Origin of the sequence: Pseudomonas putida, from assembly GCF_025905425.1 — a bacterium.
In the GTDB taxonomy this organism is placed as follows: Bacteria; Pseudomonadota; Gammaproteobacteria; order Pseudomonadales; family Pseudomonadaceae; genus Aquipseudomonas; species Aquipseudomonas putida_AF.
This window is the reverse complement of the sequence record NZ_CP109603.1, coordinates 2,184,775-2,300,117: the sequence shown is the minus strand read 5'-3', so window position 1 is coordinate 2,300,117 and position 115,343 is coordinate 2,184,775. Positions and strand designations below refer to the sequence as shown.

Annotated in this window: 96 protein-coding genes, 8 pseudogenes and 1 riboswitch (1 of these 105 running past the window's edge); of the genes and pseudogenes, 62 read left to right on the top strand and 42 right to left on the bottom strand. The window is 60.4% G+C overall.

Features of this window, described 5'->3' with window-relative positions:
* The 6 genes in view from bcsZ to OGV19_RS10340 are tightly spaced (at most 17 nt apart) and all read left to right on the top strand, a layout consistent with a single transcriptional unit that may run on beyond the window.
* Positions 1-521: the 3' portion of a cellulose synthase complex periplasmic endoglucanase BcsZ gene (gene bcsZ / locus OGV19_RS10365; protein ID WP_264313294.1), read on the top strand. Its footprint begins 673 nt before the window's first position; 521 of the gene's 1,194 nt are visible here — the last part of the coding sequence; the start codon falls outside the window, past its left edge; its stop codon occupies positions 519-521.
* Positions 503-4,315, top strand: a complete 3,813-nt coding sequence (locus tag OGV19_RS10360) for a cellulose biosynthesis protein BcsC (RefSeq protein WP_264313293.1) — start codon at positions 503-505, stop codon at positions 4,313-4,315. Before bcsZ ends, OGV19_RS10360 begins: the two co-directional genes overlap by 19 nt.
* Positions 4,316-4,330: 15 nt before the next feature.
* Positions 4,331-5,020: an SGNH/GDSL hydrolase family protein gene (locus OGV19_RS10355; protein WP_264313292.1), complete on the top strand. Its 690-nt coding sequence runs from the start codon at positions 4,331-4,333 to the stop codon at positions 5,018-5,020.
* Complete coding sequence (locus OGV19_RS10350) at positions 5,017-5,691, top strand: cell division protein FtsQ (protein ID WP_264313291.1); 675 nt, start codon at positions 5,017-5,019, stop codon at positions 5,689-5,691. The genes OGV19_RS10355 and OGV19_RS10350 overlap by 4 nt, the downstream gene beginning before the upstream one ends.
* A gap of 17 nt (positions 5,692-5,708) precedes the next feature.
* Positions 5,709-7,124, top strand: coding sequence for an MBOAT family O-acyltransferase (locus tag OGV19_RS10345; protein ID WP_264313290.1), 1,416 nt, complete (start codon positions 5,709-5,711; stop codon positions 7,122-7,124).
* On the top strand, positions 7,124-8,254 hold the full coding sequence (locus OGV19_RS10340; protein ID WP_264313289.1) for an alginate O-acetyltransferase AlgX-related protein: 1,131 nt from the start codon (positions 7,124-7,126) through the stop codon (positions 8,252-8,254). Before OGV19_RS10345 ends, OGV19_RS10340 begins: the two co-directional genes overlap by 1 nt.
* 34 nt (positions 8,255-8,288) lie before the next feature.
* On the opposite strand, the gene codA is transcribed toward OGV19_RS10340, so the two are convergent.
* The 3 genes from codA to codB are packed head-to-tail and all read right to left on the bottom strand — an operon-like array spanning position 8,289 to position 12,014.
* Positions 8,289-9,530 carry a cytosine deaminase gene (gene codA, locus OGV19_RS10335; protein ID WP_264313288.1) on the bottom strand — a complete coding sequence of 414 codons (1,242 nt, stop codon included), beginning with the start codon at positions 9,528-9,530 and terminating at the stop codon, positions 8,289-8,291.
* A 4-nt stretch (positions 9,531-9,534) separates the two neighbouring features.
* Complete coding sequence (locus tag OGV19_RS10330) at positions 9,535-10,752, bottom strand: PucR family transcriptional regulator (RefSeq protein WP_264313287.1); 1,218 nt, start codon at positions 10,750-10,752, stop codon at positions 9,535-9,537.
* Positions 10,749-12,014 carry a cytosine permease gene (gene codB / locus OGV19_RS10325; RefSeq protein ID WP_264313286.1) on the bottom strand — a complete coding sequence of 422 codons (1,266 nt, stop codon included), beginning with the start codon at positions 12,012-12,014 and terminating at the stop codon, positions 10,749-10,751. The genes OGV19_RS10330 and codB overlap by 4 nt, the downstream gene beginning before the upstream one ends.
* 342 nt (positions 12,015-12,356) lie before the next feature.
* Here codB and OGV19_RS10320 point away from each other — a divergent pair, with 342 nt between their 5' ends.
* Positions 12,357-13,322, top strand: coding sequence for an endonuclease (locus tag OGV19_RS10320; RefSeq protein ID WP_264313285.1), 966 nt, complete (start codon positions 12,357-12,359; stop codon positions 13,320-13,322).
* 18 nt (positions 13,323-13,340) lie between these two features.
* Here OGV19_RS10320 and OGV19_RS10315 read toward each other — a convergent pair whose 3' ends face one another.
* The 8 genes from OGV19_RS10315 to OGV19_RS10280 all read right to left on the bottom strand — a co-directional run bounded on the left by OGV19_RS10315 (position 13,341) and on the right by OGV19_RS10280 (position 22,660).
* The gene (locus tag OGV19_RS10315) at positions 13,341-14,315 is read right to left on the bottom strand and encodes a 2-hydroxyacid dehydrogenase (RefSeq protein ID WP_264313284.1); all 975 of its coding nucleotides are present in this window, start codon (positions 14,313-14,315) and stop codon (positions 13,341-13,343) included.
* 11 nt (positions 14,316-14,326) lie between these two features.
* A complete protein-coding gene (locus tag OGV19_RS10310; protein ID WP_264313283.1) occupies positions 14,327-15,619 on the bottom strand; it encodes an MFS transporter in 1,293 nt (430 codons plus the stop codon).
* A 63-nt stretch (positions 15,620-15,682) separates the two neighbouring features.
* Positions 15,683-16,633 carry a sugar kinase gene (locus OGV19_RS10305; protein WP_264313282.1) on the bottom strand — a complete coding sequence of 317 codons (951 nt, stop codon included), beginning with the start codon at positions 16,631-16,633 and terminating at the stop codon, positions 15,683-15,685.
* Positions 16,626-17,405 carry an IolE/MocC family protein gene (locus OGV19_RS10300; RefSeq protein ID WP_264313281.1) on the bottom strand — a complete coding sequence of 260 codons (780 nt, stop codon included), beginning with the start codon at positions 17,403-17,405 and terminating at the stop codon, positions 16,626-16,628. The genes OGV19_RS10305 and OGV19_RS10300 overlap by 8 nt, the downstream gene beginning before the upstream one ends.
* Positions 17,406-17,469: 64 nt before the next feature.
* On the bottom strand, positions 17,470-18,492 hold the full coding sequence (locus OGV19_RS10295; RefSeq protein ID WP_264313280.1) for a LacI family DNA-binding transcriptional regulator: 1,023 nt from the start codon (positions 18,490-18,492) through the stop codon (positions 17,470-17,472).
* Positions 18,493-18,826: 334 nt separating this feature from the next.
* On the bottom strand, positions 18,827-20,119 hold the full coding sequence (locus OGV19_RS10290; RefSeq protein ID WP_264313279.1) for a cytochrome c: 1,293 nt from the start codon (positions 20,117-20,119) through the stop codon (positions 18,827-18,829).
* A 12-nt stretch (positions 20,120-20,131) separates the two neighbouring features.
* The gene (locus OGV19_RS10285) at positions 20,132-21,916 is read right to left on the bottom strand and encodes a GMC family oxidoreductase (protein ID WP_264313278.1); all 1,785 of its coding nucleotides are present in this window, start codon (positions 21,914-21,916) and stop codon (positions 20,132-20,134) included.
* Between the two features lie 3 nt (positions 21,917-21,919).
* Positions 21,920-22,660 (bottom strand): gluconate 2-dehydrogenase subunit 3 family protein, encoded by a 741-nt coding sequence (locus OGV19_RS10280; protein ID WP_264313277.1) that lies wholly within the window; start codon positions 22,658-22,660, stop codon positions 21,920-21,922.
* 300 nt (positions 22,661-22,960) lie between these two features.
* On the opposite strand from OGV19_RS10280, the gene OGV19_RS10275 reads away from it, so the two are divergent.
* The 18 genes and pseudogenes from OGV19_RS10275 to OGV19_RS10190 all read left to right on the top strand — a co-directional run bounded on the left by OGV19_RS10275 (position 22,961) and on the right by OGV19_RS10190 (position 44,185).
* Complete coding sequence (locus OGV19_RS10275) at positions 22,961-23,650, top strand: lipopolysaccharide core heptose(II)-phosphate phosphatase PmrG (protein WP_264313276.1); 690 nt, start codon at positions 22,961-22,963, stop codon at positions 23,648-23,650.
* Positions 23,651-23,652: 2 nt separating this feature from the next.
* Complete coding sequence (locus tag OGV19_RS10270) at positions 23,653-24,531, top strand: phosphatase PAP2 family protein (RefSeq protein ID WP_264313275.1); 879 nt, start codon at positions 23,653-23,655, stop codon at positions 24,529-24,531.
* Positions 24,532-24,873: 342 nt separating this feature from the next.
* Positions 24,874-25,135: pseudogene (locus OGV19_RS10265) on the top strand (DotU family type IV/VI secretion system protein); the annotation flags it as partial.
* A gap of 50 nt (positions 25,136-25,185) precedes the next feature.
* Positions 25,186-27,366: a type VI secretion system Vgr family protein gene (locus OGV19_RS10260; RefSeq protein ID WP_264313274.1), complete on the top strand. Its 2,181-nt coding sequence runs from the start codon at positions 25,186-25,188 to the stop codon at positions 27,364-27,366.
* Positions 27,366-28,244 carry a DUF4123 domain-containing protein gene (locus tag OGV19_RS10255; protein ID WP_264313273.1) on the top strand — a complete coding sequence of 293 codons (879 nt, stop codon included), beginning with the start codon at positions 27,366-27,368 and terminating at the stop codon, positions 28,242-28,244. The genes OGV19_RS10260 and OGV19_RS10255 overlap by 1 nt, the downstream gene beginning before the upstream one ends.
* 11 nt (positions 28,245-28,255) lie before the next feature.
* Positions 28,256-30,922 (top strand): T6SS effector BTH_I2691 family protein, encoded by a 2,667-nt coding sequence (locus OGV19_RS10250; RefSeq protein ID WP_264313272.1) that lies wholly within the window; start codon positions 28,256-28,258, stop codon positions 30,920-30,922.
* Positions 30,922-32,058, top strand: a complete 1,137-nt coding sequence (locus tag OGV19_RS10245) for a DUF6708 domain-containing protein (RefSeq protein WP_264313271.1) — start codon at positions 30,922-30,924, stop codon at positions 32,056-32,058. The genes OGV19_RS10250 and OGV19_RS10245 overlap by 1 nt, the downstream gene beginning before the upstream one ends.
* A gap of 104 nt (positions 32,059-32,162) precedes the next feature.
* Positions 32,163-33,156, top strand: a pseudogene (locus OGV19_RS10240) (hypothetical protein); the annotation flags it as partial.
* The gene (locus OGV19_RS10235) at positions 33,156-34,292 is read left to right on the top strand and encodes a DUF6708 domain-containing protein (protein WP_264313270.1); all 1,137 of its coding nucleotides are present in this window, start codon (positions 33,156-33,158) and stop codon (positions 34,290-34,292) included. The pseudogene OGV19_RS10240 and the gene OGV19_RS10235, both read left to right, overlap by 1 nt.
* A 104-nt stretch (positions 34,293-34,396) precedes the next feature.
* Positions 34,397-35,390, top strand: a pseudogene (locus tag OGV19_RS10230) (hypothetical protein); the annotation flags it as partial.
* Entirely contained in the window at positions 35,390-36,526 is a 1,137-nt protein-coding gene (locus tag OGV19_RS10225) for a DUF6708 domain-containing protein (RefSeq protein ID WP_264313269.1), read from the top strand. The pseudogene OGV19_RS10230 and the gene OGV19_RS10225, both read left to right, overlap by 1 nt.
* A 237-nt stretch (positions 36,527-36,763) precedes the next feature.
* A complete protein-coding gene (locus OGV19_RS10220; RefSeq protein WP_264313268.1) occupies positions 36,764-38,092 on the top strand; it encodes a hypothetical protein in 1,329 nt (442 codons plus the stop codon).
* 32 nt (positions 38,093-38,124) lie between these two features.
* Positions 38,125-40,356 (top strand): Ig-like domain-containing protein, encoded by a 2,232-nt coding sequence (locus tag OGV19_RS10215; protein WP_264313267.1) that lies wholly within the window; start codon positions 38,125-38,127, stop codon positions 40,354-40,356.
* A gap of 16 nt (positions 40,357-40,372) precedes the next feature.
* Positions 40,373-40,846, top strand: a complete 474-nt coding sequence (locus tag OGV19_RS10210; protein WP_264313266.1) for a curlin — start codon at positions 40,373-40,375, stop codon at positions 40,844-40,846.
* 16 nt (positions 40,847-40,862) lie between these two features.
* The gene (locus OGV19_RS10205) at positions 40,863-42,308 is read left to right on the top strand and encodes a curlin (protein ID WP_264313265.1); all 1,446 of its coding nucleotides are present in this window, start codon (positions 40,863-40,865) and stop codon (positions 42,306-42,308) included.
* Between the two features lie 136 nt (positions 42,309-42,444).
* On the top strand, positions 42,445-43,089 hold the full coding sequence (gene alkB, locus OGV19_RS10200; RefSeq protein ID WP_264313925.1) for a DNA oxidative demethylase AlkB: 645 nt from the start codon (positions 42,445-42,447) through the stop codon (positions 43,087-43,089).
* A gap of 133 nt (positions 43,090-43,222) precedes the next feature.
* A complete protein-coding gene (locus OGV19_RS10195; RefSeq protein WP_413470118.1) occupies positions 43,223-43,462 on the top strand; it encodes a hypothetical protein in 240 nt (79 codons plus the stop codon).
* A gap of 108 nt (positions 43,463-43,570) precedes the next feature.
* Positions 43,571-44,185: a Yip1 family protein gene (locus OGV19_RS10190; protein ID WP_264313263.1), complete on the top strand. Its 615-nt coding sequence runs from the start codon at positions 43,571-43,573 to the stop codon at positions 44,183-44,185.
* A 20-nt stretch (positions 44,186-44,205) separates the two neighbouring features.
* Here the strand turns inward: OGV19_RS10190 and OGV19_RS10185 are convergent, their stop codons facing one another.
* The 4 genes from OGV19_RS10185 to OGV19_RS10170 form a co-directional block, all read right to left on the bottom strand.
* Entirely contained in the window at positions 44,206-44,466 is a 261-nt protein-coding gene (locus tag OGV19_RS10185; RefSeq protein ID WP_264313262.1) for a DUF1652 domain-containing protein, read from the bottom strand.
* 187 nt (positions 44,467-44,653) lie between these two features.
* Positions 44,654-45,535, bottom strand: a complete 882-nt coding sequence (locus OGV19_RS10180; RefSeq protein WP_264313261.1) for a pirin family protein — start codon at positions 45,533-45,535, stop codon at positions 44,654-44,656.
* A 101-nt stretch (positions 45,536-45,636) separates the two neighbouring features.
* Positions 45,637-46,506: an alpha/beta fold hydrolase gene (locus OGV19_RS10175; protein ID WP_264313260.1), complete on the bottom strand. Its 870-nt coding sequence runs from the start codon at positions 46,504-46,506 to the stop codon at positions 45,637-45,639.
* Positions 46,507-46,527: 21 nt separating this feature from the next.
* Positions 46,528-47,157, bottom strand: a complete 630-nt coding sequence (locus tag OGV19_RS10170) for a LysE family translocator (protein ID WP_264313259.1) — start codon at positions 47,155-47,157, stop codon at positions 46,528-46,530.
* Between the two features lie 125 nt (positions 47,158-47,282).
* Between OGV19_RS10170 and OGV19_RS10165 the strand changes: the two genes are divergently transcribed.
* Positions 47,283-47,762: a GNAT family N-acetyltransferase gene (locus OGV19_RS10165; RefSeq protein ID WP_264313258.1), complete on the top strand. Its 480-nt coding sequence runs from the start codon at positions 47,283-47,285 to the stop codon at positions 47,760-47,762.
* Between the two features lie 266 nt (positions 47,763-48,028).
* Here the strand turns inward: OGV19_RS10165 and OGV19_RS10160 are convergent, their stop codons facing one another.
* From OGV19_RS10160 to OGV19_RS10145, 4 genes are all read right to left on the bottom strand, one after another.
* The gene (locus OGV19_RS10160; protein ID WP_264313257.1) at positions 48,029-48,958 is read right to left on the bottom strand and encodes an aliphatic sulfonate ABC transporter substrate-binding protein; all 930 of its coding nucleotides are present in this window, start codon (positions 48,956-48,958) and stop codon (positions 48,029-48,031) included.
* A gap of 3 nt (positions 48,959-48,961) precedes the next feature.
* On the bottom strand, positions 48,962-50,005 hold the full coding sequence (gene mgrA, locus OGV19_RS10155; protein ID WP_264313256.1) for an L-glyceraldehyde 3-phosphate reductase: 1,044 nt from the start codon (positions 50,003-50,005) through the stop codon (positions 48,962-48,964).
* Positions 50,002-51,336, bottom strand: a complete 1,335-nt coding sequence (locus tag OGV19_RS10150; RefSeq protein ID WP_264313255.1) for an LLM class flavin-dependent oxidoreductase — start codon at positions 51,334-51,336, stop codon at positions 50,002-50,004. The genes mgrA and OGV19_RS10150 overlap by 4 nt, the downstream gene beginning before the upstream one ends.
* A 187-nt stretch (positions 51,337-51,523) precedes the next feature.
* Positions 51,524-53,731, bottom strand: a complete 2,208-nt coding sequence (locus tag OGV19_RS10145; RefSeq protein ID WP_264313254.1) for a TonB-dependent receptor — start codon at positions 53,729-53,731, stop codon at positions 51,524-51,526.
* Positions 53,732-53,990: 259 nt separating this feature from the next.
* On the opposite strand from OGV19_RS10145, the gene OGV19_RS10140 reads away from it, so the two are divergent.
* The 18 genes and pseudogenes from OGV19_RS10140 to OGV19_RS10065 all read left to right on the top strand — a co-directional run bounded on the left by OGV19_RS10140 (position 53,991) and on the right by OGV19_RS10065 (position 69,841).
* A complete protein-coding gene (locus tag OGV19_RS10140; protein WP_264313253.1) occupies positions 53,991-55,037 on the top strand; it encodes a LacI family DNA-binding transcriptional regulator in 1,047 nt (348 codons plus the stop codon).
* Between the two features lie 97 nt (positions 55,038-55,134).
* Positions 55,135-56,025 carry a LysR family transcriptional regulator gene (locus OGV19_RS10135; protein WP_264313252.1) on the top strand — a complete coding sequence of 297 codons (891 nt, stop codon included), beginning with the start codon at positions 55,135-55,137 and terminating at the stop codon, positions 56,023-56,025.
* Between the two features lie 145 nt (positions 56,026-56,170).
* A complete protein-coding gene (locus tag OGV19_RS10130; protein WP_264313251.1) occupies positions 56,171-57,307 on the top strand; it encodes an acyl-CoA dehydrogenase family protein in 1,137 nt (378 codons plus the stop codon).
* Complete coding sequence (locus OGV19_RS10125) at positions 57,304-58,248, top strand: D-isomer specific 2-hydroxyacid dehydrogenase family protein (RefSeq protein ID WP_264313250.1); 945 nt, start codon at positions 57,304-57,306, stop codon at positions 58,246-58,248. Before OGV19_RS10130 ends, OGV19_RS10125 begins: the two co-directional genes overlap by 4 nt.
* Positions 58,249-58,269: 21 nt before the next feature.
* Positions 58,270-59,064, top strand: coding sequence for a class II aldolase/adducin family protein (locus OGV19_RS10120; RefSeq protein WP_264313249.1), 795 nt, complete (start codon positions 58,270-58,272; stop codon positions 59,062-59,064).
* A 222-nt stretch (positions 59,065-59,286) separates the two neighbouring features.
* A pseudogene (locus OGV19_RS27780) lies at positions 59,287-59,388 on the top strand (hypothetical protein); the annotation flags it as partial.
* A gap of 72 nt (positions 59,389-59,460) precedes the next feature.
* A pseudogene (locus tag OGV19_RS27775) lies at positions 59,461-59,965 on the top strand (ATP-binding cassette domain-containing protein); the annotation flags it as partial.
* A gap of 51 nt (positions 59,966-60,016) precedes the next feature.
* A complete protein-coding gene (locus tag OGV19_RS27770; protein ID WP_413470153.1) occupies positions 60,017-60,205 on the top strand; it encodes a hypothetical protein in 189 nt (62 codons plus the stop codon).
* Between the two features lie 88 nt (positions 60,206-60,293).
* Positions 60,294-61,229 carry an RHS repeat-associated core domain-containing protein gene (locus OGV19_RS10110; RefSeq protein ID WP_264313248.1) on the top strand — a complete coding sequence of 312 codons (936 nt, stop codon included), beginning with the start codon at positions 60,294-60,296 and terminating at the stop codon, positions 61,227-61,229.
* A 296-nt stretch (positions 61,230-61,525) separates the two neighbouring features.
* On the top strand, positions 61,526-62,626 hold the full coding sequence (locus OGV19_RS10105) for an LLM class flavin-dependent oxidoreductase (RefSeq protein WP_264313247.1): 1,101 nt from the start codon (positions 61,526-61,528) through the stop codon (positions 62,624-62,626).
* 162 nt (positions 62,627-62,788) lie between these two features.
* A riboswitch (cobalamin riboswitch) is annotated at positions 62,789-63,011 on the top strand.
* A gap of 93 nt (positions 63,012-63,104) precedes the next feature.
* Positions 63,105-63,290 (top strand): CbtB domain-containing protein, encoded by a 186-nt coding sequence (locus tag OGV19_RS10100; protein WP_027593390.1) that lies wholly within the window; start codon positions 63,105-63,107, stop codon positions 63,288-63,290.
* A gap of 9 nt (positions 63,291-63,299) precedes the next feature.
* Positions 63,300-63,983 (top strand): CbtA family protein, encoded by a 684-nt coding sequence (locus OGV19_RS10095; RefSeq protein ID WP_264313246.1) that lies wholly within the window; start codon positions 63,300-63,302, stop codon positions 63,981-63,983.
* Between the two features lie 17 nt (positions 63,984-64,000).
* The gene (locus OGV19_RS10090) at positions 64,001-64,393 is read left to right on the top strand and encodes a cobalamin biosynthesis protein (RefSeq protein WP_264313924.1); all 393 of its coding nucleotides are present in this window, start codon (positions 64,001-64,003) and stop codon (positions 64,391-64,393) included.
* 32 nt (positions 64,394-64,425) lie between these two features.
* On the top strand, positions 64,426-65,178 hold the full coding sequence (gene cobM, locus OGV19_RS10085) for a precorrin-4 C(11)-methyltransferase (RefSeq protein WP_264313245.1): 753 nt from the start codon (positions 64,426-64,428) through the stop codon (positions 65,176-65,178).
* 66 nt (positions 65,179-65,244) lie between these two features.
* The gene (locus tag OGV19_RS10080) at positions 65,245-65,487 is read left to right on the top strand and encodes a DUF1272 domain-containing protein (RefSeq protein ID WP_264313244.1); all 243 of its coding nucleotides are present in this window, start codon (positions 65,245-65,247) and stop codon (positions 65,485-65,487) included.
* Between the two features lie 222 nt (positions 65,488-65,709).
* A complete protein-coding gene (locus OGV19_RS10075) occupies positions 65,710-66,324 on the top strand; it encodes a response regulator transcription factor (RefSeq protein WP_264313243.1) in 615 nt (204 codons plus the stop codon).
* Positions 66,325-66,335: 11 nt separating this feature from the next.
* A pseudogene (locus tag OGV19_RS10070) lies at positions 66,336-68,186 on the top strand (transporter substrate-binding domain-containing protein); the annotation flags it as partial.
* A gap of 59 nt (positions 68,187-68,245) precedes the next feature.
* Positions 68,246-69,841: a recombinase family protein gene (locus OGV19_RS10065; protein WP_264309601.1), complete on the top strand. Its 1,596-nt coding sequence runs from the start codon at positions 68,246-68,248 to the stop codon at positions 69,839-69,841.
* A 64-nt stretch (positions 69,842-69,905) separates the two neighbouring features.
* Here the strand turns inward: OGV19_RS10065 and OGV19_RS10060 are convergent, their stop codons facing one another.
* Positions 69,906-71,456 carry an EAL domain-containing protein gene (locus tag OGV19_RS10060; protein ID WP_264309602.1) on the bottom strand — a complete coding sequence of 517 codons (1,551 nt, stop codon included), beginning with the start codon at positions 71,454-71,456 and terminating at the stop codon, positions 69,906-69,908.
* 351 nt (positions 71,457-71,807) lie between these two features.
* Between OGV19_RS10060 and OGV19_RS10055 the strand changes: the two genes are divergently transcribed.
* Complete coding sequence (locus tag OGV19_RS10055; RefSeq protein ID WP_264309603.1) at positions 71,808-73,475, top strand: hypothetical protein; 1,668 nt, start codon at positions 71,808-71,810, stop codon at positions 73,473-73,475.
* A gap of 39 nt (positions 73,476-73,514) precedes the next feature.
* Here OGV19_RS10055 and OGV19_RS10050 read toward each other — a convergent pair whose 3' ends face one another.
* The 6 genes from OGV19_RS10050 to OGV19_RS10025 all read right to left on the bottom strand — a co-directional run bounded on the left by OGV19_RS10050 (position 73,515) and on the right by OGV19_RS10025 (position 76,796).
* The gene (locus tag OGV19_RS10050) at positions 73,515-74,918 is read right to left on the bottom strand and encodes a C-type lectin-like domain-containing protein (protein WP_264309604.1); all 1,404 of its coding nucleotides are present in this window, start codon (positions 74,916-74,918) and stop codon (positions 73,515-73,517) included.
* Positions 74,919-75,020: 102 nt separating this feature from the next.
* On the bottom strand, positions 75,021-75,149 hold the full coding sequence (locus OGV19_RS10045) for a hypothetical protein (protein WP_264309605.1): 129 nt from the start codon (positions 75,147-75,149) through the stop codon (positions 75,021-75,023).
* Between the two features lie 166 nt (positions 75,150-75,315).
* Complete coding sequence (locus OGV19_RS10040) at positions 75,316-75,498, bottom strand: hypothetical protein (RefSeq protein ID WP_264309606.1); 183 nt, start codon at positions 75,496-75,498, stop codon at positions 75,316-75,318.
* A gap of 49 nt (positions 75,499-75,547) precedes the next feature.
* Entirely contained in the window at positions 75,548-76,081 is a 534-nt protein-coding gene (locus OGV19_RS10035) for a hypothetical protein (RefSeq protein ID WP_264309607.1), read from the bottom strand.
* Positions 76,078-76,440, bottom strand: coding sequence for a hypothetical protein (locus tag OGV19_RS10030; protein ID WP_264309608.1), 363 nt, complete (start codon positions 76,438-76,440; stop codon positions 76,078-76,080). The genes OGV19_RS10035 and OGV19_RS10030 overlap by 4 nt, the downstream gene beginning before the upstream one ends.
* Positions 76,441-76,487: 47 nt before the next feature.
* On the bottom strand, positions 76,488-76,796 hold the full coding sequence (locus tag OGV19_RS10025; RefSeq protein WP_264309609.1) for a hypothetical protein: 309 nt from the start codon (positions 76,794-76,796) through the stop codon (positions 76,488-76,490).
* A gap of 163 nt (positions 76,797-76,959) precedes the next feature.
* Here OGV19_RS10025 and OGV19_RS10020 point away from each other — a divergent pair, with 163 nt between their 5' ends.
* The gene (locus OGV19_RS10020) at positions 76,960-77,289 is read left to right on the top strand and encodes a helix-turn-helix domain-containing protein (protein ID WP_264309610.1); all 330 of its coding nucleotides are present in this window, start codon (positions 76,960-76,962) and stop codon (positions 77,287-77,289) included.
* A 210-nt stretch (positions 77,290-77,499) separates the two neighbouring features.
* A complete protein-coding gene (locus OGV19_RS10015; protein WP_264309611.1) occupies positions 77,500-78,504 on the top strand; it encodes a replication initiation protein in 1,005 nt (334 codons plus the stop codon).
* 96 nt (positions 78,505-78,600) lie between these two features.
* On the opposite strand, the gene OGV19_RS10010 is transcribed toward OGV19_RS10015, so the two are convergent.
* The 4 genes from OGV19_RS10010 to OGV19_RS09995 form a co-directional block, all read right to left on the bottom strand.
* A complete protein-coding gene (locus tag OGV19_RS10010; protein WP_264309612.1) occupies positions 78,601-78,918 on the bottom strand; it encodes a hypothetical protein in 318 nt (105 codons plus the stop codon).
* Between the two features lie 335 nt (positions 78,919-79,253).
* Positions 79,254-79,559, bottom strand: a complete 306-nt coding sequence (locus OGV19_RS10005; protein ID WP_264309613.1) for a hypothetical protein — start codon at positions 79,557-79,559, stop codon at positions 79,254-79,256.
* 183 nt (positions 79,560-79,742) lie between these two features.
* Positions 79,743-80,279, bottom strand: a complete 537-nt coding sequence (locus tag OGV19_RS10000) for a type 4 pilus major pilin (protein ID WP_264309614.1) — start codon at positions 80,277-80,279, stop codon at positions 79,743-79,745.
* A gap of 165 nt (positions 80,280-80,444) precedes the next feature.
* Entirely contained in the window at positions 80,445-80,870 is a 426-nt protein-coding gene (locus tag OGV19_RS09995; protein WP_264309615.1) for a hypothetical protein, read from the bottom strand.
* Positions 80,871-80,979: 109 nt separating this feature from the next.
* On the opposite strand from OGV19_RS09995, the pseudogene OGV19_RS09990 reads away from it, so the two are divergent.
* Positions 80,980-82,407, top strand: a pseudogene (locus OGV19_RS09990) (ATP-binding protein); the annotation flags it as partial.
* Between the two features lie 47 nt (positions 82,408-82,454).
* On the opposite strand, the pseudogene OGV19_RS09985 reads toward OGV19_RS09990, so the two are convergent.
* Positions 82,455-83,105: pseudogene (locus tag OGV19_RS09985) on the bottom strand (PAS domain-containing protein); the annotation flags it as partial.
* A 119-nt stretch (positions 83,106-83,224) separates the two neighbouring features.
* Positions 83,225-84,244 (bottom strand): transcriptional regulator GnuR, encoded by a 1,020-nt coding sequence (locus OGV19_RS09980; RefSeq protein WP_264313242.1) that lies wholly within the window; start codon positions 84,242-84,244, stop codon positions 83,225-83,227.
* Between the two features lie 208 nt (positions 84,245-84,452).
* Here OGV19_RS09980 and OGV19_RS09975 point away from each other — a divergent pair, with 208 nt between their 5' ends.
* From OGV19_RS09975 to OGV19_RS09965, 3 genes are all read left to right on the top strand, one after another.
* On the top strand, positions 84,453-84,992 hold the full coding sequence (locus tag OGV19_RS09975) for a gluconokinase (protein ID WP_264313241.1): 540 nt from the start codon (positions 84,453-84,455) through the stop codon (positions 84,990-84,992).
* Between the two features lie 111 nt (positions 84,993-85,103).
* Positions 85,104-86,456 (top strand): GntP family permease, encoded by a 1,353-nt coding sequence (locus tag OGV19_RS09970; RefSeq protein ID WP_264313240.1) that lies wholly within the window; start codon positions 85,104-85,106, stop codon positions 86,454-86,456.
* A 92-nt stretch (positions 86,457-86,548) separates the two neighbouring features.
* Positions 86,549-86,839 (top strand): hypothetical protein, encoded by a 291-nt coding sequence (locus OGV19_RS09965; protein WP_264313239.1) that lies wholly within the window; start codon positions 86,549-86,551, stop codon positions 86,837-86,839.
* Between the two features lie 317 nt (positions 86,840-87,156).
* Here OGV19_RS09965 and OGV19_RS09960 read toward each other — a convergent pair whose 3' ends face one another.
* From OGV19_RS09960 to OGV19_RS09945, 4 genes are all read right to left on the bottom strand, one after another.
* Entirely contained in the window at positions 87,157-88,584 is a 1,428-nt protein-coding gene (locus tag OGV19_RS09960; RefSeq protein ID WP_264313238.1) for a sigma-54-dependent transcriptional regulator, read from the bottom strand.
* On the bottom strand, positions 88,553-90,046 hold the full coding sequence (locus OGV19_RS09955; RefSeq protein ID WP_264313237.1) for a sensor histidine kinase: 1,494 nt from the start codon (positions 90,044-90,046) through the stop codon (positions 88,553-88,555). The genes OGV19_RS09960 and OGV19_RS09955 overlap by 32 nt, the downstream gene beginning before the upstream one ends.
* Positions 90,047-90,334: 288 nt before the next feature.
* The gene (locus OGV19_RS09950; RefSeq protein ID WP_264313236.1) at positions 90,335-91,792 is read right to left on the bottom strand and encodes a sensor histidine kinase; all 1,458 of its coding nucleotides are present in this window, start codon (positions 91,790-91,792) and stop codon (positions 90,335-90,337) included.
* A gap of 118 nt (positions 91,793-91,910) precedes the next feature.
* Positions 91,911-92,504, bottom strand: a complete 594-nt coding sequence (locus tag OGV19_RS09945) for a lytic transglycosylase domain-containing protein (RefSeq protein ID WP_264313235.1) — start codon at positions 92,502-92,504, stop codon at positions 91,911-91,913.
* A 185-nt stretch (positions 92,505-92,689) separates the two neighbouring features.
* On the opposite strand from OGV19_RS09945, the gene gspG reads away from it, so the two are divergent.
* Both gspG and OGV19_RS09935 read left to right on the top strand, forming a co-directional pair.
* Complete coding sequence (gspG, locus tag OGV19_RS09940) at positions 92,690-93,115, top strand: type II secretion system major pseudopilin GspG (RefSeq protein ID WP_264313234.1); 426 nt, start codon at positions 92,690-92,692, stop codon at positions 93,113-93,115.
* A gap of 11 nt (positions 93,116-93,126) precedes the next feature.
* Entirely contained in the window at positions 93,127-94,317 is a 1,191-nt protein-coding gene (locus OGV19_RS09935; RefSeq protein WP_264313233.1) for a type II secretion system F family protein, read from the top strand.
* On the opposite strand, the gene OGV19_RS09930 is transcribed toward OGV19_RS09935, so the two are convergent.
* Both OGV19_RS09930 and OGV19_RS09925 read right to left on the bottom strand, forming a co-directional pair.
* Positions 94,311-95,618, bottom strand: coding sequence for an LLM class flavin-dependent oxidoreductase (locus tag OGV19_RS09930; RefSeq protein WP_264313232.1), 1,308 nt, complete (start codon positions 95,616-95,618; stop codon positions 94,311-94,313). The two genes, OGV19_RS09935 and OGV19_RS09930, sit on opposite strands and share 7 nt — an antisense overlap.
* A 126-nt stretch (positions 95,619-95,744) precedes the next feature.
* Entirely contained in the window at positions 95,745-96,680 is a 936-nt protein-coding gene (locus tag OGV19_RS09925; protein WP_264313231.1) for an ABC transporter substrate-binding protein, read from the bottom strand.
* Between the two features lie 309 nt (positions 96,681-96,989).
* On the opposite strand from OGV19_RS09925, the gene OGV19_RS09920 reads away from it, so the two are divergent.
* Complete coding sequence (locus OGV19_RS09920; protein ID WP_264313230.1) at positions 96,990-97,598, top strand: cysteine dioxygenase family protein; 609 nt, start codon at positions 96,990-96,992, stop codon at positions 97,596-97,598.
* Entirely contained in the window at positions 97,595-99,181 is a 1,587-nt protein-coding gene (locus OGV19_RS09915; RefSeq protein WP_264313229.1) for a rhodanese-related sulfurtransferase, read from the top strand. The genes OGV19_RS09920 and OGV19_RS09915 overlap by 4 nt, the downstream gene beginning before the upstream one ends.
* 40 nt (positions 99,182-99,221) lie before the next feature.
* Here the strand turns inward: OGV19_RS09915 and OGV19_RS09910 are convergent, their stop codons facing one another.
* The gene (locus OGV19_RS09910; protein WP_264313228.1) at positions 99,222-99,905 is read right to left on the bottom strand and encodes a tetratricopeptide repeat protein; all 684 of its coding nucleotides are present in this window, start codon (positions 99,903-99,905) and stop codon (positions 99,222-99,224) included.
* 104 nt (positions 99,906-100,009) lie between these two features.
* Positions 100,010-101,182 carry an MFS transporter gene (locus tag OGV19_RS09905; protein ID WP_264313227.1) on the bottom strand — a complete coding sequence of 391 codons (1,173 nt, stop codon included), beginning with the start codon at positions 101,180-101,182 and terminating at the stop codon, positions 100,010-100,012.
* Between the two features lie 277 nt (positions 101,183-101,459).
* Here OGV19_RS09905 and mexE point away from each other — a divergent pair, with 277 nt between their 5' ends.
* The 5 genes from mexE (at position 101,460) to OGV19_RS09880 (ending at position 110,250) form a co-directional block, all read left to right on the top strand.
* The gene (mexE, locus tag OGV19_RS09900; RefSeq protein ID WP_264313226.1) at positions 101,460-102,701 is read left to right on the top strand and encodes a multidrug efflux RND transporter periplasmic adaptor subunit MexE; all 1,242 of its coding nucleotides are present in this window, start codon (positions 101,460-101,462) and stop codon (positions 102,699-102,701) included.
* Between the two features lie 12 nt (positions 102,702-102,713).
* A complete protein-coding gene (locus tag OGV19_RS09895; RefSeq protein WP_264313225.1) occupies positions 102,714-105,893 on the top strand; it encodes an efflux RND transporter permease subunit in 3,180 nt (1,059 codons plus the stop codon).
* Positions 105,890-107,305 (top strand): efflux transporter outer membrane subunit, encoded by a 1,416-nt coding sequence (locus OGV19_RS09890; protein WP_264313224.1) that lies wholly within the window; start codon positions 105,890-105,892, stop codon positions 107,303-107,305. Before OGV19_RS09895 ends, OGV19_RS09890 begins: the two co-directional genes overlap by 4 nt.
* Before the next feature lie 178 nt (positions 107,306-107,483).
* Positions 107,484-108,539, top strand: a complete 1,056-nt coding sequence (locus tag OGV19_RS09885; RefSeq protein ID WP_264313223.1) for a tetratricopeptide repeat protein — start codon at positions 107,484-107,486, stop codon at positions 108,537-108,539.
* A gap of 106 nt (positions 108,540-108,645) precedes the next feature.
* Positions 108,646-110,250, top strand: coding sequence for a response regulator (locus OGV19_RS09880; RefSeq protein WP_264313222.1), 1,605 nt, complete (start codon positions 108,646-108,648; stop codon positions 110,248-110,250).
* Between the two features lie 6 nt (positions 110,251-110,256).
* Here OGV19_RS09880 and OGV19_RS09875 read toward each other — a convergent pair whose 3' ends face one another.
* Positions 110,257-112,323: a PAS domain-containing hybrid sensor histidine kinase/response regulator family protein gene (locus OGV19_RS09875; protein WP_264313221.1), complete on the bottom strand. Its 2,067-nt coding sequence runs from the start codon at positions 112,321-112,323 to the stop codon at positions 110,257-110,259.
* A 157-nt stretch (positions 112,324-112,480) separates the two neighbouring features.
* On the opposite strand from OGV19_RS09875, the gene OGV19_RS09870 reads away from it, so the two are divergent.
* A complete protein-coding gene (locus OGV19_RS09870) occupies positions 112,481-113,167 on the top strand; it encodes a type 1 glutamine amidotransferase domain-containing protein (protein ID WP_264313220.1) in 687 nt (228 codons plus the stop codon).
* 133 nt (positions 113,168-113,300) lie between these two features.
* A complete protein-coding gene (locus OGV19_RS09865; RefSeq protein WP_264313219.1) occupies positions 113,301-114,107 on the top strand; it encodes a CSS-motif domain-containing protein in 807 nt (268 codons plus the stop codon).
* 18 nt (positions 114,108-114,125) lie between these two features.
* Here the strand turns inward: OGV19_RS09865 and hppD are convergent, their stop codons facing one another.
* A complete protein-coding gene (hppD, locus tag OGV19_RS09860) occupies positions 114,126-115,202 on the bottom strand; it encodes a 4-hydroxyphenylpyruvate dioxygenase (protein WP_264313218.1) in 1,077 nt (358 codons plus the stop codon).
* Positions 115,203-115,343 lie beyond the last annotated feature (141 nt).

Here is a 115,343-nt window from a genome sequence, read left to right as displayed (position 1 = left end):
ACCCCTATGGCTTCGCCCCTGACTGGGTAGCCTACAGGGGCGACGGCAAGGGAAAAGGCCGTTTCGGCAGCGACCCCTTCAGCAACGACATCGGCAGCTACGACGCTATCCGCGTCTATCTCTGGGCCGGGATGACACCCCGTGACGATCGTTTGGCCAAGCGCCTGCTAGCCAGCCTGGATGGCATGGCGCAAGCCACCGCAACCCTGGGCGCGCCACCGGAAAAGGTCCATGTGCTGACCCGCACGTTCGACGGCGCGGGGTTCTACGGATTCTCGGCAGCATTGGTGCCACTGCTTAAGGCCAAAGGCTTGCAGGCGGCGGCCACGCAGCAACAGGCGATCGTCGAGCAGGCACTGCGCGATTACGCCAACCCCGCCAGCCCGGCCTACAACACGCATCAGTACTACCACCTGATGCTCAGCCTTTTCTCCCTCGGGTGGAGCGAAAAACGCTACCAGTTCACCCCCGAAGGGCGTCTTCAACTGTCCTGGGAACACCAATGCGCAAACAAACCCTAGCCATCGCTGTCTGGGCGGCGCTGAGCGGTACCTCCGCCACGGCAGCCGAGCCTGTCAGCCCCCAGGTCTTGTTGGTTCAGCAGGGCCAATACTGGCAACACAAAGAGCAGGCAGACCGGGCTGCGCAGGCCTGGCAAAAGCTGCTGCACATCGCCCCTGAACACCCCGACGCCCTGTACGGCCTTGGCCTGATCGCGGTACAGAAGGACCAGCCAGCGGTTGCCAACGGTTACTTGCAGCGCCTGCGGGCACTGACGCCTACATCGCTGCAGGCCTTGCAACTGCAGCAGGACATCAGTTTGGCAACGCCTGAGAAGCAGCTCATGCTTGAGCAAGCCCGGGAGCTGAGCGATGCCGATCAACGCGAGCAAGCGGTGGCGGTTTATCGCCGCTTGCTTGAGGGGCGTGAGCCGCAAGGGCTGATTGCCCGCGAGTACTACAACACCCTGGGGTTCACCCAGGATGGCTGGCCGCAGGCACGCAAGGGGCTGGAGCAACTGGCCCGACAGCGGCCGGACGATTCGATCCTGGCTCTGTTCCTGGCCTTGCATCTGGCGCGTAACCCCGACAGCCGCGCCGACGGCATCCGCGCCTTGGCCACGCTTTCGCACAACCCCGATATCGGTGGCAATGCCGACGAAACTTGGCGCTTTGCCCTTGAATGGCTGGGGCCGCCCAAGCGCGATCAGGTGGTGCTGTTCCAGCAATACCTGCAAGCACACCCGGACGACACGCAAATCCGTGCACTGATGAACAAGGGCCTTGCGCAGAACCGAGGCGGCCGGGGCGGATGGCAACGGGACCTGCGTGTGACCCAAGCCTTGAAAGCGCTCGACACCGGCGACCTGGCCAGCGCCGAAGCGGCCTTGCAGGCGCGCCTTAAGGAGCACCCACGGGACTTCGACGCGCTTGGCGGCATGGGCGTTCTGCGCCAACAGCAAAAACGCCTGGATGAAGCCGAGGGGTACCTGGTGCAGGCCACCCGCCTGCCAGGCGGCGCGCAATGGCGCACCGCATTGGCGGATGTGCGCTACTGGAAACTAGTGGCAGAGGCCGATACCGCCGGGCGCGCAGGCCGCTTCGACGATGCCCGGCGCGCCCTCGGCCAGGCCATCGTCGCACGGCCGAACGATCCCGCCGGCCCTACCGCACTGGCCGCCTTGCAGGCCCGGCGTGGCCAATGGGAAACCGCCGAAGCTCAGTACCGCCAGGTGTTGGCCCGGACCCCCGACTACGCCGACGCGCTCAGTGGGCTTTTGAACGTGTTGACCCAGGCGGGCAAGGAAGCGCAGGCGCTGAACCTGATTGACGGGCTTACCGCCCAGCAGCGCGCGCGCTTGCCTTCCACCCTGCGCATCAAGGCGCTACGTGCCACTCAGGCCGGCAAACTGGCCGAACGTCAAGGCGACCTCTCTGCCGCCCAAGCCGCCTATCAAGTAGCGCTGGCTGACGACCCGCAGAACCCGTGGGCGCGCTTTGCCTTGGCCCGGGTGTTGCTGGAACGCGGCCAAGTGCGGGCGGCCCGAACGCTGATGGACGATCACCTCAAACGCCACCCAGATGACCCCGATGCGCTGTATGGCAGTGCACTGCTTTCAGCGCAGCGCCAAGCCTGGGCTGATGTGCAACGCACGCTGCAGCGCATTCCTCCCACACGCCGTAGCCAGGCAATGACTAGCCTGGAGCAGGACAGCCAACTGCACCTGCAGGTCGAACAGGCACTGGAGTTGGCCCGGCGCGGCCAACGCCAGGCGGCCTGGGCGCGGCTGGCACAGGCTGAACCCAGCGCAGCCGGCAAGCCTGAGCGTGTTGCTGTGGTCGCTTCGGCCTACGCCGAAACCGGCCAGCCCGAACAGGCCGAACGATTGATGCAAGGGTTGCAGGGCAACGCAGCATCGACCCGCTTGCTCAAGGCCGGGGTACTGCTCAAGGGCGACCAGGATACCGAAGCCGGCGAGATACTGCGCGCGCTCAAAGACCAGAACCTGGATGACAAAACCCGTCGCCAATACGCCGACCTGCTCTACCGCTACCGCGTGAAACAGGCCGACAAGCTGCGCGAAAGAAATGACCTGGTGGCTGCTTACGACATGCTGGCCCCGGCGCTGGAGCAGCGCCCGCATGCGCCTCAGGCCGTGACGTCGCTGGCGCGCATGTACAGCGCCAGCGGCAACTGGGCAAAAGCCCGCCAGGTATACCAGCCATTGCTTGAGGGTGACCCGGACAACGCCGTGCTGCACCTGGGGTTTGCCGAGCTGGCCGTCGAGGGGCGTGCATTTGCGCAGGCAGAACAAGCGCTGGGCCAGGCCCTGGCGCTGCAACCCAACGAGCCCCGCACCCTGACCCAGGCCGCTCAGCTTTACCGCAGCCTGGGCCAGACAAGCAAGGCCCGACAACTGCTGAACAAGGCACTGGACATCGAACAGCGCGAACAACCGCCGCGCATTGTGGCGGTTGCGCCATCCCCCGCCGCACGCGTCGACAACCCGTTCGTGCGCCTCCCAGGTCAGCGCCAGCAGGCCACCCTGCTGGCCAGCAATGATTGGGTCCCGGCCCCTGTCGCGGACGAACCGGGCGCTACCAATAGGCCTCCGGCGGGCGCCTACGCCAGTGCAGACACGTCGCTCGTCGAGGCTAGCCCTGCCCGTGAGACACTCGATACCCTTGGCCAGGTCCAGCGCCCGTACCTCAACCAAGGGCTGAGCGTGCGCAACAACAACACCGAGAAAGGTCTGGGCAAGCTCACCGATATCCAGACACCGCTGGAAATCGGCTTCCCCCTGGACGAGGCGGGTCGCAGCATGGCCCTGCGTGTTACGCCAACCTGGCTACAGGCCGGCACGCCCAAAGGCTATTCGGTGGCGCAATTCGGCACCAGTGGCCTTGCCAGCGTGGGCCGCCAGGAAGACAGCGGTGTCGGCCTGGCCGTGGCCTATCGCGATGAGGACCGCGGCCTGAAAGGTGACCTGGGCGTCAGCCCGCTGGGCTTCACCTACAGCACGCCAGTGGGTGGCATCAGCCTTGAGCGGGCCCTGCAAGATGCCCCTGACTACCGCTACACCCTCAGTGCCTCACGGCGATCGGTGACCGACAGCGTCACCTCCTTCGCCGGTTCGCGCGACCCGCGCAGTGGCGTCGAATGGGGCGGCGTGACTGCCAATGGCGTACGTGCTGAGCTCAGCCATGACGATCAGCGCACCGGTGCCTACGGTTATGCCTCAGCCCACCGCCTGCTCGGCGAGCACGTCGAGGCGAACAATCGCTTCGAGCTGGGTAGCGGCATCTACTGGTACCTGCACAACACCCGCGACAGCCGTCTGACCCTGGGCGTAAACGGCACGGCCATGAGCTATTCGGACAACCAGAACTTCTACACCTATGGCCACGGCGGCTATTTCAGCCCACAAAAGTTCTTCGCCCTGGGCATCCCCGTGGACTGGGCACAACGCGGAGCGCGTTTGAGCTATGCCCTGCATGGCTCGGTGGGGGTGCAGTACATCGACCAGGACAGCGCGCCGATCTTCCCTGGGCATTCGGCACTGCAGCGCAATGCCGATGCCGTCGGCTTGTCCCGCTACGCAGGCCAGAGCAAGACCGGCATCGGCTACAGCTTCAGCGCAACGGGTGAATACCGGCTCGACCGTAACCTGTACTTGGGTGCCAACCTGGGCCTGGATAACGCCAATGACTACAAGCAGTACGCCGGCAGCCTCTACCTGAGGTACGGCTTCGACGAAGTCAGCAGGCCGATGCCCCTGCCCGTGCGCCCTTTCACCTCCCCCTACTCCCACTGACCACCAAGGACCCCCATGGCCACATCTTCCGTACTGGCAGGCCTGACCCTGCTGGTGATCGGCGAAAGCCACATGAGCTTCCCCGACTCCCTGATGAACCCTTTGTATGACGAACTCACCCGACAAGGTGCCCAAGTCCATGCCATTGGCGCCTGTGGCGCCAATGCCGAAGACTGGGTAACGCCCAAGCTCAAGCTTGATTGCGGGGCCACACGCGAACCTGGCGGTACGCTCAAGCTGATGAGCCGCGGCACCATGAGCACCGAACCGATTGCCCAGGTCATCGCCCGGGATAAACCCGATGCGGTGGTGCTGATCATTGGCGACACCCTGGCCTCCTACAAAACCACGCCGTTCCCAAAAGTCTGGGCCTACCAGAGTGTCACCGCACTGACCCGGCAAATTGCCGCCACCGGTACCCGCTGCGTGTGGGTCGGCCCTGCCTGGGGCAAGGCCAATGGCAGCAACATCAACGAGAACCAGTACGGCAAAAACCAGGTCAGGACGCAACTGGTGGCCAGCACCCTGGCAAAGATGGTGGCGCCGTGCACCTACATCGACTCGACTCAGCTCTCCAAACCCGGGCAATGGGTCACCTCCGATGGCCAGCACTTCACCATCGCGGGTTACAAAGCCTGGGCCAGCGCCATTGGTGCATCGCTCAGCCAGTTGCCCGCCAGCGCATTGACAGGAGCGAACCCATGAACGCTGCCCTTTCGCTTGTCTTCGCCGGCGCCGTGGCATTGTCCACGGCAAGCCAGGCGGCCCAGATTGCCCTTTACCCGACCGGCCCCGCGCAGGATTCGGCGTACATGCGCCTGCTCAATCCAACCGCAAGTGAGCTTGTGTTGCAGCCTGACGGCGGGCAGTCGCAACTGCACTTGAAAGCAGGGCAACTAAGCAGCGACTTCATGCCCATACCCGGTGGCCAGCGCATTACCGGCCACCTTGCCCGTGACAGCCACCAGGCCCGCGTGCAACTGCAGGCTGCGCCTGGCGAATTCGTCACGGTTTTTGCCCTGGCCAATGCACAGGGCGGCATCGACCCATTGATCGTCCATGAAGCATTCGAACTGCCCAACCTGCTCAAGGCTTCACTGGCCCTGTTCAATGCAGACGCAAGCTGCTCGGAGCCCCGGGTGATGCTGGCGGAGCGTGATCTAGACCTGTTCGCCAAGGCCCCGGCCGGTAACCCGCGGCGTCAGGAAATCAACCCGCGCCCTGGCCTGAAGGTCCAGTTGCATTGCGCCGGCAAGGCCGTCGACAAGCCCCTGGCACTCGGCCCTTTGCTGGCCGGTGAACGCTACAGCCTGCTCCTGCTGCCCTCGCCGACTGGCCCGCAGCTTCGCAGCATCACCGACACCGTCGCCCACTGACTGGATAAACGGCACTCATGGTCTTCGCTTCGCTTGAGTTTCTCACGCTGTTCCTGCCGCTATTCCTATTGGTCTATGCGTGGGTACGGCCCGCCTGGCGCAACCTGGTCCTGTTGATCGGCAGTTGGCTGTTCTACAGCTGGTTAAGCCCGCTGTTCCTGATGTTGCACATGGCCCTGACCGTACTGGCCTGGGCCGGCGCCTTGCTGGTGGTGCGCACCGAGGAACACCGCAGGCCCCGGCTGTACCTGTTGGTTACCCTCATCGTCACCAACACGGCCGTACTGTGTTGGTACAAATACGCCAACATCCTGGCTGCTACGTACAACGACCTGCTGCTCCACTACGGTGCCTTGCCCATGGAATGGCAGAGGGTCGCCCTGCCAGCAGGGCTTTCATTCATCGTGCTGCAGGCCATCTCGTACCTGGTGGATGTGCATCGCCATGTGGTGCCGGTAGAGCGCAGCTTCGTTCGCTTTGCCACCTACATCTCGATGTTCGGCCATTCGATTGCCGGGCCGATCATTCGCTATGACTGGGTGCGTCGAGAACTCGAACAACGCCTGTTCAACTGGCAGAACTTCGCCCTGGGGGCACGCCGGTTCATGGTTGGCATGTGCATGAAAGTGCTGGTGGCAGATACCCTGGCCCCGCTCGCGAATGTCGCCTTCGCGCTTGAGCAGCCGTCGCTGGTCGATGCCTGGATCGGCTGCCTGGCCTACTCGCTGCAGTTGTTTTTCGACTTCGCCGGCTACAGCGCCATGGCGATCGGCCTTGGCCTGATGCTGGGCTTTCACTTCCCCGAGAACTTCAACCGCCCCTACCTGGCCAGCAGCATCCAGGACTTCTGGCGCCGCTGGCACCTGTCGCTGTCCACCTGGCTGCGCGATTACTTGTATATCGCCATGGGCGGGAACCGACGAGGTGCCTGGCGCACGTATCGCAACCTATTCCTGACCATGGCCATCGCCGGCCTGTGGCACGGCGGCGACAGCTGGAACTACCTGCTCTGGGGCTCGGCCCATGGCATCGCCCTGTGCATCGACCGGGCCTGGTCGCGTTCGCACCTGCCCAGCCTGCCGAGCTGGGCGGCACACACCGCCACGTTGCTGTTCGTCTGCCTGGCCTGGACGTTGTTCCGTTCACCTGATTTCGCCACTGCGCTGGGCATGTATGCAGGCCAGTTGGGCTTGCACGGCATCGCCCTTGGCGACGCCATGGCCACCACCCTGCGCCCTGTGCATGGGGTGGCGGCGGTGCTGGGCGTACTGGCGATACTGGCCCCGCTACTGCAACCCACCGTTGAAGAACAATTCGCCGACCATCCCCTGTTCCTGTGGTCGGCGTCCCTTTGGCCCGTGCTGGGTTTCGCCTTGTCGTTCTGCCTGATCGCCAGTCGCGAATCCGTGCCCTTCCTGTACTTCCAATTCTGATGAACAAGACGCCTGAAACTGCACCACCGCCATCCCCTCTGGCCCTACGCACCAGCGCCCTCGCGGGTTACTTGTTCGTCCTGTTCCTGGTGGGCGCGTTGCTCTCGTGTGCCTGGTTGTTGCGCAAACCCATCGCCTGGCTGGCACCCAACCTGGACCGCGATGCACTGCTGCATGGCGAACTCACTCACCACCTGGCCAAGCAGTTGCCTGAGGCGCCGCTGCCGCAGCACGCCGCCGACCTGGAGCGCGGCAGCCGTTGGTTACTGATGGCCGACCTGGGCCCACGCGTGCGCGAGGGTTGCCCTGGCTGGCTGTTCCTCACCGACGAGCTGCACATGCAGCCCCAGGCTGAGCACAATGCCCGGGCCAAGGCCCAGGCCGTTATCCGCTTGCGCCAGGCGTTGGCACAACGGGGTATCCAGTTGCTGGTGGCGATCGTGCCGGATAAAAGCAGAGTCGCCAGCACCGCCCTGTGTCACCTGTACCGCCCGGCCAGTTTTGCATCGCGCGTGGTGCAATGGCGGGGGCTACTGGAGGCCGGCGGCGTGCCCGCCCTTGACCTGGGCGAGCGCTTGACGGTGCTTGGCAAGCGGGCGTATTTGCGAACCGACAGCCATTGGAGCGAGGCCGGAGCACAAGCCGCTGCCACGTTTGTCGCGCAAGCTATTGCAGCGCTTGAGGTAGTGCCCTCCCCACGGCAAGCTTTCGAGCTTGCGCAGGCCCCTGCCGCCCCCCGCCCCGGCGACCTGGTGCGCCTGGCCGGCATCGATTGGTTGCCGCTTGCGCTGCAACCTCCCGTCGAGCAGGTGGTTGTGTCGCAGGTTCAGGCCCTGGACCTGCAGCCCAGCGACGACGACCTCGATGACTTGTTTGGCGACAGCGCCCTGCCAAACGTGGCGCTGATCGGCACATCGTTCTCCCACAACTCCGGTTTTGCCGGTTATCTGCAACTGGCGCTGGGTGCACCGGTGGGGAACTTCGCCAAGGAAGGCGGTGAGTTTTCCGGCGCTGCCAAGGCCTATTTTGCCAGCCCAGCATTTCTTGAAACGCCCCCGAAGCTGCTGATATGGGAAATACCCGAGCGGGATCTGCAAACAGCGTTTGAGGGGGGGCTGGGGTTGCCCTGATACGTCCAGGGCGTTCAATAAAGTGTCAGCGATGTCAGGCCAAGCGTTCGACCTGCGCCGGCGTACGCCGCATCAGCACCTTGCCATTACGCACCGACACCAGTGCATGCCCTTGGCTGCGCACCATCTCGTAGTCATCCGGCGCCGACAACAGCAGCAGGTTGGCCGGCCGCCCGACCTCGATGCCGTAACGATCACCCAGGTTCAGCGTGCGCGCACTGTTGTCGGTGATCAGGTCCAGGCAGCGCTGCAAGTCTTCGTACCCGAGCATGTGGCAAATGTGCAGCCCAGCTTCAAGAATGCGCAGGATGTTGCCGTTGCCCAACGGGTACCACGGGTCGACGATCGAATCCTGGCCAAAGCATACGTTCATGCCCGCACGGTCGATTTCCGCCACGCGGGTAACACCGCGGCGCTTGGGGTAGCTCTCAAAGCGCCCTTGCAGGTGGATGCTTTCGGTTGGGCACGAGACGAAGTTGATGCCCGACAACTTGAGCAAACGGAACAGCTTGTAGCAGTAGGCGTTGTCGTAGGACCCCATCGCTACGGTATGGCTGGCCGTGACCCGGGCGCCCATGTCGCGCACGCGGGCCTCTTCGGCCAGCACCTCAAGAAAGCGCGACTGCGGGTCGTCGGTTTCGTCGCAGTGCACGTCTACCAGGCAGCCGGTACGCTCGGCCAGGTCCATCAGGAACTTGATCGATGACACGCCCTGGTCGCGGGTGTTCTCGAAATGCGGAATGCCGCCGACCACATCGGCACCAATGGCCACCGCTTCGGTCATCAGCGCCCGGCCGTTGGCGTACGACTCGATGCCCTCCTGGGGGAAGGCGACAATCTGCAGGTCGACCAGGTGGCGCACCTCTTCACGCACCTCGACCATGGCCTTGAGCGCCGTGAGCTTGGGGGCGGTGACATCCACATGGGTGCGTACGTGCTGAATGCCATGGTCAACCAGCATGCCGATGGTCTTCGTGGCGCGGGTCTTGATGTCCTCGTGGGTGGTGATTTCCTTGCGCTCGGCCCAGCGTTCGATGCCTTCGAACAAGGTGCCGCTCATGTTCCACTTCGGCTCGCCGGCAGTAAGGGTGGCGTCCAGATGAATGTGCGGTTCGACAAAGGGGGCCACCACCAGATTCTGCTTGGCATCCAGGTCACCGGGGGCACCCAGTGCCACCGCGTCAGCCTGGGACTGGATAGTGGCGATACGGTCGCCGTTGAGTTCGATACGAAACAGGCCAGCCTTGCCACGCAAGCGTGCGTTGATGATGTTCATGGAGTTACTCCTTGCCTTGGGCTTCGGTCATGCGCCACACCAGCATGGCCACCGAAGCGTTCATACGAAAAAGCGGGTCGTCCAATGACTGCCCGCTCAGTTGTTCGATGCGTTGAATGCGTTGGTTGATGGTATTGCGGTGCAACCCCAGGCGTTGGGCGGCCTTCAGGCCATTGCCGTTCTCCTTGAGCAGGGCATCGAGGGTATGCACCAGGGTATCGGGGTGCTTGCGCCCGGGTGTGATCAACGGGCCTAGTGTCTGGGCCACGAAATCGTCGATCAGCGAGTGATCGACGATGCCCTGCAGCAGGCGCAGTACGCCCAGTTCGCTGAAGTCGCAAAAACCATTGGCCGGGCGCAGATTCTGCGCCACTTCCAGGGCCTGACGTGCTTCGTTCAGTGCCTGGCGGTAGTGGGCGCAATCCTCGGCCAGGCTCGACAGGCCCATGTACAGGCCCAACGCCCCCGCCACGGGGGTCAATTGCCGATGCAGCGCGGCCAGGGTAGCAGGCAGCTCCGGCGCGTCGGGCAGCAGCATCACGAACAGGTCACCCGGCAAGTGCGCGGTCACGGTTCCCGGCCGGCCACGGCACCACGCCTCAAGCTGGTCTTCCAGGGCTTGGCGAACGCCTTGCCATACGCGCTCGCCTTGAGCCAGGCCGAGGCGTTCGAACAAGCCATCGACGCCCGACAAGCGCAGCGCCAGCAGGCGCCGCGGCTCGTCCAGCGCCAACGCCAGGTGCGCCGCCCGCTGCCGGGCAATCGCCAGGCTTGGGTAGTCTCCGGTCAGCAACTGGCCCAGAATATCGTTGCGCGAGCGCCGCACCTGCGTCATCTGCACCAATGCCGTGCCGATCAAGTGGGTGACCACAACCATCTTCAGCGCATAGGGCTGCTCGATCAACGGCAAGCCCAGTTGCTCGGCGCGCGCCAGTACCGCTGGCGGGATGCGCTGGATAAAAGTACCCCCGGTGAGAATGACCATGCCCGCGATGCCCACTGCCTCGCCGTCCTCCACCAGGCTCAGCAGGTTGGCCTCGCCGCGAGGGTGATTGATGCCCGTGACGAACACCAGCTCGCCGCCCATCACCCACTCGGCGATGCCTTCGTTCTCCGCTACGTATGGCCAGCGCACCCGCCGCTGCAGGTTGCGCGCGCCAGCACGAACGGCCATGTCCTGCAGGCCGGGCAGGTGGAGGATTTCATCCAGCGCCAGGCTCACGGTTCGACACCTGCCTCGCCTGCCAGGCGGCGCCGCCCGTTCAGCTCAAGCATGAGGATGTAGCACAGCGCCGAAGCGCCAATGCCCACCAGCGGCGCGACCCAGGGCGAGGCATACGCCAGTACCGCACCGACGGCATAAGCGAAAAGCCCAATCAGGTTGTAGCGCGGCAGGGCCACCGTGGCCAATGCCGGATACTGGCCGCGATGGCGGTACCAGAAGTCGGCCATGATCACGCCGCCCACCGGCGGTATGACCGAGCCCAACAGCACCAGGAACGGGATCAGCATTTCGTACATGCCGCCGATGGCCAGCACAATCCCTACCCCGGCCGCTACCAGCGTTGCGGTACGCCGGCGTTCACTGCGCAGCAGATGGCAGGCGGCTGCCGACACGTTGTAGATGGTCGGGCCCTGGATCGTCCACAGGTTCAGGCACAGCATCACCACCGCCGCAAACGAGAGGCCTTGCAGCATCATCACCTCGACGATGTCAGCCTGCTGATACACCATCGCGCACCAGGCTCCGGCCACCACCATCAGGCCGTTGCCAAGCAGAAAGGCGACGATGCTGGCCACCACCGCCACCCGTCCGCTACGCGCCAGGCGGGTCCAGTTGGTGGCTTGGGTAGCGCCACTGGCGAAGGTGCCGAAGACCATGGTCACTGCGGCTGAAAAGGTCATGGTCTCGTGCGGCACCACGGCTACCAGCCCCGCAAACCCGCCGGCATCGCGGGTGGCGATGTACATCGACACCAGCAGCAGCGTAAACATCAACGGCACCGAAACCCGTGACAGCAGGTCAAGCCCTTTGAAGCCAATGATGGCCGTGATGCTGAAACCAAGGCCGAACAGCACCATCAACGGCACCGTAAAGCCACCTGCCAGCCCCAGCAGTTTGACCAGCACGATCGCCACGGTCGCCGTGCCCCAGGCGTACCAGCCGAGCTCGGCGAAACCCAGCAAAAAATCCGAAAGCCGGCTGCCCGCTTCGCCGAAGCAGAAGCGGCCCATCAGTACGGTGTTGAGCCCGCTGCGTGAAGCGATGAACGCCAGGGTAGCGGCGTACAAGGCCAGCAACGTGTTGCCGAGCGTGGCAACCCACAGCATGTCGACAAAGTTGAAGGCCATGCCCAGCTTGCCGCCAGCGAACATCGTGCCGGTGAAGAAGGTGAAGCTGAACAGCACCATCGCAATGGGTAGCAGGCCCTTGCGCGAAGATGGCGGGGCTTCGCAAAGCGGGAATTCGGTAGGTGAGCTCATTGCACGGGGCTCCGGGTGGTAGTTGGAGCAGATAGAGCAATATGCGGGCCGGTTTAACAGTGAGCCTTGACCACCGAAACCCGAGGCGAACGGCACAACATTAACTGTGCAACATGCACAGTTAAGCAAGGATTGGCGGATTCGGTGTGTGCTTGCTGCCTTAAATAAAGGCAAATATGCACCAAAGATGAACAGCAATGGGTAGTTTTCACCCAGCCCAGCAGCGTCAGCCTATCAGGGCGGGGTCGCCGGTCGAGACGACCTCATACAACCCAGTAAAATCAAATGCTTAGGCTTTTTTTGATTACAATGCACGCCCGTCTCTGAAATCTGCTTTCCCCCATGAAAAAACTGCTCTACGCCGTATCCCTGCTCCTCGCCGTCAACCTCCCCGCCTTCGCCAACCCGCCTTCGACCTTCACCGAAGCCAAGGTCGTCGCTAAACAGAAGATCTACCTGGACCAGGCAAGCAGCGCCATGGGCGACCTGTATTGCGGCTGCAAATGGACCTGGGTGGGCAAGTCGGGTGGGCGCATCGATGCCGCCTCGTGCGGTTACGAAACCCGAAAGCAGCAAAACCGTGCCGAACGTACCGAGTGGGAACACATCGTGCCCGCCTATACCTTCGGCAATCAGCGCCAGTGCTGGAAGAACGGCGGTCGTGAGCACTGTGTCGACGACGATCCGGTCTTCCGGGCCATGGAAGCCGACCTGTTCAACCTCTACCCGGCTGTGGGCGAGGTCAACGGTGATCGCAGCAACTTCAACTACGGCATGGTGTCGGGCAATGCTGGCCAATATGGTCAATGCCCGACCAAGGTCGATTTCGTGCAGCGCGCCGCCGAACCGCGTGACGAAGTCAAAGGCCTGGTTGCCCGTACCACCTTCTACATGTTCGACCGCTACAAGCTGAACATGTCGCGTCAGCAGCAACAACTGCTGATGGCGTGGGACAAACAGCACCCCGTCTCAGCCTGGGAAAAAGAGCGTGACCGGCGCATCGCCGCCATCATGGGCCACGCCAACCCGTTCGTGACCGGCGAACGCAAATGGACCGCCGACTACAAGCCGGTTGGCAGTGGCGTTGTGCAAGCCACACCGGCCAAGCCCACCCCGCAAGCGGTCAAGCCCAGCCTGGCCAGCACTGCGGCAACCGGCGCCGTGCTCGGTAACCGCAACAGCCATGTCTATCACCTGGCCAACGGTTGCCCGGGTTACACCCAGGTGGGCTCGAAGAACCAGGTGATGTTCGGTTCCGAAGGTGAGGCGCAAGCGGCGGGCTATCGCAAAGCGGGCAACTGCCGCTAGCCGCTGCGCCTTGATGCATCAACGCCCAGGCGTTGGGTTCACTAGGTTTGCCGGGCGCTCACCGGCCAGCGCGCTGAGCAGGTTGCTGACTGCACAGCGCGCCATGGCCTCGCGGGTATCGTGCGTTGCCGAGCCGATATGCGGGGTCGCCACCACGTTATCGAGTTGCAGCAGTGGCGAGTCGCTCGGCAACGGCTCCTGAACGAACACATCCAGGCCGGCGCCGCGGATGCGTTTTTCACGCAAGGCCGCTATCAGCGCGGTTTCGTCTACCACGCGCCCACGCGCAATGTTCACCAGAAACGCCTCAGGCTTCATCAGCGCCAGTTCGCGTGCACCGATCAGGCCTTCGGTGGTGCTACTCAGTGGCACGGTCAGGCACACGAAATCCGCGTGCTTCAGAAGCTCGTCAAGGCTGCAATGGCGAGCAGCATAACGCGCCTCGACCTCGGGCTTGGCGCTTGGGCTATGGTAGAGCACACGCATGCCGAAGCCGGCTGCACCGCGCCGGGCAAGCGCTTCGCCAATGCGGCCCATGCCAACGATACCCAGCGTCTTGCCATGCACATCACTGCCAAAGTGCGCTGGCCCAAGGTTGGCCTGCCAGTGGCCGTCACGCACCCACCCCGCCAGCTCCACGACCCGACGCGCACTGGCCAGGATCAGGGCAAAGCCTGTGTCAGCGGTGGTTTCGGTGAGTACGTCGGGCGTGTTGGTCAGCATGATGCCGCGCCGGGTCAGGTCGGCAATATCGTAGTTGTCCACCCCCACCGACACACTGGATATCACCTTCAGTTGCGGGGCCAGGTCAAGCAGGCCGCTGTCCAGGCGCAAGCTCGCGCCCAACAGCCCATGGGCGCCTGGCAGCGCATCGCGCAAACGGGCCAGACCGTCCTGGCGTGCGGTATCTACCCAGGTCACATCAACCTGCTGGTGCAACTGCGCCATGAGGTCGTCGGACAGGCGCTTGTAAAGGACGATTCGCTTCTTCATACCAGGGTTTCCTATTGGCTCATTGCCAGGTGAGAGCCGCCGCGCTTGGCCCGGCCAGGCGTTTGTGAGGTTTTAAGCGCTGCGGTGAGCGCGACCGCTGTCAGCAGCGCACCGCACATGAACAGATACGAAGCGCCGGGCCCGCCGGTGGCGCCATTGAGGTAGCCCACCAGCCACGAGCCGCCAAACGAACCCAGCGCGCCCATGCTGTTGATCAAGGCCATGGCGCCACCGGCGACGTTACTGGGGAGGATTTCCGGAACGATGGCAAAGAACGGGCCGTAGGGCGCGTACATGCAGGCGCCGGCAATCACCAGCAGTGCGTAGGACAACCAGAAGTGCTCGCTGCCCAGGGCGTATGAACCGTAAAACGCCAGCGCCGCAATCAACAACGGTGGCCAGACGAATCGCTTGCGCTTCTGCAAGCGGTCCGACGCCCAGGACACCCCGACCATGGTCAGCACCGCCGCCAGGTACGGCACCGACGACAACCAACCGGCCTGCACGATATCGACGTTCGCCGCCTGTTTCAGAATCGAAGGCAACCAGAGCACGAAGCCATAGACACCGATGCTCCAGCAGAAGTACTGCATCGACAAGATGATCACCTGGGGCGAGCGGAACGCCTCGCGGTAGTTTTTTACAGGCTTTATGCCCTGCTGTTCCGCCGCCAGGGCTTGCTCCAGGCTGGCCTTTTCCTGCGCACTCAACCAATTGACCTGGGCCGGTCGGTCATCCACCAGGCGCCACCAGAAGAACGCCCAGATCACCGCCGGCAAGCCTTCGATGATGAACATCCAGCGCCAGTCGTAGTGCTTGATGAGGTAGCCCGACACCACCGACATCCACAGGATGGTCACCGGGTTGCCCAGCATCAGGAAGGTGTTGGCCCGGGAGCGTTCGGCGCGGGTGAACCAGTGGCAGAGGTACACCAGCATCGCCGGCATCACCGCCGCCTCCACCACCCCGAGCAAAAAGCGGATGCCGATCAGCATGTACACGTTGCTGATCATGCCCGTCAGGGTGGCCAGGCCGCCCCAGAGGATCAGGCTGACGAAAATCAGCTTCTTCACGCTGCGTTTTTCGGCGTAGATGGCGCCCGGCACCTGGAAGAAGAAGTAACCCAGGAAAAACAGCGCCCCCAGCAACGATGACAGCACCGGGGTGATCTTCAGGTCATCGGCCATGCCGGACGCTGCGGCGAACCCATAGTTGGCGCGGTCTAGGTAGGCCAGGCTGTAGGTGACGAACACGATCGGGATGATGTACCACCAGCGGCGGCGGGCGAGACTTGTCGTTTGCATGATGTGTGCTCCTGAGCTTTTTGTTTTTGTTGCAACAGGTACAGAGGGTTCGGGGCCAGGCAATCAGGCGCGTCTGCGCAGGTCGTGCTCCGCGAGTTCGTGCCGCAGCGGCAAGCCTTCCATGTCGCCGCGTGACTGCACGGCGCGGCTGCCACACCAGTTGCCGCGTGCCACCGCCTGTGGCAATTCACGGCCTTCGAGCAAGGCACTGAGCACGCCGACGGCAAAAGCGTCACCGGCGCCGACGGTGTCCACCACCTTGGCCACCGGCACTGCAGCAACCTGGCCCTCGCAGTTAGCGGTGCGATAGTAGGCGCCCTCGTCACCCAGCTTGATCACCACCAGCTCCACCCCTTTGTCGAGGTAGAACGCGGCGATGTCCGCTGGGGTCTGCTGACCGGTCAGCAGGCGCCCCTCCTCCAGCCCCGGCAGCACCCAGTCGGCCTTGACGGCCAGGGCGTTGATCTCGCGGACCATGCGCGTGCGGTCTGGCCACAGCGAAGGGCGCAGGTTGGGGTCGAACGAGATGCTGCGCCCGGCCGCGCGCATGGCATCCACCAGTGCGTGGGACAATGCCCTGCAACCTGGCGAAAGCGCCAAGGGAATACCGGTGGCGTGCAGATGGCGGGCCTGCAGCCAGTGCGGGCGGATCAGCGCCGGTGACAGCAGGCTGGCGGCAGAGTGGCCACGGAAGTACTCCACGGCGGGGTCACTGCCGTCTTCGCAGCGGGCTTTGAGCTGAAAACCGGTGGGGTGTTTGCGGTCAATTTCCACGTCAGTGCAATCCAGCCCCTCCCGGCGCAGGCTGTCGAGGACGAAACGGCCCAAGGAGTCGTCACCCACACGGCTCAGCCAGCGGACCTTGAAACCCAGTCGGGAAAGACCGATGGCAACGTTGCTGTCGGCACCGGCAATGCGCTTGCCGAACTGCCCAACCTGCGCCAGGTCACCCACCTGCTCGGCCACGAACATGGCCATGGTCTCGCCAAAGCACAGCACGTCATGCTCATGCATGGCTCACCTCCTGGCCCAGCCCGAGCATGGACAGCGCGCTGACGTGAGCGCGGGTCAGTGCCAGCAAATCGTCGCCGGCCAATGGGTATTCCACTGCACGTACCACGCCGGGCGTGAACGCACGCAACAAGGCATCCCACGCCTGCAGATCGTCCGCGTCTGGCGGCACCGCGACCCGTCGCCCATCGGGCAGCCGATCGACCGCTTTGCAATGCACGTAACGCACCCAGCGCCCAAGCTTGTGGGCCGCTTGCTGCGCGGATTGCGCCTGCCACTGCCAGTTACCGATGTCGAAGGTCATGCCCACCGGCAGCCCGAGGTCGTCGACACGCTGGAAGAACCCCAGCATGGGTGCGATGCGCCCACCCTGCTCGGTCTGGTCGTTCTCGACCAACAACAGCGGGCCATCTTCAGGTAACAGCGTGCGCAAGGCCGATACATCGCAGGTGTCGTTGTAGTGCCCCAGGGACACTTTCAGTGCCACTGCACCCAGTGAGCGGGCCAACGCCAGTTTCTGGGCCAGACGCGTATCGGGCAGGCCCTGCTCGGTCCACAGCTCAAGGGGCGTGGAGTAAAGGCATTCGAGGTTCGACGCGGCAATGGCGGCGGCTAGCACGGCGGTGTCTGGCGCGCTGTCGAATAGCTCTTCGCGCAATTCGACGCGGGCCACGCCGGCGGCGGCCAGCAGGTCCAGAAAATGCTCCTGGCCGCGCTGCCGCACAAAGGTGGCACCGTAGCTGGAGAGACTGATGGAAACGGGGTTCGAGCGCATTGTTATTGTCCTTATGAAACCGGTTTCATTTTTTGGCACGGCTAAATCGCCACGTGCCTGTCGTTCATTCGCGTGAGTGGGTTGAACCTCGGATGATCAGGTCGGCCTTGAAATCGATGCGCCGGGGCGCCCCGCTTTCGCCGCGCAGGCGATCCAGCAGGCAGTTGAAGGCGGCCACGCCGATACGCTCGGTGGGCTGGGCCAGGGCGGTAATGCCGCTACCGACCAGGGGGTACCAGTCCAGCTCGTCGAGGGCGATCAGGCCGACGTCCTTGAACAAGTTGCAACCCGAGTCGTGCAAGGCGCGGGTGACGGCCAGTGTGGCCACGCCGTTGAAGGTGAAGATGGCCTGCGGGCCATGGCCACTGGCCGAAAGAAACGACGCCAGGCCGGCTTCCAGGGCTGGGCTGACTTCGAGCAGCTGTTGGCGCATGCCCGAACGCCGGTTGATGGATGCACCAAAAGCCTGTACCCGTTCCAGACGCGAGCTGGTGCCGTCGAGCGGTTCAGTGACCGCCAGAATGTCGCGGTAGCCCTGGGCCTGCAGGTGGTCCAGGGCCTGTTCGACGGCGTCGGCGTTGTCCAGGCCGACCAGGTCGACCTTGAGCTCAGGCAATTGGCGATCCACCAGGACCATGGGTATGTCGCGCTGCAGGTTGAGCAGTTCGCCGGGATGGTGGCCGAGGGTGTTCACGATCAGCCCCTCGACATTGTAGGACTGCAGCGCCACCAGGTGATGGCGCTCCTGCTCGTCGTCGCGGTTGGTGTTGCACACCACCAGGCTGTAGCCGTGCTGGCGGCAGGCGGTTTCGACGCCCTGCATCACCGCGACTGAATAGGGGTTGAGGATGTCCGCCACCAACATGCCGATCAGCCGGGTCTGGCCGCGCTTGAGGCCCCTGGCCATCTGGTTGGGGCGATAGCCGAGGCGTTCGATGACCTCTTCCAGGCGCTTGGCGGTCGCCTCGGCCAGCAACTGGCGATCACCCCCGATATAGCGCGAGACGGTGGCCTTGGATACACCGGCGACGCGGGCTACTTCGCTGATGGTCACCCGTTCGCGGGCATTGGCAGGTAGGTCGGTCATCGGTGTCCCTTGTGATTATTGTCGGTGAGGGCTTATGAAACCGGTTTCAATACATCAAAACCGGCGCATTTAGTCACCTACCGTTCGTCGGGATTCATTCTACTGGTTTCAAGCTGCTCTCTTGGAACAACACATAACTTATTGATTCAGCAAAGACTGTAGGAGCGGGCTTGCCCGCGAACACCGGCGAAGCCGGTGCCATACACCGCGTTGGCATCTTCGCGGGCAAGCCCGCTCCCACACTGACCAGTGTTCGCTGCGTGATCGCGCAACCCCGAGAGGCTGGGCAGGGTTGCGAGATCGTCGGCGATGAACCCCACCGAGTTCACAATCGCTAGTGACTTGTCACCTGCCCAAGGCCATCCCCAGAGGTATGCTTCAAGTCATCCGTGCGCAGCTTGGCGACATCGCCCGCCTTCACCGCCCCGCCCTGGTTCCCCCAGCTGGTGCGAATGAAGCTCACCACATCAGCGACCTCTTGGTCACTCAACCGCCAGCCAAACGCCGGCATGGTCAAGTTCGACGGGGCCGTGTGCGTCGCGGGCACCGTGCCGCCGGCCAGCACCACATGGATCAGCGACGTTGCATCCGCCGTCTGCACCACCGGGTTGCCGGCCAGTGCCGGGAACACCCGGGTATAACCGTGACCATCGGTACGGTGGCAGGCCGCGCAGTTATCGATGTACACCGACGCGCCGCGTTTGCTGTCATCGCCTTTCCACAGCGCCTCTGCGACCTGCTTGTCATAGACATGGGGCGTGTCGTCAGGATTGCTCGCGGGCAGGGTCTTGAGGTAACGGGCAATGGCAGTGAGGTCAGCCTCGCTCATGTACTGCATGCTGTGCTCGACCACATCGCTCATGCCACCAAACACCGCGCTGCGCTCGCTTCGGCCGGTCTTGAGAAACTGCACCAGCTGCGCTTCGCTCCAGCTGCCCAGGCCATCCTTATGGTCACCGCGAAGGCTTTTGGCGATCCAGCCTTCAAGCGGCGCGCTGCCTGCCAGAAACTGCTCGCCTTCCTGCGGGTTCAGAGCCTTTTCCTGCATGGTCAAGGCGCGTGGGGTATGGCAGGCGCCACAATGCCCAAGCCCTTCGACCAGGTACGCGCCGCGATTGACTACCGGGTCGGCGGCAGCCGAGGCCTGCCAGCCCTTTACCTCTGGCGCGAACATGCCGCGCCAGATCGCCAATGGCCAACGCATGCTCAACGGCCATGGAATATCCGTCGCCTTGTTGGGCTGCGCAACGGGCTCGACGCCCTGCATGAAGTAGGCATACAACGCACGCATGTCGTCATCGCTGACGCGCGCGTACGACGGATACGGCATGGCGGGGTACAGCGTGCTGCCGTCCTTGCCGACGCCATGGCGCACGGCCTGGTCGAAGTCTTCGAAGCTGTACTGGCCAATACCACTGGCGTCGGGGGTGATATTGGTCGAATACACCGTGCCGATGGGGGTTTCCATGGGCAGCCCACCTGCGAAAGGCTTGCCGCCCTTAGCCGTGTGGCACGCGACGCAGTCGCCCGCGCGCGCCAGGTACTCGCCCTGTTTTACCCGCGTACTGTCGGCCTGGGCCGACAGGCTTGCACCGCACAGGAGGGTTGCGATCAACATTCTCTTCATGCTCATCGCTCCTCAAGCCTGAACCAGTGGGCCAGGGTTTTTCAGGTACTGCTCGCGGATCGCGCGTGCCGACCAGTACGTCAGTGCCGCCACCAACCCGGTCGGGTTGTAACCCAACCCTTGCGGAAACGCCGAGGCTCCCGGGACGAAGACGTTGTGTACGTCCCAGCTCTGCAGATAGCGGTTAAGCGCACTGGTCTTAGGGTCGGTGCCCATGATCGCGCCGCCGTTGAGGTGAGTGGTCTGGTAGCTGGCGGTATTGAAGTGCTCTTTGACCTTCTTGCCCAGCACGGCAATGGCCTTAGGGTTCATCGCCTGGGCGATCTTGCTGAGCTTGTCGACCATGAACTGGTTCATCTTGATGTCGTTTTCCTGCCAGTCGAAGGTCATGCGCAGCAGCGGTTGGCCGAAGGCGTCGCGGTAGGTCGGGTCCAAGTCCAGGTAGTTGCCACGGTACGACTGGTGCGCGCCATGGGCGTCCATCGAAACCTGGTGGGTGTAGTAGTCGGCCGTGGCCTTTTTCCAGGCGCTGCCCCAGGTGGGCGTGCCGGGCGGGTTGGCGATGCCGGCGATCGGGCGGCTGCCCGCCTGGTTGACCCACATGGGCGAGCCACCGACGAAACCGTGTGGCCCGTGGTCGAAGTTGTCGGCATTGAAATCATCGATCGCGATACCGTTGCCGCCGGCGCCGATGAAGTTGTTGGTGTAGGTGTCCTTGTCGAAGAACGCTTTGACCGTGCCCATGTTCTGGTACGCGAAGTTGCGCCCGACAACGCCTTCGTTGTTGACCGGGTCGTACGGCTTGCCGATGCCCGACAGCAGCATCAGGCGCACGTTGTTGAACTGGAACGCCGCGAGGATGACCAGCTCCGCCGGTTGTTCCACTTCACGGCCTTGTGCGTCGATGTAGGTCACGCCCGTAGCTTTACGCTTGCTGTCATCCAGGTTCACCCGCAGCACATGGGCATTGGCGCGCAGTTCGAAGTTCGGCACTTGGCGCAGCGCCGGCAGGATGTTCACGTTGGGCGAGGCTTTGGAGTACATGTAGCACACGTAGCCGCTGCAAAAACCGCAGAAGTTGCACGGCCCCATTTGTGCGCCATAAGGGTTGGTGTAAGGGCCGGAGGTGTTGGCCGACGGCAGGTTGTACGGCTTGTAGCCAAGGCTGCTAGCGGCCTTTTCGAACAGCTTTGCCGACACCACGTTTTTCTGCGCGGGCAGCGGGAACGGGTTCGAGCGATCAGGGGCATAAGGGTTGCCGCCCTTCCCTTCGCCGACCCGCGTGCCGTTCACGGTCCAGGCCTGGCCCGAGGTGCCGAAGACCTTCTCGGCAAAGTCGAAGTACGGTTCAAGCTCCTGGTACGTGACGCCGAAGTCCTGGATGGTCATGTCCTCAGGGATGAACGCCTTGCCATAGCGCTCTTCGTAATGGCTGCGCATGCGCAGCTCGATCGGGTCTACCCGAAAGTGCACGCCAGACCAGTGCAGGCCCGCACCACCCACGCCCTTGCCAGGCAAGAAGGCACCCAACTGGCGGTTGGGCAGCGCGACGTCGTTGATGCTGTGGCGGATGGTGACGGTCTCTTTCGACACATCGACGAACAGCTTCTTGCGCACGCTGTAGGTCAGTTCATCGATCACCTGCGGGTAGCTGCCCTCCGGGTAGGTGTCCTGCATTGGGCCACGCTCCAGGGCAACCACGTGCAGCCCGGCTTCGGTCAGTTCCTTGGCCATGATCGCGCCGGCCCAGCCGAAGCCAACGATCACAGCGTCTACTTTCTGCAACACATTCGCCATGGCTCAGGCCCTCTCGCCGCGGATGGACACTGCCGGGAACGGGTAAGGCTCATTGCGCTCGACCCAGTTCATGAAGTCAGCCCGGGCGCCGGGGAAGCCGATCTGGGTCCAGCCCACCATGCCTTTGTTGCCGCCGTGAATCGGGTCGCAGAAGAACCCTTCGCGGGTATTCTGCACCAGCAAACTGAAAAACAGCTTCGCCGGCAGTGCGTCGAAAACCAGCTCACCGGCTTCGACCTTGCCGAGAATACGGTCTTGGGTAGCGCTATCTTGCGCAGCAAAAACTTGACCGGAGTTGGCTTTGCACCAGCCATCCACAGCGGCGATGCCCAGGCGATAGATCTGTTGCGGGCTGAGCTGCAACTGGTAGCCCAGCTCTGGCGCGGCGTCGGCGTTGAACGGCCCCTGCATGTACCACTGCGCGCCGGTCGCGTAGGGGGTATTCATCTGGCGGTCGATGAACTCGGCGGCCCCGGCCTCAAGCGCGCCCGGGCCCAGTTCATCTGCTGGGATGATACGGGCCACCGCCGCTTGCACGAAGGCCCATTCTTCGGCCGTGAAAAAGGTCGGCTGATAATTGCCCGCCGGCGCAGCGACAGGCACCTTGGACTCACGCACCGGCTCGGCCAGCAGTTGGCTGGCACCCAGGCCCAGCCCGGTGCTGGCCACGGTCGCGACGGGTATCAAGGTCAAGGTCTTGCGCAGGAATTCCCGGCGCGGATTGTCTGGGGCATGCTCAGGCATTTCTAATCCTCATCAGCGTTTAGGGCGGCCTTGGGTTGCGCCATCTGATTTTTCAATGGAGTACGTGCGCCGGAGGCGCGTGTAGCAGACAGCCGAATAATCTAGCGCGTTCAGAAATGTTTTGAAACCGGTTTCATCCTTGACTTTTGTGGCCTCCGCCAATCGCCAAGCACGACGGATAAGGTATTTTTCACATCAGCCTCACCCTCTGCCGACATCCTGCTTCCTAAAGTGCGTCCACTTTTGCACAGGCCGAACCCCAGGTTCGCCTCCGTTGCCCGCGCTCACTGGAGTGACAGCATGTTGCATGGCGTCATCGACACCTCCCCGGTCCTCAAACTCGCCCAGCCCTACCGATTGCCCCGCGCCAGAGCGCTGCTGGCGGCCTTGTGCGTCTCGGTCGCGCTGGCGGCTATCGTTGCCTGGGCATCAGCACGCCCGGCCATGGCCGACCTTGGCAACCCGCATGCGCTGCACGGCAGCGGCCTCTATAGCGCCTGGTCCAAAGGTTCGGTTGTGGTTGTTCTGCGCCACGCCGAACGCTGCGACCGCTCTCGTGGTGCCTGCCTGGGCGACCCCACCGGCATTACCCTGGCGGGCAGCCGGGTAGCCACCGATGTCGGCCAGGGCCTGCACCGCCTTGGCCTGCGTAACGCCGATGTGTGGGCCAGCCCCGAGGTGCGCACCCAGCAAACCGCGCAGTTCATGTTCGGCAAGGCCATCGCCACACAGGGCTGGCTCAATCAATGTGACCACACCTTCGCCAGTAATGCCTTCGCCCACAAGCAACCCGGCCGCAACCTGGTGCTGGTCAGCCACAGTGGCTGTATGGAACAGGTAGAGCAGCAACTCCAGGTTGCCACTGACGCCGACACGAACAGCTACGCCAGTGCGCTGTTCATCACCCTGGGCGAAAACGGCAAGCCGCGGGTGCTAGGCCAGATGGCTGCCAGCCAGTGGCGCAAACTTGCCAATGCTCGGGAAATCTAACCATGCCCCTCTCCGCACGCGCCGCCTTCTACCGCAACAACCTGCTGCTGCCACTGCTGCTGGCAGCCATTGTGTTCGTGGCATTCGACCTGACCGAGCTCGACCGCTGGATCAGCAACCTGCTGATCGACCCGACCACCGGCCAGTTTCCGCTGTTGCACGATCAGTGGTTTGAAAAGGTCACCCACAAGTGGCCACGGGTATTACCGAACTGGACCGGCGAGCTGGCCGTGATCGGCTCGCTGCTGTCGTTTGCCTGGCCCCGCCTGGCCAACCATCCTCAGTGGCGGTTGACCCGGTTGCTGGAGGCAACCCGAATCGCGCCGGTGTTGCGCTTCACTACCCACCATCGGCGCGATTTGTTGTTCGTGGTGGTCGCTTTTGCGCTGTGCACCACGGTCATCCACTACCTGAAAAGCCATACCAGCGTGTACTGCCCGGTGGAAACGACGCTGTACGGCGGCCAGCAGGCCAGGGTCGAGTGGTTCGAGCACTTCTCCTGGCTGAACAAGGCCGGCGATGGCCGCTGCTGGCCAGGGGGTCATGCCTCCAGCGGTTTCACCTTGTTGGCCTTGTACTTCGTGGCGCTACGCCACCGCTGGGCGCATGCGCGCAAGCTGCTGGTGGCGATACTAATAGTCGGCTTTGTCTACGGCACTACGCGGGTGCTGCAGGGTTGGCATTACATGTCCCACACATTCTGGGCCGGCATCTTTGTCTGGTTCACCACCTGGGCCACCGCGCTGCTGTTCTATGGGCGTAGCGCTTTGCAGGCGCCGAGCCACAGCCCTGCAAGGCAGGGTTTCCCAGCCCCTTCGATCAGCCCACTGCCTTTGCAAGCGCGACTTTGCGCCGAGAAAGCGCCGCATCGGAATGCTTGAAAACACCCCGCGCCCTCTCTACCTGCAACTAATTGTTTCTTATACAGAGCAGAATTCGAACTTTCCTACAACGTTTTAGGACGCTCAATACTCTCCCATGAATTGATTCCTCGTTAGTGTTTCGGCTTCAGCTAAATGCATTCGTCGGGCCGCATGGGCGGTCCATGCCCATTGCATACGCTGCCTGCCGGAACACGAGGATCAGGAATGTCCAGCGAGCCCGATGGCACTGCCAGAACAGTGCCCACCAACAAGCCAATCCTGCTTGAAGACGTGCGTGGGGAGCGGCCATCGCATACCCGTGCAACACGTGAAATCACCGCAAACGCGCAACCTGTCGGTTACGCCGCCGACCCGGACTTCCAGGGTAATGAAACCCTCAACGCGCTGATCTCTCGGATACACGCTCATTCGCGCACTCCGCGGCCCCACGCCCGAGCAGGTGTGCGACCCCTATTCCAATGTCGCTCATTGCCCCCATCGCATGCGCCGGGAATGGCCCTGGGTGCGCTCGGTCATCGCCATGGCCTGCGCCTACGGCTACCGCCTGAACTTGCTGACCGCCGAAGTTTTGCAGTCGCTCAACGCCGTCTTGCAGCAGTAGCGGGCAAGTGCTCGTCATGACCGTACTCAGGCACTTTCGAGGGAATCCGCATGCCTAGCCAATCCGATTTGCGCTTCACCTTCCAGCCGCTGGTTGGCCAGATTGAGTTTGAAGTGGTTTCGTTCGAGCTCGACGAAGCGATCAGCGCACCCTTCCAGTTGAGCCTGGAGCTGATGAGTTACCAAGACGATGTCGATTTCGGCCAGTTGCTCGACCAACCGGTGCTGTTCACCCTCTGGCGGGGAGACCAACCGCTGCGCTACGTGCACGGCCTGGTCAGCACCTTCAGCCAAGGAGAGACGGGCTTTTACCGAACGCGTTACCGCGCCGTGGTCGAACCCACGCTGGCACGTGCCCGGCTGCGCTCGAACTGGCGCATCTTCCAGGAGAAAAGCGTGCCGCAAATTCTCGAAATCATGCTTGAGCGCCAGGGCATCCTTCATTCTGAGCTGCACAGCAGCGGCGAACATCAGGTACGGGAGTTCTGCGTGCAGGCGGGTGAAACCGACCTGGACTTCATCGCCCGCCTCGCCGCCGAAGAGGGCTTCGTATACCGCTTCGAGCACACAGCAAAACACCACATGCTGGTCATCACCGACCGGTTGCTCTCGCTGGGTCAAATCAGCCGCGGTGTCATCAAGACCGATGATGACGATGAAGGGTTCGTCGATGACGATGACATCGACCCCAACGCCGTGCTGTACCACGCCAACAGCGGTGGCGTTCAGGCAAGGCCTTGTCTACGCCGCCTGCGCTACAGCGAGCAGGTACGTACTGCACGTCAGGTGCAGCGCGACTATACGTTCACCAACCCGGCCTACCGCCAGGAACACCGCGCAGAAGCGAGTGGCCTGACACACCAATCCACCGCGTACGAGCGCTTTGACTACCCCGGTCGCTACAAGCGTGATGCGGTCGGCGTGCCCTTCACCGCCACCCGGATCACCGCGTTGTGCCACGATGCCCGCATCGCCGAAGTGCAAGGCGATGACGTGCGCCTGCAACCGGGGCTGAGCTTCACCCTGATCGAACACCCGCGGCTAGATTTGAACGTGCACTGGCGTGTGATCAACGTGCACCACGAAGGTACCCAGTTCACCAGCCTGCAGGAGGAAGCCGCCGGGGCCAGGCAAGGCACGCGCTACACGCAAGACGCAGTGCTGGTGCCAGGCAGAGCCGAATGGCGCCCGGCGCCGTTGGCCAAGCCGCGCATCGACGGCCCGCACATGGCCACCGTCGTCGGCCCACCTGGCGAGGAGATCTATTGCGACAAGTGGGGCCGGGTCAAGGTCAGCTTCCCCTGGGACCGGGAGAGCGAAAACAATCAATTCAGCTCCTGCTGGGTGCGGGTGTCGCAAGGCTGGGCCGGTGGCAGCTGGGGCTCGATGGCCATCCCGCGTATTGGCCAGGACGTGATCATCCAGTACGTCAATGCCGACCCCGACCAGCCGATGATCATCGGCCGCACCTACTGCGGCAATCAGCTGCCGCCATACGACCTGCCCGAGCACAAGACGCGCATGACCCTCAAGAGCCAGACCCACAAGGGCGATGGCTTCAACGAACTGCGTTTCGAGGACGAACTGGGTCGCCAGGAAGTGTTCATCCACGCAGAAAGGGACCAGAACAACGTTGTAAAGCATAACGAAACGACGCAGGTCGGCAACGATCGCGCCGAACAGGTCGCACGTGACGAAACCGTTTCGATTGGCCAGGACCGCCGGGAAGATGTCGGCCGGGACGAATCCGTCAGCATCGGCCAAAACCGGATGCACGAAATCGGCAACGACGACAGCCTGACCATTGGCCGGACGCACACGATCGTCACAGGCCAGGACCGCATCGAGACGGTGGGCAACCAGCGCCAGGACATTACCAAAGCCAACCACACGGTAGAAATCGGTGGCCACCTCGAACAGGTGGTGGCCGGTCATCAGTTATTGCAAACCGGTGAAGCCATCCGGCACACCACCAAGGTTTATGACATAGCAGTCAGCGAGAGCCTCACGATCAGAAGCCCAGGCGGGCTGCTGCGAATCGATGGCGCCGGTATCACGCTGGACGGCGTGGCACTGGCCTTCAAAGGGCCGATCAACCAGCAGGTAAAGGGCAGCCAACGCACAACCTCGACTGCGGGCATTCCTGAGCCCGGCGAGCCCATTTGCCTCAGTTGCCTGCTGAAAGCAATCGCAAACGGCCACAACATGATCCGGATGGGAGGAGCAAGCTGATGCCCAGCCCATTCGTCAGAGCACTGGTCAAGGTACTGCGAGCATCGGACCGGTACCGCCTGAGCGCGGTTGTGGAAATGGCCGATCTTTCCGCCGAAGCGCGGGAAAACCTGATCCAGTACTACGCGCAGCGCTGCTGGCCACTGTTGCAGCAAGCCCAATTCAGCAACTTGCGGGCAGTGGGCCCGTGGCTGTTCGGTTCGCGTCCCGGCTCCGATGTTGCAGCCCAGTACGACTTTAGATGGCAGCTCGAACAAGGTGCAGCGAATGCGGTATGTGGCTGGATAGTCAGCGTATTGCCACCTGCCGAACTCGCCCTGCACTTGAGCCAAGCCAACATCGTCACCGGCGCAGATGGCCATTCGTACCTGCTGCGCTACCACACCGCTGCAGCCCTGCAAGTGCTCGATAGCCACCGCCACTTACCTGGGGTGAGCGAATGGTGGGCGCCCATCCATCACTGGTGGGCAGCTGCAGCACATCCGCACAAGAAGATGTGGTTGCAAATAGCTGGCGACGATCAACCTCAAGCGGCGCACACCCCCCCGATCACACTGGACGAAAACTGCTGGGCAGCATTGGCGGGCGACCCGCTGAGCTACCAACTTGCCGAGGTGCTGAAGGACGATCAGTCCTGCCCAGCCTTGGCCGCTGCCTGCCACGGCACGCGGGTCGGCCTGATCCAGCATTACCTCGATCAGGCACGCGAGCAAGGCCTGGCCCGTGAGGCGGATCTCATCACTTATGTACTGATGATGGCTCGCGACGGTGATCAGCTCAACAAATCACCGGCCTGGCAGGGCGCAATCGTCGCCACCCGCGAACAGCACACCGCCCTTATCGACAACGTGCAGCGAAGCCTGCGCACAAAGGACTGAGGCACACGCCCATGGATTCGCTCACCGACACGCTCGAATTGTGCAGACGCGTTACATCCGGCTACCGCCCCGCGCTACGCAACAGCCCCGTCGCCGACTGCACCCGCCGCTTCGAACTGCTGCCCCTGCGCTATGCCGCCGTAGGTGGCAACCCAGCACAACGTGCCCGCTTGCCCAAGCTGCCAGGCTACCTCAACCCCTTTCACGATATAGATGAACTGACCCACTCCAGCTACGCCATCCGCCCGCTGCGCGAAGGCTTTCTCTACCTGCTGATCAAACGCCACAGCGCACCGGCCTACGAATGGCACAGCCAGTACCGCGTGGCGCCAAACGGCTCACTGCAGTACATCAGCGCCGACGCCCCTTGGGAGGCCGCCCCGAGCGCAGGCAACCTGGAGGACATCATCCGCGCCTTCGGCTGGACCATCACCCTTTACGACCTGGACGACATCCAGGAACTACGCCCGTTGTTCAGCCCCTCCCCGCTCACGCCGCGCATGCTCGACAACTACCGCCTGCTCGAAGACGAGTACCGCAGCAGCCTGCCCGCGATTGATATCGCAGGGTTCATTCAGCCCTCTGATGCGCCGCCACAGCCCCACGTGCTCAAGCACGACCAGTTGAGCTGGGTAGCCGACTTCAAGGCCCAGGACGACGCAGACCTGCAAGCGCTGCTCGACCTGCAGCCGTTCAACAACGCTCAAATCGTATCCCCGCACGCGTCACGGCAAGCCCTGGCACCGCCCATCAATCAAACCAAGCCGCGCGGCGCCGCCATCGTGATCGAGGATGCCATCGGCATTACCCAGGAACTCAATGCCTGGCGCAACGCAGCCGTCGAGGAGGTGAAGACGAACTGGCTGCAGCGCACCGTGGAACCCGGCGTGGACAATGAACGCAAACTGCTTGTTGCGCAGTCGTTTCTGGAGATCGAGAAGCTCTACCCGCAGATGATGGCCGAGCGGATCGTCAAGCGCGAGGTCATGGCCGAGGCCGTACGCAAGCAGCCAGTGACGCCTGTGGACTTCTACGGGTTTACCGAACACGCACGCCAGCAGGCCGACGCGCATGACGCACGGATGAAACCGCATCTGGCGCAGTACGAACGCGAAGTCCGGGCCAAGGTTCAGGCCCGCCAGGATGCTGGCGAATTCAGCAAGAAGTTCGACCAGAAATACGGCCATCTGGTCGATCGCCAAGCCATGCACGATCAGCTCGAAGGCTTCGAGCAGGCAATGCAACAGGCTCAGCAGGCTGCAGAAGAACGCTCCAAGGACCATACCCGATGGCTCCTTAGTGAACGCCTGCTGCAGGCCCTGGACCGCTACGACAACGCCGACCTGATCAATGGCTTGGCCTTTGCCGAGCAGACTGGCCAGTGCGTGATCGGCATGGAGCTCAGCAAATGGGGCTCGACCGTACTGGACCACTGGTGGCGCAGTGATGTGGCGGCCCGGGGCAATCTGGCGATGCGCGGCATCACCTACAACCAGGATGACATCCGCGAAGAGCTTGCCGCGCTTCTGGAAGCGGCCAAGGCCGAACCGGCCTCAGCGACATCGTTCACGTTGCGTGAGTCGCTCGCCCGGCAGGCGCACATCGCGGCAAATGCCTTCGGGCGCATCAACACGCTGTACGAAGAGCTGCAGAGCAGGAACAGTACCGCCAGCATCGGCTTGTATGCCTGGTATGTCGCGCTGGGGCGGCAAGTACTGCGTACCGGGGCACCCAACAGTGTGGACCGCGCGCTGCACCAAGACCTGCGCCTGACATTGTTTGCCTCGGTGCATGAAACGGCTGTCGACATACGCCTGGGCGAAGCGGCTCGCAGCGGGCAGCCCTTGAACCCACAACGCAGTGGTGCCCAGGTTGCACGCTATCTGGACCAGGCCTGGGCCGAAGGCCTGATGCAGGCCAACAACAGCGACTTTTTCAAGGTTCGTGCTGCAGGCCTGGTGTGTTTGCTCGAAGGCATGCTGATGGCCTTCAAGGCGCGCGAACTGCCCGACAGTGATGTGCGGGTGAAAACCGAACTCTTGGCTGCGGCAATGACTACAGCTGCAGCGGGCTTCGAGATTGGAGCCAGTTATGTGGATCAGGTGGTGACGCGGTATGGCGCGAATAGTGTGACCGGGAGAGGGGCTGCGGCGACCTTGGGGAGGTTGAAGCTTTGGGGCGCTGGTTTGGCGGGTATGGGCGGGGGGGTGCTGGCGTGGTGGGATTTTGCAGACTGGCTTAAGCATCTAGAAAGCGAACCGACTACGAAGCAAGAGTGGACGAAATCAAGGATCCTGGCCGCTGCTTACGCTTTCCGAGGAGTGGCAACCATTACAATATCATTGGCAGAGTTTGGAACAGCCGTCGCAATTGCGAAACCACTATTCGATCACCTGGCCAATTCAAGTTCTAATAAAGTAGTAAAACTTCTTAGCCGATCCATGGCAAGGCTCGCTAACACTCTCGGCACGCAAGCTGCTCGACTGCTACTCGCTCGATTAGTGCTGGGAGCCTTTTGGATAGGCCTCGCCCTAACGCTGACAATTTACATCCTTGAAGATGACCCACTGGAGAAGTGGTGCAAACGCTGTTGTTTTCGCATCGGAAACAGCTCCAGTATTTATGAGGAAGAAGATGAGTTGAGTGCTCTGCATTCGGCATTCAGTGAGGTTCTGTAATGTACTTGATCGAATGGGCATTTTGGCAGATGGTAACCGAGTCAGAAACCGCACGAAAAGCCTCCGAAGCAGAGATGACACCTTCAGAGAAGCGATCAGCTAAAGACTTCTACGAGGGGGATCTGGAAGAAGATATTCATTTCCGGTCTATCAGCGAAAAACCTCATACGCGCGGCCCCGTGTTCGCCTTCAACGATGATTATATGGAGATGCGCTGCGGTGGCTCAGAAGAAAGACGTGGACTCCTTACGCTTGCAATGCTCGTCGGAGTTATGCCAGTCATAGGCGTCACGACAATCACCGCATTAAGGTTCCTCTGGATTGATATAACGGTTCCAGTTTCACGTTCATTTATAACTTTGACACTCACTCTCATCATGATGCTAGTCGCTAGCACCATCCTATATTTATACTCAAAATATGGGATAAAACTCACACGTTTGGAGATGCTGACCAGCCGCCATTTACTCATTCGCTTCAATCGAAAAACCCAACAGGTCCATCTCCATAGACCAAGCTATTGCGGCGGCATTGTAACCTTCCCCTGGAGAACAACCGGAAGCACAGGCCTTTACCCAGCGGACGACTCGCTCAGCGTAGGGATGAGACTAGGCCTGGTCTGGCACCCCAGCCGTACCGGCCTCCCCCACATGGAAATGGCCCTACTCGGCAAGCAAGGCCAGGGCGGCAGCGAACTCCGTGATGAATGGGAATTCATCCGCCGCTACATGGAGGAAGGCCCACACGCCGTCCCCCGCCCCCGCCTGAGCACCCAACTACCCTCGCCCATCCAGGCATTTAGCGCCCAGTTCGAAGGCCTGGGCCGTTTCTTCCGCAAAAGCAGCTGGCTGTTCAAACTCGCCATGCTCATGGTCTGGCCCGCTTTCGTCATTATCGGCACCGCACACTGGGTCAGCCTGCTGCTGTGCTGGCGACCGCGCTGGCCGAAGGTGATCCGCGAGGCCAGCTTGCCCGGCAAGCAAGTGCCCCCAGCAACCACCTTGAGTGACTACCCGCCCGAAATCCAGGAACGCCTGCTCGCCAATGCCGACCGTTGGCAGCTCAAACCTGGCAACCGTCCGGAGAAGAAACCACGCAAACCGCGTACGCCCAAAAAGCCGAAGGCGTTCGATTGATGTCATCCATCATCGACACGCTCGACCTGTGCAGGCGTACCACATGCAGCTACCGCCCCGCGTTATGTGGCAACCCAGCCCAACGCGCACGCTTGCTCAAACTGCATGTCACGCTGGAGCGGCAAGTACTGCGTACCGGAACACCCAACAGTGTGGACCGCGCGCTGCACCAAGGCCTGCGCCTGACATTGTTTGCCTCGGTGCATGAAACGGCTGTCGACATACACCTGGGCGAAGCGGCTCGCAGCGGGCAGCCCTTGAACCCACACCGCAGTGGTGCCCAGGTTGCACGCTATCTGGACCAGGCCTGGGCCGAAGGCCTGATGCAGGCCAACAACAGCGACTTTTTCAAGGTTCGTGCTGCAGGCCTGGTGTGTTTGCTCGAAGGCATGCTGATGGCCTTCAAGGCGCGCGAACTGCCCGACAGTGATGAGCGGGTGAAGACCGAACTCTTGGCTGCGGCGATGACTACAGCGGCGGCGGGCTTCGAGATTGGAGCCAGTTATGTGGATCAGGTGGTGACGCGGTATGGCGCGAATAGTGTGACCGGGAGAGGGGCTGCAGCGGCCTTGGGGAGGTTGAAGCTTTGGGGGGCTGGCTTGGCGGGTGTGGGCGGCGGAATGCTGGCATGGTGGGATATTGCAGATGCGGTTGAGTATTTCAAGAGTGGCCTGGATGGACCTAGTGGACAGATCAGAAAAAAATCCAAACTCTTGGCTACTTCATACTTTGTACGAGCGGCGGCGACTATCACACTTTCACTGGCGGAATTGGGAACGGCAATCGCAATCGCAAAGCCACTCTTTGACCATTTATCCCTTAACGCCAGAACTAAGCATCTCAAGGATGCTAGCCAGATCCGCAGGAACGCTCGCCAAACATCTCGGAACGCAAGCCGCCCGCCTAATACTTGCCCGCTTAGTTCTAGGTGCCTTTTGGATAGGCTTAGCCCTAACAATCTTAATCTATATACTTGAAGACGACAGTTTGGAGAAGTGGTGCAAGCGTAGTAGTTTTCGCACTGGAAGAAGCGCTAAGCCGTATGACGAACAAGAAGAGTTGAAGGCTCTACACTCTGCATTCAGCGAGATCTCATAATGTATTTGATCGAATGGGGATTCTGGCGGATGGCAACCGCATCAGAATCGGCGCGCAAATCGCTCGAACTAGAGATGGCGCCGGCAGAAAAACGCGCTAATCAAGATTTCTATCAGAGTGACTTGGAGGAAGAGATGCACTTCCAATCCGTCAGCGAAAGGCCTTACGCTAGAGGTCCCGTTTTTGCCTTTAACGAGATATTTCTAGAAATGCGCTGTGGAGGATCTGAAGAAAAGCGCGGTCTTATTACGCTCGCAACCCTCGGAGGGATTGCCCCGACCGTCATCATCTCAGCAATCTTCACCATTGGCTTCATATGGTTGGACATAATCGACCATGAAGCCCGCTCCCCAATTACAATGCTCGCCACACTTATAATGTCATTCGTTTCCACGACCATAATTTACTTATACTCGAGGTATGGAGTTCGTCTAACCCGACTGGAAATGTTGACCAGCCGCCATCTGCTTATTCGCTTCAATCGAAAAACCCAACAAGTCCACCTCCATCGACCAAGCTATTGCGGCGGCATCGTAACCTTCCCCTGGAAAACAACCGGAAGCACAGGCATCTACCCAGAGGACGACTCGCTCAGCGTAGGCATGAGACTAGGCCTGGTCTGGCACCCCAGCCGTACCGGCCTCCCCCACATGGAAATGGCCCTACTCGGCAAGCAAGGCCAGGGCGGCAGCGAACTCCGTGATGAATGGGAATTCATCCGCCGCTACATGGAGGAAGGCCCACACGCCGTCCCCCGCCCCCGCCTGAGCACCCAACTACCCTCGCCCATCCAGGCATTTAGCGCCCAGTTCGAAGGCCTGGGCCGTTTCTTCCGCAAAAGCAGCTGGCTGTTCAAACTCGCCATGCTCATGGTCTGGCCCGCTTTCGTCATTATCGGCACCGCACACTGGGTCAGCCTGCTGCTGTGCTGGCGACCGCGCTGGCCGAAGGTGATCCGCGAGGCCAGCTTGCCCGGCAAGCAAGTGCCCCCAGCAACCACCTTGAGTGACTACCCGCCCGAAATCCAGGAACGCCTGCTCGCCAATGCCGACCGTTGGCAGCTCAAACCTGGCAACCGTCCGGAGAAGAAACCACGCAAACCGCGTACGCCCAAAAAGCCGAAGGCGTTCGATTGATGTCATCCATCATCGACACGCTCGACCTGTGCAGGCGTACCACATGCAGCTACCGCCCCGCGTTATGTGGCAACCCAGCCCAACGCGCACGCTTGCTCAAACTGCATGTCACGCTGGAGCGGCAAGTACTGCGTACCGGAACACCCAACAGTGTGGACCGCGCGCTGCACCAAGGCCTGCGCCTGACATTGTTTGCCTCGGTGCATGAAACGGCTGTCGACATACACCTGGGCGAAGCGGCTCGCAGCGGGCAGCCCTTGAACCCACACCGCAGTGGTGCCCAGGTTGCACGCTATCTGGACCAGGCCTGGGCCGAAGGCCTGATGCAGGCCAACAACAGCGACTTTTTCAAGGTTCGTGCTGCAGGCCTGGTGTGTTTGCTCGAAGGCATGCTGATGGCCTTCAAGGCGCGCGAACTGCCCGACAGTGATGAGCGGGTGAAGACCGAACTCTTGGCTGCGGCGATGACTACAGCGGCGGCGGGCTTCGAGATTGGAGCCAGTTATGTGGATCAGGTGGTGACGCGGTATGGCGCGAATAGTGTGACCGGGAGAGGGGCTGCAGCGGCCTTGGGGAGGTTGAAGCTTTGGGGGGCTGGCTTGGCGGGTGTGGGCGGCGGAATGCTGGCATGGTGGGATATTGCAGATGCGGTTGAGTATTTCAAGAGTGGCCTGGATGGACCTAGTGGACAGATCAGAAAAAAATCCAAACTCTTGGCTACTTCATACTTTGTACGAGCGGCGGCGACTATCACACTTTCACTGGCGGAATTGGGAACGGCAATCGCAATCGCAAAGCCACTCTTTGACCATTTATCCCTTAACGCCAGAACTAAGCATCTCAAGGATGCTAGCCAGATCCGCAGGAACGCTCGCCAAACATCTCGGAACGCAAGCCGCCCGCCTAATACTTGCCCGCTTAGTTCTAGGTGCCTTTTGGATAGGCTTAGCCCTAACAATCTTAATCTATATACTTGAAGACGACAGTTTGGAGAAGTGGTGCAAGCGTAGTAGTTTTCGCACTGGAAGAAGCGCTAAGCCGTATGACGAACAAGAAGAGTTGAAGGCTCTACACTCTGCATTCAGCGAGATCTCATAATGTATTTGATCGAATGGGGATTCTGGCGGATGGCAACCGCATCAGAATCGGCGCGCAAATCGCTCGAACTAGAGATGGCGCCGGCAGAAAAACGCGCTAATCAAGATTTCTATCAGAGTGACTTGGAGGAAGAGATGCACTTCCAATCCGTCAGCGAAAGGCCTTACGCTAGAGGTCCCGTTTTTGCCTTTAACGAGATATTTCTAGAAATGCGCTGTGGAGGATCTGAAGAAAAGCGCGGTCTTATTACGCTCGCAACCCTCGGAGGGATTGCCCCGACCGTCATCATCTCAGCAATCTTCACCATTGGCTTCATATGGTTGGACATAATCGACCATGAAGCCCGCTCCCCAATTACAATGCTCGCCACACTTATAATGTCATTCGTTTCCACGACCATAATTTACTTATACTCGAGGTATGGAGTTCGTCTAACCCGACTGGAAATGTTGACCAGCCGCCATCTGCTTATTCGCTTCAATCGAAAAACCCAACAAGTCCACCTCCATCGACCAAGCTATTGCGGCGGCATCGTAACCTTCCCCTGGAAAACAACCGGAAGCACAGGCATCTACCCAGAGGACGACTCGCTCAGCGTAGGCATGAGACTAGGCCTGGTCTGGCACCCCAGCCGTACCGGCCTCCCCCACATGGAAATGGCCCTACTCGGCAAGCAAGGCCAGGGCGGCAGCGAACTCCGTGATGAATGGGAATTCATCCGCCGCTACATGGAGGAAGGCCCACACGCCGTCCCCCGCCCCCGCCTGAGCACCCAACTACCCTCGCCCATCCAGGCATTTAGCGCCCAGTTCGAAGGCCTGGGCCGTTTCTTCCGCAAAAGCAGCTGGCTGTTCAAACTCGCCATGCTCATGGTCTGGCCCGCTTTCGTCATTATCGGCACCGCACACTGGGTCAGCCTGCTGCTGTGCTGGCGACCGCGCTGGCCGAAGGTGATTCGCGAGGCCGGTATGCCGGGCAAACCAGTACCTGCACCCACCACCTTGAGTGACTACCCGCCCGAAATCCAGGAACGCCTGCTCGCCAATGCCGACCGTTGGCAGCTAAAGCCCGGCAAGCGCCCCGAGAAAAAGCCACGCAAACCGCGCACCTCCAAATCGCCAAAAACACCGACATAGAAGCGGGCTGCACAGCCCTCCCACCGTCGCACGCGAGTGGGTCGCAAGCACCGACCCAATTCCCCAATGCTGGGGGAACGGGGCCCATTGGCAAGGGCCTGAAAAGAAACTCACGAAACGGCTGCATCTCCCGTAGCGCAAGGCCTGCGACTCAGTTTTCACGGTTTGGCACGCCTATTGCCGATCTCCTCCCAGACGCCCCAAGTCCATGGGCCCGTTTGCAGGAGGAATTGACTCATGCACCGACCGATACCCCACCCGCTGGCAGTGGCGATTTTCGCCGGTATGCTCCAGCTCCCGGCGCAGGCTGCGTTGAACGCTGTCGACCCCGGTCCCTACAACCTTGCCAACGGCAACTTTGCAGGTTGGTACCAGGACAGTCACGGTCGTACCCTCGACCTGTGCCTGACCAAAGCGGTGAGCTCCAGGGTCGCCGGCGCCCCCGGCGCACCGGCGTACATGTGCACACTGCTCCCGACCCCCGGCGTGTTCGATGACACCCAACCCATCGCCTTCCCCACCAACTTCCCCGACGAAGCCTTCTGGTTCACTGCCGACGCTGCCATCGTCGACGCTGCGCGCGGCATCGACCTGAGCTACGGCACGGCAATCGAGGCAGCGTTCGCCGCCGAAGAGCCGGTCGAGGGCGACCAGGTCAGCTTCGCCCGGGTCCGTATCCGGGTCGATGTGCCCACTGCAGGCACTTATGTGGTGACCCACCCCTACGGCGTCGAAGTCTTTGACGTACCGGCCGGCGGACGGCGGGCGATCAACATGACCCGCGACATCGGCATCGCCGGCGCTGGCGACTTCTCGGGCGCGCTCAAGGGTGATGTCGGGCCGTTCCTGCGCAGCGTCAATGGTCCTTACACCGAAGGCAGCGAGCGCTTCATCGGCGACCCCAACCTCGATGAACGCGTCACCGGCAGCCCATTCAACACCAACTTCGTGCGCATCGAAGGCCCAGGTGGCATCGACCTGCGTACCGAGCTGTTCTCGATTTCCGGCAAGCTCTCCACCGTTGCCCTGCCCACCCCGTTGATGCCGCAGCGCACGACCTACTCGCGACGCACCGAGAATGGCGACCTGCACGCCCAGCAAGATGTGTTCATCATGGCGCCGCCGCCACCGGCAACCGTCACCCTGACCAGCCAGACGCCCAACCTGAACCTGACCGAAGCCAACGGCACCGGTGCCTGGTATGCCCAATCGGTACTCAACCCGAATGTGCCCACCACGCTGGTACTGACCGCTAACAACAGCGTAGCCATCCCGACCAGCAGCCCGACCACCGCCAACCTGCCACTGACCGACCTGGTGACCATCACCCAGGCCGAATACCGCCTGTCCACGGGCCAACTGACGCTGGTCGCCAGCACCAGTGATGAAACCAGCCCGCCCGTGCTGACCGCCCACACCGGCAACGGCACCTTGATCGGCAACCTCAGTGGCAATGGTGCGGTGAAGACGTTGAGCACAACACTTTCGCCCATTCCGCCGGCCAAGGTGCAAGTCACCAGCGCCAATGGCGGTAGCGACAGCGAAGACGTGGTGCTGGTGCCATGAACAGACAAAGGCTCAGCCCTCAAGGAGGCAGCATGAACACTTGGCCACGCCGTGCGCTGTTCGCCGCCGGTTTCTCCCTCACCGTCACCAGCGCCGCCTTTGCTGCGCTGTCCGATGTCGACCCCGGGCCCTACACCTTCGCCACCGGCGGTTACCCGATGTGGTACAAGGACGGCAACGATCTGTCCCTGGAGCTGTGCCAGTCACGCGCCACCAGTTCGCGGGTCGCGGGTGCACCGGGTGCACCGTCCTACATGTGCACTTTGCTGCCGGAACCGGGCATCTATGACGATGCCTTGCCCCTGGTGTTCCCCAACAACTGGCCACCGGAAATGTTCTGGTTCCTGGCCGAAGCCACCATCCCGGCAGTGGGCAACAGCGGCTATGAACTGGATGCCTATGTCGCAGGCCTGGAGGCTGCCTTTGCGGCCGAAAACCCGGTCGATGGCGACCAGCAGAGCTTCGCCCGTATCCGCATCCGCGTCTCGGTACCACGGGCCGGTGTGTACACCATCACCCACCCTTACGGCGTCGAGACAGTCAACGTCACCACGCCTGGCCGGCGTGCGATCAATATCACCCGTGACATCGGGATCGGTGCACCCGGCAACTTCAGAGGTGCGCTCAACGGTGCGCTTGGCCCTTGGTTGCGAGGCGCTGGCGGGCCGTATCTGGAAGTCAACCCAGACACCGGTGCTACCGAAACCTTCATTGGCGACCCGAACAGAACCGAAACCGTGGTCGGCAGCCCGTTCAACACCAACTTCATCCGCATCGACGGCCCGCCCGGGCGCATCGAGACGTCGCTGTTCACCGTGTCCGGCAAGGTGCTCGACCAGCGTGCGCAAACGCCAGTGACGCTGGAACGCGCCACTTACTCGCGCAACGGCACCGGCACCCGTGTGGAGGTGTACGCCAAGGCGCCGCACGACGCCAGCCTGTGCATGCGCAACGGCCTGGCGCTGATCGGCACGCCGCCTTCGCCTTGCCAGTTCAACCTGGTCGCGGACAACAACGGGCTGTTCTTCAGCCAGCAGTTCAGCCAGACCGTGCCGCCTGCAGTCGTTGTGGTCACTGCCAGCAACAGCACTGCGGGTACCCAGCCGACCGCACTGTCGAGCAAGCTGACCGACGTGGTGAAGGTCAGCACCGCGCGCTACGACTGGGCCAACAAGCGCCTGTTCATCGAGGCCCGCTCCAGCGACGAAGTGGCAATCCCCGACATGCTCGCCCAGGGCTATGGCCGCCTGTCCAAATCGGGCTCACTGCAAAGCCTGACCGTGAATGACCTGGCACAGCCGCCGGCTACTGTCACGGTCAAGTCGGCCCATGGCGGCAGCGATGTGGAACCGGTGATCGTGGTCGGCAATGCGCCGGTCGAGGCCGCCAACCAACCGCCGCTGGCCCAGGCCGATGTCGGCAGCACCAGTGTCGGTATTCCGCTGACCCTCAATCTGCTGCTGAATGACAGCGATCCAGACGGCAACGTACCGCTGAGCATCAGCGACCTGACTCAACCGGGTACCGGCCTTGGCGGCGTTGTGCTCAACGGTACCACCTCGGTGACCTACACCCCGCCAGCCGGTGCCACGCAACCGCTGGTGGCCACCTTCAACTATCGAGCGGTGGACGCCAAAGGCCTCAAGTCGGAGCCGGCCACGGTCACCATCAACGTCGCGCCCAACCAGGCGCCGACGGCCAACCCAGAAACTGTCGCTACCCTGGGCGTGCCGCTGACCATCAACGTGCTCACCAACGACACCGACCCGGAAGGCAACCTGCCGCTGACCGTTGCCGCCGTTACGCAACCCACTGGCGGCCGAGGCACCGTCAGCACCAATGGCACAACGGTAACCTACACCCCACCGGCCACGGTCACTGCAGCCTTTACCACCACCTTCACCTACCAAGTGCGTGACTCACTGGGGGCGCTGTCCAACTCGGGCACGGTCACTGTCAACGTGTCGCCACGCCCAGCCGCTGAGACCTTCGCGGTCACTGCGGCCACGGTCACGGCGCGCTCCAACAACCGATACAACTGGGACATCAGCGGTACCTCGTCGGTGACCACCGGCAACGTCGTTACCGTGCGGGTCACCACCACCACCGGCGTGCAGACACTGGGCACCGCCACGGTACCGGTAAACGGCCGCTGGCGCTTGGCCGTCAGCAACAGCACCACACTGATCCCGACCGCCGCGCCGACGGCGACCATCACCACAAGCCCAGGGACCACACGCACCGTCAACGTAGTCGTGCAGTAAGCGGCGGGAGAACGCCATGAAATGCCTGTATCCATTGCTGCTCTGCCTGGCCCTCGTGGGCCAGGCCAGCGGGGCCGAGGACCTGATGGACAACGCCGACCTTGCGCTCGGCAACGACCTCGGCGACCCCGTGATCATCCGCCTGTTACCGGTCGGCGCCGGCCAGGCAGCGGTGATCGAGCAGCAAGGCACGGGCAACCGCGCCGCCCTCGACCAGAACGGCCAGGCCCTGTTGGGCCGCATCGTCCAGGCCGGGGGCGCCCAGGAGGCGTACATCCTGCAGGAAGGAAGTGACCTGATGGCCAGCATCAGCCAGCAGGGAAATGGCAACAGCGCGTCGATCCGCCAGAGCGGCAGCAGCAACAGCGCTGCCATCGACCAGATCGGCAACAACAACAGCGCCAGCATCTTGCAGTCCGGCACGGGCCTCAACAGCTCCGTGACCCAAGCCGGCAATGGCCAGCATGTTCAGATCACCCAATACCGATAGACCTGGAGGCACCACCATGTTCAAGCTCGCTCCCCTCAGTGCCGCTATCGTCCTGGCCCTTGCAGGTCAGGTCATGGCTGCCGACAGCACCTCGAACCAGACACAGGACGGCAAGGAAAACATTGCCGAAGTGACCCAGACCCTCGCGCCATTCGCTTCGGCCACCCAGTCGCAGACCGGCAAGGGCCACAATCACCTGGCAGTGCAAGCCAACAGCACCAGTGATATCCAGCAGAGTGCCACCGGCTCGTACAACGCAGGTTACGCCGAGCAATTGTACGAAAACGGCAGCCAGATCACCCAGCAGGCCGGTGGTAGCTACAACGACGCCTTCGCCAGCCAGTCGCTGGGCGAAAACAACCAGGTCCTGCAGACCCAGCAAGGCAGCGAGAACCACTCGACCGTGTGGCAGGACAGTCAACAGGGCAGCCAGGTCACCACCTTGCAATCTGGCCAGCGCAACGAAGCCTTCGCCGAACAAACCTTCGGTGGCAGCAACAACCAGAGCCTGATCATCCAGGCCGGTGCCGACAACTATGCCGCCGCCGAGCACCTCACCCACAACGATGGCAACATCCAGATCTACCAGGACGGCAAGGAAAACTGGGCGTACGGCGACCAGCGCGACGGCCAGGGCGGCAGCATCGGCCTTAGCCAGACCGGCACCGGCAACTCGGTGGAGGTCTGGCAGGACACGCAAGTCGCCAGCAAGGCCACCGTCACCCAGACCGGCCAGCTCAACGAAGGCTACATCGACCAGAGCTTTGGCGAGGCCAACAACGCCAGCCTGACGCAAAAAGGCAAGGCCAACGCCAGCTGGTCGGATCAGTTTGAGAGCAACAACTCGACCACCACCATTTCGCAGACCGGCAACAACAACCTGCACTACACCTACCAGAACGGTGAAAACCTGAACTTGACCGTCACCACCCAAGGCAACGGCAACAAGATCACCGCCAGCAACTGGAAAGGCGACAAGATGGGCGGCCAGTTCGGTGCCAACCAGACCGCCGTGGTCAACCAGTACGGTAATGGCAACGGCGTCAACCTGACGCAGAACGGCGACAACCACCTGGCCACGCTGAACCAGACTGGCAATAACAACTCGATGCAGACCAAGCAGGCCGACAGCAACAACGAACTGTTCTTCGAGCAGAACGGCACCGACAACATCCTGATCGCCGACCAGCGCGGCACTGATAACTATGCCTTCGGCAGCACGCAGGGCACCGGCAACTCCATCACCCTGGACCAGTCCGGGTATAGCAACCAGAGCTACACCAACCAGCTCTACGGTAGCGGCAACGAGGTCACCATCAAGCAGGCCGACAGCATCAACGTCGCCTACGTGACCCAGGGCGGACAGGGCAACAAGGCGTTCGTCGACCAGAGCGGTATCGCGCAAACCGCCACCATCAGCCAGCTGGGCAGCGCGAACATGGCCACCGTGACCCAAAAATAACCTGTTCCCCCCTTGGACCGCGGTGCCCACTCTCCCGGGTGCTGCGGTTCCTTTTTCTGTTGCCCCGTACTGCTTTGCCGCCTTGTGCAGGAGCAGCAGGAGTACAATGCAAATCCATCCCGCCTCTGCAACTACCATGATCCAGTCCGACCTCGACCTGTTCGGCCCCCAGCCGCAACGCCTGGCCAGCCACACCGTGCTGCTGCCTGGCTTCGCCCTGGCCGAGCTCGAGGCCCTGCTCGACGCCCTGCGCCCGGTGCTGCGCGCCGCGCCGTTCCGGCATATGCAAACGCCCGGCGGCCTGCACATGGCCGTTGCGCTGACCAACTGCGGGGCGCTGGGTTGGGTCAGTGACGAACACGGCTACCGCTACACCCTGACCGACCCACACACCAACAAGCCCTGGCCTGCGCTACCGCCGGTCCTGCTCAGCTTGGCGAATCGCGCCGCAGCCATCGCCGGTTTCGACGATTTCGTCCCCGACGCCTGCCTGGTCAACCATTACCTGCCCGGCACCCGCCTGAGCTTGCACCAGGACCGCAACGAACAGGACTTCGGCCAGCCGATCGTTTCGATTTCACTGGGTTTGCCTGCGGTGTTTCTGCTGGGTGGGCTACAGCGCTCGGACAAAACCCAGCGGGTACCGTTGAACCATGGCGATGTGCTGATCTGGGGCGGTGAAGACCGCTTGCGCTTTCATGGCGTGCTGCCCATCAAACCTGGCGTGCATCCACGCATGGGGGAACGGCGGATCAACCTGACCCTGCGCAAGGCGGGGTAATCGGGTAAAACTTGAACATCCTGGCCTGCCGGGTTTCTAAACAGGAGCTGTTTGAGCTTTTACCAAGAGCCGTCTGACCTTTCAGCCCTGCCCTGGAGGTGCATGCCCATGAAAATGCCCGGTCGCGCGCCCAATGCCTCTGTGCAGCTCGATTACGTACGCGATACGTTGTTTGGCCCGGTGGCCCAGAGCGTCGAATGCCAATGCCAACTCGCCGCCCTCAACCTGCAGGGCCGCCCTGCCCTGCGCTTGCACATCTGCCCGCCCCTGCCCGACAAGGTCGACCGCGCCCACAGCGTGGCGTTCGTCTGGGATGGCCGCAGTTACCGTGGCGTTGTGCGTGACCAGGGCAAATGTGGCGATGGCGGGCTGAACCTGTTGCTGGAGCTGCAATAAGTCGATCAACGGCGGCCAAACACGCTGAACCTGCCGGTAACTGCGCATCTCCATAGAAAAGAGCCCACGCTATCTGGAGATCGTCATGAACAGTCCGCTGCTCAAGCTCTTCACCCACCCGTCCGATGCCTGGATCGATATTCGCCGGGCCGAAGAAGACCACCCCCAGCAATACCTGCCACGGCTGCTGGCCTTGGCGCTGATCCCGGCCATTTGCCTGTTTGTCGGCACCACCACGTTCGGCTGGAGCTTGGCCGGCGATGAGCGCGTGCGCCTGAGCATCGTCAGTGCAGCGCAGCTGGCGGGCCTGCTCTACGCAACCACGGTGGTCGGGGTGATGATTATGGGGGGCATGATCCGCTGGATGTCACGCGGCTTCGATGCGCAGCCAAGCCTGCAGCAGTGCATCGGCTTCGCCGCTTACTGTGCCACGCCGTGGTTTTTCGCAGGGGTGGTAGGGCTACTGCCGATTCGCTGGCTGGCGCTGGTTGCGCTGGTGGCCGCATCGGCCTATGCCACTGTGCTGCTGTTCGGCGGGCTGCAGACGTTCCTGCGGTTGCGCAAGGAGCAGGCCATGCTGTTCGCCGCCTGCGTGTGGGGGGTGGGGTTGTTGGTGCTGGTGACTATTCTGGTGTCAATGATTCTGTTCTGGTTCAACGGCCTGATGCCGGAATACGTGCGCCCGGCCAGCCTGGGCTGACCGGTGCACAAACAGAGCGCCTAACCCATCGCCTTGCGTGACATCGCAGGCTTGTCACGCAGAGCGTGCAATTGCGCAACCAGGTTTACCACGTCGCGGCAACTGTTGAGGTCCTGCAGGGCAACACCGGTCAGGGTAACCCCCTCACCAAGGCGCTGCCCCTGGCCGAGGCGGATGGTCAGGTGAGCGCCATCTGCGCAACTGACTTCGCAGCGATCAGGCAGGCAGGCCTGTTCGATCATTTGCCGCATCTCTAGCATTGAAACGCCTATCAACGACATTGTACGACCCTCTCTGTACTTGGATGGCCTGTGGTGTAAGTACGCCTATGCCAGGCAAGGTGCCAATTGATATTGCGCATGCTCGGGCGGCCGTCCATGTGCCGGAGCAATGATCGAGCGGAGAATCCTCTAGCACCTTAGTGGAAGAACGCAGGCGGGCCAGTGTTGTTCGATCAGCTGCGGCCAGTTAACGACGAGCGGTCTCGGCCTGCATCTGGCCAAATCGTCCAGCGTGGAAATCATCGAACGCTTCGGCAATCTCTGCCTCGCTGTTCATCACGAAGGGCCCGTAGCCGACGATCGGTTCATCGATCGGCTCACCGCTGAGCAACACCACACTGGCGCCTTCCAGCGCCTCGATGGCGATGTCCTCGGCACCCCGCTCGAACAACACCAGGCTGGACGGCCCGGCTTCGCGTTCGCCGTTGATTCGTACACTGCCGCGCAAAACCACCAGGGCGGCATTGCGCCCCGCGGCCACGGGCAGCTGCAGGGTCGATTGGGCGTTAAGGCGCAGGTCCCAGACATCCATCGCGGTAAAGGTGCGCGCCGGGCCCTGATGCCCTAGGTACTCACCCGCGATCACCCGCAGGCTGCCACCTTCGCCGTCCAGCGCCACCACTGGGATGTCCGTGGCCAGCAGCGTCTGGTACCCCGCCGCGGCACGCTTGTCGCGCGCAGGCAGGTTGACCCACAACTGCACCATTTCCAGCATACCGCCACTGCGGGCGAACGCCGGGGAATGGAACTCTTCATGGATGATGCCATTGGCCGCCGTCATCCATTGCACGTCGCCCGGGCCGATCAGGCCACCCGCACCTGTGGAATCACGGTGCTCCAGCTCGCCCTGGTAGACAATGGTCACGGTCTCGAAACCACGGTGCGGATGCTGCCCGACCCCGCGCCGGGCATTGGTTGGGGTAAAGGCGTGCGGGCCAGCATAGTCGAGCAACAGGAACGGGCTGATCTGGCTGGCCAGGTTGTCGTAGGTGAACAGGCTGCGCACCGGGAAGCCATCGCCTACCCAGTGGGCATGAGGGCTGTGGTGAATACCCAGGATCTTTTTCATGAGAAGTCTCCTCTCTTGGCTGGGATCACCTTACCAATGATGCCAATCAGCCGGTAGCCAGCTTAAACGGCATTCATCGTCCTACTCATGGAACAATCGCGTCACTCAAGAAAGCCAAGCACGCACGCTGCAGCCATCGCCGGGTCCTCCTGCATGAAACAGTGCCCGCCGGAAACCTGGTGAGCGGTCACGTTCGGGTTCAGCGCCACCAGGCGCTGAACCGAATTCGGCACGAAGGGATAGGTCTGCTCGCCATACAGCACCAGCGTCGGCGTCTGGATTGCGGCCAGGCTCGCCCACATGCGCTTGGGAAACGAACTGAAGATTTCCACCTCCCGGCTGGGCCGACACTTAAGCACCACGGCCTCGCCGCAATCACCGATGGCATGCTCGACATAGGCGTGCAGCGCCGCATCGCTCCAGCCTTTGAAGATGCCGCGCCCCTGCAGCGAGGCCAGCGCCGCCTCGCGATCAGGCCAATGACTGCGGCGGCTGGCAGCCTTGCGCGCCAGCGCATGGCGCTGATGCAGGCCAACCAGCGCAGCTGCGCCCATCACGCCGATCATGCCGCGGCTGAACAGCACCGGGTCGAGCAGCACGGCCCGCTCGAACAGCCCCGGTGCGCGGGCCAGGATCAGGCCCGTGAGCACCCCGCCAAAACTGTGCCCGAGGGCTAAACGTGGCACCTCGCCGTACTCGCCACGCCCACTCTCGAATGCCTCCACCGCCAGTTCAGCCGTGCGGTTCCAGCCGCGAAACACGCCACCATGGTCGCTGTCGCCGTGGCCTTGCACGTCGCACAACCACAGGTCGAAATGCTCGCCCAGGCGCATCAGCAATGGTTGGTAGGCCAGGCAGCAGAAACCGTTGCCATGCAGAAAATGCAGCAAAGGCTTGCCACTGGCCGGTGTGCGCCAGCCACGCAGGGTGAAGCCTTCGGAGCAGTGGTGGGACCAGGGGATCAACTGCATTGGCTTGCTGTACTCATCGGTCTAGGAAAATGCCGATTCTACAAACAGCAGCGGGTACAGTGAAATCACCAGCAACACGGCCATCAGGACATTGAACAGCATCAACCAGCGCGGGTTCTGCAAAAGGTTGCGCAATGCGCTGCCGAACATCACCCACACCCCGACGCTGGGCAGATTGACCAGGGCGAACAACGCGGCAATAACGATCACGTTCGTCACATAGCCCTGGGCCGGCGTGTAGGTGGTGATTGCCCCCACCGCCATCACCCAGGCCTTGGGGTTGACCCATTGGAACGCTGCGGCGCCCCAGAAACCTAGCGGCTTGCGCGACTTGGCCGAATCCGTGCCGATCGGCCCAGAGGTTGCGATCTTCCATGCCAGGTACAGCAGGTAGGCGGCGCCGGTGTAGCGCAGGACGGTGTACAGCACCGGCCAGGCCTTGAACACCTCACCCAGCCCCAAACCGACGGCCAGTACCATGACCATGAAACCAATACTGATGCCCAGTGCATGGGGGATCGAACGGCGCACGCCGAAGTTCACGCCCGAGGCAAGCAGCATGGTGTTGTTCGGCCCCGGGGTGATGGAGGATACGAAGGCAAACAGCACAAAGGCTGTAAGCAGGTCGGCAGAGGCAAGCATGGCAGGCATTCCACAATCATTATTGGTGCTGTCACACTAACGGAGTCGCCCTACCTTGCGACCGGTACAGTTTTGCTAAATTAAATAGATACAAATACTGTACCGATATCGTTCAGTACAAGGAAGCCTGCCCCATGAGCGTCACCATCCGCCCCGCCGTGCGTACCGATGCTGCACAGATTCTCGCCTTCATTACCGAGCTTGCCGATTACGAACGTGCCCGCCACGAGGTCATTGCGTCTGTCGCCGACATAGAGCACAGCCTGTTCGACGAAGGCAGCACCGTGCACAGCCTGGTCTGCGAACGCGATGGCCAGGCGATCGGCTTTGCCGTGTACTTCTACAGCTATTCAACCTGGCTCGGGCGCAATGGGATCTACCTCGAAGACCTGTACGTGACACCGGAGCAGCGCGGAGATGGTGCCGGGCGCAAGCTGCTGCGGCACATCGCCCGCGAGGCTGTAGAGAACGGCTGCGGCCGCCTGGAGTGGAGCGTGCTGGACTGGAACGAACCCGCCATTGGGTTCTACCAGTCGCTGGGGGCCGAAGCGCAGGATGAGTGGGTTCGGTATCGGCTGGATGGCGAGAAGCTGTTGGCGTTTGCCCAGGGTTGACCGGCAGTCCGCACCGGCTTCTTCGCGGGGCAAGCCCGCTCCCACAGGTACAGCACAGCACTCAAAGGCTGTGAGGGCCGTGTGGGAGTGGGTTCGGTATCGGCTGGATGGCCAGAAGCTGTTGGCGTTTGCCCAGGGTTGATCGGCAGTCCGCACCGGCTTCTTCGCGGGGCAAGCCCGCTCCCACAGGTACAGCACAGCACTCAATGGCTGTGAGGGCCGTGTGGGAGCGGGCTTGCCCCGCGAAGAGGCCGGCACTGGCTAGATCATTTATTCCGCCACACCGCCCCAGCAATATCCACCCGCTTGGGCAACACCTTGTTCTGGAAAAACAGCTCCGCCGTGCGCTGCTGCGCCGCCACGATTTCATCGCTCACCGGTATCACCGGCGAGGCCGGCCGGTGGCTGAAGCTGCGCCGTACTACCTCCTCCGGCAAGCCCATGAACTGCGCCAGCAACTGGATGCTCCCGGCTTCATCGCTACGCGTGAGCGCCTCGGCCCGGCTGATTTCATCGAGCAGTTGACCGACAAATGCACCATTGGCCTCGACATACCCCCGCGCCCCCAGCATGAACGGCCCAATCAGCCCCAGCCCCTGGCCATCGGCCAACAGCCGCGCCTTGCCCTCAAGGTCGATCGCCGAATAGAACGGGTCCCAGATTGCCCAGGCATCCACGCTGCCGCGCTCGAACGCCGCGCGTGCATCGGCGGGCGCCAGGTACACCGGCTGTACATCGCGAATGCTCAACCCGGCTTGGGCCAGGGCACGCAGCAGCAAATTATGAGCACTGGAGCCTTTTTGCAGGGCAATCCGCTTGCCCTTGAGATCACCGACGCTGGCGACCGGGCTGTCTTTGTGCACCAGGATCACCTCGGCCTGCGGCTTGGGTGGTTCAGCGCCGATGTACAGCAGGTCGGCACCGGCCGCCTGGGCGAAGATTGGCGGGATGTCGCCGGTGGAACCAATGTCCAGGCTACCGATGTTCAGGGCTTCGAGCATCTGTGGGCCGGCCGGAAACTCGATCCACTCGACCTGGGTATTGGCAAAGCGCTGCTCCAGATAGCGATGCTGCTTGGCCAGGGCCAGGCTGGTCGAACCCTTCTGATAGCCAATGCGCAAGGTCGCAGGGTCCGCCGCCTGGGCAGTACCGGCCAGGCTCAGCAGCAACAGGACGGCAAGGCGTAGCACACGCATCGGTCACTCCTTCCAGTCGGTCGAGGGTTTTTCCCAGAGGTTGATCCCGCCCTCAACCGCGTACCGGTCGATCGCCGCCAACTCCTCGGGGGTGAACGTCAGGTGGTCGAGCGCGGCCACGTTTTCGATGATCTGCTCGGGGCGACTTGCGCCAATCAGCGCCGAACTCACGCGCGGGTCGCGCAGGGTCCAGGCCAGGGCCAACTGAGCCAGGCTTTGGCCCCGCTCACGGGCAATTTCATTGAGCGCGCGGGCGCGGGCGATATTGTCTGGCGACAAGTGCTGGGGCAGCAGCGAGCCACCGCCGGCACGGTTGACCCGGGCATCGGCGGGAATGCCGTTCAGGTACTTGTCACTGAGCAGGCCTTGAGCCAAAGCGGTGAACACGATCACCCCGGCGCCGAGGGTATCGGTAGTGGCCAGCAGGTCGCGCTCGATCCAGCGGTTGAACAGGTTGTACGAAGGCTGGTGAATCAGCAGGGGCACCTTGAGTTCGGCCAGCAGTGCGGCGATTTCAGCGGTCTTGCCAGCTGAGTAGGAGGAGATGCCGACATACAGTGCCTTGCCTTGGCGCACGATGTCGGCCAGGGCAATGGCAGTTTCTTCCAACGGGGTGTCGGCATCGAAACGGTGCGAATAGAAGATATCGACGTAATCCAGCCCCAGGCGCTGCAGGCTCTGATCGAGGCTGCTGATCAGGTACTTGCGCGAACTGCCGCCCTGCCCGTAAGGGCCAGGCCACATGTCCCAACCGGCCTTGCTTGAGATGATCAGCTCGTCGCGGTAGCTGCGCAGGTCTTCACGCAGCAGCCGGCCGAAGTTGGTCTCGGCGCTGCCATAAGGCGGGCCGTAGTTGTTGGCCAGGTCGAAGTGGTTGATGCCGGCATCGAATGCCGTGCGCAGCAAGGCGCGCTGGGTATCGATAGGCGTCGCGTCACCAAAGTTGTGCCACAGGCCCAGGGACAGGGCCGGCAACACCAGGCCACTGCGGCCGACACGGCGATAAGGCATGCGCGCATAGCGCTCGGGGTGGGCGGCGTAGCTCATGGTTGACCTCGTTCGGTAAAGAAGGGATTAACAGGGCGCTGCAGCCCCAAGTGCTCACGCAGGGTGCGACCCTGGTACTGGCGGCGGAACAGCCCACGGCGCTGCAGCTCGGGCACTACCTGGCTGGCAAAGTCCTCCAGCCCCAAGGGCAGGTGCGGCACCAGCACATTGAAGCCATCGGCGGCGCGGCCCTCGAACCAGGCCTGCAGTTCATCGGCGATCTGCGCCGGGGTGCCGACCAGGCTGTAGTGCCCTCGCCCACCGGCAATGCGCCGGCCCAGCTGCGCCAGTGTCAGTTGTTCGTTGCCGGCCAGTTCGGTAAGCAGTTGCTGACGGCTGCGCTGGCCATCTTCGGTAGGCGGCAGTTCGGGCAGCGGGCCGTCGAGCGGGTAAGCGGAAAGGTCGAAATTGCCGAGCATGCGCCCGAGCAAACCGACACCGACGCGCGGGTCGACCAGTGCTTGAAACTGCTGGTATTTTTCCTCGGCTTCAGCCTGGCTGTGCCCGACCACTACAAACACGCCGGGCATGATTTTCAGCGCGTCCTCGCCCCGCCCGTAACCGGCCAACCGGCCCTTGAGGTCGGCGTAGAACGCTTGGGCGCGTGCCAGGCTCGGTTGCGCGGTGAACACCACCTCGGCACTTTGCGCGGCCAGCTCGCGGCCGGTTTCCGAAGAACCCGCCTGAACCAGCACCGGCCGCCCCTGGGGCGAGCGAGCGACGTTCAGCGGGCCTTTGACGCGAAAGTGCTCGCCGGCATGGTCCAGTGCACGCACCCCATCAGGCCTGTGGAACAACCCAGCGGCCTTGTCACGCACGAAGGCGTCGTCTGCCCAGCTGTCCCACAGGCCTTGCACGACCTGCTGGAATTCCCGGGCGCGCGCATAGCGCTCGGCATGCGGGATGTGCGCCTGCCGACCAAAGTTGCCGGCTTCGGCGGCCGCATCGGACGTAACCAGGTTCCAGCCAGCACGGCCACCGGACAGATGATCCAGCGAGGCGAACTTGCGTGCTACGGGGTAAGGCTCGTTGTAGCTGGTGGTGGCGGTGGCGATCAGGCCGATGCGCTCGGTGACCGCGCTCAGCGCCGACAGCAAGGTCAGTGGCTCGAAGTAGGTCGAGCGTGCGCTGTGGCTGGCCAGGGCGTCGGTGGGTGCGGCAACGCTATCCGCGACGAACAACGCGTCGAAGCAGGCCGCTTCGGCGATCTGCGCGGCACGGCGGTAGCTGCTGAAATCCATGGGGTCGGCCGGTACATCCGGGTGGCGCCAGGCGGCCACATGGTGCCCGGTGGCCATGAGGAAGGCGCCCAGACTTAGTTGGCGGCTCATGTCGAACTCCTTGATGGGATTTGCATAGCCCTGTGGTAGGACATTGGAGAATGTGGGAGCGGGCTTGCCCCGCGAAAGGAACCACGCGGTGCATGGCACCGGCTTTGCCGGTGTTCGCGGGGCAAGCCCGCTCCCACATGGCCCTGCGAAATCAATAAGTGTTGCTTTGTTCTAGAGGGGCGATTACTCAAAAATCCTTGCGCAACTGCACGCCGAAGTAGCGCCCGTCATCGCGCGGCACGGAGCGGTAGATGTAATCGCCGCCACTGGCCAGCATCTGCGCATACGACTTGTCCCCCAGGTTCTTGCCCAGCAGCGCCACGCGCCAGCCGTCGTTGTAATCGGCCAGGGCAATGCTGGCGTTCCAGATGCCGTAGGCGCCCTGCACGGTGTCCGGGTTCTGGTCCAGGCTGAACTGCACCGAGTCCTGCCAGCTGTAGTCGCTGGAAAGCTCGACATCCAAGCCGTTTGCCAGCGGGATCACGTAGTCGGCGCGCACGTAGGTCTTCCAGTCCGGGGCAAACGGCAGGCGACCGCCGTCGATGTTGCAGTTGGCGGCTGCCCCCGCCGGGCAGTTGAAGTGATCGACGCGGGCCTTGGTATACGCCACGGCGGTGCTGAACTTCAGCTGCGACGTGGCCTGGAAGCTGGCATCCAGTTCCACCCCCTGGGTCTTGACCTTGCCGGCGTTGACCAGGCGGGTCACCACCTGGTTGGCCACCGTGTCGAAGAAGTTGGCCTGGTAGTTGTCGTAGTCGGTGTGGAACACCGCCAGGTTGGCCGTCAGGCGGTTGTCCAGCGCCGTGCTCTTCAGGCCGATCTCGTAGGCGTCGGAGGTTTCAGGCTTGAGGGCGTCGGTGTCGCGCGGCTGCATGTTGAAGAACACGTTGTAGGCCGGGCCTTTGTAGCCACGCGAGTAGGTGACGTAGCCGGTGAGGTGGTCGTTGAAGTCGTATTGCAGGCCGGTACGCCCACTCCAGCCATCCTCGTCCACCGAACCCGAGCTTGCGGTCGAAGGCTGGATGCCGGTGACTGCGGTAGCCGAGCTGGAGATGCGGCGGTGGTCGTATTCCAGGTCGTCGTGGGTCCAGCGCAGGCCGAAGATGGCGCGCAAATCGTCGGTGAAGTTGAAAGTGTTTTCACCGAACAGTGCGACGCTGTCGTTGGTCGTCGAGTAGTCCGCCCGGCCATTGTTGGCCACGCCGCCGTTGACCGACAGGCGCTGGTAGGTTTCGTTGGAGGTGCCGTGCATGTAGAAGGCGCCGAGCACGTACTCGTTGAACTGCCCTTTGGGCGAGGTCAGGCGAAACTCCTGGCTGTACTGGTCGTAGTCCACCGTACCCTTGTCATGGGATGCGGTCACAGGGAGCAAGGCGCGGCGGTCGCCGTCCTGGTACTGGGTGTTGTCCCAGCCGCGCCAAGCGCTGATCGACGTCAGGGTGTAGTCACCCAACTGCCAGTCGAGCTGGGCCGAGAGGCCCTGGTTCTCGTCTTCGACGTGGGTCTTGAAGTCGCTGTTGATGTCGCGGTTGTGGGCGCTTGGCGTGACGGGGCGCAGTTGGCTGGCAAACGCGGCACTGGCGCGGGTGATTACACCGCTGGGGAGCGTGTCTTCGCCTTTCATGTAGTCGGCGATCAGGGTCAGGCGCAGGGCTTCGTTGGGTTCGAACTCCAGCTTGCCACGGGCGCCCTTGCGCTCGTAGCCATTGACGTCATGGCCGTTGGCAACGTTCTCGACATTGCCGTCGTAGTCACCCCACAAGGTGCTCAGCGAGCCCTTGAGCTGTTCGCTGAAGCGTCCGCCGATGCCGAAGCGCAGGCGGTTCTCATCGCCCCCGCCAAAGTGCGAGTAATCCACATAGCCGCGGGTCTGCTCGGGGATGGCTTTGCTGACGACGTTGAGCACACCGGCCGAAGCGTTCTTGCCGAACAGCGTACCCTGCGGGCCGCGCAGCACTTCGATGCGCTCCAGGTCGAGCAGGTCGAGGGTTGATTGGCCGGGCCGGCCGAACACCACGCCATCGACCACGGTGGCCACGGTGGGCTCGACGCCGGGTGATGTGGAAATAGTGCCGACGCCACGAATGAACAGCGACGTGTCCTTGTTCGAAGCCCCTGCACGGTAGTTGAGTGTCGGCACCTGCTGAACGATGCTGGCCACGTTGTTGCGGTTGTCACGCTCAAGCTGCTCGCCATCGATCACCGATACCGCCACCGGCACTTCCTGCAAGCTGGCTTCACGGCGCGTGGCGGTGACGGTCACCGCGCTCAGCGCCGTGGCCTGCGGCGCGGCCTCGACAGGTTCGGTAGCCTGAGCGGCCTGGCCGACTGCGGCCAACAGAATAGCCGCTGCCAGCGGCCGGCGTTGTGTGCTTGGAAACGGAGTTGTCTGCATGCTGCTCACTGCCTTATGGGACCAGACCAGGCCCACATTCACGGGCCGACACGGGGTGCTGTGGTTGTCTGGTCTCGCTCGTGCGAGTGGCAGGCGCTTGCCAACAGCAGCGCTTGTTAGCGCTAACATGAACAAGTATCAGAGTCCGCTGCTTAGCACGTCAAATACTTAAAAGTCAGATTGATATGCAATAAAGCTATTTGCCAGCAGACGCCTCGTTAGCGCTAACATCGCGCCATTTCCCCAGGAGGCAACCTGTGTGAGCCAGGCCAAGGATCCCCCCCGCAAGCGTCGTGGCGCAGGCCGTGTCACCCTGGCCGACGTGGCGCGCGCCGCAGCCGTTTCGGCGATCAGCGTGTCGCGTTACTTCAACCAGCCCGAACAGGTGTCGCCGCCTCTGCGCGAGCGCATCGAGGCCGCCGTGCAGGCGCTGGGCTATGTCCCCAACCTGGTGGCCGGCGGCCTGGCCTCGGCGCGGGGGCGGATTGTCGGCATGGTGATCCCGAACATCTCGGGGCCTATCTTTGCCCAGACCATCCAGGCCTTCAGCGACACCCTCAGCCGTCACGGCTATCAGTTGTTGTTGGCGTCCAGCTACTTCAGCGAAGAACAGGAAGAGAGCGCGGTGCGTGCCTTTCTTGGCTGGTCGCCTGCCGCACTGGTGGTCACCAGCCATTTCCACAGCCCAGCAACTGAAAAGATGCTGGCCGAGGCTGACGTGCCCGTGGTGGAGATCTGGGATTACCGCCCCGAACGGGCGCCATTGCAGGTCGGTTTCCTCCATCACCAGGTGGGCGTGCAGGCGTGCCGCTACTTGCTGGACAAGGGGCACCGACGCATCGCCTTCGTGCAAAACAGCGCTGCCGGCGACCTGAGCGCGCTGGAGCGGCGCGACGGCTACATTGAAGCGTTGCACGACGCCGGGCTTGAACCCTGGGTGTTCGTGCCCTCGGCCGAGTGCGCGCCGTTCGAGGCGGGCAAGCAGGCGATGGAGGCGCTGATCCGCCGCACACCACGCCCCGAGGCGATCATCTTCGCCAATGACAACCTCGCCGCAGGTGCCGTGCTGGCCGGCCAGCGCGCGGGGTTGCGGCTGCCGGAGGACATGGCGATCGTCGGCTTTGGCGACTACCCGTTCGCCGACATGCTGCTGCCCAGCCTGACCACCCTCAGGCCACCGTCGCGGGAGATTGGCGAGGTGGCAGCCTTGCGCGTGCTGCAGCACCTGGGCGCCGTCGCGCATGAGGGCGAGGTGCAACGGTTGAACCTGCTTGCCTGCGAACTGCTAGCCCGCGAAAGCGCCTGACGGCAAAGTAGTGATGCGTCGGGCGCTGTGACAATTCGCACAATGAGGATTATTCTTCTGAGGTATGTCCCACAGCCCCAATATGTGAGCGCCGAATATGAAAATCGATGACATGGACGCCTTCGTGGCGGTCATCCGTTGCCAGTCGACCAACCTTGCCGCCGAGGCCCTGCAACTGACCCAGCCGGCGATCACCCGCCGGGTGCAGAACTTCGAGGAAGACCTCGGCGCCACCCTGCTCGACCGCAACACCAAACCGCTCAAGCCAACGCCCATGGGCCTGCGGGTGTATGAGCAATGCAAGGCGATCCTGCGCGAAATCGATTCGCTGCGTGAACTGGTCGCCAATGATGGCGCCCCGTCAGGCACGCTACGCCTGGGCGTGCCGCAAACCCTGGGGGATGTGGTGCTGCTCGATGCCCTGGCACACATTCGCGACACCTACCCGGTGCTGCGCACGCAGGTCACCAGCGGCTGGGGCAGCAGCCTGATCGCACGCATGGAAAACGGCGAGCTCGACGCTGCCGCCGCGCTGTTCCCGCCGGGCAAGATCTTCCCCGAAGGCATCGCCAGCCGCTCGATTGCCCGCATGCCGCTGCGCGTGGTTGCCGCCAAGGGCAGCGCCAGCAAGCGCAGTTACAAGCTCAAGGATTGTTACACCCGGGGCTGGGTGCTCAACCCCGATGGTTGCGGTTTTCGCGCGGGGCTGCAGCGTGCCTTGAGCGAGCAAGGGCTGAGCCTGTCGATCAACCTGGAGACCTTTGGCACCGACCTGCAACTGGGCCTGGTCGCCAGTGGCCAAGGGCTAGGGCTGGTACCCGAACCGCTGCTGCAGAGTAGTCGCCATCGGGATGCACTGGATGTGGTCAATGTGACGGACTTCAAGCCACAAGTGGACTTGTGGCTGTTCCATCCGCGTTATTTGGGGAACCTGCAGGAACCAGTGGAGCTGTTTGGCGAGATTGCCGGTAACCGGCTGTCCGTGTGAACCCAATCAATAAATTATTTGCATATTATTAAATCAATTAAATTCTATTAACTGATAATTAGCATAGAACTAAAAAGACTTTTACAGCGCTCATCCAGACGAATACGGTCTTAGAAACCCACCGTGTTCCAGGGATGAATACTTCATGAGTCACCCCCCATCCGCCACTGCGCTCGCCGAGCTGACCCAGGCACTTGCTGCCAACGCCGAGCGTTATGACCGCAGCGGTCAGTTCCCCGCCGACAACTTCAGCCTGCTCCACCGCCACGGCCTGCTGAGCCTGACCGTACCCCGTGCCCTCGGTGGCGGCGGCGCCGACCTGGCCACCGCACGCCAAGTGGTTGCCGCCGTCGGCAAGAGCGACCCGTCCACCGCCCTGATCCTGGTCATGCAGTACCTGCAGCACTTTCGCCTGCAGGACGAAGCCCGCTGGCCCGAGCACCTGCGCCTGCAGGTGGCCCGTGACGCGGTGGCCAACGGTGCGCTGATCAACGCCTTTCGCGTCGAGCCCGAGCTGGGCACACCCGCCCGCGGTGGCCTGCCAGCCACCGTGGCGCGGCGTACCCAGGAAGGTTGGCGGCTGTCCGGGCGCAAGATCTACTCCACCGGCAGCTACGGCCTGACCTGGTACCTGGTGTGGGCCCGCAGCGACGACCCGGACCCGCTGGTCGGTGGTTTTCTGGTGCACAAGGACACACCCGGCATCAGCATCGCCGAAGACTGGGACCACCTGGGCATGCGTGCTACCTGCAGCCACGAGGTGCGGTTCGATGACGTGCTGATCCCCCTGGACCATGCCGTCAGCGTCAGCCCTGCCAGCGCGCCGCGCCCCGAACTCGACGGCACCGGCCTGTTGTGGATGTCGGTGTTGCTGCCAGCGCTGTACGACGGCGTCGCCCAGGCGGCCCGAGACTGGCTGGTCGCGTTCCTCAATAGCCGCGCGCCGTCCAATCTGGGTGCGCCGTTGGCCAGCCTGCCGCGCTTCCAAGAGGTGGTCGGGCGCATCGATACCCTGCTGTTCGCCAACCGCAGCCTGCTGGATTCGGCGGTGGCCGGGCACATCGACCCGCGTCACGCTGGGCAGATCAAGCACTTGGTCAGCCGCAACGCCATCCAGGCCGTGGAGCTGGCCATCGAGGCCGCTGGCAATCCGGGCTTGTCGCGCCGCAACCCGCTGGAGCGCCACTACCGTGATGTGCTGTGCAGCCGCATCCACACGCCACAGGACGATGCCGTGCTGGGCCAGGTCGGGCGCGCAGCGCTGGCGCAGGTGGCAGCATGAGCCACTCGATCATTGCCAGCCAGCTTGCCCCCCAGGCCAACCAATACCTGCGCGAGCATCTGCCCGACCACGAAGTCATCGACATCGCGCCTGGCCAGTTGCAGCTGGATGTACCCGCCGATGTGTTCATCGTGCGCCCGATCAACATCCGCGGTAACCGCGTGGACACCCCGCCGCCAGGCTGGCCCTGGTCGCTGCGTTGGGTACAGGTGGTGTCTTCAGGCATCGATTTCTACCCTGACTGGGTATTCCAGGGGCCACCGGTCACCAGTGGCAAGGGCGCCAATGCCGAGCAGGTCGCAGAATTCGCCCTGGCCCTGGTCTTTGCCGCCGCCAAGCAACTGCCGGGGTTGTGGGTGAACGATGCCGACTGGCGCCTGACCCCCTTGGCGCCGTTGCGCGGCCGCACCTTGGGTGTCTTCGGCTTCGGCAGCATTGGCCAGAGCCTGGCGCGCAAGGCCAGCGCACTGGGGATGCAGGTACTGGCGCTGAACCGCCCGGGCCAGCCGATTGCCGAGGTGCCCGGTGTCGAGCGCGTCGGGTGCCTGCAACAGCTGTTCGCAGGCAGCAATCATCTGGTCATCGCCGCACCGCTCACCTCGGCCACGCGAGGGCTGATCAACCGCCAGGTGCTGGCCCAGGCCAAGCCCGGCCTGCACCTGATCAACATCGCCCGCGGCGCTCTGCTCGACCAGCAAGCCCTGCTCGAAGCCCTGGACAGTGGCTTGATCGGCCGCGCCAGCCTCGATGTCACCGACCCGGAACCCCTGCCGGCAGGCCACCCGTTGTACCACCACCCGCGCGTATTTCTGTCGCCGCACACCTCGGCGATTTCCGAGGACGGCTACCCCGCGCTGCTCGAAGCCTTCCTCGACAACTTTGCCCGTTACCGCGAGCAGGCGCCGCTGCGCAACCTGGTCGATATCCAGCGCGGCTACTGACCCTATTTTCTGGAGAACATCATGAGCTCATTGTCTGTCGTATCCCCCCACGCAAACACCGTTCGCCAGCGGGTCAGCGCCGAGGAATGGGAGGTACGGGTGAAACTGGCCGCAGCCTATCGCCTGGCGGCGTTGTTCCGCTGGACCGACCACATCTACACGCACTTTTCAGCGCGGGTGCCAGGGCCTGACGAACACTTCCTGATCAACGCCTTTGGCTTGCTGTTCGATGAAATCACCGCGTCCAACCTGGTCAAGGTGGATGTCGACGGCACCCTCATCGACGACCCACTGGGCCTTGGCATCAACCAGGCCGGCTACGTCATCCACAGCGCCATCCACCGCGCGCGGCCCGACCTCAAGGCGGTGCTGCATACCCATACCCGCGATGGTGCTGCCGTCTCGGCCCAGCGCGATGGGCTGCTGCCCATTTCCCAGCACGCCTTGGCCTACTACAGCCGGGTGGTCTACCACGACTACGAAGGCGTCGCCCTCGACCTGGACGAGCAACAGCGTCTGGTTGCCAACCTGGGTGACAGCAACATCCTGATCCTGCGCAACCACGGCCTGCTCACCGGTGGGGTCAGTGTCGAGCATGCGCTCCGCGAGCTGCATGGGCTGGAGCGTGCCTGCAACATCCAGGTGGCGGCGCAGGCTGGGGGCCATGATCAGCTGCTGCATGCGGCACCGGCTGCGATTGCCAAGGTGCATGAGCAGTCCAAGCGGTTTTCCGATGGGCTGGGCGAAGGGATTCAGCGGCATTGGGATGCGTTGATCCGCCAATTGGATCGGGAGGGGCTGGATTACCAGGACTGACCTCGACAGCCGATCCGGCCTCTTCGCGGGCAAGCCCGCTCCCACAGGAAGCACGTTGCCGCTGTATCTGGACTGCCCTCAGAAAGTTGGACAGTTTAGCTAGCCGCCTGCACCCTGGCGCTGGCCCTCGCCGGCTGCTCGCGCAGCGTTGATGCCGATGTGCTGGAATTGCTTGCCCAGGTTGGCCTGGACAACCCGGCCGTGCGCGCCCGCCTGCTGGTGATGGAGCAGGGCCCACCCGCGCAGATCGTGCAGGTACCACAGCACCCGTACACCCGCCCCCTGCTCAATGCCGCACCGGCATTCAGCGCCTGTCGCCAGCCCCGGCAACTGGCGCCGGGTGCAAAGCCGATCCTCAGCCTGCAGGGTGTTGGTAAAACGTTCGAGTTGCCCAAGGTGAAAGGCCAGGACAACCGCTTTGTTGCGTTGCAGGGCCTGGACTTGCAGGTTCACCCGGGGCAAACGCTGGCCATCGTCGGTGAATCCGGTTCGGGCAAGAGCACCGCCCTGCGCATTGCCCTGGGCCTGGAAGCGCCCAGCCAAGGCCATGTGCTGTTCGACCAGCAGGATGTCACGGGCCACGGCTGGCGCCAGTTCCGCCCCTTGCGCCGGCGCATGCAGCTGGTACAGCAGAATCCCTTCGCCGCCCTCGACCCGCGTTTCACGGTGTTTGACAGCATCGTCGAGCCGCTGGTGTGGTTTGGCCTGCTCAAAGGCGCAGCACTGGAGCAGCGCGCTCGCGAACTGATCGAACGCGTGCAACTTCCTCTCCATTACCTTGACCGCCTGCCCCGCGAATTGTCTGGCGGCCAGCGCCAGCGGGTGGCGATTGCCCGGGCGCTGGCGCTAGAGCCGGAACTGTTGCTGCTCGACGAGCCGGTCAGCGCGCTGGATGTGTCGGTGCAGGCGCAGATTCTGCGCACTGCTGGATGAGCTGCAACGAGAGCTGGGTATGGCTTATGTGCTGGTGTCGCATGACCTGGCGGTGGTGGCGAGCATGGCCGACCAGGTGCTGGTATTGCGCAAGGGTCAAGTGGTGGAGCACGGGGCGGTCGAGCAGGTTTTCGAGCGGCCGGCGAGCGAGTATACGCAGGAGTTGATTGCTGCCATTCCTGGGCGCCCAGCCTCTGCTGCGGCTTGAACTCTAGCGCCCCACAGCCTGATATTTTTGCCAGTTGCAACGCTGTGGGCATCCCCTCAAGCTAGATTAAAATCAGGAGGCTCTATTCATGTTTATATTTTATCAGTCTGGCAAACCCACTACCTTGGTTCAATCTTCCAGAACTACTCGAATATTCAATCAGGACCGACAGGCGCTCGCCATTCAACACAGATCACACTCCTCTATTATTATCATAATTGCCTCAGACAAAATGCAATCCTCCATCATGGAGGCTCCCGGCCACGTCCTGCACTCACTGTCTTACACCCCTTTTGGCTTCTACCAAGCGATCGGGGAACTGCCTGTAGGCTTTAATGGCGAGCACTGCGACGCTGTGACAGGCATGTACGGTTTGGGTGCAGGATACCGTTGGTTTTCAACAACACTTATGCGTTTTTCGAGCCCTGACAACCTCAGCCCTTTTGCTAAAGGGGGCATCAATGCCTACACCTATGTTCGCAACGACCCGGTTAATCTGCTTGATCTAGACGGTCACGCGCCGTCGGCTCCAATACTCCATGGAACCAAGATGCGTCGGTTCCAATACGGTTTCAGAAAAATACACGCATTCGATAAAAATTATGGGGTCTATGAATCCAAACCTAGTCTTTTTAAAAAGCCAAAGCTATTGATATACACTCATGGCAGAGAGAGTGAAATACTAATCGACGGCGTCTCCATGGGCCCATTTAAATTCGCTAAATGGCTAACGAGCAAAAATATAAATCCCCAAAAATACAGGAAAGTCATTTTTGCCGCTTGCCTAGGAGGCTACGGCGAATCGTTTGGGCAAAAATTCTCAAATCAGAACAATGTAAAGGTGAGCGCTATTCCCGGCATTAGCGACGCAGTGATGGTAAACGGCGTAGAACCTGGCACCTTCAGTTTCGGGCTTTTATCCGAACCTTATAAAGACATGCCTGAGACAACACCACAACGCCCATGGGCTTACTCATTCGTAGATTTCACACCACAAGACGCTAAAAAACTTCGAAGCGCATGATTGAAGACAGCATTAAGAACGTCCCCAATGAACGGGTTTACTCTGCAGCATTCGATGCAATCTAAAATGCAAATTATGCATCAATACATGAAGCTAAATACCATTAAATAATATTAGCATAGAGCCACAAAGCCTTTCCCAACCCCACCCACCCCACGCTAAGGTCTACCCATCAAAACCGACCCCACACCTGGCGGAGGCTGTCTACCATCGCCCCGCCAGGCAGCCTACCCCTGCATCACGCAGTGCTCCTGTCGCGGCCCCGCTCGCACATTCACAACACAGGAGTTTCACCCATGAGCCTCGAATTCATCGGCCTCATCGGCCCGCAGGAAAGCAGCGAATCCCAGGCACCACGTGGCCCGCTGGTTGATCTGGAGTTTATCAAGGCCTTCTCCCAGGCCCAGGAATATGGCGGCTTCGACAAGGCATTGCTGGCGGTCAACACCAGTGCGCCAGACTCGATGATCCTGGCCAGCTACGTGGCAGCGCTTACCGAGCGCATCGGCCTGCTGGTCGCCCACCGCCCGGGCTTCCAGGCGCCAACGTTCGCCGCTCGCCAGTTCGCCACCCTTGACCAGCTGAGCCAGGGCCGGGCCTCGATCAATGTCATCACCGGCGGCGACAGCGGCGACCTGCAGCGCGATGGCGACTTCCTCGACAAGGAGGCCCGTTATGCCCGCACCGATGAATACCTGCAGGTACTGCGCAACACCTGGACCCGCCAAGAGCCCTTCGATCACCAGGGCATTCACTACCGTGTCGAAGACAACCTGACCTTGGTCAAACCGGTGCAGCATTTGCCAATCTACTTCTCCGGCGCGTCAGACGCCGCAGTCGAAGTGGCCGCCAAGCATGCCGACGTCTACATGATGTGGGGCGAGCCGCTGGAGCAGGTTCGCGAGCGTATTGCCAAGGTGCGCAAGGCTGCAGCCCGTTATGGGCGTGAACAGCACATTCGCTTCAGCCTTTCGCTGCGGCCGATTCTGGGGGCTACCGAGGAAGAAGCCTGGGCCCGCGCCGAACGCATTCTGGCCGATGCCCAGACGCGCATCGGCATCCGCCAGGGCAACCGCCGCGAGAAGAACTTTGGCAAAAGCAACGCCGGCTCAGAGCGCCTGGTGCAACTGGCCAGCCAGCGCAAGGTGCATGACACCCGGCTGTGGACCGAGATTGCCGCTTTGGGCGGCGGTGCGGGCAACTCGACGTCGCTGGTAGGGACAGCGGACCAGGTGGCTGAGGCGGCACTGGCGTACTACGAGCTGGGGGTTAGCACCTTCCTGTTCCGCGGGTTCGATCAGTTGCGCGATGCGGTGGAGTATGGGCAGGAACTGATTCCACGGATTCGCGGGTTGGTGGCGCAGCGGGAGGCTGGGCGTAGCGCGCGGACAGCTTAGGGCATGGCGGGACTCTTTTGCCGCCTGTGAGCTCAAGCGCCGAGCGGGCGGCGCTCGAGCTCACAGGCACTGCAAAACCCGAAAATTGCTGGCCTACAATTTCTGAAATACTTTTCACGCGCATACCGCTGTGCAATTGACGGAAAACCTGCCTCGTGGTCTCCTAATGCCTCGCGTTCAGGTGCCCCTCAGGGGGTGAAACGGGAAATCGGTGCGTCGCAAGCCCTCGACCAGGGCACGACAAAGCCGGTGCTGCCCCCGCAACGGTAAGCGAGCGAAGCGTCTAGACCACTGTGCCGCGTCATCTGGTATGGGAAGGGGCGCTTTTCAGGAGCCCTGCTCCTCCTCGTGAGCCCGGAGACCGGCCTGGCGTTCATGAACACCCCGCGGTGGGCGGGCGCTGTCGCATTCCCCTGGGCGGATCACGTTCGGGGCTGCCGCGCTTGCCCGTTGCCCACAAAAAGCAGAGGAACGCGTCATGCCCGTCACCAGCGCCAAACACAGCATTGCCACCCCCGTCACCCTCAGTCAGCGTGTCGTCATCGCCGTCGGCGCCAGCCTGCTGGGCCTGTGCCTGGTCTATTTTGCCGGCTTCTCGCACATCGAGGCCGTCCACAATGCGGCCCACGACACCCGTCACAGCGCCGCCTTCCCCTGCCACTGAGTACGCCCCATGATCACGCGCATTGCCCGTACCGCGGGCTTCAGCGGGCTGCTTGCCGCCTTGCTGTTGACCCTGCTGCAAAGCTTCTGGGTTGCTCCATTGATTCTTGAAGCGGAAACCTACGAGTCCGCCGCACCGGCCGCCGAGCATCATGAGCACGGCGCTGGTGCCCATGAACACAGCGAAGAAGCCTGGTCGCCTGAGGATGGCTGGCAGCGCATCCTGTCCACCACCGGTGGCAACCTGGTGGTCGCAGTCGGCTTCGCGCTGATACTCGTCGCCTTGTACAGCCTGCGTGAGCCGAAGCGCGTGGGCACCGGCGCCTTGTGGGGCCTGGCGGGGTTTGCCGTGTTCTGCCTGGCGCCTACCCTGGGCCTGCCGCCTGAGCTACCGGGCACCGCTGCCGCCGACCTGGGGCAACGCCAAGCTTGGTGGGTCGGCACCGCAAGTACCACCGCCCTAGGCCTGGCGCTGTTGGTGTTTGCCCGCCACTGGCTGCTGAAGGCGCTGGGCGCCGTGTTGCTGGTACTGCCGCATGTGTTTGGTGCACCGCAACCCGAGGTTCATCAAAGCCTCGCCCCCGAGGCCCTGGAAGCCCAATTCAAGATTGCCTCCTGGCTGACCAACGCGGCCTTCTGGGTGGCCCTGGGCCTGCTTAGCGCGTGGCTGTACCGCCGCTCCAGCCAGGCTTGATGGCGCTGCACCCCTCGATGCCGGCGCTGTACGCCGGCTTCGGCTGCCGCCGGGGCTGCCCGGCGGACACCCTCGAAACCCTGCTGCGCCAGGCCTTGAATGACCATGGTCTGGCGCTGTCTGCACTGCGCGGTATCGCCAGCATCACCTTGAAGGCCGACGAACCCGGCCTGCAGGAACTTGCCAAACGCTTTGGCCTGCCGCTGCTGCTGTACGATGCCCGGCAACTGCTGCCCTTTGAGCCCCTGCTCAGCCATCGCTCGGCCGTCGCCCACGCGCACAGCGGTTGCTGGGGCGTCGCAGAAAGCGCGGCGTTGGCCATGGCCAGCCAGCACCTTGGCACTGCCAAGCTGCGGGTTACACGCCAGGTGCTCGGCCCGGCTACCCTCGCCCTGGCCTGCGGGCGATAATCGCCGCATCCCTTTTATTGCAAGGACTTTCCATGACGGTCTACTTCATCGGCGCCGGCCCCGGCGATCCGGAACTGATCACGGTCAAGGGCCAGCGCTTGATCCGCCAGTGCCCGGTAATCATCTACGCCGGCTCCCTGGTACCCGCTGCCGTGCTCGAAGGGCACCAGGCCGAGACCGTGATCAACAGCGCCGAACTGCACCTGGAGCAGATCATCAGCGCCATGCGCACGGCACACGCACAAGGCCAGGACGTGGCCCGCGTCCACAGCGGCGACCCCAGCCTATATGGCGCGATCGGCGAGCAGATCCGCCACCTGCGTGAGCTGGGCATCGATTATCAGATCATCCCGGGCGTCACCGCCACCGCCGCCAGTGCGGCCCTGCTGGGCTGCGAGCTGACCCTGCCGCAAGTGTCGCAAACCGTGATTCTCACCCGCTTTGGCGACACCTCGCCGATGCCGCCTGGCGAGCAACTGGGCGATCTGGCGCGCCATGGCAGCACCTTGGCCATCCACCTGGGCGTGAAGCACCTGCCGCGTATTGTCAGTGAACTGTTACCCCACTATGGCCCGCAATGCCCGGTTGCCGTCGTCCATCGCGCCACCTGGCCGGACCAGGATTGGGTGCGCGGCACCCTTGACGATATCGTCGAACGCGTGGCGTTGAAGGATTTTCGCCGTACCGCGCTGATACTCGTGGGCCATGTGCTGGGGGACACGCCGTTCGCCGAGTCGGCCCTGTACCGAGCCGGGCACGCGCACCTCTATCGCCCTGGCGACTGAGCATTGCCAGCCTTGGCACTGGCGTAGCAGACTCCAGGCTCCCGTGTGCAAACAGGAGCCATGCCAATGCTGGAGCTACGACCCAATTGTGAGTGTTGCGACGCCGACCTGCCGGGCGATAGCCCGGACGCGTTGATCTGCTCGTTCGAATGCACGTTCTGCCGTACCTGTGCCGACACCCGCCTGCACGGCCGCTGCCCGAACTGTTCTGGCCAGTTGCTGACACGCCCGACACGGGTCGGCCAAGCGCTGGCCAACAACCCCGCCTCGACCCTGCGCGTGCTCAAATCCCACACCGACTGCGCGTAGCGGCCTTGCGAAAATAGGCATCGCCACGTCGAGCGGGCGGTGTCTATCCCTGTTTTTTGTAGGAATTTTCAACAACTCGCACAGGGTTAATCAACAACTCTATACTCGGCATTACCAAACCTGGGGAATGGTCGTATCTTGCAGCGCTTCCGATAAACCCACTTGCAGACGTATTCCTGAGTGTTCCAGGAAGCGGACCACATCCCTACAGGAGTTTTCTTGATGACAACCGTCCTGATCGTCGACGACCACCCTATTGTCCGACTGTCCTTGCGCCTGCTGCTTGAGCGGGAGCGTTTTCACGTCGTTGGCGAAGTCGGCAATGGCAATGAGGTGGCCCAGGTGGCGCGCGAACTGCGCCCGGACGTCGTTCTGCTGGACATCGGACTACCCGGCCTGGACGGCATGGAGGTCATCAAACGGCTTCAGTGTCTGGAGCCAGTGCCCAAGATCATGGTGCTGACCGGGCAAGCCACCGACCTGTACGTAAGACGCTGCCTGGATGCCGGCATCGGTGCCTTCGTCACCAAGGACGAAGACCATGAGGCCCTGCTGTTTGCACTCAAAGCCCTGGTCAAAGGCTATTCGACCTTCCCGCAGATGTCGGTCAACAGCAATTCGCTGGAAAGCGAACCAACACGCCTGGGCAGCCTGTCCAACCGCGAAATGGAAGTGCTGCGACGCCTTGCTCGCGGTGAAAACAACAAGAACATCGGCACCTGCATGAACCTCAGCGCCAAAACCATCAGCACCTATCGGGGCCGCATCATGGAGAAGCTCAAGACCGAGTCGTTGGTGGAAATGGTCGATCTGGCCAAGCGCAACAGCGTCAACTGAGCCAGGTTGCCATGAAGCGCCTGCTGGCGAGCATCCTGCTGATCATCGGCCTGGCCGGCTCCACCGGCGTGTTTGCCGACAGCGAACCACGGCAGTTGCTCGCGCGCTCGATCAGCGCCGCAGCGCCCATGCAACTGGACGACCAGGACCGCCAATGGCTGCAGCGGCGCGGCCACCTGGTGCTGGGCAGCTCGCGGCCTGATTACCCGCCCTTCGAGATCAACATCAGCCAACGTGACTACGAAGGCCTGAGCGCCGACTATGCAGGCATCATCGCCGAACAACTCGGCATCCCGATCGAAGTCCGGCGGTTCGACAACCGCCACGAAGCCATTGCGGCACTGCGGGACGGCCACATTGACCTATTGGGCAGCTCCAACGGCTTCGAGGCGGCCGACGCCCAGCTAGGCCTCAGCGAGCCCTACGCCGACGACTTGCCGGTCATCGTCACCCGCGAAGGCCGCTCGCTGAAAGCCACCCCAGACCTGAACGGCCTGCGCCTGGCCATGGTCGATCATTACCTGCCCGCCAATACCGTGCGCGCGCTCTACCCCAAGGCGCAATTGAGCCTGTACCGCTCAACCCTGGCAGGCCTTGCCGCCGTCGAGCTGGGCGAGGCCGACGCCTACCTGGGCGATGCCATCAGCACCGACTTTCTGATCGGCAAGAGCTACCAGGGCACGGTGAAGATCGACCATTTCTGCAAGGTGGCGCCCGGTATCTTTGCGTTTGCCCTGGCCAACGACAACCAACGCTTGCTGGGCCTGGTCGACAAGGCCTTGGCCAGAATCACCGAAAGCGAGCGCCTGACCATCCTACGCCGCTGGACCAGCGGTAACACCAGCCTGCTGCTGGAGCGCCACCTGACGGCGCTGACCGCTGAAGAAGAGGACTGGATAGCCCGCAACCCCACCGTCAAGGTGCTGATCAACACCTCACTCGCGCCGCTGACCTTCAACGACACACAGCACCGCACCAGCGGCATCACGCTGGAACTGCTCAAGCAGATATCCCTGCGCACGGGGTTGCATTTCAAGCCCATCGAGAGCCAGTCGGCGCAGGTGATGGTCGACCGCCTGGCACGTGGTGACGCGCAGATGATCGGCGCTCTGGGCTACGGCGCAGAACGCGCCAAGCAATTGCGTTTTACCCGCCCCTACCTGGTCAGCCCACGGGTGTTGGTCACCCGTAACGATGCAACATCATCGGCGCAGGCCAAAGCCCTCGACGGCCAGCGCGTAGCCTTGGTTCGCGGCTCGCCGCAGCAGGCAGAACTCGTGCGCCGCTACCCGCACGCCAAAATGGTGGAAGTGGACAACCCCCTCGGGCTCATGGAGGCGGTGGCCAATGGCGCCGCCGACGTTGCATTGAGCAACCACATCAACGCCACCTACTACATCAACCATGTATTCAAGGACCGGCTGCGTATCGCCAGTGTGCTGGACGACAGCCCGGCCATCGCGGCATTCGCCGTAGCCCCGGACCAACCGCAACTGCAGGCCATTCTCGACAAGGCGCTGCTGAGCATCCCTCCAGAAGAACTGGACCAACTGATCAACCGCTGGCGCACCAGCACACTGGTCAGCGACAGCCCCTGGCGCGACTACCGCACCCTGGCGCTGCAAGTACTGGTGCTGTCGGCCCTGTTGCTGACCGGGGTGGTTTTCTGGAACAGCTACCTGCGCAAACTGATCCACCAGCGCACCGAAGCCCAGCACGCCCTGCAAGCCCAACTGGCCTTGAGCCGCGGCCTGCTCGAACAGTTGCGCCAGGCCAAGGACGATGCCGAACAGGCCAGCCAGACCAAGAGCACTTTCCTGGCAACCATGAGCCATGAAATCCGTACCCCGATGAATGCAATGACCAGTGTTTTTAGTAGAAAATGGTAGCATCCAGTATCCTTGAAGGGTTGAGAGCATCCATGACCAGCGCAAACCCCTTGCCCAGAGCCTTTGCGGAGGTGTTCCAGGGCGACGAAACCATCAACGTATATAGCTACATCCGTTTTTCATCCAAGGCCCAAAAGCTGGGGTTTGGCGAGATGCGGCAGCTTGACCAGCTCAAACGGTTTTTTGACCAATACCCACAAGCTCGGCAGGTCGAGCACTACGAGGATTTGGGCGTTTCTGCCTTCAAGGGCAAGAATCTGAAATCCGGCCAGTTGGCCCGGTTCGTGGAGCGGATCAAGGCCAAAGAGATCCTACCCAACGCCTTGCTGCTGGTCGAATCCTTCGACCGAATCAGCCGGATGGGTGGTTATGACGCCCTTGAACTAATAATCTCAATCATCCAAGCCGATTGTGCAATTTACACCCTGTTTGATAACCGCCTCTACTCTCGCCGGAAGCGAGATAGCAGCGTTGACATAAGCCTGATTCAGAACATTCTGGAAAGGGCAAACGATGAAAGCCGTAACAAGTCAGAGCGTATCTCAGACGCCAAAGCCCGAAACTTATTGAAGGGTGAAAACGGCCAGATAATCACGAAGCGGTGTCCCTTCTGGATTAGCTATGTTGATGGCGAATTTGTGTTGAACGAGCACGCAGAGGCCGTCAAGCGAGCGACAGAACTTTGTTTTGAAATGGGTGCAAGAACTACCGCTCAAGAACTTAACAAGCTAAATTTTTCAAAAAAATACACCGAAAGCATGATAGGTAAGGTTCTTCGCCAACCTGCAATCTATGGCTCATTCATCGCTATGGAATGGGACGATTTAGGAAAGCCAGTTCAGATTAAAAAAGAGATTAAAAATTACTATCCCGCCGTAATCAGTGAATCAGACTTCCATAGGATTGGTGCAAAGCTAAGTCAGCGTCAAGATCCAAAACTTGCAGGGCGGAAGGCTGCTGAATTTAAAAATATCCTTCGGGGCTTGGTCTTTTGCGCTTGTGGTTCAGGTTTTCGTTATCACGCACAAAAAAGTCAATATGTTGATTTGGTATGTTCCGCCTCATTAGCTGGACGCTGTTCCTATGCCGAGCCGGGGAAAGGCGTCCGATACCGTTATGCCAGGGTTGAGGAGATATTTCTTGCCTATCAGGCCCTAATCCCATTCCATCAGATAATAGCCAAATCCAACGACATTAAAGCCCTCGAAAAAGAGCATGAAGAATTAACAGGGCTCGTCATTCAAAAAGGACAAGCGTTAGAAAGTAATTTTGCCATTCTTGAAAAAGCTTCGGAAACCGCCCAAAAATACGTTTTGAGCAGGATTGAGGAAGTCAGTGAAGAGTTAGATCAACTCAAAGCTAAACAACATGAAGTCGGCCTTAGAATCAGCTCAATGCACCTTGCAACCAAGTCAGCAATTAGCGTGATGGACATTTACAAGCTGCTATTGACTGAAAGCGGCCGAATTAAAATTAACAATTTTCTCGTTAGTCAAGCCGTTAGGGTTTCAATTACCCCAATAAAGAAAAAATATTTCGCTATAGATATTCATCTTTCAGGAAATCATATCGACCGAATTAGTGTCACCCCTGACGGATACACTGCCGAAAATAAAACTCGACTCTGAACCGCTATCAGCCCTAAAACGCACCCAATCAGAGATTGGGCACCTTTTAGGGCTTTGATAAAAATCAATCATGCGCAAAGTTCATTGCCTTGCCTCGAGCAGCTTGTGATTTTACTTTCTCTGTAAGTTCATTTATTGGCAATGCCTTGCTAAATAACCATCCTTGAACAAGTGCGTCAGGGCAAAAATCCAGAATTGCCTTTTTTTGTGTTTCCGTTTCTACACCTTCAAAAACAATTTGAGTATCCAAGGCTTTTGCTATTTCGTAAATTTTTTGCAGAACTATTGCTGCCGGAGAGTTTGTTCCAGCAGCTTGCGTGAACGATTTATCAATTTTTATAACGTCAACATTGAGTTTTGCCAAATAAGAAAGACTTGAATAGCCCGAGCCAAAATCATCAATTAATACCTTATGGCCACACAGTCGAAGATGTTCAATTTTTTCTTCAATTTTACTAATTTCACCCGTTGCACCTTCAAGGATTTCAATTGCAATCTGACTTGCTAATACTCCGTGGGTTTTAGCTGTATCTGAGATATGCCTAACAAGATCACCACCTAAAAGGTCTTTGGTTTCAATATTAAAGCTCAAATATATATCAGGATTGCAAGCCAAGCCTTTCGAGCATTCTTCCAATGCTTTATTAACAATGAGTTTACTCAGATTTTCTTGCAGACCAAGATCCTCTGCCTTTTGGATAAAAACATTTGGAGGGACTGAGCCGAATTTCCTATCATGCCAACGTGCCAAAACCTCGAAACCGGAAACCTTGCCATTAATGCCATGAACAATCGGCTGATATGCAGTTGATATTAATCCGTTTTTAATGGCATATTTCAAACGGTAGGAAAGTGAATCCCTAACCCTTCGGTATTGGTGGGCAGCATAGAAAACTAACAAGCCCAATGAGCACCCAATCAATGCAATAAACAAGAGAAGGCCAGGTTTATTGGCCATGAAAATATTGGCTTGAATATTCGAGCTAACACAGATGTCGTATTTTTCAGAACACAGCCTTGCGAATGCGCTGGTTAGCATATTACCTTGATGAGAATCACCGAATGTGCGCATGATGGTTTTACCATCACGAGATACAATAGATGAATTTAATTCCACTGACGGAGATTCAAAAGGTGCAAATGCGGTGGGTGATGTAACAACGAATGAGTTTCCTTTTGCTGAAATATCAATTTTTACTGAGCTGGGGAAATAACTTGAAACGCCACCCCAAAGTTGAACATTGTTTCTGGTAACTCTACCATCACCAACCAATCGAAATGAGGGGATTAACCCCCACATAGCAGAGCAGTTAATGGTTTTATTTTCGATTCGTCCAGCATCTTTTACAAAGCGATATTCATAGGTGACTCTTTTTAGAGCGTCCAGGTCTGACGGTCCGCAAGATTGTTCAGATGCTTTGTTTAGTTCATCAAGTGCAGCGGTAAGGTTTTCTGCAACCGTTTCCGCATGGTTTAGCACAACGTTAGCGTAGGATTCTATTCTGTTGTCTGCACTAATCAACCATAGAAACTGTGATACTCCAAACGAGAACAGCACTCCAACAGTCATGCATCCAGCTAAATAGCACAGAGTGCTTTTTTCGAGCTTTTTCATGCGCACCACCCGTGATTCCCTATTTCCGTCTTATGCCACATCTCTGTGGGGTTGCATAGGGTCTCTACGTGCATTTTTCCACCATCACGCTATGCGTGACGGCGCTGGACAAATCCAGCACCAAAAGCAGGCCCTAACAAGTCAGGGCCAGCCGGACAAATCCGGCTAAGAGCAAAAGCATTGATCCAAATGCTAATATTTAAGTAGGGCTTCTTTTAACCCGTTGGGCTTACCACCACACTTAACTTCGTTAAGACGCTTCGCTTGCGGTAGTAAGCACGGGTTCCTGGCCGGAAGGGCAGAAGCAAAAACAGTGTGGACTTAAAAATTAACTATCAACATGAGGACAAAATGAATGGCAAAAAAATAACTTCGATGATTTTCAAAACCTTGAACTACACGAATGAAATCAAGAAAAAATCAACAAATGGACATGGCGGTCGCCGTCAATTGTTCAAGAGCCTGCGCCACTCTCTGCGCATTCCCGCAAGCCAGCCCAAGAAGCTGGAATGGTTCGATGAACAATCTCATTTAAATTTAATCTGGCTACCAGAAATCGGCACGATAAAATTAAACGACTATCCGAAAGAACAAAGGGAATCTCTTCTTGCGAAAATAACCAATGAATCGGAAGCGCCAGCACTGGTTAAGAACAACAGGGCCGAATTATTGGAAGCGCGCACAAAGCTCAAAAATAAAGTCAAAAATGCCAGTAAAAAAGAAACGGACGAAGGAAGCATTCTTGCCTTTCAGAATATCCTGAACGTATCAGGCACCGCTGACACTGAACAGCTGTTGTCCGACCTTGATCAATTCGATATTAAGCGTAAAAGCCAGAAGCTCGACACTGCAAAGCAGTTTCTCGACTGCCATAACGAGATTGAGCTTGGCCCTAATCCACTCATCAAGAAAAATCAGGCTGTTATTCAAGAAGCTTTTTTCAAGTTTCCTTCTAAAAATGAAGTTTCAGGGGTTAGCGCAGCAGGTCGAATTGACTTAATCAAAGATTTTTACCAGCAGGTGTTTCCTGAATACCCTATTCACTTCATTGTTTTGCACGGTGATGAAGACGTTGATCTAAAAGATCATAGCGACCATCCGCATTTATTCATTTCAACAAAGAACAGTAAAACCGGGCGTTACGACCTGCGCGAAACGCAGATCAATCAAGTTAATTCCTATCTGAAAAAGCATCGCCCAGGAACAGAACTGATTGGCGAGAAGCCTGATTTTTTGGAGTCTCAATTACTGTTTGGGTATTTGCAGGATATGTTTTATGCCTATACAAATAATAGACTATTGAAAAACACCCCTTACTATGCAAAAAAACACGAAAAGACCGAGGGGCACATGAACACACTCCGCTACATCAACGGAGAGGCAAAAAAACCAAAATCGGAACGTGCCTTTAACCTCTACACACTCGCCAAGGAACAAAGAGACGAGGCTGTTAGAAAAGCCCAGTTGGCGAAGCAGGAGGCTGGGCAGGCAAAGGAGAATGCACAGAAAGCCCAAGAATACACACAGAAGGCTAAACGATATGTCGCCACTCAGCTCAGCAAGGCGGAAGATGCCACGGAGCGCCACAGGATGGCTATGGAGGCCACAGCAGAGGAATACGAGCAGGCAGACGCTTACCGTCGCAAATCAGAGCATTACAAGGACGTTATAGATAAGGATCGTGTAAAACATGATAGAGATCTTGTAGCCCATGCCAAGATAAAAGCCGAATTAAAGCTATTCAGAACCAATCTTTCTGATTTGATAGATGGCATCACAAGCTGGATTGAAGAAACGTTCGCCGCTCGACGCCAAGATATTCAGGAAAAATATCTGGAGCGAGCGAGAAAAGCTTATGAGCGAGTAGTAGAAAATGACGAATCAGAAGATAAACAATTTACAAAAGAGGCAGAAGCCAATGTAGACGCACAGTTAGGGCAAATTGACTTATATGGTAAAAGAATCCCAGACCTACCGTCTGCAAAGGAGATACGACGAAAGATCATCAGGCCAAGATAATGAAAAACCACCTATAAGGTGGATTTTCGGATTGAATACTTAACGACTGGAAGTTATGCCAGTAAGTCCCAAGCCAATTGGAATTACGCTAATAACCGTGCTTTTCTTGGTTGGTGGCCTCGTCTGCAAATCACTCACCTTGTAATAATTAACTATAGCAGATGTGCCATCGAACGTTACGTCTTTCAAAATCACTGATTTTGCTGCCACAGCGGCAGCTGTGATCTCTCCAGCGCCCAAATATTTATCTATTGCTATTGGTAGAGAAATCTCCACCTCAGCATTCTCAGTGCCAACTACTGACTGAAACTTAGCAATCAACGCGCCAATCTTAGCAGGACTATATGCACCACTACTCATGTCGTCTATGTTTACGGTGAGTTTATGGCGTTCATTTGCAGCCCAATTGGATGTAGCAAGGCTATTGAGATACTTGGAGAATGATTCTCCATTTTGCAGGCTGGACGAGGTAACAGAGATATTGCTTAATAAACCATTAGGTGTAGCACCTGCATCAACCGTAGGCTGATTATCGACCTGAATAGAAGCACAGTTATTATTGCTAACTACCCACTGACTCCCGTAAGGGTAGCTGATTTGACCTTGGGAATTTGTTGCTTTAATCCTGTATCGTTGAATGCTCCCTGTCTGCCCCGCTGCGCATGCTAACTCATCTGTCTCTTGTATAACGTCAGTGATTTGTGCGACGCATGACTCAAAATCTACGTTCGTGATCTCAAATTGAAATTTAGTGTCGGTTGTTTTTGCAGTAGCGCTGTATGTCGTTGTGTAAGTTCCGTGCTTATATACTGTCCCTGAATAGGTTCCTTGCGCAACTCCATAATAAGAATCGCAGCTTTCCTCCTGAACACCATCCTTTGTTTCGATTGTCTCAGAGGGGATAGGCTTGCAAGTGCTGGAAACATTCACCCAGCCAGAATAATTTCTTTTAGTGGCATCGCTCCAAACCTCATAGGTCCGTTTCTGTTGGATTGATCCAGTCTCTCCAATTGCACAAGCCACATTCCTATTCTCGGTCTGAGTGCTCTGCTTTACGGCTGCACATGTCTTTTTAACATCCTTCCAAGATGAATAGTTCTTTTTGCTCCCATCAGACCATAGCTCGTAGGTTCTGCTTTGCGTCCATGTCCCGCTTGGTTGCGCTGCCGGGCAACTGAGCGATTTACTCTCAGTTTTTGTGGATTGGTATACAGGTGCTACTACTTTGCATGTATTACTTACAGGGTTCCCCCAGTAAATACCGCCAGAGTTGCAGTTGAATGCATTGCCGTTAACCGTTGCTTGATAGGTAATCAGCCCCGTCTGTCCAGTTGGGCAAGCAGCCGTTTTGGTGCAGGTAATCCACCAAAAACCACCATCTGCAGAAGCGTGAGGGAGTAAGAAAAGTAAAAATACAGGAAGGAAATATTTCAGGTTTTTCATTTTTTAATTATTTGCGTATACGTAAATTGTATCACGCAAAAAAAACAAAAGAATCTCTACGTCAATGTAACTCCTTCTGCTATGAGCATACTTAAACCCTGATTATTTCTTTTTGGCGGCGGCGTTCTTGAGCACCATTTGTTTTAGCTCCTCTCGAGTCTGTTCAAACATTGCTTTCGGGTGTGCTTCTTCTTTGTATTTGTTTCTCAAAGCTTTTAGAGATGTCATCATTATATATATCCTTTTTCACATGCTAACACTTACCACCCTAACTTTTCAAGTGAGTGCAACGCTGAAAAAATACCATTTACGAATATATTGATAGTGCCTCATAAAAAAGCACCTCTACCTGTAGAGTGAGGCGCCTTTCAATTACATCTATGTATTGGAAATATTTTTAATTCTGAGCTTGCGGGTTTCTTATCAGCTTGCCGTCTTTCCAAACAAAATAAGGTGGTTTTGTGATTTTTACAACGCTACCTCCTGCATTGTTCGGGTTCCCGCTCCCATTACTTTCGGCAAATGCTCCCGAGGTGGCGAAAGCACACAGAGCGAATATTGTTATAGCGATTTTTTTCATTGTATATACCTTTTTCATTATCGTAACTTTTGCTTAACTAAAAGCAAGTTTATTTAAATGTGGTGTAGCTATATCCCTTCCCCGTTAGGTAGGAGTGGTTTTTATAAAACCATTCAGGGTTTTTCAAATCGTCCAGGCCATCACGAACCAAATAGACTTGCACCAGCCCCACGCTGCCATTCTTTCGCACTTCGCCGGAATGCTGGGCCTGAATACTGGAAAACCCTGGCCGCTGTCGTATGTCCAGATACACTCCTTGCCCACCGTTAACACCGTTGGGAAGACGAATATTTGGATAGCCAAACAGTGGTTTTCTAAGCTGATAGAAATTAGCTGGAACCACTATGTTCACTATTGTTTGAACGTTATATTTACTGCCATTGGCAGGGGAACCACATTCATTGACCATTCGCTCAATGTCGGAATGTTCTCGACTCCCTATAAAGCCTTTGTCATCGTAGACTTGCCAGCCTTTGATATTCGTCATACTTAGAGCTGGTCGATAGTAATAATATCTATCTTGGCAGGCTGCATAGCTTTGGCTTGCCAAGCCTAACCCCAGTAGCACAATAAAAATTTTCATCGCCACCACCCACCATTGCCAGCGTATAGAGCGAACCACACACAAAAAAGTAGTATCAAAAATCTCAAAAAAGGATGGATGCGCTTAAGGCACCAATCCACAAGCATCATTGCAGTCAAACCTATCGGGACCATTAGCAAAGCTGAAAAGTAGGATTTGTTATCCCAAAAAAATATTCCTGCAAAGAAAAAGAAGAGTAGCGTTACAATCTGCGCCAGCTTCCCGTTCAAGTCAGCCGGTTTAAGTCCATGATTTAATGCTGCTCTATAAGCCTCTTCATCATGCTTAAAAGCGTGATAGTCGGTTCTATGCTTTGAACCATCATTAGCTACATATAGCCCATTTTCGTCTTGCTTCATTTATCAGCACCCCAGCAAAAAAGCCCCCATGAGGGGCTTCTTATTTATCAGCGGCTGAAAGCACCACGGATGGCGGAGCGGATGGACGAACTCACCTCATTTTTCAGCGTGCTGGATGCTTCCTTCGCCATGTCCGACGCCATAGACGACCCTTCCTGAGCTACGGCGTTCTGCACCGTGCCTTGGCTCGACTGACCACCACCCAACGACTGCACCGGCTGGCCACCTTCCATAGCGACTTGCTGCGGCTGGGTCGGTTGTCCCAGGAGCGATCCGGCCTGTTGCTGCATCTCTGCGCACCCAACCATTCCAGCCGCCCCACACCCCAGCACCAGCGCCATAACTACCTGTTTCATCTGCCTTTTCTCCTGTCCCAGACGCCGGCCGTTGATCGGCAGGCGTAAAAACTCTACCTAAAAGGTCACATTATTAGAAGTACAAAATCAAAAGGTGACTTATGAGGGCGTTTTAAAGGCCGCTCCCGTGTCGTTAAGTGATTGATTCTTCAAGGGATTTCTCATGGCACGAACAGACATCGGTAAGGCGCTACGTCACTACCGGAAGCAGGCAGGTCTGACACAGGCCGAGTTCGGCGAGCTGACAGGCTTCGATCCGAAGACCATCAGTCGATTGGAGACGGGCGACCGGACGCCAAGCCTTGATGCGCTTGAGACATTCGCCCGTGTTTTGAAGGTCCAGGTTCGTGACTTCTTTGTGGAGACAAAGACAGAACCGACCGAAGAAGAAATGCGTGCTTACCTACTGAACGTTATTTGTAAAGCAGATAAAGGCGCACTTTTAAAACTCAAAGCCGCTGTTGATAAAGCCCTTGCATCCAAAACAGACTAATTCAATCTGAATCATAAAACAAAACCCCTTAAAATTTGCACTTTAAGGGGTAAATGTTATCTTGCTTATAAAGGAGTAGAAATTCCGGGGCGACCAACCTTAACAATTTCTACGCTCAACACTTTGTATATTCAATATACCATTTAAAGTTGATGTAGCAAGAGCCAGTCTCGAATTTTTCTCCTGATAATAAAAATAATAGAGGAGAAAATGCACTGCAGCCAATTAACGCTCGAAAATACGCTTGAAGTATACAGGTCGAAACTTCCTAAAAAGCCCTACCATACAAACAACTACTTATTCGGAAAGCAAGTTGGCACAGTAAGTTCAGCTATAAAATCCATCTACCTTCAACCCAATTCGCTGACTCACAAATATTTCATGATATTTGATTTGGATAGTGAAATGAGCGTGCTGGACTGGTCGGATAAAGGATTGCCAGCTCCGCACTTGATAGTCAGAAACTTAGACAACGGCCGCTCTCACCTAACCTACATCCTCAATACATCTGTTAAAACAGACGTTAGAGGGCTTTTAAAGCCTATTAAATATTGTTCGGATGTTGAGCATGGGCTTGCTGTGAGAATCGGCGCAGATATGAACTATAACGGATTACTGACAAAAAACCCGTTCAATTCAGCCGCCTATAAAGTTTTCTCCTTTGAAGATGAGCCGTATGACTTAGATTATCTTAATGAGTTTGTAGATAAAGACCTTGTTAGGCAGCAGAGGGAGGCGAAGAAAAAGAAGAACGTAGAGGACGGATTCGCATCTGGAAGAAACTGCACCTTGTTCGAAACGCTACGCTTATGGGCCTATTCGAATTGGCACAGGTTCCACCAGGTCGAGTTACATGCCGAGATCCTTGACCAAGCGATGATGTTCAACACATTTGAGTGCCCGTTAGGCATGAACGAGGTTAGGACCATTGCCGACAGCGTGTATCGCTTCATCACTCAGCACTTTTCAATTGAAAGGCTCAACGAACTGAAAAGCGAGCGAGCTAAGCAATCAAGAGCCAAAAGCAAAGGAAACGTGATTTACACAGGGGATAAACCTTGGGAGGAAGAAGGGATACCGAAACGAACCTACTATTACAGAAAGATAAACGGAGTTAACACAGAGCGCCAGACTATTTCTAAGGCCAAACCTTGGGAGAAATTAGGCATAGGAAGAACAAAGTGGTATGAGCTTGGCAAGCCGGACAAAATTTAGTCGCGGACAAAAGTTGCACTTTTACTATATCAGGGATAATAGCCCAGTAGGGGAGGTTTCTGGACGGATATTCCCCTCCTAATCCAATATTCTCGACTAAGCTCCAAAAATCTCCCTTCTACGGTCTATTACCTTTTGAATTTTTTCCCTGTAGGTTTTCCAGATGGGAATATCAAAGGTTATGCTTTGCTCGATAATCAGGTGTGCATGAACCTTACAATGCCCATTCAACAGTCGCCACGCATCTATTTTGATGCTCAAATCATCTTGGTTAAATATTGAAGGATTGAAAGAAAGAAAAAACTCTAAAATCTTAACCCCTTCAATTCGGTCGGTGAGGATTACTCTTTCTAACTCACGGATGGAGCTATTTACCTGAATTACCGCACTTTCGTAATCGCTTGCTCTATCCATTGCACTGCACTCCATTTTCGCCAAAATACTATACGTGACCTGGGGAGCTGTCAATTTTACAATGACAGGGAGAATGACGTGGCAGTAAAATACCGGACTTTTACTATATCAGGGATAATAGCCCAGCAGGGGGAGTGTCTGGGCAAGGAACGTGCTCATCAATCCTCTAATTTCCGCAAAAACGCCGTAGCTGTTTTATCAACACGGCGCAAATAAAATTCATATAGCGTATGGAGCTATGCTACTTTAGTCTTATGATAATAGCCGCTTTCACGGCGGCTTTGCTTGGGAGGTTAGGCAGGTGAGCGGCTGAGCGGCCATGGCCCAACAATCTTTCAGCGTTTGTATGAATTATTTCTATTCTTGGACTTTGCCTTATTCGATAGCAGGTCCGACTCAATGTCTGCTGCCTTCATCAGTGCGTCAAAAGCGTCCGAATTTGCAATATTGGTTGATGCCTTCGCCTTAGATTGCCACTGCACTTCATCAGCGTTAGGTTTATTATTTGTATGAAATGCTTCATGTTCCATCATTGCCTTGTCTTTTTCTGGCTTAGCAACAGGAAATAAGTCATCAAAACTCATTCCTGCATGTAATGAAGTATCAATGATAGGGGCGTTTTTTTGGGGGTGCTTGTTCATTTTAATTAAGTGTTATTGTTTTATTATATCATTACCAATATTGAATCAGCGTCATCACGAACATTTGAATTCCGGGGCATGACAGGGAGCAGAGGGTATCGACTAACTCTCTTCCCATTACGCGAGACAAATGCCAGACAACAAAAAAGCCCAATCCAGGGCTTTATTTGCGTTCACTGAGCATTAAGTGTTCGAGCCTAATCTAACAAACTCGAGACTGGTTGATGCTCCACCATTATCACCACAGACTGCTCCCACTTGAGTTATGCTATATTTTTCATCAAATGTAGCTTCAGCTTTACCTTTTACAGTATCCCAGCCAACTGCTTTTTGTGATCTAACAATGTTAGAGCATACTTCCCCACTTGGCACGTTTGTATAGGTTACGGTGAAGCCGCTTGGCGTTTGCCCAGTTATATTAATGGTTCCGCCAAAGACGTTGCTAATGACTCCCGCCGAGCTTACCTTAACACTCTTAGGAAAAACTCCCATTTTCAGAGCAAGCGCCCTATTTAAGTCTGCGGTATCCTCACTTGCGAATAACTGTTCGGTCTGAGAGAAGATAGTGGATAGTTCTTTGTTTACAGTAGACGCATTACTTGCGTTGCGTGAGTTTGAATAAAGGGCGAATACGCCAGCTATTACTGCTGCGAATATGGCGAACCAAATCAACGTTTCAATTAAAGTAAGGCCTGCGATGTTGCTTTTGTTTTTTATCATTGCTGTGATTTTTTGTTATATATAACATGCTATCACTTATTTTTATAAATCGGCTTGCTATTGGAAATTGAAATGCTAACCTGAATGTAGCTTGTGTTTTTTGTTGTTATTAAACTAAGCCTTAAACCGCCGCGAGGCGGTTTTTTGACACTTGAAATGCTCCAATTAATTCCCTTTTATATAGTCCATTAACTGTCTGGGGACAGTAATTTCTCGGTTCAAGAAACCAATCAGCTCTTGTCCTCCCAGCCGGTTGCCCAAGTCATAGTCCTTATTTCCTTGATAGTTCAATGAATCCATGGCAAAGGATAGTCCATGCTTTTCACCTATAAGTGCGACATGGCCTCCAACAAGAAATGCCATTGTCTTCACATCGTCTCCATAGCCTTCGATTTTGAAGGCTTGCATTGCGCCGGAAAAAACCCCGATGAAATACCCTCTGACGAATGGGCTATGGAATAACTCTTCAAATCCGGGCGTTCCGCCCGAAGCCTTTAATTGAAGGTCGATTATAAAAGACCCAGCTTCAATTGCTGTTTTTTTGACGTCATTTTCTTTGCTTTTCTTATTTCCAAACTTCCAGAATGCCATTTCTCTTCTTCCATATAGTGGCGCACGTAGCTAATCATACCTCTTGGCCAAAGCACCGGGAATGACGTAATTCTCTGCGAAATTCTTTCTACAAAACCATCTACTCATTGCGGTGATCGGCCTGCTGGAATTGGCCCTGGAGGACAGCCGCGCCGGCCGCTGCGATACCCAGGCACTGCAGACTGCCCACGATTCGGCCATCGGCTTGCTGGAGCTGATCGGCGACATCCTCGACATCTCGCGCATCGAGTCCGGGCACATGACCTTGCAACCGGTACCGACCAACCTGGTCGAACTGGTGCGCAACACGCTGCGGGTATTCGAAGGCAATGCGCGAATCAAAGGCCTGCACCTGCACAGCGCGCTGCCAGCCTCGCCTGCCTGGGTCTTGGCAGACCCCCTGCGACTCAAGCAGGTGCTCTCCAACCTGATCAGCAACGCCATCAAGTTCACCGAGCGCGGTGAAGTGCATGCCAGCCTGACCCTGTCGCCGCCCGACAGCAACGGCGACCTGCAGGTCGAGCTGTGCGTGCGCGACAGCGGCATTGGTATCAGCCCCGAAGACCAGGCCCGGCTGTTCAACGCCTTCGCCCAGGCCCACGGCCCGCGGGCACGCCAAGGCGCCGGCCTGGGGCTGGTGATCAGCCGCACGTTGGCCGAACTGATGCAAGGCACGCTGAGCCTGCACAGTGTCGAAGGCGTGGGCACCAAGGTGCAAGTCAGCCTGCAGCTACCCGCAAGCCACGCACCGGCACCTGCAGAGCAGCGTGCCCCGGTGCTGGAGAGCAGCAGCGGCCCGCTGAACATTCTGGTGGTCGACGACTATCCGGCCAATCTGCTGTTGCTGGAGCGGCAACTGAACACACTGGGGCATCGCGTAACCCTGGCTGAAAACGGCGAAGCGGCGCTGGCGCGGTGGCAGGCGGCCCGGTTTGACCTGGTGATCACCGACTGCAGCATGCCGATCATGGACGGCCACGAACTGACTCACCGAATTCGCACCCTTGAACGCGAAGGCGCACTGGCCGCGTGCCGGATTCTCGGCGTCACCGCCAACGCGCAGGCCGAGGAGCGTGCGCGCTGCCTGGCCAGTGGCATGGATGAATGCCTGTTCAAGCCGATTGGCCTGCAGACGCTCAAAACCCACCTGCCCCAAGCCAGCTCGGCCCCCCCGCCTTCACCCGCCCGTAGCAGTGGATTCAACCTGAGCGAATTGCGCCACCTGACTCAGGACGATGAACAACTCACCCGACACCTGCTCGAACAACTGTCGAAAAGCGCCGGCGAAGACCTGGCCGCATTGCGCGCACTTGGGCCAGACGCGGGTGGCGACGCGGTGCGCGCCTTGGCCCACCGCATCAAAGGCGGGGCGAAAATGCTCAAGGTGCGCACGCTGGTCAAGGACTGCGAAGCCATCGAGCAGGCCCAGGCCCAAGGGCTGCCAACGGCTGAACTACGCCAGCAATTGCAGACCAGCATGCAGACCCTGTTGCACGAACTGGGCGACGCCCTCAGTGCAACTGCAGCGTCGAACTGATCTGGCTGATCGCATCGACTACGTGGCGTGAGCCCTGCTGGATTTCCATGATCACCGTACCAGCCTCGTTGGCCAGGGCAACACCATGGCCGGTACGGGTCAGGCTCGCGGGGCAGGCAAAACAACCCGTGGTGACGCCCGACCACCTCTTCCAAGCGGTAGCCCATGGTGGCCAGAAAGTTTTGGTTGGCCTTGATGACCCGGCCCGCAGGGGTGAACTCGATCACCGCCATGGAGCGGCCGATGGCCTTGAGCAGGCTTTCGCTTTCGTGTTCCTGCACAACCCGTTGGCTGATGTCTGACGCCACCTTGATCACGCTGGTGACTTGCCGCTGCGCATCCAGTACCGGCATATAGCTGGCTTCGAGCCAGACCTCACGGCCTGCCTTGTCGATGCGCTCGAAGGTGCCGCTGATGGCCTTGCCCTGCCCCAGTTCCCGCCAAAGCTGCTGGTATTCGGCCGTCTTGGCATAGACCGGGTCGCAAAACAATCGGTGATGCTTGCCGCGTAAGTCTTCGACGTTGTACCCCATGGCCTGGCAGAAACGCTCATTGGCGTCGAGGATGGTGCCGTCGGGCGCGAACTCGATCATCGCCATGGAGCGGCTGATCGCCGCCAGCTTCGCTTGCGCGCTGGCCAGTGCGTGATGGCTGCGTTCAATCTCGATCAAATCAGACTTGCGATGAAAATCGAACATGACGCCGGGCTCCTCAATGCGCGGGGTGTCCTGAGCATAGATGGGCCTTAGCGCCGTGCAAGCATATTGATATCACCTTGTAATGAGTACCCGAGGCCTTTGGATACGCGCGCGGGGCGTCAAGAACTCTCACGCACCATCAGCTCGAACCCGAGGTCCTGCTGCTCGCTGGCGACCCGCTTGCCGTCGAGCAAGGCCAGCAGGGCCAGCGCGGCACCCCGACCAACGGCAGCCCTTGGGGTGCGAATGGAGGTCAGCCGCGGGACCATGTGCGCCGAAGCGGGCAAATCATTGAAGCCCACCATTGCCACCTGGCGCGGCACCTCTACCCCTTGGCGCAGTGCTTGCAAGACCGCGCCCTGGGCCAGGTCGTCGTTGCAGAAGAAGATACCGTCGACATCCGGCGCTTGTTGCATCAGCTGGCTGAACAACGCGCTGCCCAACGCGATGGAAGACGGCTCCGGCGCAAGGATTTCCAGCTCCGTCGCGTGCAGTCCGGCCTCGGCCAGTGCCTGGCGGAAGCCTTCGGCACGCTGCATCACGCGCGGGTCAAGCTGCGCGGCAATGAACGCCAACCGCCGCCGCCCTCGCTCGATCAAGTGCCTGGCCGCGGCTCGCCCGGCCTGTTGCTGCGAGAAACCCACCGACAACGCACCCGCCTCGCCGCCCAGCTCCATCATGTGCACGCAGGGCACGCCACTGGCCGCCAGCATCTGCCGCGACGCATCACTGCGCTCGAACCCGGTCAGCAGCATGCCGCAAGGCTGGTAGGCCAGGTAGTTACGGATCAGGTTTTCTTCTTCGGCAATATCGTAGTGATAGTTGCCGATCAACACCTCAAGCCCACGCGGGCGCATCACCTCGTGAATGGCTTCAAGGGTGTCGATGAACAATTGGTTGGACAACGATGGGATCAGCACCACAACCGACTGGCTGCGCGCCGAAGCCAATGCGCGGGCTGCCGGATTGGCGACATAGCCCAGGCTCGCCGCCGCAGCGGCAACCTTTTCGGCCAGCTCCGGGGCAACCGTGCTGACGCCACGCAAAGCGCGGGATGCGGTGATCGGGGAAACCCCGGAAAGCCTGGCGACTTCAGCCAGGGTGGGACGACCGGTGGTGCGGGAGCCTGTACGGGACATGAATGTTGTAATTTTACTACTTGCCAAGGGAGGGGGACGGCCACTAAGGTAGCGCTGTCTCAGGACGCAGGCAATGTAATCTTTGGTAGCGGTTCCACGTGCACTGTGCCAAGCGTCCATACTGCGTAAGGACAAGACCAATAACACCGGGGGAGGTGCCTGATCGTCAGCGACGAGACAGCGCTATCTCAACCCGCAGGAGGTACTGATGAATTCTCCCCTGTCCGCCATTGTGGTGATGGGCGTGGCTGGTTGCGGCAAAAGCTGCATCGGCGCTGCCATTGCTGCCAGAAGCGGCGGCCGCCTGATCGAAGGCGACGCTTTCCACCCTGCCGAAAACATCCGCAAGATGAGCGCTGGCATCCCCCTGGACGATGATGACCGTGCCGGCTGGCTGGTGCGTCTGGGCCAGGAGCTACAGGCCACAGTGCAGTCGGGCGAGCGCCCGATCCTGACCTGCTCGGCACTTAAGCGCCGCTACCGCGAAACATTGCGCGCGTCCATGCCTGGCCTGGCGTTCGTGTTTCTCGAGCTCACCCCTGCCGAAGCCGAAAAACGGGTATTGGCCCGCCCCGGCCACTTCATGCCGGCGAGCCTCATCGACAGCCAGTTCGCCGCCCTCGAAGCACCGCATGGCGAGCCGCGGACCCTGCCACTGGATGCCACCCAGGCCATTGATGTGCTGGCCGACACGGTAGACACCTGGCTAAAGCCCTGCGGTGAGCGGGACCTGGCGCAAACCGCCTGACCCTGGCGGTGTGTCCGGCTCACCAAAGACAGCGCTGTCTCGACCAATGAAAGCGCCTGAAATTCAATAAAGCTACGCCCAAAACAACGATAAGACCGAGGCATAAAAACCATGTTCGGACTGGCTACTGATACCTTTCTGCTGCTCGACGCCCTGGTAACCATCGTCGGGCTGATCCTGCTGATCACCCATTTCAAAGTTCACCCCTTCGTCGCCCTGACCCTCGCGGCCGGCTTCCTCGGCCTTACCTCCGGCATGCCGGTGGCCAAGGTGATGAAATCGTTCCAGGACGGTTTCGGCGGCGTGCTGGGCTTCGTCGGCATTGTCCTCGCCCTGGGCACCATGCTCGGCAAGCTGATGGCCGACTCCGGCGGCGCCGACCAGATCGCCCAGACGCTGATCCGCGCCTTCGGCAAGAAGAACGTGCACTGGGCCATGATGTTCGCCGCCTTCCTGGTCGGCATTCCGCTGTTCTTCGAGATCGGCTTCGTGCTGTTGATCCCGTTGGTGTTCATCGTCGCCCGGCGCTCTGGCGTTTCGCTGGTGAAGATCGGCATCCCGTTGCTGGCCGGCCTTTCCGTGGTTCATGGCTTGGTGCCGCCGCACCCGGGGCCGCTGCTGGCGATCGGCATCTTCCATGCCGACATCGGCAAGACCATCTTCTATGGCCTGATCGTTGCGCTGCCCACCGCAATCATCGCCGGCCCGCTGTTCGGCAACTTCATCTCACGCTACATCCCAGGCAACCCGTCCCAGGAGCTGATGGATCAGATCGCCAAGGAGTCCGACCAGGGCAACTTGCCGAGTTTCACCATCACCCTGGTCACGGTATTGCTGCCGGTTGCGTTGATGCTGCTCAAGACCTTCGCCGACGTGGTGCTGCCCGCCGAACATATCGTGCGCCAATGGATGGACCTGATCGGCCACCCCATCAGCGCCCTGCTCGCCGCGCTGCTGCTGGCCTTCTATACCTTCGGCTCGGCGCGTGGTTTCAACCGTCAGCAGATCATGAAGATGCTCGACCAGAGCCTGGCACCGACTGCGGCCATCGTACTGATCGTCGGCGCTGGTGGCGGTTTCAAGCAGATGCTGGTGGATACCGGTGTCGGCAACGTGATCGGGCAGATGGCGGTACAGGCGGAAATCTCCCCCATCATGTTGGCCTGGCTGGTGGCGGCAGTGATCCGCATCGCGACGGGTTCGGCGACCGTCGCCACCATCACGGGCGCGGGGATCGTCGCGCCGGTGATCGACCTGGTGCCGGGGGTCAACCGTGAACTGCTGGTGCTAGCCACTGGCGCGGGCTCGCTGATCCTGTCACACGTCAACGATGCCGGCTTCTGGCTGGTGAAGCAGTACTTCAACATGACCGTGGCCGAGACCTTCAAGACTTGGAGCATGATGGAAACCATCCTCTCGGTGGTGGGCATCATCTTCATCATGTTGTTGTCGATGGTGGTTTGACCGTTGATCGGGATGGGGGCACCTGGCGTCAGCTCGATGGCCCAATCGAGAGAGAAGCCTTGCCCCCTCCCTGATGCAAAGGAGCCTGCACCATGATCCGCCCCCTCCTGCTCACCGCCCTGCTTGTCTCGCCCCTGGCCCTGGCTGTCGGTACTGGGCCGACCTACCCCGACGACCCGCACAACCCGGCGCCAACACCCGGTGTAGACAGCACCCTCAACCCCATTGAGAAACCGATGCCGCGCGATACCGACCCGCGGGCTCAGGGCAATGACCCCGAGAGCCCACCGGCAAGGCAGCAGGATGAACATGATTTGCCCGGGATGGAGGGCAGCGGTTCGCAAGGTACCGGGCGGCAAGGCACGAGCACTGGCAACCCTTGAGGCCCTGGTCTTGCCACTACAAAATGGATGGCACCGGCTGCGCCGGTGTTCGCGGGGCAAGCCCGCTCCCACAGCGTCGAAGCTAACTCAATGGGTTAAGTTGTTTTCTATGGGAGATTGCCCAGCCTCTTGGGGTTGCGCTGTCGCGCAGAGAACAGTGGTCATTGTGGGAGCGGGCTTGCCCCGCGAATGAGACCACGCGGTGGATGGCACCGGCTGCGCCGGTGTTCGCGGGCAAGCCCGCTCCCACAGCGTCGAAGCTAAATCAATGCGTTAAGCCTTGCGTCGCGAAAAGGGCGCAACGCGCCCCCGCACGTTCACCACTGGCGCTTGTCAGGCCTGGTCAACCCCAGTTTTTCGATCCGATAACGCAGCATATCCCGCGAAAGCCCCAGCATCCGCGCCGACTTGGTCACGTTCCAGTCAGTCCGGTCCAGGGTTTTGCATACCAGGTCCCGCTCCATGTCGGGCAGGCTGGTACCTGGCTCGGGCTCATGCCGTGGCATTTCCAATACCGTAGGCGCCTGTTGCTGTATCAGCGGCTCGTCGATCAAGGTCATGCACAGGTTCAACTGATGTGACTGAATCACCTCGTTGGGCGCGAGCAACACCGTCTGCTCCAGCATGTTGCGCAGCTCCCGCACGTTGCCCGGCCAACTGTAGCCAAGCATCATGGCCTCTGCCTCGGCAGAAAAACGCAGGTTCGGCTTGCCATAACGCCGGCCATGGTGCGCCAGGAAGTGCCGGGCCAGCAGCAGAATGTCCTGCCCCCGCGCATACAGCCGTGGCACCTTGAGCGCAATGATGCGTAGCCGGAAGAACAGGTCGCGGCGGAACTTGCCTTGCTGCACCATCTGCTCAAGGTTGCAGTTGGTGGCGCTGATCACCCGCAAGTCGACCTTGCGCTCCTTGACTGCGCCAATGCGGCGGATGCTGCGGTCTTCGAGCAACTTCAACAGTTTGGCCTGCAACACCAGGTCCATCTCGCCGATTTCATCAAGGAACAGCGTGCCACCATCAGCAGCCTCGACCAGGCCCACCCTGCGCTCCTTGGCATCGGTAAAGGCGCCTTTCTCATGGCCGAACAGCTCAGCTTCGAGCAAATTGGCCGGGATCGACGCGCAATTGAACTCGATGAATGGCCCCTTGCTGCGCGAGCCATCGAAATGCAGGGCGCGGGCCACCAGTTCCTTGCCGGTGCCGGTCTCGCCTTCGACCAGTACCGGGGGCAGATCGTCGCTGGCCATGCGCCGCTCGGCATCAAGCACCTGGTGCAACGTGTGTTTGAGGCTGAGCATCACCGACGACTCGCCGATCAGTGCCTGCAGCCCGGATTTTTGCGCCTCGCGTTCCTGGTAAAACGACAGGGTACGCTCCATTCGCTCGGCCGCCAGGGCCTTGTCCAATGTCAGCTTGAGCTCGGCCAGCACCACCGGCTTGGTCAGGTAATGGAAGGCACCCTCCTTCATGGCTTGCACGGCGTCTTCGACATTACCGTAGCCGGTCATCATGATCACTTTGAGCGCCGGTACCTGTGCCACCAGGGTGCGCAACAGGTCGTGCCCGCTCATGCCAGGCAACGAGTTGTCGGTCAGCACAGCGTCGGGCTGGGCCTGTTTGATCTGCTCCAGCGCAAGTTCCGCACTGTGGCAGACCGTCACCTCATAGCCCTTGAGACTCAGGTAGGTGCGAATGTTGTCAGCGAGGATTTCATCATCCTCGACTACCAGGATGCTGTGTTCCATGGTCCCCTCCCGCTGCGATATTGAAAGTAAGGCTAACGCGGGTTCCTTCCTCTTCGCGGCTGCTCAGGCTGACCGAGCCGCCAAAACGCTCCATGATGCGTTGAACCAGGGCCAGGCCTACGCCGAGGCCGCCCTGCTTGGTCGTGAAGAACGGCTTGAACACCATCCGCTCCTGCTGTTGGGTCATGCCCTTGCCAGTGTCGCTGAGCAGCATGACCGTACGTTGGCCATCCTGCACGCTTACCTGGGCGCGCAACACGCCACCCGCCGGCATGGCTTCAATGGCATTGGAAAACAGGCTGTTGAGAATCTGCGTGAGCTGCAGCGGCTGGCTGGTCACGTATTGCAACTCGGGGCCTTCGTAGCAGAACTGCACCCCATTGCGTGCAATTTGTTGGGCGAACGCCAGGTGGGTGTCCTCGATGGCCGCGACCAGGTCCACCGCCTCGGGCTCGTCGCTGGCGGGACGCAACGACACCAGCAGGTCGCGTACCCAGCGTGACATGCGGTCCACCTGGCCAATGATGTCGTTGATGTTTTTCTGCGCGGTGGGGTTGGCGATTTCCTGAGCCAGTTCGGCGCTGGAGCGGATGTTGGCCAACGGGTTGCGCAAGCTATGGGCCACCGCCGACGACATCTCGCCCAGGGCCACATAGGTTTCGCTGGCCACCAGCCGGTCCTGCTGCTGATTGAGCATGAGCGCCGCCCGGCGCACGATCCAGAACAAGCCGAAATAGATGAGCGCGCCGCCCACCAGGGTCGAGGCCCAGATCAGCACGTAACCCCGCTGGATACGCCGGACCAGGTCTTGTGGCTCCTTGTAGATTTCCACCATCGACAGCACCTGCTCGCCTTGGCTGTCGAATAGCGGGATGTAGTTCTCGATGAACAGGTACTTGGGTTCACGCAGGAATTTTTGCTCCTCACGGTCTTCCTCGGCCTTGTGGTAGCTGGCAGAAACCGCCTTGCGCGAGCGGAACGCGTGGTCCAGGTCGCCATCTTCTTCGATGCGTTTGCCGATCAACTGCGGGTTAGTGGACCAGACGATGGTCCGGTCGCGGGCGTAGACGTTGGCCAGCAGGGTGTCCGGCAGGTGCTCGACGTGGTCGAGGAATTCGACGCGGGTCGATTCGGCCAACGCTGGGGTGAATTGCAGGTGCTGCAAGTCCAGGCGGGGGTCGAGCAGTTCGCCCATGGTAGTGCCCGGCGGCAACTGCGAATGGCGGACTTCGGCCTGGGCCATGGCCTGAATGAACTGGGCGGTGAGCATGGCATCGCGCTCGACGCTGTCGCGCACCACGAAGCGCGTAGACACGTAACCCAAGCCACCAGCGACTGAAGCGATGATCAACAAGCTGATGATCGAAAACCAACGCAGCAAGTTGAACTCGCGCAGCGGTGACGCGAGACCGCTGGTGGCCGCAGAGGCTTTGTCGGGCGCTTCGTTTTCCAGCATCTGCATTGAGTGGTTCCCGCGCAGGGAGTCCGTTCTGAAGCGCAGCCTTGCTACGGTTAGTAGCAATTTGATGGCACTTCACCCAGGTCGCTTAAGCTGCCGTTTGTTGCCAATCTCTTGCTGCAAAAACTCAGCCACTAAATCAATAAAACACTAATTGGATATTTTTCAGTAGCTTATGATAACTAATTAATCCTAGATCAAGCTTAAAGCCCCAGATTTGGGTACTAATTACCCAATATTCATTAATTCTATATTTATCATTTATTTATAGAATATTCTTGAAGTCAACTATTAACACTTAGCTAAGCGAAAATTCAGCGAAACCCGAGTGCCGTGCCCTTCGCTGCTACTCAACCTCACCGCCCCGCCAAAGCGCTCCATGATGCGTTTGACCAACACCAGGCCTACGCCCAGCCCGCCCTGCTTGGTGGTGAAAAACGGCCTGAATGCCATGCGCACCTGCTGCTCGGTCATGCCCTTGCCGGTATCGGACAAGCGCAGGGTAAGGCTGCGCCGGTCCTGGCGCACCACTTCGACACGCAACTTGCCGCCCTGCTCCATCGACTCCAGCGCGTTGGCGATCAGGCTGCTGAAGATCTGCCTGAGTAACGCCGGGTGCCCCAAAACCTGAACCGCCGGTAACGGTTGCAGGTCCAGGCTTACACCACTGCGCGCCAGCGGCACGGCAAAGGTCTGCAGGCTTTCCTGCAGCGCCTGGAGCAGGTCCACCGCCTCCGCTTCGTCATTAAGCGGGCGCAGCGACTGCAACAGCTGGCGAATCCACTGTGACATGCGATCGACCTGGCTGATGATGTCATTGATGTTGCGCTGTGCCGGGCCTTCATCGAAGGCCTGCGCAAGCTCGGCACTGGAGCGGATGCTCGCCAGCGGGTTGCGCAAGCTGTGCGCCACCGCCGAGGACACCTCGCCCAGGGCTACGTAGGTTTCATTGTTGATCAACCGCTTCTGCTGCACGGCCAGCAGCTTGGCGGCGCGGCGCATGATGCCGTACAAGCCGATGTAGACTAGCCCGGCGCCGACGGTGATCGCCGCCCAGATGAGGATCAGACCGTGCTCGATACGCACGATCAGGTCATGGGGTTCCTTGTAGATCTCCACCATGGCGGTGACCTGCTCGCCATCGGCGTCGAACAGCGGGATGTAGTTCTCGATGAACAGCTGCTCGGGCGGGGTCACGAACTTCTGCTCTTCGCGTACCTGCTCGAAATCGTGATAACTGGCCGAGACGCGCATCTTGTATTCGAAGGCGCGCTCCAGGTCGTCGTCGCCCTCGATCAGTTTGCCGATCAGGGCGGGGTTGCTCGACCAGATCACCGTGCGATCCGGCGCATAGATATTGGCCAGGAGCATGTCAGGCAGGTGCGCGATATGGTCCAGAAACTCGCCCCGGGCCTTGCGCCGGGCATCGGGGTCGACATCCGGCAGCGCCGTGCGATCGGTGCGCGGGTCAAGCAGCTCGCCCATGGTACGCACATTGGGGATCGACACATGACGCACTTCGGCGTCGGCGATCGAGGTGATGAACTGAGCGGAGAGCAGCGCATCGCGCTCCACGCTTTCGTCGATGATGAAGCGGCTGGAAATCAACCCCAGCCCGGCAGCCACCGAGACGATGATCGCCAGGCTGACCCAGGCATACCAGCGCAGCAAGTTAAAGGGCTTGCGTGGGGTTGCCACCTCGCCACCGGCAGGCACTGCGAGGGCGTCGGAACGGGGGGCGATGTCCATGGCGGACTCCAGGGCTGGGCACCTCTGAAGGTTATAGCCCAGAGTTGGGGGAGCCATGGTTCTAAATTGACAGCATCCGCCGAAGGGTGACCGCATCAAGGTTCAACGCGGGTCGAGATTACAGTGGCGAGTCGGCCGCCAACCCTTGCAACTTGCGGTATTCGCGCAGCACGTTGGGCACGTAGCGGCGAGTTTCGGCGAACGGCGGCACCGCGCCCCGGCGCATCACCGCATCCGGGCCTGCGTTGTAGGCGGCCACAGCCAGGGTAATGTCGTTGTCGAACAGGGTCAGCATGCGTTTAAGGTAGCGTGCGCCGCCCTGAACGTTGTCCTCAGGGTCCAGGGCGTTTTCCACGCCCATCTCACGGGCCGTATCGGGCATCAGTTGCATCAGCCCCACCGCGCCCGCCGGCGAGCGGGCCTTGGGGTTGTAGCCCGACTCGGCCTTGATCAGCGCATGCAGCAACGCCGGCGGCACGTTATGGGCCCGCGCCGCGGCAGCCACCAGCTCGGCGTAGGGGCGCCCGGTGATCAACTGCGCATTTGCCGGGCCAGCCTGGGCCAGCGGTTCGCTGATCACCCGCTGATAGTGGCGCCCGGGTCGATGAACGTTGGTCAGTACGTAGCCGCCCTTGGCATCGATGGAGATGTACACATCGGCCTGGGCGGCTCCCGCCGCCAGCCAGATCAAACCCAGGATGAGTCCACGCATGTCGGCCGCCTCTTCGTCGTGGCCCCCGATGTGGGGGAAATGCCCCGGAAAACCCGAGGGTCATGTCCACGACGCAAGCACTGTGCCGCTTCCTGTACCGCATGGCGCAAGGGCCCGAGGCAGACGTGCACGGCTGTTGCATGGTGCTTGACACAGCATCTTCCTATGCAGCGGAGGGCTCCACCATGCAGCGCAGATCCAACCCCCAACGTGGCTTCACCCTGCTCGAACTCCTCGTGGTGCTGGTGGTGCTTGGCCTGTTGGCCGGCATCGTCGCACCCAAGTACTTCAGCCAGCTTGGCCGCTCGGAGGTCAAGGTGGCACGGGCGCAGATCGAGGGTTTGAGCAAGGCCCTGGACCTCTATCGCCTGGAAGTCGGGCATTACCCCAACAGTGAACAGGGCTTGCAGGCGCTGGTCGTCGCCCCCAGCGGCGAGGCCCGCTGGACCGGCCCCTACCTGCAAAAGGCAGTGCCGCAGGACCCTTGGGGCCACGCCTACATCTACCGGCAGCCCGGCGAGAACGGCGGCGAATACGATCTGCTGTCGATGGGCAAGGATGGCCAGCCCGGTGGCGACGGCGAAAACGCCGAAATCACCAGTTGGCAATAAGGAGATCGGCCATGCGCTACAGCCTCAAGGCCCTGGGCAGACAGGGCGTGGTGCAGTTGCAGATCGACGCCGAAGACGCCGAGCAGGCGCGCCGTCAGGTCGAGGACCAAGGCTTGCGTGTGGTCAGCGTGAAGGGCCAGGGTGGCGCCTTGCGCGGCATGGCCTGGCGCCGCGAGGCAAGCTTTGACCTTGTGCTGTTCAGCCAGGAGCTGTCGACCTTGCTAAACGCCGGCCTGCCCTTGATCGATGCGTTGGAAAGCCTGGCGGAAAAAGCCCCGACCGCAGCCACGCGCAAAGTGCTGGGCGAACTGGTGCGCCAACTTTATGAAGGCCACTCGCTTTCCCAGGCGCTGGGCCGACAGCCCCGGATCTTCCCGGCCCTGTACGTCGCGCTGGTGCAGTCCAGCGAACGCACCGGTGCCCTCGGCGACGCCCTCGGCCGCTATATCGCCTACCGCCAGCGCCTCGACCTGGTTCGGCAAAAGCTGGTGGGCGCTTCGGTCTACCCCCTGCTGCTGTTGCTGGTGGGCGGTGGCGTGGTGCTGTTTCTGCTCGGTTACGTGGTGCCGCGCTTCAGCCAGGTGTTCGAGGGCATGGGCACCGAGCTGCCGTGGCTGTCACGCATGCTGATGCAGATCGGCTTGTTCCTGCATGCCCAGCAACTGCCGTTGGCACTGGGCAGCGTGGCCGGGATAACCGCCCTGGTGCTGCTGCGCCGCCACCCGCTGGTGCGGCGCTGGGCATCGCGTCAGCTACGGCGTATGCCGGCGCTGCACCAGCGGTTGATGATGTACGAGCTGGCACGCTTCTACCGTTCGCTGGGCATCCTCCTGCAAGGCGGTATACCCATCCTTACGGCGATGGGTATGGCCCGCGGGCTGCTGGGCAGCGCTGCGGCGCAAGGCCTTGAGCAGGCCAGCCAGCGAGTGGCCGAAGGGCTGCCGCTGTCCGATTCCCTGGAGGCGGGGCAGTTGGTGACCCCGGTGTCGCTGCGGCTGCTGCGGGCGGGTGAACAATCGGGCAACCTCGGTGAGATGCTGGAGCGTTGCGCCGACTTTCACGACCAGGAGATCGGCCGCTGGGTGGAGTGGTTCGTGAAGTTGTTCGAGCCGCTGCTGATGACCTTCATCGGCTTGCTGATCGGCTTCATCGTGATCTTGATGTACATGCCGATCTTCGAACTGGCCTCAAGCATTCACTGAATGGCGAGGCCCAGGCTTTCGCGCAATGTCGTGCCTTCGTATTCGGTGCGGTAGACCCCGCGTGCCTGCAGCAACGGCACCACTTCTTCGGTAAAGCGGCGGAACTGGCCCGGATGGCCAATGTAGATATTGAAGCCATCCAGCGCCCGCGCCTCGAACCACTCGGTCATTTTTGCCGCCACCGTTTCGGCCGCACCCACGAATGCGCCTGGGCGCAGCTGGCGGCCGAACTCCACCGCCTGGCGCAAGCTGAAGCCTTGCGCCCATGCCTGGTCGGCGATGCGTTTGGCATTGGTGAAAAAACTGCTGCGCGCATGCTCCAGGCTCTGCTGGGGGAACGGCGCATCCAGGTCGTATTGGGTGAAATCGTGCCACCCAAAATTGCGCCCGAACTCTTTCAACGCCCGGTCAAAATTGTGGTCCTGTTGATGGTAGTGGCGCTCGATTTCACGGGCGTGCGCATCGGTGTCGCCCACGTAGATTTCTGCACCTGGCAGCACCAGCAGTTGCTCGGGATCTCGCCCCAGGCGCGCGGCGCGGCCCTTGACATCGCGATAGAAGGCCTGGCCCTGCTCGATGCTGGCTGCGTGGGTGAAGATCACGTCCGCCGTGGCGGCACCCAGGTCGCGGCCTTGCTGCGAGTCGCCCGCCTGGAAGATTACCGGCTGGCCCTGGGGCGAGCGCTGGATATTCAAAGGCCCCACCACCGAGAAGTGCTCGCCCCTGTGGTTGAGCGCATGCATTTTCGACGGGTCGAGGAACTGGCCTGTGGCGCGGTCACGCGGGAAAGCACCGTTTTCATAGGAGTGCCACAAGCCCTGTACCACCTGGACGTGCTCCTCGGCACGGGCGTAGCGGGTGTCGTAGTCGTAATGCTCGTCACGGCCATAGTTGCCTGCGGTGCCGGCATCGCCGCTGGTCACCACGTTCCAGCCGGCGCGGCCTTTGCTGATCAGGTCCAGCGAGGCCAGGCGACGGGCGACGTTATAGGGCTCGTTGTAGGAGGTTGTCAGGGTACCGACCAGCCCGATATGCCGGGTGGTGACGGCCAGGGCCGAGAGCAGGGTCAGCGGCTCCAGGCGGTTGAGGTAATGCGAAGGTGAGCCGGGGGTGATGTATTGGCTGTCGACGATAAAGATCAAGTCGAAAAGCGCGGCCTCGGCCTGGCGGGCGATGTCGATGTACCAGTCGATGTTGACGCTGGCATCGGCGGGCAGCTCGGGGTCGAGCCAGAGGTTATGGCGGCCAGGGCCGCCGCAGCCCATGGTCAGGGCGCCGAGTTTGATCTTGCGGGTGGTCATGGGAGTTGCTCCAAAATGATGGCGGCTGTTCCGGCTTCTTCGCGGGCAAGCCCGCTCCCACAGGGACCCCGTGGCGCTTTTCCTGTGGAGGCGGGCTTGCCCGCGAAAAGGCCAATACAGGAGAACTCAGTGGTCGAACGCCGCAGCAAACGAGGTATCGAACAGGTTCGCCGCCGGATAGGCCTTGATCAGCCCAAGCCCGGCAAAGAAGTCCACGGTTTTCTGCGCATCGACAATCACCTGGGGGTTGAGCGGCGCCACGTCGGTGCGTGCGCGGGCGAACCAGGCTCGGGCAATGTCACGGTCGGCGCGGGTGCGTTTGGCCCAGGCGTCGGCATAGGCCTCGGTGTTGGCAGGGTTGCTCAAGGTCCAGTCGCGGGCCTTCTTCAAACGCTGCAGAAAATCTGTGATCTGCGCACGCTTGGTATCGACGGCCTTGGCGTTGGCCACCACGAAGCTCTGGGCGGGAATCAACCCTTCGGCGGTGGCCAACACCCTAGCGCCCTGGCGCTCCTGCTGGGTAACATAGGGCTCCCAGGTCGCGATCACGTCCACCGAACCGCCGTCCAAGGCATGCGAGGCATCCAGCGCGCTGAGGTAACGCAGCTCCAGGGCGTCGCGGGGTACGGCGGCCTTGTCCAGGGCGCTGAACAGCAGTTGCTGGCTCCAGGAGCCTTTCCACAGGGCCGCGCGCTTGCCACGCAGGTCTTCAAGGCTGTGAATGTTCGAATCCTTGCGCGCCAGAATGGCGACCCCGTCGAGGTTCTGCCGGCTGACTGCGATCACCTTGATCGGCGCACCCAAGGCACCGAGAAGCAGCGGCGGCGCATCGCCAAGCAGGCCGATGTCGAGGCTGCCGACATTCAGAGCTTCGGCCACCGGGGAGCCTGCGGTGAACTGCTTCCACTCCAGGGTATAGGGCAAATCGTCGAGCACGCCGGCCGCCTCCATCACAGCACGAGCGTTGAAGCTTTGATCACCGACCACCAGGGTCTGCGCGGCGGCGGCCAGGCTTAGCGAGGTGGCCAGCACACCGGCGGCCAGTTGTTTGAGGTATCGCACATTCGTCTCCAGGGCCCATAAAGGCGCAACGAGTAGGCGATCCGCCCGTGCGGTCTCGACGTCATGAAAAATCAGAAAAGGTATGCGCTTCGAATCTAAGCAGTGAGCTTCTTATAAGTTATCGTTGTATAAAGCGCCTGTGAAATTCGTTCTAGGCATAACCTAATGCCTTGTACGGGACGTATTTCAAAACAGATCGGCATAGCGTGTAAATGCATATTTTGCATATTAGCTTATGAATAATTTTACTTTGGTGAATATTCAGCGAGTTTGCTAGGGTTAATCGAAACCTTCAGCCGAGCCTGAACCATGAGCCAACCCTTACGCCTCGAGCGCCTGCGCCACTTCATCGGCGCGCTTTCGGACCTGCTTGACCGGGCACCCGACGAAGCCACCCTCCTCGACCAAGGCCAGGGCCTGCTGGGCAGCCTGGTCGCCCATGATGACTGGTTGCCAGACGCACTGGCCCAACCGGACCCACACCGCTATCAGCAGTACCTGCTGCATTGCGACTCGCGGCAACGCTTTTCCATCGTCAGCTTTGTCTGGGGGCCTGGGCAGCAGACACCGATTCACGATCATCGGGTCTGGGGGCTGATCGGCATGCTGCGCGGCGCCGAATACTCGCAAGGCTTCGCCCGCACCGAGCAAGGTACGTTGCTGCCAGCAGGTGCGCCGGTGCGTATCGACCCTGGCCATGTAGAAGCGGTTTCGCCGCGCATCGGTGACATTCATCAGGTCAGCAATGCCTTCGACGACCAGGTGTCGATCAGCATCCATGTCTACGGGGCCAACATCGGCGCGGTGAGCCGTGCGGTCTATCTGGCCGATGGCACCGAAAAACCCTTCATATCCGGCTACTCCAATACCCTTCTGCCCAACATCTGGGACCTGTCCAAAGAGAATCCTGCCCCATGAGTACTGTCGCCACCCGTTCCTTCCAAGACATTCGCCGGGTCTTGCTGGCCCATGAAGAACTGGCGCTGATCGATGTCCGCGAGGAAGATCCGTTCGCCCAGGAGCACCCGCTGTTTGCGGCCAACATCCCGTTGTCGAAGCTGGAGTTGGAGGTCTTCGCCCGGGTACCGCGGCGCGACACTGCCATTACTTTGTATGACGACGGCGAAGGGCTGGCTGCCCTGGCTGGCGAGCGCCTGTCGGCGTTGGGGTACAGCGACGTGGCACTGCTTCAGGGCGGCCTCGCCGGCTGGCGCGCAGCCGGCGGCGAGCTGTTCCGCGACGTCAACGTGCCCAGCAAGGCCTTCGGCGAGCTGGTCGAAAGCGAGCGGCACACGCCGTCGCTCGCGGCCGAGCAAGTACAGGCACTGCTCGATGCCAAGGCCGATGTGGTGGTGCTCGACGCCCGCCGCTTCGACGAGTACCAGACCATGAGCATCCCCGGCGGCATCAGCGTGCCGGGTGCCGAGCTGGTATTGCACGTGGCCGAGCTGGCACCGAACCCGGCCACCCAGGTGATCGTCAACTGTGCGGGGCGCACGCGCAGCATCATCGGCACCCAATCGCTGGTCAACGCGGGCATTCCCAACCCGGTGGCAGCGCTGCGCAACGGCACCATCGGCTGGACGCTTGCCGGGCAACAGCTGGCCCACGGCCAACAACGCAGCTTTACCCACGTTAGCGATACCACCCGCGCCAGCGCCGCCCAACGTGCCCGCGCCGTGGCCGATCGTGCCACGGTCGCGCGGCTGGATCGCGAAGGCCTTGCGGCCTGGCAGGCAGATAACCACCGCACCACCTACCTGTTCGATGTGCGCACGCCCGAGGAGTATGCCCAGGGTCACCTGCCGGCCAGCCGCTCGGTACCCGGGGGGCAACTGGTACAAGAGACCGACCATGTCGCCAGCGTGCGCGGCGCACGTCTCGTGCTGGTGGATGACGACGGCGTGCGGGCCAACATGAGCGCTTCGTGGCTGGCCCAGATGGGTTGGCAGGTCGCCGTGCTGGACGGCCTGTCGGCAGCGGATTTCAGCGAGCCCGGCGACTGGCAGGCACCGTTGCCGGAGCAGCCCCAGGTGAGCGAGATCGGCGTCGACCAGTTGCACGCCTGGCTGCAAGCGCCGGGCACCGTGCTGCTGGACTTCACCACCAGCGCCAACTACGTCAAACGCCACATCCCAGGCGCCCATTGGGCGATCAGGGCGCAGTTGCCGCAGGTGCTGGAGCAACTGCCGGTTGCCGAACGCTTTGTGCTCACCTGCGGCAGCAGCTTGCTGGCGCGCTTTGCAGCGGCCGATTTGCAGGCCCTGACACAAACCCCGGTGTATGTCCTGGAAGGCGGCACAGCACGCTGGATTGCTGCGGGCTTACCGCTGGAAAGTGGCGAAACGTACTTGGCGGCAGCACGCAGTGACCGCTATCGCCGGCCTTATGAAGGCACCGACAACCCGCGTGAAGCCATGCAGGGGTATCTGGACTGGGAGTTCGGCCTGATCGCCCAGCTAGAGCGCGACGGTACACATGGGTTCCGTGTTGTAAGTTAGTGCAGTTGCGCCATGAATGGCGCAAGGTGTCTCCCGGTCGTCAGTGACGCACGAGGTAGGCGCCAGCAGGAACATGCTTTTGCAGTTTCTTGCATTTGCCCGGCGGGGGTTGGTGCCCAGGTGGGCGATCGGGGAACCAGATTCGGCATTTGCCCGGCGGCGGTCTATGGCCTCGCGGCACCTCGAAAGCAGCATCGTCCATGAGGTCTTCAGCCATGGCCACTCGCTGCTGACCGGCAACGCCCTGCAGTTGCTCGGCAGCAGCAAAGGAGACTGATGGAACGGGCTCCGGGGTGGCCTCTGCGTGTATTTCTTGAACTGCCGAAGCCTTTACAGCACCCGGCGGAGTACCCGAAATCCGGGCGCTGTTCGCCGCCTGAATCAACTGCAGATTGCGACTGCGCAATGCCACGTTACGCCCAACGCGCAGGTTGGAACGCGCCGCCAACACTTCAGCCTGATCGTATTGCCCCTGCTGCAGACGCAGTACACCGAGGTAATGCAGCGTGGCGGGATTGTTCGGCTGGATTTGCAGTGCCCGTTCCAGCGTGGCAGCGGCCTGGTCAAGCTTGCCTTCTGCATATTGCTTGGAGGCCGTTTCGATCAACAGGGTCGAGGCCGTGTTACTGCGTGCAGGCGCCGTGCGTTCGCCGGCGACGGTGAAATCGCACGCAGCGACGCTGAACAACAAGATAAGGACCGACAGCTGACGCTTGCTTGGCATGAGGAAAGCACTCGACGGGTCCAGGATGGGACGGGTTCAAAGGAAGAGGCTATCGACCTGAACATGGCATTGAAGTTCCCAGCTAACCGCACAGCCAGCCCCTTTCAAGCCCCCCCACGCACCCGCCGCATCACCATGCCCACCAGCACCACATTGATCAGCGCCAGCAGGCACAAGGTCACCAACACCCCCATCGAACCAAAGTGCTCAAACAGATAACCACCCACTAGCGGCGTCAGTGCCTGGCCGATAAGCGAAGGCCGCGACATACGCCCCATCAGCAACACGTATTGCGCGGGCGGCATCATCGCCAACGGCAGAAGCCCGCGCACGATCGCCCGCAAGCCATTACCGCAGCCGAACACCAGCAGGCCCACGGCTGTGGCCGCCGGCACCAGCGTCACCAGCAGCAGGCCCACCAGCACCAGGCTTACCCAGGCCAGCGCCGTCCAGATCGGGTGGCGCTTGCCCGCCAGAATCTGCAGCACCCGCGACGCCACCTGGCTGGGGCCAAGCATGGCCGCCAGGCCGATCGCCACCGGCAGCGAATGCCCAAGGCCCTGAAGCACGGCCACCAGTTGCACGGCAATGGCCGTCATAATGATCGCGCCAATGGCGAACATGTTGGTCAGCAGCAGGTAGAGTTGGCGATCCACCCCGACTGCGGTGTCGTTTTCCTGCGCCTTGCGCACCTCGACCCGCCCACCCGGCGGCAACACGCGCCAATACAACGGCGCTACCACCACCAGCAACACCACCGCATAGCACACGCACGTCATGCGCCAGCCCAGGTGCTCGATGGCCAGTGCCACCGTCGGCCAGGACAGGGTCGAGGCAAAGCCGGCTATCAGGGTGATGCCGGTGATGGCTTTGCCCGCGCCCTCGCCATACAAGCCGCCAAGGGTAGAGAACAAGGCCTCGTACAGCCCCATGGCCATGCCCACGCCGATCACCGCCCAGGCCAGCAGAAACAGCGCCAGGCCATGGCTGGCGGCCATGATCAGCAAGCCCACCGCTACCACCGCGCCGCTGGCCGCCATTTGCGGGCGGCCGCCGTAGCGGGCGACCAGGCGGCTGGACAACGGGGCGAACAGGGCCGAGACCATCAGGCTCAGTGACAGCGCGCCGTATACCCATTGGCTGGGCCAGCCGGTGTCGCGGCTGATCGGGTCGGCCATCACGGCCATGAGGAAGAACGAACCGCCCCAGACCAGGATTTGCAGGACGCCCAGGCAGACGATGCCGAGGGGCCTGGGGATTTTGGGGGTGCTGGTCACGGTAAGGCCTTAGGTCACATTGCGGGCTATTAGTGCCGGCCCTTTCGCGGGGCAAGCCCGCTCCCACAGGAACCTCACCTTGCCAAAGGAAATCGGGACCTGTGGGAGCGGGCTTGCCCCGCGAAAGGGCCGATGCGGGCACCCTACCATGCCCATCATTGATGAAATATCCCGACATATCATTGCGCGTGATAATAACCTTCGCTGCGTTCGATTCGTGCCTCACGCGCAAGGCACTCACACTCCGCCCACTACTAATACATTGGCGGAGTTCTCCATGGAACAATCACTCAAACCCTTGCGCTTTCCACTCGCTGCCCTGGCAGTCGTAGTGCTCAGCGCTTGCGGTCGAACCCCCGACGCCGTGCAGGCGCCCGCCGCGCCCAAAGTCACCGTTGCCAAGGTGATCGAGCAGCCGATCAACGAGTGGGACGAGTTCACCGGCCGCCTCGAAGCCCCGGAAACCGTCGAAGTGCGGCCACGGGTCTCGGGCCAGATCGACCTGGTCGGTTTCACCGAAGGCGCCCAGGTCAAGAAAGGCGACCTGCTGTTCCAGATCGATCCGCGCCCGTTCCAGGCTGAGGTCCGCCGCCTCGAAGCCCAACTGCAACAGGCCAAGGCCACTGCCATCCGCAGCGCCAACGAAGCCCGCCGTGGTGAACGCCTGCGTGACAGTAACGCCATCTCCGCCGAGCTTGCCGAGTCGCGCAGCAGCACGGCCGCCGAAGCCCGCGCCGGGGTCGACGCGATCCAGGCCCAGCTTGACCTGGCCCGCCTGAACCTGAGCTTCACCCGTGTCACCGCGCCCATCAGCGGCCGTGTCAGCCGTGCTCAGTTCACTGCCGGCAACATCGTCACCGCCGATGTGACCCCACTGACCAGCGTGGTCTCCACCGACAAGGTCTATGCCTACTTCGACGCCGACGAGCGCGTGTACCTCAAGTACACCCAGCTGGCGCGTGAAGGCCAGCGCGGCCAGACCACCCCGGTGTACCTGGGCCTGACCAACGAAACCGGCAACCCGCACCTGGGCCAGATGAACTTTGTCGACAACCAGGTCAACCCGCGCACCGGCACCATCCGCGGTCGCGCCGTGTTCGACAACCGCGACGGCCAGTTCACCCCCGGCCTGTATGCACGCCTGAAACTGGTGGGCAGCGCCCAGTACGACGCCATGCTGATCAACGACGAAGCCGTGGGCACCGACCTTGGCAAAAAATTCGTGCTGGTCATGGACAAAGACAACAAGGCCACTTACCGCGCCGTGGAATTGGGCCCCAAGCTTGAAGGCCTGCGCATCGTGCGCAGCGGCCTGGCCAAAGATGACCGCATCGTCGTCAAAGGCCTGCAGCGCGTACGCCCAGGCTCGCCAGTCACTCCGGAAGAAACAGCAATGGCCAGCGAGCAGACCCTCGCCGCCCTCGCCCAGCAGCGCCAGGCCCTCGAAGCCAGCAACACGGCGCAGAAAGTAGCGGGTTCCACCGAGAAAGTCGCCAGCGCTCAAGCGCCACGCGGTTAAGGGATCACACCGATGAACTTTTCGAAATTCTTCATCACCCGGCCGATCTTCGCCGCGGTGCTCTCGCTGGTGCTGCTGATTGCAGGTTCGATCTCGCTGTTCCAGCTGCCGATCAGCGAATACCCGGAAGTGGTACCGCCCACCGTGGTGGTGCGCGCCAACTTCCCCGGTGCCAACCCCAAGGTGATCGGCGAAACCGTCGCCGCGCCGCTGGAGCAGGCCATCACTGGTGTCGAGAACATGCTGTACATGTCCTCGCAATCCACTGCCGACGGCAAGCTGACCCTGACCATCACCTTCGCCCTGGGTACCGACCTGGACAACGCGCAGGTACAGGTACAGAACCGCGTCACCCGCACCCAGCCCAAGCTGCCGGAAGAAGTGACGCGTATCGGTATCACCGTCGACAAGGCCTCGCCCGACCTGACCATGGTCGTGCACCTGACCTCGCCGGACAACCGCTACGACATGCTCTACCTGTCCAACTACGCCATCCTCAACATCAAGGATGAGCTGGCGCGCCTGGGTGGCGTGGGCGATGTGCAGCTGTTCGGCATGGGCGACTACTCGCTGCGCGTGTGGCTCGACCCGAACAAGACCGCTTCGCGCAACCTGACGGCCAGCGACGTGGTCGCCGCTATCCGCGAGCAGAACCGCCAGGTCGCTGCTGGCCAGCTGGGCGCCCCGCCCGCCCCCGGCTCCACCAGTTTCCAGCTGTCGATCAATACCCAAGGCCGCCTGGTCAATGAGGAAGAGTTCGAGAACATCATCATCCGTGCCGGTGCTGATGGCGAAATCACTCGTCTGAAGGACATCGCCCGGGTCGAACTTGGCTCCAGCCAATATGCCCTGCGCTCGCTGCTGAACAACCAGCCGGCGGTGGCCATCCCGATCTTCCAGCGCCCTGGCTCCAACGCCATCGAGATCTCCGACGAAGTGCGGGCGAAAATGGCCGAGCTGAAGAAGGACTTCCCTGAAGGGATGGACTACAGCATCGTCTACGACCCGACCATCTTCGTGCGCGGCTCCATCGAAGCAGTGGTGCACACCCTGTTCGAAGCGCTGATCCTGGTTGTCCTGGTGGTAATCCTGTTCCTGCAGACCTGGCGCGCCTCGATCATCCCGCTGCTGGCTGTGCCGGTGTCGCTGATCGGCACCTTCGCGGTGATGCACCTGTTCGGTTTCTCACTCAATGCGCTGTCGCTGTTCGGGCTGGTACTGGCCATCGGTATCGTGGTGGACGACGCCATCGTCGTGGTGGAGAACGTCGAACGTAATATCGGGCTTGGCCTGAAACCGCTGGAAGCCACGCAAAAGGCCATGAGCGAAGTGACCGGGCCGATTATCGCCACCGCCCTGGTGCTGTGCGCGGTGTTCGTACCTGCTGCGTTCATTTCCGGCCTTACCGGGCAGTTCTACAAGCAGTTCGCCCTGACCATCGCCATCTCGACCGTGATCTCGGCGTTCAACTCGCTGACCCTGTCGCCGGCCTTGGCAGCGGTGCTGCTCAAAGACCATCACGCACCCAAGGACCGTTTCTCGCGGTTCCTCGACAAACTGCTGGGCAGCTGGCTGTTCTCGCCGTTCAACCGCTTCTTCGACCGCGCGAGCCACAGCTACGTCGGTGGCGTGCGCCGGGTCATCCGCTCCAGCGGCATCGCCCTGTTCGTCTATGCAGGCCTCATGGGCCTGACCTACCTGGGCTTCTCGTCCACCCCAACCGGTTTCGTACCGGCCCAGGACAAGCAGTACCTGGTGGCCTTCGCCCAACTGCCGGACGCCGCCAGCCTCGACCGTACCGAGGCGGTGATCAAGCGCATGAGCGAAATTGCCCTGAAGCAACCTGGCGTGGCCGATTCGGTGGCCTTCCCGGGCCTGTCGATCAACGGTTTCACCAACAGCCCGAACAGCGGCATCGTGTTCACCCCGCTCAAGCCGTTCGATGAGCGCAAGGACCCGAGCCAGTCGGCAGCCGCCATCGCCGCCGCGCTGAATGCCCAGTTCGCCGACATCCAGGACGCCTACATCGCGATCTTCCCACCGCCGCCGGTACAGGGCCTGGGCACCATTGGCGGCTTCCGCCTGCAGATCGAGGACCGCGGCAACCTGGGTTACGAAGCGCTGTACAAAGAAACCCAGAACATCATCACCAAGAGCCACAACGTGCCGGAGCTTGCGGGCCTGTTCACCAGCTACCAGGTCAATGTCCCGCAGGTCGATGCCGCCATCGACCGAGAAAAAGCCAAGACCCACGGCGTGGCAATCAACGACATTTTCGACACGTTGCAGGTGTACCTGGGCTCGCTGTACACCAACGACTTCAACCGCTTTGGCCGTACCTACCAGGTCAACGTCCAGGCCGAGCAGCAGTTCCGCCTCGATGCCGAACAGATCGGCCAACTGAAGGTGCGCAACAACCTGGGCGAGATGATCCCGCTGGCGACCTTCCTCAAGGTCAGTGACACCTCCGGGCCTGACCGCGTCATGCACTACAACGGCTTCATCACCGCAGAAATCAACGGTGCAGCCGCCCCGGGCTACAGCTCCGGGCAGGCCGAAGCTGCCATCGAGAAACTGCTCAAAGAGGAACTGCCCAACGGCATGACCTTCGAGTGGACCGATCTGACCTATCAGCAGATCCTCTCCGGCAATACCGCGTTGCTGGTGTTCCCGCTCTGCGTGCTGCTGGCGTTCCTGGTGCTGGCGGCCCAGTACGAAAGCTGGAGCCTGCCGCTGGCGGTGATCCTGATCGTGCCGATGACCCTGCTGTCGGCCATTACCGGGGTGATCATCTCGGGGGGCGACAACAACATCTTCACCCAGATCGGTTTGATCGTACTGGTGGGCCTGGCGTGCAAGAACGCGATCCTGATCGTCGAGTTCGCCAAGGATGAACAGGCCAAGGGCCTCGACCCGCTGGCCGCGGTACTGGAAGCCTGCCGCCTGCGTCTGCGGCCGATCCTGATGACCTCGATCGCTTTCATCATGGGCGTGGTACCGCTGGTGTTCTCCTCCGGTGCCGGCTCGGAAATGCGCCACGCCATGGGTGTCGCGGTGTTCTCGGGGATGATCGGCGTGACCGTGTTCGGGCTGTTCCTGACCCCGGTGTTCTTCTTCCTGATCCGCCGTTTCGTCGAACGTCGCCAGGCCCGCAAGGCCGCACGCGTTCAATCGCTGGAGAGCCACGCATGAACCTGCTCAAGCCCCTGACCCCGAGCCTGCTGGCCTTGGCCCTGGCAGCCTGTGCGGTAGGCCCGGACTACAAGACACCGGACACCGAGCCTGCCCATTTCGACGCTCAAGTGCAGGCCAAGGCCTACGACCGCAGCCGCTTCGAAAGCATCTGGTGGAAGCAGTTCGACGACCCGGTGCTGAACCAGCTGGTGCAGGCCTCGCTCGACGGTAACCGTGACCTGCGGGTGGCCTTTGCCCGCTTGAAGTCGGCCCGTGCAATCCGCGAGGACGCAGCGAACGACCAGTTGCCGGTGGTCACCAGCCGTGTCAGCAGCGAAATCGGCAAGGGCCAGGTCCCCGGCCAGACCGAGCAACGGGTCAACAGCGAACGCTATGACCTGGGCCTGGACATGGCCTGGGAGCTCGACCTGTTCGGCCGTATCCAGCGCCAGATCGAAGCCAGCCAAGCGCAGGAAGCGGCCGCGGCCGCCGACTTGCAGCAGCTGCAAGTCAGCTTGATCGCCGAACTGGTCGACGCCTACGGCCAGCTGCGGGGCGCACAGTTGCGCGAGAAGATCGCCCTGGCCAACCTCAAGACCCAGCAGGAATCGCGCACCATCACCGAAACCCTGCGTGATGCCGGGGTCGGCAATGAACTCGACGTGGTCCGGGCCGATGCGCGCCTGGCCGGGGTCGAAGCCACCGTGCCGCAACTTCAGGCCGAACAGGCGCGTGCCCGTCACCGCATCGCCACCCTGCTTGGCCAGCGCCCGGATGCACTGAGCGTCGATCTGTCGCCCAAGGCCTTGCCGGCCATCGCCAAAGCGCTGCCGGTGGGCGACCCCGGTGAACTGCTGCGTCGCCGCCCAGATATCCGCAGTGCCGAACGCCAGCTGGCCGCCGCGACGGCCAATGTCGGTGTGGCCACCGCTGACCTGTTCCCACGGGTCAGCCTCAGTGGTTTCCTCGGTTTTACTGCGGCGCGTGGCTCGCAGATCGGTTCTTCGGCGGCCAATGCCTGGGGGCTTGGCCCGAGCATCACCTGGGCCGCCTTCGACCTGGGCAGCGTGCGCGCCCGCCTGCGCGGCGCCAAGGCGGACGCCGAAGGCGCCTTGGCCACCTATGAGCAGCAAGTGCTGCTGGCCCTGGAAGAGTCGGCCAACGCCTTCAGCGATTACGACAAGACCCAACAGCGCCTGTTGTCGCTGATGCGCCAGAGTGATGCCAGCCGCAAGGCGGCACAGCTGGCCTCGATCCGTTATCGAGAAGGCACGGTGGACTACCTGGTGCTGCTCGACGCCGAGCGCGAGCGCCTGAGCGCCGAAGATGCCCAGGCCCAGGGTGAGGTCGAGCTGTACCGCGGTATCGTCTCGATCTACAAGGCCCTGGGCGGTGGCTGGCAGCCAGAGACGGTGGCCAGCACGCACTGACTCAACCCCTTGCAACGACTCCTTTGGTTGGTTCCTCCCCCAACCGTTTGCCCCGCTGGCCTCGGCCTGCGGGGCTTTTTTTTGGCGCTTTGCAAAGCGGTAACAGCCGTAGACCGGCGGTTGCATTTGCCCCTTGGCTGGCCCAAGCTTTGCCCTTCCTGCCGCCACGGACCGTCCGATGCCCAGACGCAACCGCTACCTGATCGCCTTGCTGCTGCTGATTCTGCTGGTGTTCATGATCGGCTACCTGCAGCGGGACGACCAACCGGCACCCGCCACGCTGCCCGCGCACAGTTACGCCAAGGCCCTGCGCCAGGCCCATGAAGGCTTGCCAGGTGCTGCGCGGGTGCTGTACCAGCAGTTGCAACGTAACGACCTGGCGCCCATTCGCCGCGCGGCCCTCTATGCCGAGCTGCCCAATTACCCCTCCCCTCAGGCGCTGAAGCTCGCGCGCCTGGACCTGGAGCATGCAGACCCGCTGGTGCGCCGTGCCGCCATCGCCGGCATTCGTCGCTTGCTCCCTGCCGCACAACGCAGCCTGGTGCTGGGCCCCCTGCTGGATGACGCGGAGCAGAGTGTACGCTTCGCTGCCGTAGACGCCCTGCTGGGCCTCGACCCGGACGCCATCGGCCTGTATTTCGGCCCCTTGCAGTCAGCCCTTGAGCAGTATCAGCAGGCGCTGGAACAGCAACCGGACGACGCCGACGCCCAGGTTCACCTGGCGCGCCTGTACCTGCACGAAAACGACTACACCCAGGCCGCCACCGCCTTGCAACGAGCCCTGACGGTGGCACCGGGCAATCTGGACGCCCTGGCAACCCAGGTACGCCTGCTGGAACGCCAAGGTCATCTTGACGCCTCTCGGCAGGTGCTGGCCAAGGCCTTGCTCCTGAGCCCCGACTCTGCCTTTTTGCAATACGAACTGGGGCTCTGGCTCAATCGTCACGAACAGCGCGAATACGCGCTGCTCGCCGTGGCGCGCGCCGTGGAGCTGGAGCCGGACAACGCCGACTACCGCTACACCCTGGCCATGACCCTGCATGAACTCGAACAGGTCGATGCCGCGCAGCGCCAGCTGGAAACCGTGCTCAGTCGACAACCGGCCGATCGCCGGGCACGGCTGTTGCTGATTCAGTACTGGAAAGAAACCGGCCAATTGCAGAACGTCCAGGTGCTGCTCGCCGAGCTTGAGCGGCAGAACCCGGACGATCCGGTGCTTCAACAGGGGTTGTAGCCCTGCTGAGGTGAATTGTTGAACCCTCGTTCACACCCTGTGGTCCAGAGATTATCTGGGGGCAAGGCCCGGTACGGGTCCTGCCCATCACCACAGGAGCGTCACTTTGGCCAGTACGCTAGCGCTGGACGAACGTGCCTTGATACTGGCACCCCCACAACTTGCTGCGGACACCGCTCGTTTGTTGGCGACCCTTGGCATCGAGAGCCTGTGCGCCCTTGACGACGCCAACCTGCAGGCCTGCCTGAGCGAAGGCGCGGCGCTGGCGATCATTGCCGAGCAAACCTTCAGCAACGGGCCCAGCGCGCCTTTACAAGGTTTTATCGACCAACAGCCAAGCTGGTCGGACCTGCCCATCTTGTTGATCATGGATGCCCCTTCGACGGCCGCCGGTTCCTCCCACCCTCCCCAAGGCAACTTGATGCAGTTGCTCTGCCCGCTCGATGACAATCAAGTGTTGCAACTGATTCGCATCGCGCAACGCAACCGTCGACATCAATACCTGGCACGCGATCAACTGTCAGCACTGCAACAGCGGATGGACGCCCGCAGCCAGGATCAACACAGCACCGAGATCACCCGCACGCAGATCCGCAAAATGGAAGCCGTAGGCCAGTTGGCCGGTGGCGTTGCCCATGACTTCAACAACCTGCTGACCAGCATCGGTGGCAGTTTCGAACTGATCGAACGGCGCTTGAAGCAGGGCCGCAGCGATAGCCTGGAAGGCATTTTGCGCATGGGCCAGGAGGCGGTGTCGCGCGCTGGGCGGTTAACCCATCGCCTGCTGGCATTTTCCAGCAGGCAGTCCTTGCACAGCCAGCGCGTGGACTTGCGCGCGCTGCTGGAAGCGAAGCGCAAGAGCGTCAACCTGAGCCAGGCGGTGACGCTGCAACTGCACGCCCCCGCCGACCTCTGGCCAGTGGAGGCCGACGACGGGCAGCTGCAGGAAGCCCTCGACAATCTGCTGCTCAATGCCTGCGAAGCCATGCCCACCGGCGGCCTTTTACGCATTGAGGCGAGTAACCAGCAGATCGAGGCTCAGCAGTTCGCCGGTGGCGCCCTGAGCAGCGGTGAATACCTGCGCCTGAGCGTCATCGATGACGGCCAGGGCATGTCGCAGAGCACCCTGGAACACGCTTTCGAACCGTTTTTCAGCACCAAACCCGTCGGCCAGGGCATCGGCCTCGGCCTGTCCATGGTGTATGGCTTTAGCAAGCAGTCGCATGGGCATGTCACCCTCCACAGCACGATCGGCCATGGCACACAGGTCGATCTGTATTTGCCGCGACACATTGGCCAAGCCAGGCCCGAGCCCCCGCCCGCCGGGCCTGCGCAGGAGAGCAAAGGCCATCAGGTACTGGTGGTTGAAGACGACCCTGATGTTCGTCAATTGCTCTGTCAGGCGCTTTGCGAAGACGGTTTCCCTTGCCAAACTGCCGCCAACGCCAGTGAAGCGCTTCAGGTGCTACGTTCAGCGCTAAGGATCGACCTGCTGGTCAGCGATGTCGGCCTGCCCGGCATGAATGGGCGGCAACTGGCGGAGATCGCGCGCACTCTGCACCCGCAGTTGCCGGTGCTGTTCATCACCGGCTACGCGGAAACGGCCATAGCGCGGGAAGGATTTCTGGGCGCGGGGATGCACTTGATCTGCAAGCCGTTCGAACTCAAGCAGTTGCAGGCGCAAGTGACGCAGATCCTTGGCAAGCCCTGAGCCGCCTCAATTGGCCAGCATGTCCAGGGCCCGGCCTGCCAACTGCTCTAGCGCAAACGGCTTGAGCATCAACGCGGTGCCGGGCTGATCAAACAGTTGGGCTTCGATGGGCTGATTGGTAAACCCTGTGATGAACAGAATCTTCTGCGTGGGCTTGAGCATACGCATTGCCTTGGCCACTTGCCGACCGCTGAAACCACCCGGCAAGCCGATATCAGTGATCACAAGGTCAAAATGCCCATCATGGCGAAACCGATCCAGTGCGGCATTGGCATCTGAAACATCAGTCACGGCAAAACCACGCTCGCTGAGAAACTCACGCATCAACGAGCGCAGGTTGAGCTCATCATCGATCAACAGCAGGCGCTCACCTTGCGCCCGTCCGGTAGTCGGCACACAGACCGGCGGATCTGCCGGTATCGGTGCGTGGCTGCGCGGAAACAGCATGGAGACTTTTGTTCCTTGGCCTGGGGTCGATTCGATCCAGACATAGCCACCCGACTGCCCGACAAAGCCGTAGACCATCGGCAGGCCGAGCCCCGAGCCCCTCCCCAAGGGTTTGCTGGTAAAAAAGGGTTCGAAGGCCCGGGCGAGCTCTGCAGCCGACATCCCATGGCCATTATCTTGCACATGCAATGCCACGTAGTCGCCAGGCGGTAGCCCGCTCTCATCCGGAAAATGCGCAGTCAAGCGTTCATTCACCGTACGGATCGAGACGCTACCACGGTCAAGGCAGGCCTCACGGGCATTCGCGCAAAGGTTGATCAAGGCATTTTCAAACTGGGTTACGTCGACGCTGACTGCCCACGGCGTAACATCCAGTTGCCAATGCAGGCTCATTTCCGCGCCCAGCGCCTGCAGCAACAACGGCTCGATCAAGGACAGTTGCCGATTGACATTCAGTGGCTTTGGATCGAGGGGCTGATGGCTAGAAAACGCCAACATCCGGTGGGTCAGGTTCATGGCGCGCTGCACCGAATCGCGCGCGAGCTCGACATAGGTCTCCAAGCGCTCAAGACGCCCCTGCAGCAGACGACGCTGCAACAATTCAAGGCTGCCACCGATACCTGACAGCAGGTTGTTCATTTCATGCGCCATCCCGCCCGCCAATTGGCCAATGACTTCCAGGCGTTCACTGTTGCGCAACAGTGCCTCGGATTGACGGGTGGCTTCTTCGCGATCCGCGGTGATGTCGCGGCCTACGGCTGTCAGCAAGTTGCCATCGAATTTGGCGGTCCAGCGAAACCAGCGATAGTGGCCATCCTGGTGACGCAGGCGGATATCGATCTGCTCGGCATCCTTGTCCTGCACGAAACCTGAAACCGCCACCTGCACTTCAGCTCGATCCGCCGGGTGGATCAGCTCCAGTATCGGCATGCCCTGCGCCACATCCTCAGCCCAGCCCAGGGCTCGGTGCCAGGCCGGATTGGCAGCCTGCAGCGCCAGGTCACGGGTGATGATCATCATGACATCGCGCGACAATCGCCAGATCTGTTCACGGTCGGCCAAGTAGCGTTCAAGCTGCTTTTCAAAGATTACCGCCTGTTCGCGCCAATGATGATGCGCCTCGACGCTGGCCGTGGTTTCGATGACCGTGTGAAGAAAGCCTGCAACGCAGCCCTGCTCGTCGCGAATCGGTGAGTAGCCAAAGGCACACCATAGTGGCTCTCTGTTCTTGCCACATTCAATGCGCAGTGGCGGGTCCTCGACAAAGCTCGATCGCCCTTCGAGGGCCTTGAACACCCAGGGCCCCATCTCATGCCAGGCATCGCTCCAGCGCGCGTCGAACGCCTGCCCCATTGCATCCTGGCCATCGCAGTGCAGCATCCGATAGGCATCGTTATGAACCACGCTCAGGTCCGGCCCCCACACCACCGCACACGGAAAGGGCGACAACAGCATCATGTCGATGGCAATCCGCAGCGAGGCCTGCCAACGAGGCAACGGCCCGAGCGAGGTGCGCGCCCAATCGAATTGGGCTATGCGCTCGCCCATGGGGTCTACCGTAGACGTGTTCGACGTCAGCAAGGTGACCTGCGGCGCAGGATCGCGTGGGGTGCGGTGTGCGACCAATCTTGTGACTCCAATAGCGGGTGGGTGGCGACGATGTTCACGTTAGCACAGCATGGGCAGCATTTATGGCGTACCGCCATGCTGCAGCTATGCTGATTAGGTTTTCCACTGAGCCATGGAATAACGGTCCCCTTAGGCTGGCGATGGGAGTGTGGTCATGAGCAAGAAGATGCTGGTAGTGCTGACCAATACGGCCAAGTACCCGAAACTCAAACGGGCAACCGGGCTGTGGTTGGGCGAGGCCGTGCATTTTGTCGCGAAAGTTGAGAAGGCAGGTTACGAAGTCGACTATGTCAGCCCCCTGGGCGGGTACGTACCTGTCGACCCGCACAGCCTGCAGCTGGCCCCCGACCTTGACTGGCAGTGGTACGACGACAAGCGGTTCATGAGCCGCCTGGGCGCAACGTTGAGCCCAGGGCAGGTCAAGGCCGACGAGTACAGCGTGATTTATTACACCGGCGGGCATGGCGTGATGTACGACTTTGTCGATAACAAACCGATTCAAGACCTCGCACGCAGGATCTATGAGAACAAAGGCATTGTCGCGGCTGTCTGCCACGGTGTTGTCGGCCTTTTGAACATCAAGCTAAGTGACAACAGCTTGCTGGTCAAAGACCGTCAGGTCACTGGTTTTTCCACTATCGAGGAGCAACTGGTTGAGCTGGACAAGGTAGTGCCTTTTCTTACCGAAAATGAGCTGGTTGCCCGTGGCGGTATTTACAGCAAGCACGATGAGCCATGGGAACCTTTCGTCGTCGACGATGATCGCCTGATTACTGGGCAGAACCCTGCATCCACAGGCACCCTCGCCGATAAGGTACTCACGAGGCTCAAGGCAAAGTGACAACTTACGACTGATTACTCTGTTTCCCGAAGTTCAGGCCGTACTCGGACTACATCCTGCATGCCTTTCAATACATAGGCTCTCAGGTCATCTGCCCACCACGGGCAGCCTCAGACTGGAGAGCAATGGCCCTATGTCGAAAATCATGCATGCCGGACGCAGTTTGCTGGAGTTGTTGCTCATCATGGCGATCGGGCTGGTACCGGTGGTTTCCGGTTTGCTGGTAATGGTGTTTCAACTGGAAAAAAAACTGGAGGAAAATGCCCAGGTCTCGGTTCAGGAAGCCGTGTTCACCATCGACAAGGTGCTGGACCGCATGCACCGCACCGCAATGCTTGCCCAGCCTTTTGCAGGGAAGACGTGCGCAGAAGCCCTGAGCGCATTGCACGACCAGGTGGCCCGTGACCCCTTGCTACGTTCGTTGACCCTGGTGCAGGACCAGGAAGCGTACTGCAGCACCCACACGGAATCGCTGGAGCACCTGTCATCCTTTGCCCAATCCCGGCAGGATGTTGAACTGGCATTCGACTCGCCCGTGCTTCCCAACGCGCTGGTTACCCACTTTCAAGACCCGGACAGCAATCCAGGAGTGATTGTGACGGGCTATGCCACGGAGCTTCGCAATGAGTTGCGTGCGTTTCAGGATGGCTTGATGCTGCTTCTGGAGTTCGGCGACCAGTACATCTGGAGCCATGGAGACAGTCGCGACCCACAGCGGCCTTCACAGTCCGAGTATGCGCAAAGGGCGGTCTCCGCCAAGTATGGGTACGCCGTCAGGGGCGGCTACGGTCAAGGCTACACCGCACAGGAAATCCGCCAGTCGGCGCTGCAGATTCTTCCTTCTCTGGTGCTGGTAGGGATCGCGACCGGCTCGATCATCTACTGGGGCTTGTTCCGGGCCCGGGGCAACAGGCGTGGCACCGCCGCCAACAAGGCATGACGGCGGTACCCGAACACATCAATCGGTGCTCAACACGCCCCGACGAACCTGGTCCCGTTCGATGGATTCGAACAGCGCCTTGAAGTTACCCTCGCCAAAGCCATCATCGCCCTTGCGCTGGATGAACTCGAAGAACACCGGCCCGAGCAAGGTCTCCGAGAAGATCTGCAGCAGCAAGCGCTTGTCGCCCTGCTCTGAAGCACCGTCGAGCAGGATGCCGCGCGCTTGCAACTGGTCGACCGGCTCACCGTGACCGGGCAGGCGCTCTTCGAGCATTTCGTAGTAGGTTTGCGGCGGCGGGGTCATGAAGCGCATGCCGATGCCCTTCAGGGCGTCCCAGGTCTTGAGCAGGTCATCGGTCAGGAAGGCCACGTGCTGGATGCCCTCGCCGTTGAACTGCATGAGGAACTCTTCGATCTGCCCGGCGCCCTTGGACGACTCTTCGTTGAGCGGGATGCGAATCATACCGTCGGGTGCGGTCATGGCACGCGAGGTCAGGCCGGTGTATTCACCCTTGATGTCGAAGTAGCGGATTTCGCGGAAGTTGAACAGCTTCTCGTAGAAACCAGCCCAGTAGGACATGCGCCCACGGTAAACGTTATGGGTCAGGTGATCGATGATCTTGAGGCCTGCACCGACGGGGTTGCGATCCACGCCTTCGATGAAGTTGAAATCGATGTCGTAGATCGAGCTGCCTTCCTCGAAGCGGTCGATCAGGTACAGCGGCGCGCCACCGATACCCTTGATCGCTGGCAGGCGCAGCTCCATCGGGCCGGTTTCGATCTCTACCGGCTGTGCGCCGAGCTCCAGGGCACGGGCATAGGCCTCATGGGCATTGCGTACGCGAAACGCCATGCCACACACCGACGGGCCGTGTTCGGCGGCAAAGTACGAGGCAATGCTCTTGGGTTCGTTGTTCAGAATCAGGTTGATGCCGCCCTGACGATACAAGTGCACGTCTTTGGAGCGATGGGTGGCGACCTTGGTAAAACCGAGTATCTGGAAGACCGGTTCGAGCACGCCCGGTGTCGGCGATGCCAGCTCGATGAACTCGAAGCCCATCAGGCCCATTGGATTTTCGAAAATATCTGCCATGTTCATGTCCTCATCTACAGCGAAAAATTAGTGATTTCCGGGGATGCAGAACACAAAAGGCGGTGAGCACGGGATGCCGCGCACGCTACGAGCGAGGAAGTCACCAATGATCAGTTTGAACCCATGGTTTGTCATATGGAC

Bases quoted from the DNA above. Each gene is read 5' to 3' on its own strand.
- OGV19_RS09890 (WP_264313224.1), top strand. From the start codon at position 105,890: ATGAACCTGCTCAAGCCCCTGACCCCGAGCCTGCTGGCCTTGGCCCTG.
- OGV19_RS10080 (WP_264313244.1), top strand. From the start codon at position 65,245: ATGCTGGAGCTACGACCCAATTGTGAGTGTTGCGACGCCGACCTGCCG.
- OGV19_RS10065 (WP_264309601.1), top strand. From the start codon at position 68,246: ATGACCAGCGCAAACCCCTTGCCCAGAGCCTTTGCGGAGGTGTTCCAG.
- OGV19_RS10095 (WP_264313246.1), top strand. From the start codon at position 63,300: ATGATCACGCGCATTGCCCGTACCGCGGGCTTCAGCGGGCTGCTTGCC.
- OGV19_RS10050 (WP_264309604.1), bottom strand. From the start codon at position 74,918: ATGAAAAACCTGAAATATTTCCTTCCTGTATTTTTACTTTTCTTACTC.
- OGV19_RS09955 (WP_264313237.1), bottom strand. From the start codon at position 90,046: ATGCAGATGCTGGAAAACGAAGCGCCCGACAAAGCCTCTGCGGCCACC.
- OGV19_RS09865 (WP_264313219.1), top strand. From the start codon at position 113,301: ATGTCGAAAATCATGCATGCCGGACGCAGTTTGCTGGAGTTGTTGCTC.
- codA (WP_264313288.1), bottom strand. From the start codon at position 9,530: ATGAACATCATCAACGCACGCTTGCGTGGCAAGGCTGGCCTGTTTCGT.
- OGV19_RS10305 (WP_264313282.1), bottom strand. From the start codon at position 16,633: ATGCATGAGCATGACGTGCTGTGCTTTGGCGAGACCATGGCCATGTTC.
- OGV19_RS10040 (WP_264309606.1), bottom strand. From the start codon at position 75,498: ATGAAAAAAATCGCTATAACAATATTCGCTCTGTGTGCTTTCGCCACC.
- OGV19_RS09995 (WP_264309615.1), bottom strand. From the start codon at position 80,870: ATGGCATTCTGGAAGTTTGGAAATAAGAAAAGCAAAGAAAATGACGTC.
- OGV19_RS09870 (WP_264313220.1), top strand. From the start codon at position 112,481: ATGAGCAAGAAGATGCTGGTAGTGCTGACCAATACGGCCAAGTACCCG.
- OGV19_RS10275 (WP_264313276.1), top strand. From the start codon at position 22,961: ATGTTGCATGGCGTCATCGACACCTCCCCGGTCCTCAAACTCGCCCAG.
- OGV19_RS10180 (WP_264313261.1), bottom strand. From the start codon at position 45,535: ATGAAAAAGATCCTGGGTATTCACCACAGCCCTCATGCCCACTGGGTA.
- OGV19_RS10150 (WP_264313255.1), bottom strand. From the start codon at position 51,336: ATGAGCCGCCAACTAAGTCTGGGCGCCTTCCTCATGGCCACCGGGCAC.
- OGV19_RS10195 (WP_413470118.1), top strand. From the start codon at position 43,223: ATGCCTCTGTGCAGCTCGATTACGTACGCGATACGTTGTTTGGCCCGG.
- OGV19_RS10185 (WP_264313262.1), bottom strand. From the start codon at position 44,466: ATGTCGTTGATAGGCGTTTCAATGCTAGAGATGCGGCAAATGATCGAA.
- OGV19_RS10010 (WP_264309612.1), bottom strand. From the start codon at position 78,918: ATGGATAGAGCAAGCGATTACGAAAGTGCGGTAATTCAGGTAAATAGC.
- OGV19_RS10075 (WP_264313243.1), top strand. From the start codon at position 65,710: ATGACAACCGTCCTGATCGTCGACGACCACCCTATTGTCCGACTGTCC.
- OGV19_RS10170 (WP_264313259.1), bottom strand. From the start codon at position 47,157: ATGCCTGCCATGCTTGCCTCTGCCGACCTGCTTACAGCCTTTGTGCTG.
- OGV19_RS27770 (WP_413470153.1), top strand. From the start codon at position 60,017: ATGGCTTATGTGCTGGTGTCGCATGACCTGGCGGTGGTGGCGAGCATG.
- OGV19_RS10355 (WP_264313292.1), top strand. From the start codon at position 4,331: ATGGCCACATCTTCCGTACTGGCAGGCCTGACCCTGCTGGTGATCGGC.
- mexE (WP_264313226.1), top strand. From the start codon at position 101,460: ATGGAACAATCACTCAAACCCTTGCGCTTTCCACTCGCTGCCCTGGCA.
- OGV19_RS10285 (WP_264313278.1), bottom strand. From the start codon at position 21,916: ATGGCGAATGTGTTGCAGAAAGTAGACGCTGTGATCGTTGGCTTCGGC.
- OGV19_RS10165 (WP_264313258.1), top strand. From the start codon at position 47,283: ATGAGCGTCACCATCCGCCCCGCCGTGCGTACCGATGCTGCACAGATT.
- OGV19_RS10175 (WP_264313260.1), bottom strand. From the start codon at position 46,506: ATGCAGTTGATCCCCTGGTCCCACCACTGCTCCGAAGGCTTCACCCTG.
- OGV19_RS10215 (WP_264313267.1), top strand. From the start codon at position 38,125: ATGAACACTTGGCCACGCCGTGCGCTGTTCGCCGCCGGTTTCTCCCTC.
- OGV19_RS10260 (WP_264313274.1), top strand. From the start codon at position 25,186: ATGCCTAGCCAATCCGATTTGCGCTTCACCTTCCAGCCGCTGGTTGGC.
- OGV19_RS10225 (WP_264313269.1), top strand. From the start codon at position 35,390: ATGTATTTGATCGAATGGGGATTCTGGCGGATGGCAACCGCATCAGAA.
- OGV19_RS10310 (WP_264313283.1), bottom strand. From the start codon at position 15,619: ATGCAAACGACAAGTCTCGCCCGCCGCCGCTGGTGGTACATCATCCCG.
- OGV19_RS10205 (WP_264313265.1), top strand. From the start codon at position 40,863: ATGTTCAAGCTCGCTCCCCTCAGTGCCGCTATCGTCCTGGCCCTTGCA.
- OGV19_RS09930 (WP_264313232.1), bottom strand. From the start codon at position 95,618: ATGACCACCCGCAAGATCAAACTCGGCGCCCTGACCATGGGCTGCGGC.
- OGV19_RS10100 (WP_027593390.1), top strand. From the start codon at position 63,105: ATGCCCGTCACCAGCGCCAAACACAGCATTGCCACCCCCGTCACCCTC.
- OGV19_RS10105 (WP_264313247.1), top strand. From the start codon at position 61,526: ATGAGCCTCGAATTCATCGGCCTCATCGGCCCGCAGGAAAGCAGCGAA.
- OGV19_RS10320 (WP_264313285.1), top strand. From the start codon at position 12,357: ATGAAAAAACTGCTCTACGCCGTATCCCTGCTCCTCGCCGTCAACCTC.
- OGV19_RS10055 (WP_264309603.1), top strand. From the start codon at position 71,808: ATGAATGGCAAAAAAATAACTTCGATGATTTTCAAAACCTTGAACTAC.
- gspG (WP_264313234.1), top strand. From the start codon at position 92,690: ATGCAGCGCAGATCCAACCCCCAACGTGGCTTCACCCTGCTCGAACTC.
- OGV19_RS10125 (WP_264313250.1), top strand. From the start codon at position 57,304: ATGAGCCACTCGATCATTGCCAGCCAGCTTGCCCCCCAGGCCAACCAA.
- hppD (WP_264313218.1), bottom strand. From the start codon at position 115,202: ATGGCAGATATTTTCGAAAATCCAATGGGCCTGATGGGCTTCGAGTTC.
- OGV19_RS10025 (WP_264309609.1), bottom strand. From the start codon at position 76,796: ATGAAACAGGTAGTTATGGCGCTGGTGCTGGGGTGTGGGGCGGCTGGA.
- OGV19_RS10135 (WP_264313252.1), top strand. From the start codon at position 55,135: ATGAAAATCGATGACATGGACGCCTTCGTGGCGGTCATCCGTTGCCAG.
- OGV19_RS10090 (WP_264313924.1), top strand. From the start codon at position 64,001: ATGCCGGCGCTGTACGCCGGCTTCGGCTGCCGCCGGGGCTGCCCGGCG.
- OGV19_RS10005 (WP_264309613.1), bottom strand. From the start codon at position 79,559: ATGAACAAGCACCCCCAAAAAAACGCCCCTATCATTGATACTTCATTA.
- OGV19_RS09960 (WP_264313238.1), bottom strand. From the start codon at position 88,584: ATGGAACACAGCATCCTGGTAGTCGAGGATGATGAAATCCTCGCTGAC.
- OGV19_RS10345 (WP_264313290.1), top strand. From the start codon at position 5,709: ATGGTCTTCGCTTCGCTTGAGTTTCTCACGCTGTTCCTGCCGCTATTC.
- OGV19_RS09965 (WP_264313239.1), top strand. From the start codon at position 86,549: ATGATCCGCCCCCTCCTGCTCACCGCCCTGCTTGTCTCGCCCCTGGCC.
- OGV19_RS09885 (WP_264313223.1), top strand. From the start codon at position 107,484: ATGCCCAGACGCAACCGCTACCTGATCGCCTTGCTGCTGCTGATTCTG.
- OGV19_RS09945 (WP_264313235.1), bottom strand. From the start codon at position 92,504: ATGCGTGGACTCATCCTGGGTTTGATCTGGCTGGCGGCGGGAGCCGCC.
- OGV19_RS10210 (WP_264313266.1), top strand. From the start codon at position 40,373: ATGAAATGCCTGTATCCATTGCTGCTCTGCCTGGCCCTCGTGGGCCAG.
- OGV19_RS10315 (WP_264313284.1), bottom strand. From the start codon at position 14,315: ATGAAGAAGCGAATCGTCCTTTACAAGCGCCTGTCCGACGACCTCATG.
- OGV19_RS10035 (WP_264309607.1), bottom strand. From the start codon at position 76,081: ATGAAAATTTTTATTGTGCTACTGGGGTTAGGCTTGGCAAGCCAAAGC.
- OGV19_RS10160 (WP_264313257.1), bottom strand. From the start codon at position 48,958: ATGCGTGTGCTACGCCTTGCCGTCCTGTTGCTGCTGAGCCTGGCCGGT.
- OGV19_RS10250 (WP_264313272.1), top strand. From the start codon at position 28,256: ATGGATTCGCTCACCGACACGCTCGAATTGTGCAGACGCGTTACATCC.
- mgrA (WP_264313256.1), bottom strand. From the start codon at position 50,005: ATGAGCTACGCCGCCCACCCCGAGCGCTATGCGCGCATGCCTTATCGC.
- OGV19_RS10145 (WP_264313254.1), bottom strand. From the start codon at position 53,731: ATGCAGACAACTCCGTTTCCAAGCACACAACGCCGGCCGCTGGCAGCG.
- OGV19_RS10190 (WP_264313263.1), top strand. From the start codon at position 43,571: ATGAACAGTCCGCTGCTCAAGCTCTTCACCCACCCGTCCGATGCCTGG.
- OGV19_RS10295 (WP_264313280.1), bottom strand. From the start codon at position 18,492: ATGACCGACCTACCTGCCAATGCCCGCGAACGGGTGACCATCAGCGAA.
- OGV19_RS10220 (WP_264313268.1), top strand. From the start codon at position 36,764: ATGCACCGACCGATACCCCACCCGCTGGCAGTGGCGATTTTCGCCGGT.
- OGV19_RS09920 (WP_264313230.1), top strand. From the start codon at position 96,990: ATGAGCCAACCCTTACGCCTCGAGCGCCTGCGCCACTTCATCGGCGCG.
- OGV19_RS10280 (WP_264313277.1), bottom strand. From the start codon at position 22,660: ATGCCTGAGCATGCCCCAGACAATCCGCGCCGGGAATTCCTGCGCAAG.
- OGV19_RS10000 (WP_264309614.1), bottom strand. From the start codon at position 80,279: ATGATAAAAAACAAAAGCAACATCGCAGGCCTTACTTTAATTGAAACG.
- OGV19_RS10270 (WP_264313275.1), top strand. From the start codon at position 23,653: ATGCCCCTCTCCGCACGCGCCGCCTTCTACCGCAACAACCTGCTGCTG.
- OGV19_RS10290 (WP_264313279.1), bottom strand. From the start codon at position 20,119: ATGAAGAGAATGTTGATCGCAACCCTCCTGTGCGGTGCAAGCCTGTCG.
- OGV19_RS10020 (WP_264309610.1), top strand. From the start codon at position 76,960: ATGGCACGAACAGACATCGGTAAGGCGCTACGTCACTACCGGAAGCAG.
- OGV19_RS09970 (WP_264313240.1), top strand. From the start codon at position 85,104: ATGTTCGGACTGGCTACTGATACCTTTCTGCTGCTCGACGCCCTGGTA.
- OGV19_RS09980 (WP_264313242.1), bottom strand. From the start codon at position 84,244: ATGTCCCGTACAGGCTCCCGCACCACCGGTCGTCCCACCCTGGCTGAA.
- OGV19_RS10045 (WP_264309605.1), bottom strand. From the start codon at position 75,149: ATGATGACATCTCTAAAAGCTTTGAGAAACAAATACAAAGAAGAAGCA.
- OGV19_RS10130 (WP_264313251.1), top strand. From the start codon at position 56,171: ATGAGTCACCCCCCATCCGCCACTGCGCTCGCCGAGCTGACCCAGGCA.
- OGV19_RS10030 (WP_264309608.1), bottom strand. From the start codon at position 76,440: ATGAAGCAAGACGAAAATGGGCTATATGTAGCTAATGATGGTTCAAAG.
- OGV19_RS10360 (WP_264313293.1), top strand. From the start codon at position 503: ATGCGCAAACAAACCCTAGCCATCGCTGTCTGGGCGGCGCTGAGCGGT.
- OGV19_RS10110 (WP_264313248.1), top strand. From the start codon at position 60,294: ATGTTTATATTTTATCAGTCTGGCAAACCCACTACCTTGGTTCAATCT.
- OGV19_RS10300 (WP_264313281.1), bottom strand. From the start codon at position 17,405: ATGCGCTCGAACCCCGTTTCCATCAGTCTCTCCAGCTACGGTGCCACC.
- OGV19_RS10340 (WP_264313289.1), top strand. From the start codon at position 7,124: ATGAACAAGACGCCTGAAACTGCACCACCGCCATCCCCTCTGGCCCTA.
- OGV19_RS10060 (WP_264309602.1), bottom strand. From the start codon at position 71,456: ATGAAAAAGCTCGAAAAAAGCACTCTGTGCTATTTAGCTGGATGCATG.
- OGV19_RS09935 (WP_264313233.1), top strand. From the start codon at position 93,127: ATGCGCTACAGCCTCAAGGCCCTGGGCAGACAGGGCGTGGTGCAGTTG.
- OGV19_RS09910 (WP_264313228.1), bottom strand. From the start codon at position 99,905: ATGCCAAGCAAGCGTCAGCTGTCGGTCCTTATCTTGTTGTTCAGCGTC.
- OGV19_RS09950 (WP_264313236.1), bottom strand. From the start codon at position 91,792: ATGGACATCGCCCCCCGTTCCGACGCCCTCGCAGTGCCTGCCGGTGGC.
- alkB (WP_264313925.1), top strand. From the start codon at position 42,445: ATGATCCAGTCCGACCTCGACCTGTTCGGCCCCCAGCCGCAACGCCTG.
- OGV19_RS09975 (WP_264313241.1), top strand. From the start codon at position 84,453: ATGAATTCTCCCCTGTCCGCCATTGTGGTGATGGGCGTGGCTGGTTGC.
- OGV19_RS10235 (WP_264313270.1), top strand. From the start codon at position 33,156: ATGTATTTGATCGAATGGGGATTCTGGCGGATGGCAACCGCATCAGAA.
- OGV19_RS10015 (WP_264309611.1), top strand. From the start codon at position 77,500: ATGCACTGCAGCCAATTAACGCTCGAAAATACGCTTGAAGTATACAGG.
- OGV19_RS10245 (WP_264313271.1), top strand. From the start codon at position 30,922: ATGTACTTGATCGAATGGGCATTTTGGCAGATGGTAACCGAGTCAGAA.
- OGV19_RS10255 (WP_264313273.1), top strand. From the start codon at position 27,366: ATGCCCAGCCCATTCGTCAGAGCACTGGTCAAGGTACTGCGAGCATCG.
- OGV19_RS09895 (WP_264313225.1), top strand. From the start codon at position 102,714: ATGAACTTTTCGAAATTCTTCATCACCCGGCCGATCTTCGCCGCGGTG.
- codB (WP_264313286.1), bottom strand. From the start codon at position 12,014: ATGAGCTCACCTACCGAATTCCCGCTTTGCGAAGCCCCGCCATCTTCG.
- cobM (WP_264313245.1), top strand. From the start codon at position 64,426: ATGACGGTCTACTTCATCGGCGCCGGCCCCGGCGATCCGGAACTGATC.
- OGV19_RS10120 (WP_264313249.1), top strand. From the start codon at position 58,270: ATGAGCTCATTGTCTGTCGTATCCCCCCACGCAAACACCGTTCGCCAG.
- OGV19_RS10350 (WP_264313291.1), top strand. From the start codon at position 5,017: ATGAACGCTGCCCTTTCGCTTGTCTTCGCCGGCGCCGTGGCATTGTCC.
- OGV19_RS09915 (WP_264313229.1), top strand. From the start codon at position 97,595: ATGAGTACTGTCGCCACCCGTTCCTTCCAAGACATTCGCCGGGTCTTG.